The 114,380-nt window shown below is 58.1% G+C and carries 108 protein-coding genes and 3 pseudogenes (2 of these 111 only partly in view); 62 read left to right on the top strand and 49 right to left on the bottom strand.

Annotated elements, in window-relative coordinates; genetic code table 11:
• The 6 genes from aspS to ruvB all read left to right on the top strand — a co-directional run.
• Positions 1-1,758, top strand: partial view of an aspartate--tRNA ligase gene (gene aspS, locus GT756_RS16335; protein WP_004203416.1) — the 3' portion only. It extends 30 nt beyond the left edge of the window; only the last 1,758 of its 1,788 coding nucleotides appear in the window; the start codon falls outside the window, past its left edge; the stop codon is at positions 1,756-1,758.
• 1 nt (position 1,759) lies between these two features.
• Complete coding sequence (nudB, locus tag GT756_RS16330; protein ID WP_002911477.1) at positions 1,760-2,203, top strand: dihydroneopterin triphosphate diphosphatase; 444 nt, start codon at positions 1,760-1,762, stop codon at positions 2,201-2,203.
• Positions 2,204-2,230: 27 nt separating this feature from the next.
• Entirely contained in the window at positions 2,231-2,971 is a 741-nt protein-coding gene (locus GT756_RS16325; RefSeq protein WP_002911459.1) for a YebC/PmpR family DNA-binding transcriptional regulator, read from the top strand.
• Positions 2,972-3,005: 34 nt separating this feature from the next.
• Entirely contained in the window at positions 3,006-3,527 is a 522-nt protein-coding gene (gene ruvC / locus GT756_RS16320) for a crossover junction endodeoxyribonuclease RuvC (RefSeq protein ID WP_004203412.1), read from the top strand.
• Between the two features lie 79 nt (positions 3,528-3,606).
• The gene (ruvA, locus tag GT756_RS16315; protein ID WP_002911454.1) at positions 3,607-4,218 is read left to right on the top strand and encodes a Holliday junction branch migration protein RuvA; all 612 of its coding nucleotides are present in this window, start codon (positions 3,607-3,609) and stop codon (positions 4,216-4,218) included.
• Between the two features lie 8 nt (positions 4,219-4,226).
• Positions 4,227-5,237, top strand: a complete 1,011-nt coding sequence (gene ruvB, locus GT756_RS16310; protein ID WP_160124924.1) for a Holliday junction branch migration DNA helicase RuvB — start codon at positions 4,227-4,229, stop codon at positions 5,235-5,237.
• A 63-nt stretch (positions 5,238-5,300) separates the two neighbouring features.
• On the opposite strand, the gene znuB is transcribed toward ruvB, so the two are convergent.
• Together znuB and znuC are read right to left on the bottom strand one after the other, a co-directional pair.
• Positions 5,301-6,086, bottom strand: a complete 786-nt coding sequence (znuB, locus tag GT756_RS16305; RefSeq protein ID WP_004203408.1) for a zinc ABC transporter permease subunit ZnuB — start codon at positions 6,084-6,086, stop codon at positions 5,301-5,303.
• Positions 6,086-6,838 carry a zinc ABC transporter ATP-binding protein ZnuC gene (gene znuC / locus GT756_RS16300; protein ID WP_160124923.1) on the bottom strand — a complete coding sequence of 251 codons (753 nt, stop codon included), beginning with the start codon at positions 6,836-6,838 and terminating at the stop codon, positions 6,086-6,088. Before znuC ends, znuB begins: the two co-directional genes overlap by 1 nt.
• 78 nt (positions 6,839-6,916) lie before the next feature.
• Between znuC and znuA the strand changes: the two genes are divergently transcribed.
• The 3 genes from znuA to lpxM all read left to right on the top strand — a co-directional run bounded on the left by znuA (position 6,917) and on the right by lpxM (position 10,285).
• Complete coding sequence (gene znuA / locus GT756_RS16295; protein WP_032431085.1) at positions 6,917-7,861, top strand: zinc ABC transporter substrate-binding protein ZnuA; 945 nt, start codon at positions 6,917-6,919, stop codon at positions 7,859-7,861.
• A gap of 15 nt (positions 7,862-7,876) precedes the next feature.
• Positions 7,877-9,196, top strand: a complete 1,320-nt coding sequence (gene mepM, locus GT756_RS16290) for a murein DD-endopeptidase MepM (RefSeq protein ID WP_004203403.1) — start codon at positions 7,877-7,879, stop codon at positions 9,194-9,196.
• Positions 9,197-9,313: 117 nt separating this feature from the next.
• Positions 9,314-10,285: a lauroyl-Kdo(2)-lipid IV(A) myristoyltransferase gene (gene lpxM, locus GT756_RS16285; RefSeq protein WP_017900217.1), complete on the top strand. Its 972-nt coding sequence runs from the start codon at positions 9,314-9,316 to the stop codon at positions 10,283-10,285.
• A gap of 30 nt (positions 10,286-10,315) precedes the next feature.
• Here the strand turns inward: lpxM and dcuR are convergent, their stop codons facing one another.
• The 3 genes from dcuR to GT756_RS16270 form a co-directional block, all read right to left on the bottom strand.
• Positions 10,316-11,032: a two-component system response regulator DcuR gene (gene dcuR / locus GT756_RS16280; protein WP_048295103.1), complete on the bottom strand. Its 717-nt coding sequence runs from the start codon at positions 11,030-11,032 to the stop codon at positions 10,316-10,318.
• 53 nt (positions 11,033-11,085) lie between these two features.
• The gene (locus GT756_RS16275) at positions 11,086-12,771 is read right to left on the bottom strand and encodes an NAD-dependent malic enzyme (RefSeq protein ID WP_108433297.1); all 1,686 of its coding nucleotides are present in this window, start codon (positions 12,769-12,771) and stop codon (positions 11,086-11,088) included.
• 62 nt (positions 12,772-12,833) lie between these two features.
• Entirely contained in the window at positions 12,834-13,781 is a 948-nt protein-coding gene (locus GT756_RS16270; protein WP_032456321.1) for an AEC family transporter, read from the bottom strand.
• Between the two features lie 416 nt (positions 13,782-14,197).
• Between GT756_RS16270 and GT756_RS16265 the strand changes: the two genes are divergently transcribed.
• Positions 14,198-15,532, top strand: a complete 1,335-nt coding sequence (locus GT756_RS16265; protein WP_053810189.1) for a 2-hydroxycarboxylate transporter family protein — start codon at positions 14,198-14,200, stop codon at positions 15,530-15,532.
• A gap of 57 nt (positions 15,533-15,589) precedes the next feature.
• Here the strand turns inward: GT756_RS16265 and pyk are convergent, their stop codons facing one another.
• Entirely contained in the window at positions 15,590-17,032 is a 1,443-nt protein-coding gene (gene pyk, locus GT756_RS16260; protein ID WP_002911440.1) for a pyruvate kinase, read from the bottom strand.
• 125 nt (positions 17,033-17,157) lie between these two features.
• Entirely contained in the window at positions 17,158-18,063 is a 906-nt protein-coding gene (locus GT756_RS16255; RefSeq protein ID WP_072096624.1) for a MurR/RpiR family transcriptional regulator, read from the bottom strand.
• Between the two features lie 159 nt (positions 18,064-18,222).
• Here GT756_RS16255 and GT756_RS25935 point away from each other — a divergent pair, with 159 nt between their 5' ends.
• The 4 genes from GT756_RS25935 to GT756_RS16240 all read left to right on the top strand — a co-directional run bounded on the left by GT756_RS25935 (position 18,223) and on the right by GT756_RS16240 (position 22,572).
• The gene (locus tag GT756_RS25935; RefSeq protein ID WP_032425929.1) at positions 18,223-18,372 is read left to right on the top strand and encodes a hypothetical protein; all 150 of its coding nucleotides are present in this window, start codon (positions 18,223-18,225) and stop codon (positions 18,370-18,372) included.
• 10 nt (positions 18,373-18,382) lie between these two features.
• Positions 18,383-19,858, top strand: coding sequence for a glucose-6-phosphate dehydrogenase (gene zwf, locus GT756_RS16250; protein WP_160124922.1), 1,476 nt, complete (start codon positions 18,383-18,385; stop codon positions 19,856-19,858).
• Between the two features lie 222 nt (positions 19,859-20,080).
• Positions 20,081-21,892, top strand: coding sequence for a phosphogluconate dehydratase (edd, locus tag GT756_RS16245; RefSeq protein WP_004203393.1), 1,812 nt, complete (start codon positions 20,081-20,083; stop codon positions 21,890-21,892).
• 38 nt (positions 21,893-21,930) lie between these two features.
• Entirely contained in the window at positions 21,931-22,572 is a 642-nt protein-coding gene (locus GT756_RS16240; RefSeq protein WP_002911423.1) for a bifunctional 4-hydroxy-2-oxoglutarate aldolase/2-dehydro-3-deoxy-phosphogluconate aldolase, read from the top strand.
• Positions 22,573-22,630: 58 nt separating this feature from the next.
• Here the strand turns inward: GT756_RS16240 and purT are convergent, their stop codons facing one another.
• Complete coding sequence (gene purT / locus GT756_RS16235) at positions 22,631-23,809, bottom strand: formate-dependent phosphoribosylglycinamide formyltransferase (protein WP_135711992.1); 1,179 nt, start codon at positions 23,807-23,809, stop codon at positions 22,631-22,633.
• 135 nt (positions 23,810-23,944) lie between these two features.
• Between purT and GT756_RS16230 the strand changes: the two genes are divergently transcribed.
• The 3 genes from GT756_RS16230 (at position 23,945) to ptrB (ending at position 27,328) form a co-directional block, all read left to right on the top strand.
• Complete coding sequence (locus tag GT756_RS16230) at positions 23,945-24,292, top strand: YebG family protein (protein WP_004203390.1); 348 nt, start codon at positions 23,945-23,947, stop codon at positions 24,290-24,292.
• A gap of 195 nt (positions 24,293-24,487) precedes the next feature.
• Positions 24,488-25,147, top strand: a complete 660-nt coding sequence (locus GT756_RS16225) for a tellurite resistance TerB family protein (RefSeq protein WP_160124921.1) — start codon at positions 24,488-24,490, stop codon at positions 25,145-25,147.
• Positions 25,148-25,267: 120 nt separating this feature from the next.
• Positions 25,268-27,328, top strand: coding sequence for an oligopeptidase B (ptrB, locus tag GT756_RS16220; RefSeq protein WP_160124920.1), 2,061 nt, complete (start codon positions 25,268-25,270; stop codon positions 27,326-27,328).
• Between the two features lie 3 nt (positions 27,329-27,331).
• Here ptrB and exoX read toward each other — a convergent pair whose 3' ends face one another.
• A complete protein-coding gene (gene exoX, locus GT756_RS16215; RefSeq protein ID WP_160124919.1) occupies positions 27,332-27,991 on the bottom strand; it encodes an exodeoxyribonuclease X in 660 nt (219 codons plus the stop codon).
• Positions 27,992-28,069: 78 nt separating this feature from the next.
• A complete protein-coding gene (locus GT756_RS16210; protein ID WP_002911406.1) occupies positions 28,070-28,300 on the bottom strand; it encodes a DNA polymerase III subunit theta in 231 nt (76 codons plus the stop codon).
• Between the two features lie 112 nt (positions 28,301-28,412).
• Between GT756_RS16210 and yobA the strand changes: the two genes are divergently transcribed.
• Genes yobA through GT756_RS16195 form a run of 3 tightly spaced genes read left to right on the top strand, consistent with a single transcriptional unit; the run spans position 28,413 to position 30,015 of the window.
• The gene (gene yobA, locus GT756_RS16205) at positions 28,413-28,787 is read left to right on the top strand and encodes a CopC domain-containing protein YobA (protein WP_065696923.1); all 375 of its coding nucleotides are present in this window, start codon (positions 28,413-28,415) and stop codon (positions 28,785-28,787) included.
• Between the two features lie 3 nt (positions 28,788-28,790).
• Positions 28,791-29,660, top strand: a complete 870-nt coding sequence (gene copD, locus GT756_RS16200; RefSeq protein WP_065696924.1) for a copper homeostasis membrane protein CopD — start codon at positions 28,791-28,793, stop codon at positions 29,658-29,660.
• Positions 29,661-29,676: 16 nt separating this feature from the next.
• Positions 29,677-30,015, top strand: a complete 339-nt coding sequence (locus GT756_RS16195; protein WP_174562445.1) for a YebY family protein — start codon at positions 29,677-29,679, stop codon at positions 30,013-30,015.
• Positions 30,016-30,663: 648 nt separating this feature from the next.
• Here the strand turns inward: GT756_RS16195 and GT756_RS16190 are convergent.
• Both GT756_RS16190 and GT756_RS16185 read right to left on the bottom strand, forming a co-directional pair.
• Positions 30,664-30,807, bottom strand: a complete 144-nt coding sequence (locus tag GT756_RS16190; RefSeq protein WP_032425946.1) for an Ecr family regulatory small membrane protein — start codon at positions 30,805-30,807, stop codon at positions 30,664-30,666.
• A gap of 103 nt (positions 30,808-30,910) precedes the next feature.
• Positions 30,911-31,879 carry a VirK/YbjX family protein gene (locus GT756_RS16185; RefSeq protein WP_064149721.1) on the bottom strand — a complete coding sequence of 323 codons (969 nt, stop codon included), beginning with the start codon at positions 31,877-31,879 and terminating at the stop codon, positions 30,911-30,913.
• Between the two features lie 156 nt (positions 31,880-32,035).
• On the opposite strand from GT756_RS16185, the gene pphA reads away from it, so the two are divergent.
• Positions 32,036-32,689, top strand: a complete 654-nt coding sequence (pphA, locus tag GT756_RS16180) for a protein-serine/threonine phosphatase (protein ID WP_032456309.1) — start codon at positions 32,036-32,038, stop codon at positions 32,687-32,689.
• Here the strand turns inward: pphA and GT756_RS16175 are convergent.
• From GT756_RS16175 to yebS, 5 genes are all read right to left on the bottom strand, one after another.
• On the bottom strand, positions 32,686-32,877 hold the full coding sequence (locus GT756_RS16175; RefSeq protein ID WP_002911395.1) for a YebW family protein: 192 nt from the start codon (positions 32,875-32,877) through the stop codon (positions 32,686-32,688). The two genes, pphA and GT756_RS16175, sit on opposite strands and share 4 nt — an antisense overlap.
• A 97-nt stretch (positions 32,878-32,974) precedes the next feature.
• On the bottom strand, positions 32,975-33,214 hold the full coding sequence (locus GT756_RS16170; RefSeq protein ID WP_002911393.1) for a YebV family protein: 240 nt from the start codon (positions 33,212-33,214) through the stop codon (positions 32,975-32,977).
• A gap of 116 nt (positions 33,215-33,330) precedes the next feature.
• Positions 33,331-34,764: a 16S rRNA (cytosine(1407)-C(5))-methyltransferase RsmF gene (gene rsmF / locus GT756_RS16165; RefSeq protein ID WP_160124918.1), complete on the bottom strand. Its 1,434-nt coding sequence runs from the start codon at positions 34,762-34,764 to the stop codon at positions 33,331-33,333.
• A 128-nt stretch (positions 34,765-34,892) separates the two neighbouring features.
• Positions 34,893-37,526: a PqiB family protein gene (locus tag GT756_RS16160; protein WP_017900210.1), complete on the bottom strand. Its 2,634-nt coding sequence runs from the start codon at positions 37,524-37,526 to the stop codon at positions 34,893-34,895.
• Entirely contained in the window at positions 37,495-38,778 is a 1,284-nt protein-coding gene (gene yebS / locus GT756_RS16155) for a membrane integrity lipid transport subunit YebS (protein ID WP_004203379.1), read from the bottom strand. Before yebS ends, GT756_RS16160 begins: the two co-directional genes overlap by 32 nt.
• A gap of 132 nt (positions 38,779-38,910) precedes the next feature.
• Here yebS and GT756_RS16150 point away from each other — a divergent pair.
• The 4 genes and pseudogenes from GT756_RS16150 to htpX all read left to right on the top strand — a co-directional run bounded on the left by GT756_RS16150 (position 38,911) and on the right by htpX (position 43,372).
• Positions 38,911-39,424, top strand: a pseudogene (locus GT756_RS16150) (GAF domain-containing protein).
• An 81-nt stretch (positions 39,425-39,505) separates the two neighbouring features.
• Entirely contained in the window at positions 39,506-40,183 is a 678-nt protein-coding gene (gene proQ / locus GT756_RS16145) for an RNA chaperone ProQ (RefSeq protein ID WP_004203375.1), read from the top strand.
• 19 nt (positions 40,184-40,202) lie between these two features.
• A complete protein-coding gene (gene prc, locus GT756_RS16140) occupies positions 40,203-42,251 on the top strand; it encodes a carboxy terminal-processing peptidase (RefSeq protein ID WP_004203373.1) in 2,049 nt (682 codons plus the stop codon).
• A 236-nt stretch (positions 42,252-42,487) separates the two neighbouring features.
• Positions 42,488-43,372, top strand: a complete 885-nt coding sequence (gene htpX, locus GT756_RS16135; RefSeq protein WP_004203371.1) for a protease HtpX — start codon at positions 42,488-42,490, stop codon at positions 43,370-43,372.
• A 69-nt stretch (positions 43,373-43,441) separates the two neighbouring features.
• Here the strand turns inward: htpX and GT756_RS16130 are convergent, their stop codons facing one another.
• Entirely contained in the window at positions 43,442-44,812 is a 1,371-nt protein-coding gene (locus tag GT756_RS16130; protein ID WP_080838157.1) for an MFS transporter, read from the bottom strand.
• A 177-nt stretch (positions 44,813-44,989) separates the two neighbouring features.
• Between GT756_RS16130 and kdgR the strand changes: the two genes are divergently transcribed.
• The gene (kdgR, locus tag GT756_RS16125; protein WP_004203369.1) at positions 44,990-45,781 is read left to right on the top strand and encodes a DNA-binding transcriptional regulator KdgR; all 792 of its coding nucleotides are present in this window, start codon (positions 44,990-44,992) and stop codon (positions 45,779-45,781) included.
• Between the two features lie 55 nt (positions 45,782-45,836).
• Here kdgR and GT756_RS16120 read toward each other — a convergent pair whose 3' ends face one another.
• A complete protein-coding gene (locus GT756_RS16120; protein WP_004203368.1) occupies positions 45,837-46,076 on the bottom strand; it encodes a YobH family protein in 240 nt (79 codons plus the stop codon).
• A gap of 159 nt (positions 46,077-46,235) precedes the next feature.
• Here GT756_RS16120 and mgrB point away from each other — a divergent pair, with 159 nt between their 5' ends.
• The 6 genes and pseudogenes from mgrB to rlmA all read left to right on the top strand — a co-directional run bounded on the left by mgrB (position 46,236) and on the right by rlmA (position 50,494).
• Complete coding sequence (mgrB, locus tag GT756_RS16115) at positions 46,236-46,379, top strand: PhoP/PhoQ regulator MgrB (protein ID WP_002911375.1); 144 nt, start codon at positions 46,236-46,238, stop codon at positions 46,377-46,379.
• Between the two features lie 74 nt (positions 46,380-46,453).
• The gene (locus GT756_RS16110) at positions 46,454-46,744 is read left to right on the top strand and encodes a YebO family protein (protein WP_004203366.1); all 291 of its coding nucleotides are present in this window, start codon (positions 46,454-46,456) and stop codon (positions 46,742-46,744) included.
• Between the two features lie 591 nt (positions 46,745-47,335).
• Positions 47,336-47,407 (top strand): annotated as a pseudogene (locus tag GT756_RS16105) (DUF2627 domain-containing protein); the annotation flags it as partial.
• An 85-nt stretch (positions 47,408-47,492) separates the two neighbouring features.
• Complete coding sequence (cspE, locus tag GT756_RS16100) at positions 47,493-47,702, top strand: transcription antiterminator/RNA stability regulator CspE (RefSeq protein WP_001062678.1); 210 nt, start codon at positions 47,493-47,495, stop codon at positions 47,700-47,702.
• 187 nt (positions 47,703-47,889) lie between these two features.
• Positions 47,890-49,638, top strand: a complete 1,749-nt coding sequence (gene ftsI / locus GT756_RS16095; RefSeq protein ID WP_004203364.1) for a peptidoglycan glycosyltransferase FtsI — start codon at positions 47,890-47,892, stop codon at positions 49,636-49,638.
• A gap of 61 nt (positions 49,639-49,699) precedes the next feature.
• Positions 49,700-50,494 carry a 23S rRNA (guanine(745)-N(1))-methyltransferase gene (gene rlmA, locus GT756_RS16090; RefSeq protein WP_087832174.1) on the top strand — a complete coding sequence of 265 codons (795 nt, stop codon included), beginning with the start codon at positions 49,700-49,702 and terminating at the stop codon, positions 50,492-50,494.
• A 3-nt stretch (positions 50,495-50,497) separates the two neighbouring features.
• Here rlmA and mntP read toward each other — a convergent pair whose 3' ends face one another.
• The 5 genes from mntP to manX form a co-directional block, all read right to left on the bottom strand.
• Positions 50,498-51,064: a manganese efflux pump MntP gene (mntP, locus tag GT756_RS16085; RefSeq protein WP_017900206.1), complete on the bottom strand. Its 567-nt coding sequence runs from the start codon at positions 51,062-51,064 to the stop codon at positions 50,498-50,500.
• 419 nt (positions 51,065-51,483) lie between these two features.
• Positions 51,484-51,942: a DUF986 family protein gene (locus tag GT756_RS16080; RefSeq protein WP_160124917.1), complete on the bottom strand. Its 459-nt coding sequence runs from the start codon at positions 51,940-51,942 to the stop codon at positions 51,484-51,486.
• Positions 51,943-52,004: 62 nt separating this feature from the next.
• Positions 52,005-52,856, bottom strand: coding sequence for a PTS mannose transporter subunit IID (locus GT756_RS16075; protein ID WP_004145526.1), 852 nt, complete (start codon positions 52,854-52,856; stop codon positions 52,005-52,007).
• Positions 52,857-52,868: 12 nt separating this feature from the next.
• Positions 52,869-53,669, bottom strand: coding sequence for a PTS mannose/fructose/sorbose transporter subunit IIC (locus tag GT756_RS16070; RefSeq protein ID WP_004203359.1), 801 nt, complete (start codon positions 53,667-53,669; stop codon positions 52,869-52,871).
• Between the two features lie 56 nt (positions 53,670-53,725).
• Complete coding sequence (gene manX, locus GT756_RS16065) at positions 53,726-54,697, bottom strand: PTS mannose transporter subunit IIAB (RefSeq protein ID WP_004203357.1); 972 nt, start codon at positions 54,695-54,697, stop codon at positions 53,726-53,728.
• A 446-nt stretch (positions 54,698-55,143) separates the two neighbouring features.
• On the opposite strand from manX, the gene yoaE reads away from it, so the two are divergent.
• Complete coding sequence (gene yoaE, locus GT756_RS16060) at positions 55,144-56,706, top strand: CNNM family cation transport protein YoaE (RefSeq protein ID WP_004203354.1); 1,563 nt, start codon at positions 55,144-55,146, stop codon at positions 56,704-56,706.
• Between the two features lie 36 nt (positions 56,707-56,742).
• Here yoaE and GT756_RS16055 read toward each other — a convergent pair whose 3' ends face one another.
• The 4 genes from GT756_RS16055 to pabB form a co-directional block, all read right to left on the bottom strand.
• A complete protein-coding gene (locus GT756_RS16055; protein WP_064794750.1) occupies positions 56,743-58,299 on the bottom strand; it encodes an EAL domain-containing protein in 1,557 nt (518 codons plus the stop codon).
• A gap of 189 nt (positions 58,300-58,488) precedes the next feature.
• Positions 58,489-59,853, bottom strand: coding sequence for an L-serine ammonia-lyase (sdaA, locus tag GT756_RS16050; RefSeq protein WP_160124916.1), 1,365 nt, complete (start codon positions 59,851-59,853; stop codon positions 58,489-58,491).
• A 162-nt stretch (positions 59,854-60,015) separates the two neighbouring features.
• Positions 60,016-60,594: a CoA pyrophosphatase gene (locus GT756_RS16045; protein ID WP_004203342.1), complete on the bottom strand. Its 579-nt coding sequence runs from the start codon at positions 60,592-60,594 to the stop codon at positions 60,016-60,018.
• 3 nt (positions 60,595-60,597) lie between these two features.
• Entirely contained in the window at positions 60,598-61,953 is a 1,356-nt protein-coding gene (gene pabB, locus GT756_RS16040) for an aminodeoxychorismate synthase component 1 (protein WP_049116231.1), read from the bottom strand.
• A gap of 88 nt (positions 61,954-62,041) precedes the next feature.
• On the opposite strand from pabB, the gene GT756_RS16035 reads away from it, so the two are divergent.
• On the top strand, positions 62,042-62,227 hold the full coding sequence (locus tag GT756_RS16035; protein ID WP_004203339.1) for a YoaH family protein: 186 nt from the start codon (positions 62,042-62,044) through the stop codon (positions 62,225-62,227).
• Here the strand turns inward: GT756_RS16035 and GT756_RS16030 are convergent, their stop codons facing one another.
• Positions 62,228-62,572: a RidA family protein gene (locus GT756_RS16030; RefSeq protein ID WP_002910910.1), complete on the bottom strand. Its 345-nt coding sequence runs from the start codon at positions 62,570-62,572 to the stop codon at positions 62,228-62,230.
• 131 nt (positions 62,573-62,703) lie between these two features.
• Here GT756_RS16030 and GT756_RS16025 point away from each other — a divergent pair, with 131 nt between their 5' ends.
• From GT756_RS16025 to rnd, 5 genes are all read left to right on the top strand, one after another.
• Positions 62,704-64,614, top strand: a complete 1,911-nt coding sequence (locus GT756_RS16025) for an ATP-dependent DNA helicase (protein ID WP_004175456.1) — start codon at positions 62,704-62,706, stop codon at positions 64,612-64,614.
• Positions 64,615-64,759: 145 nt separating this feature from the next.
• Positions 64,760-65,455, top strand: a complete 696-nt coding sequence (tsaB, locus tag GT756_RS16020) for a tRNA (adenosine(37)-N6)-threonylcarbamoyltransferase complex dimerization subunit type 1 TsaB (RefSeq protein ID WP_017900203.1) — start codon at positions 64,760-64,762, stop codon at positions 65,453-65,455.
• Between the two features lie 38 nt (positions 65,456-65,493).
• Complete coding sequence (locus GT756_RS16015; RefSeq protein WP_032456304.1) at positions 65,494-66,075, top strand: Slp family lipoprotein; 582 nt, start codon at positions 65,494-65,496, stop codon at positions 66,073-66,075.
• Between the two features lie 205 nt (positions 66,076-66,280).
• A complete protein-coding gene (fadD, locus tag GT756_RS16010; RefSeq protein ID WP_025999236.1) occupies positions 66,281-67,966 on the top strand; it encodes a long-chain-fatty-acid--CoA ligase FadD in 1,686 nt (561 codons plus the stop codon).
• Between the two features lie 81 nt (positions 67,967-68,047).
• The gene (gene rnd / locus GT756_RS16005) at positions 68,048-69,163 is read left to right on the top strand and encodes a ribonuclease D (protein ID WP_072500816.1); all 1,116 of its coding nucleotides are present in this window, start codon (positions 68,048-68,050) and stop codon (positions 69,161-69,163) included.
• Positions 69,164-69,240: 77 nt separating this feature from the next.
• Here rnd and minE read toward each other — a convergent pair whose 3' ends face one another.
• Genes minE through minC form a run of 3 tightly spaced genes read right to left on the bottom strand, consistent with a single transcriptional unit; the run spans position 69,241 to position 71,048 of the window.
• On the bottom strand, positions 69,241-69,510 hold the full coding sequence (gene minE / locus GT756_RS16000) for a cell division topological specificity factor MinE (RefSeq protein WP_004103270.1): 270 nt from the start codon (positions 69,508-69,510) through the stop codon (positions 69,241-69,243).
• Positions 69,511-69,513: 3 nt separating this feature from the next.
• Positions 69,514-70,326 carry a septum site-determining protein MinD gene (gene minD / locus GT756_RS15995; RefSeq protein WP_002910900.1) on the bottom strand — a complete coding sequence of 271 codons (813 nt, stop codon included), beginning with the start codon at positions 70,324-70,326 and terminating at the stop codon, positions 69,514-69,516.
• Between the two features lie 23 nt (positions 70,327-70,349).
• Complete coding sequence (gene minC / locus GT756_RS15990) at positions 70,350-71,048, bottom strand: septum site-determining protein MinC (protein WP_004203323.1); 699 nt, start codon at positions 71,046-71,048, stop codon at positions 70,350-70,352.
• Between the two features lie 126 nt (positions 71,049-71,174).
• Between minC and GT756_RS15985 the strand changes: the two genes are divergently transcribed.
• From GT756_RS15985 to GT756_RS15975, 3 genes are all read left to right on the top strand, one after another.
• Positions 71,175-71,456 (top strand): YcgL domain-containing protein, encoded by a 282-nt coding sequence (locus GT756_RS15985; protein WP_004203320.1) that lies wholly within the window; start codon positions 71,175-71,177, stop codon positions 71,454-71,456.
• Positions 71,457-71,472: 16 nt separating this feature from the next.
• Positions 71,473-72,132 (top strand): fumarylacetoacetate hydrolase family protein, encoded by a 660-nt coding sequence (locus tag GT756_RS15980; RefSeq protein ID WP_023318603.1) that lies wholly within the window; start codon positions 71,473-71,475, stop codon positions 72,130-72,132.
• Positions 72,133-72,226: 94 nt separating this feature from the next.
• A complete protein-coding gene (locus GT756_RS15975) occupies positions 72,227-72,673 on the top strand; it encodes a YcgN family cysteine cluster protein (protein ID WP_017900197.1) in 447 nt (148 codons plus the stop codon).
• A 5-nt stretch (positions 72,674-72,678) separates the two neighbouring features.
• On the opposite strand, the gene GT756_RS15970 is transcribed toward GT756_RS15975, so the two are convergent.
• The 3 genes from GT756_RS15970 to nhaB form a co-directional block, all read right to left on the bottom strand.
• Complete coding sequence (locus GT756_RS15970) at positions 72,679-73,023, bottom strand: DUF1971 domain-containing protein (RefSeq protein ID WP_002910895.1); 345 nt, start codon at positions 73,021-73,023, stop codon at positions 72,679-72,681.
• A 148-nt stretch (positions 73,024-73,171) separates the two neighbouring features.
• A complete protein-coding gene (gene dsbB, locus GT756_RS15965; protein WP_004203315.1) occupies positions 73,172-73,702 on the bottom strand; it encodes a disulfide bond formation protein DsbB in 531 nt (176 codons plus the stop codon).
• 128 nt (positions 73,703-73,830) lie between these two features.
• Positions 73,831-75,381: a sodium/proton antiporter NhaB gene (gene nhaB, locus GT756_RS15960; RefSeq protein ID WP_004203313.1), complete on the bottom strand. Its 1,551-nt coding sequence runs from the start codon at positions 75,379-75,381 to the stop codon at positions 73,831-73,833.
• A gap of 248 nt (positions 75,382-75,629) precedes the next feature.
• Here nhaB and fadR point away from each other — a divergent pair, with 248 nt between their 5' ends.
• Positions 75,630-76,349, top strand: a complete 720-nt coding sequence (gene fadR / locus GT756_RS15955) for a fatty acid metabolism transcriptional regulator FadR (RefSeq protein WP_004203311.1) — start codon at positions 75,630-75,632, stop codon at positions 76,347-76,349.
• A 72-nt stretch (positions 76,350-76,421) separates the two neighbouring features.
• Here fadR and GT756_RS15950 read toward each other — a convergent pair whose 3' ends face one another.
• A complete protein-coding gene (locus GT756_RS15950; RefSeq protein ID WP_160124915.1) occupies positions 76,422-77,954 on the bottom strand; it encodes a SpoVR family protein in 1,533 nt (510 codons plus the stop codon).
• Between the two features lie 76 nt (positions 77,955-78,030).
• On the opposite strand from GT756_RS15950, the pseudogene GT756_RS25930 reads away from it, so the two are divergent.
• From GT756_RS25930 to dadX, 3 genes and pseudogenes are all read left to right on the top strand, one after another.
• A pseudogene (locus GT756_RS25930) lies at positions 78,031-78,177 on the top strand (hypothetical protein).
• 98 nt (positions 78,178-78,275) lie between these two features.
• Entirely contained in the window at positions 78,276-79,574 is a 1,299-nt protein-coding gene (locus GT756_RS15945) for a D-amino acid dehydrogenase (RefSeq protein ID WP_160124914.1), read from the top strand.
• A gap of 9 nt (positions 79,575-79,583) precedes the next feature.
• On the top strand, positions 79,584-80,654 hold the full coding sequence (gene dadX / locus GT756_RS15940) for a catabolic alanine racemase DadX (protein ID WP_004203306.1): 1,071 nt from the start codon (positions 79,584-79,586) through the stop codon (positions 80,652-80,654).
• A gap of 16 nt (positions 80,655-80,670) precedes the next feature.
• Here dadX and GT756_RS15935 read toward each other — a convergent pair whose 3' ends face one another.
• Both GT756_RS15935 and ldcA read right to left on the bottom strand, forming a co-directional pair.
• Positions 80,671-82,404: a potassium/proton antiporter gene (locus GT756_RS15935; protein ID WP_004203303.1), complete on the bottom strand. Its 1,734-nt coding sequence runs from the start codon at positions 82,402-82,404 to the stop codon at positions 80,671-80,673.
• Positions 82,405-82,496: 92 nt separating this feature from the next.
• Positions 82,497-83,411, bottom strand: coding sequence for a muramoyltetrapeptide carboxypeptidase (ldcA, locus tag GT756_RS15930; RefSeq protein WP_017900195.1), 915 nt, complete (start codon positions 83,409-83,411; stop codon positions 82,497-82,499).
• A gap of 175 nt (positions 83,412-83,586) precedes the next feature.
• Here ldcA and emtA point away from each other — a divergent pair, with 175 nt between their 5' ends.
• A complete protein-coding gene (gene emtA / locus GT756_RS15925) occupies positions 83,587-84,198 on the top strand; it encodes a membrane-bound lytic murein transglycosylase EmtA (RefSeq protein ID WP_004203299.1) in 612 nt (203 codons plus the stop codon).
• Positions 84,199-84,230: 32 nt separating this feature from the next.
• On the opposite strand, the gene GT756_RS15920 is transcribed toward emtA, so the two are convergent.
• The 4 genes from GT756_RS15920 to GT756_RS15905 all read right to left on the bottom strand — a co-directional run bounded on the left by GT756_RS15920 (position 84,231) and on the right by GT756_RS15905 (position 90,214).
• Entirely contained in the window at positions 84,231-85,040 is an 810-nt protein-coding gene (locus GT756_RS15920) for a TIGR04222 domain-containing membrane protein (protein ID WP_227524528.1), read from the bottom strand.
• Positions 85,041-85,067: 27 nt separating this feature from the next.
• On the bottom strand, positions 85,068-85,610 hold the full coding sequence (locus tag GT756_RS26265; protein WP_225983755.1) for a hypothetical protein: 543 nt from the start codon (positions 85,608-85,610) through the stop codon (positions 85,068-85,070).
• 489 nt (positions 85,611-86,099) lie between these two features.
• Positions 86,100-88,220: a TonB-dependent siderophore receptor gene (locus tag GT756_RS15910; RefSeq protein ID WP_080841587.1), complete on the bottom strand. Its 2,121-nt coding sequence runs from the start codon at positions 88,218-88,220 to the stop codon at positions 86,100-86,102.
• Positions 88,221-88,471: 251 nt separating this feature from the next.
• On the bottom strand, positions 88,472-90,214 hold the full coding sequence (locus GT756_RS15905) for an alpha,alpha-trehalase (RefSeq protein ID WP_160124913.1): 1,743 nt from the start codon (positions 90,212-90,214) through the stop codon (positions 88,472-88,474).
• 512 nt (positions 90,215-90,726) lie between these two features.
• On the opposite strand from GT756_RS15905, the gene GT756_RS15900 reads away from it, so the two are divergent.
• The 8 genes from GT756_RS15900 (at position 90,727) to GT756_RS15865 (ending at position 100,046) form a co-directional block, all read left to right on the top strand.
• Complete coding sequence (locus GT756_RS15900) at positions 90,727-92,085, top strand: glycoside-pentoside-hexuronide (GPH):cation symporter (protein WP_100050725.1); 1,359 nt, start codon at positions 90,727-90,729, stop codon at positions 92,083-92,085.
• 100 nt (positions 92,086-92,185) lie between these two features.
• Entirely contained in the window at positions 92,186-93,577 is a 1,392-nt protein-coding gene (locus GT756_RS15895) for a carbohydrate porin (protein WP_080935553.1), read from the top strand.
• A 287-nt stretch (positions 93,578-93,864) separates the two neighbouring features.
• Complete coding sequence (locus GT756_RS15890) at positions 93,865-95,304, top strand: circularly permuted type 2 ATP-grasp protein (RefSeq protein ID WP_085845987.1); 1,440 nt, start codon at positions 93,865-93,867, stop codon at positions 95,302-95,304.
• On the top strand, positions 95,298-96,227 hold the full coding sequence (locus GT756_RS15885) for an alpha-E domain-containing protein (protein WP_002910835.1): 930 nt from the start codon (positions 95,298-95,300) through the stop codon (positions 96,225-96,227). The genes GT756_RS15890 and GT756_RS15885 overlap by 7 nt, the downstream gene beginning before the upstream one ends.
• The gene (locus GT756_RS15880; RefSeq protein ID WP_017900188.1) at positions 96,224-97,039 is read left to right on the top strand and encodes a transglutaminase family protein; all 816 of its coding nucleotides are present in this window, start codon (positions 96,224-96,226) and stop codon (positions 97,037-97,039) included. The genes GT756_RS15885 and GT756_RS15880 overlap by 4 nt, the downstream gene beginning before the upstream one ends.
• Before the next feature lie 16 nt (positions 97,040-97,055).
• On the top strand, positions 97,056-97,802 hold the full coding sequence (locus GT756_RS15875; protein ID WP_049093377.1) for a proteasome-type protease: 747 nt from the start codon (positions 97,056-97,058) through the stop codon (positions 97,800-97,802).
• 464 nt (positions 97,803-98,266) lie between these two features.
• Positions 98,267-99,253, top strand: a complete 987-nt coding sequence (locus GT756_RS15870) for a fatty acid desaturase (RefSeq protein ID WP_072140489.1) — start codon at positions 98,267-98,269, stop codon at positions 99,251-99,253.
• A complete protein-coding gene (locus GT756_RS15865; protein ID WP_004203279.1) occupies positions 99,246-100,046 on the top strand; it encodes a phosphate/phosphite/phosphonate ABC transporter substrate-binding protein in 801 nt (266 codons plus the stop codon). Before GT756_RS15870 ends, GT756_RS15865 begins: the two co-directional genes overlap by 8 nt.
• 47 nt (positions 100,047-100,093) lie before the next feature.
• On the opposite strand, the gene GT756_RS15860 is transcribed toward GT756_RS15865, so the two are convergent.
• From GT756_RS15860 to GT756_RS25925, 6 genes are all read right to left on the bottom strand, one after another.
• On the bottom strand, positions 100,094-101,437 hold the full coding sequence (locus tag GT756_RS15860) for an LLM class flavin-dependent oxidoreductase (protein ID WP_223171748.1): 1,344 nt from the start codon (positions 101,435-101,437) through the stop codon (positions 100,094-100,096).
• A gap of 58 nt (positions 101,438-101,495) precedes the next feature.
• On the bottom strand, positions 101,496-102,395 hold the full coding sequence (locus GT756_RS15855; protein WP_032456285.1) for an ABC transporter substrate-binding protein: 900 nt from the start codon (positions 102,393-102,395) through the stop codon (positions 101,496-101,498).
• Between the two features lie 60 nt (positions 102,396-102,455).
• Positions 102,456-103,124, bottom strand: a complete 669-nt coding sequence (locus tag GT756_RS15850) for an ABC transporter permease (protein ID WP_004203269.1) — start codon at positions 103,122-103,124, stop codon at positions 102,456-102,458.
• Positions 103,124-103,753, bottom strand: a complete 630-nt coding sequence (locus GT756_RS15845; RefSeq protein ID WP_004203268.1) for an ABC transporter permease — start codon at positions 103,751-103,753, stop codon at positions 103,124-103,126. The genes GT756_RS15850 and GT756_RS15845 overlap by 1 nt, the downstream gene beginning before the upstream one ends.
• Complete coding sequence (locus GT756_RS15840; RefSeq protein ID WP_049093375.1) at positions 103,746-104,834, bottom strand: ABC transporter ATP-binding protein; 1,089 nt, start codon at positions 104,832-104,834, stop codon at positions 103,746-103,748. The genes GT756_RS15845 and GT756_RS15840 overlap by 8 nt, the downstream gene beginning before the upstream one ends.
• Positions 104,835-105,271: 437 nt before the next feature.
• A complete protein-coding gene (locus GT756_RS25925) occupies positions 105,272-105,394 on the bottom strand; it encodes a hypothetical protein (protein WP_228708535.1) in 123 nt (40 codons plus the stop codon).
• A 197-nt stretch (positions 105,395-105,591) separates the two neighbouring features.
• On the opposite strand from GT756_RS25925, the gene tdcA reads away from it, so the two are divergent.
• The 5 genes from tdcA to pflB all read left to right on the top strand — a co-directional run bounded on the left by tdcA (position 105,592) and on the right by pflB (position 112,530).
• Complete coding sequence (gene tdcA / locus GT756_RS15835; RefSeq protein ID WP_004203266.1) at positions 105,592-106,530, top strand: transcriptional regulator TdcA; 939 nt, start codon at positions 105,592-105,594, stop codon at positions 106,528-106,530.
• Between the two features lie 93 nt (positions 106,531-106,623).
• Positions 106,624-107,613 carry a bifunctional threonine ammonia-lyase/L-serine ammonia-lyase TdcB gene (gene tdcB, locus GT756_RS15830; protein ID WP_004203265.1) on the top strand — a complete coding sequence of 330 codons (990 nt, stop codon included), beginning with the start codon at positions 106,624-106,626 and terminating at the stop codon, positions 107,611-107,613.
• A gap of 25 nt (positions 107,614-107,638) precedes the next feature.
• On the top strand, positions 107,639-108,970 hold the full coding sequence (gene tdcC / locus GT756_RS15825) for a threonine/serine transporter TdcC (RefSeq protein ID WP_004203264.1): 1,332 nt from the start codon (positions 107,639-107,641) through the stop codon (positions 108,968-108,970).
• 27 nt (positions 108,971-108,997) lie between these two features.
• Positions 108,998-110,206, top strand: coding sequence for a propionate kinase (gene tdcD / locus GT756_RS15820; RefSeq protein WP_017899865.1), 1,209 nt, complete (start codon positions 108,998-109,000; stop codon positions 110,204-110,206).
• Between the two features lie 29 nt (positions 110,207-110,235).
• A complete protein-coding gene (gene pflB / locus GT756_RS15815) occupies positions 110,236-112,530 on the top strand; it encodes a formate C-acetyltransferase (protein WP_004203262.1) in 2,295 nt (764 codons plus the stop codon).
• Between the two features lie 51 nt (positions 112,531-112,581).
• On the opposite strand, the gene GT756_RS25920 is transcribed toward pflB, so the two are convergent.
• Positions 112,582-112,728: a hypothetical protein gene (locus GT756_RS25920; RefSeq protein WP_032425919.1), complete on the bottom strand. Its 147-nt coding sequence runs from the start codon at positions 112,726-112,728 to the stop codon at positions 112,582-112,584.
• Between the two features lie 289 nt (positions 112,729-113,017).
• On the opposite strand from GT756_RS25920, the gene GT756_RS15810 reads away from it, so the two are divergent.
• Together GT756_RS15810 and GT756_RS15805 are read left to right on the top strand one after the other, a co-directional pair.
• The gene (locus GT756_RS15810; RefSeq protein ID WP_025999207.1) at positions 113,018-114,076 is read left to right on the top strand and encodes a branched-chain amino acid ABC transporter substrate-binding protein; all 1,059 of its coding nucleotides are present in this window, start codon (positions 113,018-113,020) and stop codon (positions 114,074-114,076) included.
• 109 nt (positions 114,077-114,185) lie between these two features.
• Positions 114,186-114,380: the 5' portion of a branched-chain amino acid ABC transporter permease gene (locus GT756_RS15805; protein ID WP_049093373.1), read on the top strand. Its footprint extends 720 nt past the window's final position; 195 of the gene's 915 nt are visible here — the first part of the coding sequence; the start codon lies at positions 114,186-114,188; the stop codon falls past the right edge of the window.

Genomic DNA, 114,380 nt, shown 5'->3' with positions numbered 1-114,380 from the left:
CAGTCCCACGTTGGGCAGCAGGTGACTCTGTGTGGTTGGGTCAACCGCCGTCGCGATCTCGGTAGCCTCATTTTTATCGATATGCGCGACCGCGAAGGCATCGTTCAGGTGTTTTTCGATCCGGATCGTGCGGATGCGTTGAAGTTAGCCTCTGAACTGCGTAATGAGTTCTGCATTCAGGTCACTGGCACCGTTCGCGCGCGTGAAGAGAAAAACATCAACGCGGACATGGCCACCGGCGCTATCGAAGTGCTGGCTTCCGATCTGACGATCATTAACCGCTCAGAATCGCTGCCGCTGGACTCCAATCACGTCAACACCGAAGAAGCGCGTCTGAAATACCGCTACCTCGACCTGCGTCGTCCGGAAATGGCGCAGCGTCTGAAGACCCGCGCGAAAATCACCAGCTTTGTGCGCCGCTTTATGGATGACCATGGCTTCCTCGACATCGAAACCCCGATGCTGACCAAAGCCACCCCGGAAGGCGCCCGCGATTACCTCGTGCCCTCCCGCGTGCATAAAGGCAAATTCTACGCGCTGCCGCAGTCGCCGCAGCTGTTTAAACAGCTGCTGATGATGTCCGGCTTCGACCGCTACTATCAGATCGTCAAATGCTTCCGCGATGAAGACCTGCGTGCCGACCGTCAGCCTGAATTTACCCAGATCGACGTGGAAACCTCCTTTATGACCGCGCCGCAGGTGCGTGAGATCATGGAAGCGATGGTGCGTCAGCTGTGGCTGGAGATTAAAGGCGTCGACCTGGGCGATTTCCCGATCATGACCTTCGCCGAAGCCGAACGTCGCTACGGTTCCGATAAACCGGATCTGCGTAACCCGATGGAGCTGGTGGACGTCGCCGACCTGCTGAAATCGGTGGAGTTCGCGGTCTTTGCCGGCCCGGCCAACGATCCGAAAGGGCGTGTGGCGGCGCTGCGCGTTCCGGGCGGGGCTTCTCTGACCCGCAAGCTGATTGACGAATACGGCAACTTTGTGAAGATCTACGGCGCGAAGGGGCTGGCCTATATTAAAGTGACCGAGCGTGCCAAAGGCATGGACGGGATCAACAGCCCGGTGGCCAAATTCCTCACCGCTGAAATCGTGGAAGCGATCCTTGACCGCACCGGCGCGCAGGACGGAGACATGATCTTCTTCGGCGCCGATAATAAGAAAGTGGTGGCCGACGCGCTGGGCGCGCTGCGTCTGAAGCTGGGTAAAGACCTGAGCCTGACTGACGAGAGCAAATGGGCGCCGCTGTGGGTGATCGACTTCCCGATGTTCGAAGACGACGGCGAAGGCGGCCTGACGGCGATGCACCATCCGTTCACCTCGCCGAAAGATATGACGGCGGACGAGCTGAAAGCCGCGCCGGAAGAGGCCGTGGCCAACGCCTACGATATGGTGATTAACGGTTATGAAGTCGGCGGCGGTTCGGTGCGTATCCACCGCGGCGACATGCAGCAGACGGTATTTGGTATTCTGGGCATTAACGAGCAAGAGCAGCGTGAAAAATTCGGCTTCCTGCTCGATGCGCTGAAATACGGTACCCCGCCGCATGCGGGCCTGGCGTTCGGTCTTGACCGTCTGACCATGCTGCTGACCGGTACCGATAACATCCGCGACGTTATCGCTTTCCCGAAAACCACTGCGGCCGCCTGCCTGATGACCGAAGCGCCAAGCTTCGCCAATCCGGCGGCGCTCGGTGAACTGGGTATTCAGGTTGTGGAGAAAGAGGCAAAAGCGTCTCTGGAGAACAAGTAATATGTCATTTAAGCTGCCCGTTTCGGTGCTGGTGGTGATTTACGCCGAAGATACGAAACGGGTGCTGATGTTGCAGCGGCGCGACGATCCCGCGTTCTGGCAGTCGGTCACCGGCAGCCTGGAAGCAGGAGAGACCGCGCTGCAGGCTGCCGCGCGTGAAGTAAAGGAAGAGGTCGCCATTGACGTTGCCTGCGAGCAACTGACCTTAATCGACTGTCAGCGCACGGTGGAGTTTGAGATCTTTTCTCATTTGCGTCATCGCTATGCGCCGGGAGTGGAGCGAAATACGGAATTCTGGTTCTGTCTTGCGCTGCCTCATGAGCGGGAAATTACCTTTACCGAACATCTGGCCTACCGCTGGGTCAGCGCGACGGAAGCCGCTGCGCTGACCAAGTCGTGGAGCAACCGGCAGGCGATTGAAGAATTTGTAATTAACGCCGCCTGAAAGGGCGCGCTTTTTGGAGAGTTTTTTATGGCAGGTCATAGTAAATGGGCCAACACCAAACACCGCAAAGCGGCACAGGATGCCAAGCGCGGTAAAATCTTTACGAAAATCATTCGCGAACTGGTTACCGCAGCGCGTCTGGGCGGCGGCGATCCGGCGTCCAACCCGCGTCTGCGTGCGGCGGTGGATAAAGCGCTGTCTAACAACATGACCCGCGACACTCTGAACCGCGCCATCGCGCGCGGCGTCGGCGGCGATGAAGACGCGAACATGGAAACCATCATTTACGAAGGCTATGGCCCTGGCGGCACCGCGGTGATGGTGGAATGTCTGTCCGACAACCGTAACCGTACCGTTGCGGAAGTGCGTCATGCCTTCACTAAAACCGGTGGTAACCTCGGCACCGACGGTTCTGTCTCCTACCTGTTCAGCAAAAAAGGCGTCATCTCCTTCGAGAAAGGCGATGAAGACACTATCATGGAAGCGGCGCTGGAAGCTGGCGCTGAAGACGTGGTGACCTATGACGACGGCGCGATCGACGTCTACACCGCATGGGAAGAGATGGGCGCCGTGCGCGACGCCCTGGAAGCCGCTGGCCTGAAAGCCGACGCTGCTGAAGTCTCGATGATCCCGTCCACCAAAGCGGATATGGATGCCGAGACGGCGCCGAAGCTGCTGCGTCTGATCGATATGCTCGAAGACTGCGACGACGTGCAGGAAGTGTACCATAACGGCGAGATCTCCGACGAGGTCGCAGCCACCCTGTGATGCAGCCGCATCCACGGTTCACCGGAGGCGCGTGATGGCTATTATTCTCGGCATTGACCCGGGGTCGCGCGTTACCGGTTATGGCGTGATCCGTCAGGTCGGCCGGCAGCTGAGCTACCTTGGCAGCGGCTGTATCCGCACCAAAGTGGACGATCTGCCGTCGCGGCTGAAGCTGATCTACGCCGGGGTGACGGAGATCATCACCCAGTTCCAGCCCGACTTTTTCGCCATTGAGCAGGTCTTTATGGCCAAGAATGCCGACTCGGCGTTAAAGCTCGGGCAGGCGCGCGGGGTGGCGATCGTGGCGGCAACCAATCAGTCGCTACCGGTGTTTGAATACGCCGCCCGCCAGGTTAAGCAGACGGTTGTCGGCATTGGCAGCGCTGAAAAGAGTCAGGTCCAGCATATGGTGCGCACCTTGCTCAAGCTGCCTGCCAATCCGCAGGCGGATGCGGCGGATGCGCTGGCGATCGCCATCACCCATTGCCATGTCAGTCAGAATGCCGCTCAGATCAGCGAGACCCGGCTCAATCTGGCGCGAGGGCGCTTACGATAATCGCAAATCAGGCTGGATATCTATCCAGCCTTTTTTTATGATACCGCCAGATACTTAGACCATAACGCAGGAGCCCCACGTGATAGGCAGACTCAGAGGCATCATTCTCGAAAAACAACCCCCGCTGGTGTTGCTGGAAACGGCGGGCGTCGGCTATGAAGTGCACATGCCAATGACCTGCTTTTATGAGCTGCCGGAGGCCGGGCAGGAGGCGATTGTCTTCACCCACTTTGTGGTGCGTGAAGATGCCCAGCTGCTGTATGGGTTTAACAATAAACAGGAGCGTACCCTGTTTAAAGAGTTGATTAAAACCAACGGCGTAGGGCCAAAGCTGGCGCTGGCGATCCTCTCCGGCATGTCGGCGCAGCAGTTCGTCAACGCCGTTGAGCGGGAAGAGGTCGCCTCGCTGGTGAAGCTGCCGGGGATTGGTAAAAAAACCGCTGAACGCCTGATCGTCGAGATGAAAGACCGCTTCAAAGGGCTGCACGGCGATCTGTTCACCCCGGCGGCCGATCTGGTGCTAACCTCGCCGGCAGGCCCGACGGCGGACGATGCCGAGCAGGAAGCGGTTGCCGCGCTGGTCGCGCTGGGCTATAAACCGCAGGAGGCCAGCCGGATGGTCAGCAAGATCGCGCGTCCGGACGCCAACAGTGAAACGCTAATCCGCGAAGCGCTGCGCGCCGCGTTGTGAGGTAAGGGATGATTGAAGCAGACCGGCTGGTATCGGCAGACAGCAGCGGCTTCGAAGAGGCCGCTGACCGCGCCATCCGCCCAAAATTGCTGGCAGAGTATGTCGGCCAGCCGCAGGTGCGTTCGCAGATGGAGATCTTTATCCAGGCGGCGAAGCTGCGCGGCGACGCCCTCGATCACCTGCTGATTTTTGGCCCGCCAGGGTTGGGGAAAACCACCCTGGCCAATATCGTCGCCAATGAAATGGGGGTGAATCTGCGTACCACCTCCGGCCCGGTGCTGGAGAAAGCGGGCGATCTCGCCGCGATGCTCACCAACCTCGAACCGCACGATGTGCTGTTTATCGATGAGATCCATCGCCTCTCGCCGGTGGTGGAAGAGGTGCTCTATCCGGCAATGGAAGACTACCAGCTGGATATCATGATTGGCGAAGGTCCGGCGGCGCGCTCGATTAAAATCGACCTGCCGCCGTTTACCCTGATCGGCGCCACCACCCGGGCCGGTTCGTTGACCTCGCCGCTGCGCGACCGCTTTGGCATCGTGCAGCGTCTGGAGTTCTATCAGGTCCCCGATCTGCAGCATATTGTCAGCCGCAGCGCCCGCCATATGGGGCTGGAGATGAGCGACGAGGGCGCGCTGGAAGTGGCCCGCCGTTCACGCGGCACGCCGCGTATTGCCAACCGTCTGCTGCGCCGGGTGCGTGACTTCGCGGAAGTGCGCCACGACGGCACTATCTCCGCCGACATTGCCGCCCAGGCGCTGGATATGCTCAACGTCGATGCGGAAGGGTTCGACTATATGGACCGCAAGCTGCTGCTGGCGGTGATAGATAAGTTCTTCGGCGGGCCGGTGGGGCTGGATAACCTCGCCGCCGCGATTGGCGAAGAGCGGGAAACCATTGAAGATGTGCTGGAGCCCTACTTAATTCAGCAGGGTTTTCTACAGCGTACGCCGCGGGGAAGAATGGCGACGGTGCGCGCCTGGAACCATTTCGGGATTACGCCGCCGGAAATGCCGTAGCGCGTTGTGGTTGAGCCGTTCATGGTGAAGCCCGGTCAGCAGCGCGACCGGGCTTTTTCACTTTTAGCTGGCGGCTTTTTTCGTCATGCTGAGAATAAACAGCACCGCAGCGCTCAGCACCACCGACGGCCCGGCCGGCGTGTCGTAGAAAGCCGAGAAGGTTAACCCGCCGGTGACGGCCAGCATGCCCACGCCCACCGCCACGGCGGCCATCTGCTCCGGCGTGCGGGCAAAACGGCGGGCGGTAGCGGCCGGGATAATCAGCAGAGAAGTGATGATCAGCGCCCCGACGAACTTCATCGCCACGCCGATAGTCAGGGCGGTGACCAGCATCAACAGCAGCTTGACCCGCTGCAGCTTCACGCCATCGACAAACGCCAGGTCCGGACTGATGGTCATCGCCAGCAGATTCCGCCACTGCCAGAGCAGAATGCCAATCACAATCACCACGCCAATAGCAATGGCGATCAGATCCTGCGGCGTGACCGCCAGCAGATCGCCGAACAGGTACGCCATCAAATCGACGCGGACGTTAGACATCAGACTGACCACCACCAGCCCAAGGGACAGCGCGCTGTGCGCCATGATGCCCAGCAGGGTATCAATCGCCAGATGCGGCCGTTTTTCCAGCCATACCAGCCCGCCGGCCAGCAGCAGGGTCACGGCGATCACCGCATAAAACGGATTGACGTTAAGCAGTAAACCGAAAGCGACGCCGAGTAGCGACGCATGCGCCAGCGTATCGCCGAAATAGGACATGCGGCGCCAGACCACAAAGGAGCCCAGCGGGCCGGCGGCGCAGGCCAGCATCATCCCGGCCAGCCAGCCAGGTAAGAGAAGTTCAATCATTAGCGGCTGTTTCCCCGACGCAATACAATTCGCCCCTGAAGATCGTGGCGGTGATTATGGTGATGGCGGTAGATCCCCAGCTGTTCCGCGCCGCGCGGGCCGAACATGGAGATAAACTCCGGATGCATCGAGACGACTTCCGGTGCGCCAGAGCAGCAGATATGCTGGTTCAGGCACAATACCTCGTCGGTTTTGGCCATCACCAGATGCAGGTCGTGGGAGACCATCAGCACCGCGCAGTCCAGCTCATGGCGCAGCTGGTCGATAAGATCGTAGAGCGCCACCTGGCCATTGACGTCGACGCCCTGGGTCGGTTCATCCAGCACCAGCAGCTGCGGACGATTGAGCAGGGCGCGGGCCAGCAGCACGCGCTGGGTTTCGCCGCCGGAAAGTTTCTGCATCGGCGCGTCGATCAGATGCCCGGCCTGCACGCGCTTCAGCGCCGGCAGGATGTCGTCTTTGCGGGTGCCTGGACGTAAACGCAGGAAGCGGCTGACGGTCAGCGGCAGCGTGGCGTCCAGATGCAGTTTCTGCGGTACATAGCCGATCCGCAGGCGTTCTTCGCGCTTGATAACACCCTGTGTCGGTGCTACCAGCCCGAGAACCACCCGCACGAGCGTCGATTTACCGGCGCCGTTGGGCCCCAGCAGGGTTAATATTTTGCCTGGCGTGAGAGCCAGCGAGATGTCAGACAGCACGCGGCGTTGGCCAAAGGGCACCGAGACATTTTCCAGCGTTACAAGGTTTGTCATAATCATTTAGGGGTTGCACAAGCTAGTGAATGTTATAATATCACATCACACTCACTCGTTTCGATGACTAGACGCATTATGTTACATAAAAATACGCTTCTTTGCGCTGGACTTAGCGCTGTTTTTTTGTTCGCACAGGTACCGCAGGCCAGCGCCGCCGTGGTGACTTCCATGAAACCGCTGGGCTTTATCGCAGCAGCCATCGCAGATGGGGTCACCGACACCCAGGTGCTGCTGCCCGATGGTGCCTCTGAGCATGATTATTCCCTGCGTCCTTCCGATGTAAAACGCTTACAGAACGCAGACTTAGTGGTGTGGATCGGTCCGGAAATGGAAGCCTTTATGGATAAGTCGACGCAAAGCATTGCGGCGAATAAAAAGGTGACCATCGCTGAGCTGGATGGGGTCAAACCGCTGCTGATCGCCGGCGCTGACGATGATGACGATCATCATGGTCATGACCATGGCGCAGCGGAAAAAAGTGACGGCGATCACCATCACGGTATCTACAATATGCATCTGTGGTTATCCCCAGAGATAGCGCGGCTTTCGGCGGTTGCAATCCACGATAAATTATTGGAACTTATGCCGCAGAGTCGAGCCAAACTCGACAGCAACCTGCAGCAGTTCGAGGCCGCACTGGCGGCGACCGACAAGCAGGTTAGCAATGAGCTGGCACCGCTGAAAGGAAAGGGTTATTTCGTTTTTCATGACGCCTACGGTTACTTTGAAAAACACTACGGTTTAACCTCGCTGGGGCATTTTACCGTCAATCCTGAAATACAGCCTGGTGCGCAGCGTTTACACGAAATCAGAACACAACTGGTTGAGCAGAAAGCCACTTGCGTTTTTGCTGAGCCACAGTTCAGGCCAGCGGTTATCGAAGCTGTTGCCCGGGGCACGTCTGTGCGCATGGGGACCCTGGATCCACTGGGTAGCGGAATTAAGCTGGGTAAAGCGAGTTACCCGCAATTCCTCACCCAACTGGCGAATCAGTATTCGAGCTGCCTGAAAGGAGATTAACGAGGAAGTGAATACGTGCAACAGATAGCCCGCGCTGTCACTCAGGCATTTAACAATCTGCCACGACCTCATCGCGTTATGCTGGGGTCGCTTAGCGTTCTTACCTTAGCGGTCGCCGTCTGGCGACCCTACATTTACCACCCGGAATCCGCCCCCATCGTCAGAACCATTGAGCTGGAAAAAAGCGAGATCCGCTCCCTGCTGCCGGAAGCCTCCGAGCCGATCGATCAGGCCCCGCAGGAAGAAGAAGCCATTCCTCAGGATGAACTCGACGAAAAAGCCGATAGCGATGCCGGCGGGCACGAATACGTGGTGTCGACCGGCGATACCCTTAGCAGCATCCTGAATCAGTACGGTATCGATATGGGTGATATCGCCCAGCTCTCCTCCGCCGATAAAGAGCTGCGTAATCTGAAGATTGGCCAGCAGCTCTCCTGGACCCTGACCGCCGACGGCGATCTGCAGAGTCTGACCTGGGAGATGTCCCGCCGCGAAACCCGCACCTATACCCGCGTGGATAACGGCTTTAAAATGAGCAGCGAGCTGCAGAAAGGCGACTGGGTCAACAGCGTGCTGAAGGGCACCGTCGGCGCCAGCTTTGTCTCCAGCGCGCGCGATGCCGGGCTGACCAGCACGGAAATCAGCGCGGTGATCAAGGCCATGCAGTGGCAGATGGATTTCCGTAAGCTGAAGAAAGGCGATGAGTTCTCGGTATTGATGTCCCGCGAAATGCTTGACGGCAAACGCGAGCAAAGCCAGCTGCTCGGCGTGCGTCTGCGCTCCGACGGGAAGGACTACTTTGCCATCCGTGCCGAAGACGGTAAATTCTACGACCGCAACGGGACAGGGCTGGCGAAAGGCTTTATGCGCTTCCCGACAGCGCGTCAGTTCCGCGTCTCCTCTAATTTTAACCCGCGTCGTCTGAATCCGGTCACCGGGCGCGTCGCGCCGCACCGTGGCGTCGATTTTGCGATGCCGCAGGGAACGCCGGTGCTGGCAGTGGGCGATGGCGAAGTGGTGGTGGCCAAGCGCAGCGGCGCCGCCGGGTATTACGTGGCGATCCGCCACGGCCGTACCTATACCACTCGCTACATGCACCTGCGTAAGCTGCTGGTGAAGCCGGGGCAGAAAGTGAAGCGCGGCGATCGTATTGCGCTATCGGGGAATACCGGACGCTCTACCGGGCCGCACCTGCACTACGAAGTGTGGATCAACCAGCAGGCGGTCAACCCGCTGACGGCGAAACTGCCGCGTACCGAAGGGCTGAGCGGTTCCGACCGTACCGATTATCTGGCGCAGGTCAAAGAGGTCGTTCCGCAGCTGCGGTTTGACTAACCACCGGTCAGTGGAAAGCCGGTGCCCCAGGGCGCCGGCTTTTTCTTTTGTAGGATACCCAACGTCTCGCTACACTATCCCATTATCTTGATTAAGCAGTCGATCTGCGGATTGGGCATGGAAACGAAAAAAAATAATATTGAGTTTATCCCTAAGTTTGAAAAATCTTTTTTACTGCCGCGCTACTGGGGCGCCTGGCTGGGTGTTTTTGCCTTCGCCGGTATTGCGCTGACGCCGCCATCCTTCCGCGATCCGCTCCTCGGCAAACTCGGTCGTCTGGTTGGGCGTCTGGCGAAAAGCTCGCGCCGCCGGGCGCAGATTAATTTGCTGTATTGCTTCCCGGAAAAAAGCGAGCACGAGCGGGAAGCGATCATCGACGCCATGTACGCCTCGGCGCCGCAGGCGATGGTGATGATGGCCGAGCTGGGCCTGCGCGATCCGCAGAAAATTCTCGCCCGCGTCGACTGGCAGGGTAAAGCGATCATCGACGAGCTGCAGCGCAATAACGAGAAGGTGATTTTCCTCGTCCCGCATGCATGGGGTGTGGATATCCCGGCGATGCTGATGGCCTCCGGCGGGCAGAAGATGGCGGCGATGTTCCACAACCAGGGCAACCCGGTCTTCGATTACGTGTGGAATACCGTGCGTCGTCGTTTTGGCGGACGGATGCATGCGCGCAACGACGGGATCAAACCGTTTATTCAGTCGGTGCGCCAGGGCTACTGGGGCTACTATTTGCCCGATCAGGATCACGGCGCCGAGCACAGCGAGTTTGTGGATTTCTTCGCTACCTATAAGGCCACCCTGCCGGCGATTGGCCGCTTAATGAAGGTATGCCGCGCCCGCGTCGTTCCGCTGTTCCCGGTCTACGATGGCAAGACGCATCGCCTGACGGTGCTGGTGCGCCCGCCGATGGACGATCTGCTGGACGCTGACGATACAACAATCGCCCGGCGGATGAACGAAGAGGTGGAGGTGTTTGTTACGCCGCACACCGAGCAGTACACCTGGATCCTGAAGCTGCTGAAGACGCGCAAGCCGGGTGAAATCGAGCCCTACAAACGCAAAGAGCTGTACCCTAAGAAGTAGACTGCAAGCGCGCCAGTGGGCATTCCAGGCTCACTGGCTATATTGCGTCAGCAACATCACGCTCTCGGCCACAAGCCGGTAGCGATACTCCGGGCGGCCGGTGATGCCGTAGTGATTGCTGGTGAAGAGCACGTTGATCTGCTCCAGCCAGATCAGGTATTTGCGGCACGATACTCGGGAGATCTGCAGCGCCGCCGCCAGCTCATTGGTTGAAAAATCCCGCGCCTGATGCGCGATTATCCACCGGCACACCAGGCGAAGCGTTTGCGGCGTCAGCCCTTTCGGCAAGCGGCGGGGACCGTCCTGTTGCAGAACCCCGCGGCGTAGCAGGGTGTCGATATCCGCCTGGGCGTAGCAGGATTTCGCTTGCTTCGCATCGCGTTTATTGCGCCAGGTCCGCAGCGCCTCCTCAAAGCGCGACAACTGAAACGGTTTAATCAGGTAATCAACCACGCCATAGCGCAGTGCCGTCTGGACGGTGAGCGCATCGGCGGCGGACGTCATCATGATGACGTCAATATTCCGCCCCTCAGCGCGAAGCGCCGGCAGCAGGTCCAGGCCACTCTCCTGGTGCATATAGACATCCAGCAGCAGCAGATCGACCTGCGCCAGATGGCTTAGCATCGCTTTGGCGTCGGCGATCGTCGCCGCTACTCCACAGCAGTGAAAATCAGCTACCCGGCTGATAAATAACTGGTTCAGTTCGGCCACCATGGGATCATCATCGACAATCAGCACATTGAACATGAGTGGTTCCCCCGAGTGGCGGGAAGCCTGCCGGCTTCCCGCGAGATGAGCGATCACAATGACGAACGTTTATACGCGGTGTAGCGCGCTCGCCAGAAGGTTTTATCGATATTCGCCGCCAGTTGCACCTCGTCAATCTGCGGCGCTACGCCGTCCTGCTGAGCCGCGCGGGCGACATCAGCGGCAATGGCCCGGGAAATCATTTCGATCTCTTCTACCGGCGGCAGCAACCCGCCGGTTTCGCGGGTCGCCAGAGGCGAGTGGGCGGCCAGCGTTTTACTGCAGGTGATAAGCATTGCTTCGGTGACGCGCTCGGCTTTACTGGCAAGGATCCCCAGCCCCAGACCGGGGAAAATATAGGCGTTATTGCACTGTGCGATGTCGTAGGTTTTGCCGTCATAGAAGACGGAGTCGAACGGGCTGCCGGTGGCGATAAGCGCGCTACCCCGAGTCCACTCCAGCAGATCCTTCGGCTGGGCCTCGGCCCGGGAGGTGGGGTTAGAGAGCGGCATAATAATCGGACGCGGGCAGTGCCGATGCATCTCTTTCACTATCTCTTCGCTAAACAGCCCCGGCTGGCCTGACACGCCGATCAGCACGGTAGGGTGGATGTTGCGTACGACATCCATCAGCGACAGCTGGGCCGCCTCGGTATCCCAGTGGGCGATACTGGCTCGGGGGGTGACCAGCTCGCGCTGAAAATCGAGCAGATTAGGCATCTCATCAGTCAGCAGACCAAAGCGGTCAACCATAAAGATGCGGCGGCGTGCTTCCGTCTCTGAGAGCCCATCATCCACCATCAGCGCAATGATTTTTTCCGCAATGCCGCATCCGGCCGAACCGCCGCCAAGGAAAACCACCCGCTGATCGCGGAGCGGCGTCCCGGCGGCGGCAGCGGCGGCGATCAGCGTCCCCGACGTCACGGCGGCGGTTCCCTGAATATCATCGTTAAAACAGCACAGCTGGTGTCGATAGCGGTTGAGCAGTCGCGTGGCATTTTTTTGGGCAAAATCTTCAAACTGGAGCAAGACATTCGGCCAGCGCTGTTGAACGGCATGGACAAACATGTCCATAAACTCCAGGTATTGCTCGTCGCTGATGCGCGGATGTCGCCAGCCCATATACAGCGGATCTTCCAGATGCTGCGGATTGTTGGTACCGACATCTAACATAATGGGCAGCGTTGATGCCGGATGAATACCCCCGCAGGCGGTATATAACGAGAGTTTGCCGATGGGGATCCCCATCCCGCCAATCCCCTGGTCGCCCAGCCCCAGAATACGCTCGCCATCGGTCACCACGATGACTTTGATATCGTTGCGGGAAAATCCCTGCAGCATCTCGTCAATATGGTGACGGTTGGGCCAGGAGATGAACAGGCCGCGTCCTCGGCGATATATTTCTGAAAAATGTTCGCATGCTTCACCCACCGTCGGGGTATAAATAATCGGCAGCGTCTCTTTCATATGGCTGCGCAGCAGGTTATAGAATAACGTCTCGTTGGTGTCCTGAATATTTCTGAGATAAATATGGCGCGAAATACTTTTTTTGAACTGGCAAAACTGGCCCCATGCGCGCTCGGTTTGTTCTTCAATGGTTTCCACATTGTGCGGTAACAGTCCCTGAAGATTAAACGCTGTGCGTTCGCTTTCCGTAAACGCGAGGCCTTTATTTAATAACGGGTTTTCCAGCAGGACGGCACCATTATAGGGGGTGTATAAGGTTTCTGTGGCTAACATGACATGACTCCTGAATATCAAATTAAAACATTGCCTGATGTCTAGGTATTTTATTTCCGTGATTACGAAATGAGATAAATCATGACGCCTTCGGTGACCACGCCGATGGCGGTGCCCAGCAAAATAGAAGATGAGGCGGGTTCAATATAGGTATCGCTGCGCAGGGCAAACATCCCTGCCGCGATAGCGGAAGGCGTCGCGCCGATGATAATAACCTGTTGCATCAGGGTATGACTGAGCCCAAAGGCTAGCCCGGCCAGCGCCATCATGGCCGGCTGGATCAGGTTTTTAATACTGATGTTGGTGCAGGTTTGAATATTGACCGTCGGACGTTCACCGTAAAACAGCAGCCCAAGGGCGAAGAGTGACAGACCGCCGGCGATTTTACCCACCATTTCAACGGGTACGCTGAGCAGATGCGGCAGCTGGATCCCGGCCAGGCTGAGCAGTACGCCGGAAATGGGGATCCAGACAATGGGGTTTCTCACGGCTTTCAGCAGGTTTTGCAGGATCAACTGCCCGGCGTGGAGCTGGGGATCCCCAGCGTCTCCGGGCTGGTCTCCCATGCGGATCAGGATGATGGTCAGAGGGATCATCAACACGCTGGTCACCAGGTTTCCGATAAGCACCCCGAGAAAGCCCTCCGGACCTATCAGCACCGCCAGCACGGGAGCGCCGAAGTAGGCCATATCGGGGAAGGCGCAAACCAGCGACTGAATCGCGCTAGTTTTAATATCATGACGAAAAACATAGCGCGAGATCAGTAGCGTAAGAAAATACGACCCCATCAGACCGATAACCAGCACCGCCATAAAGGTGAAGTTTTTTATTTTATCCGGGCTGGTATGTAATGCGCCGATAAAAAGATGAAAAGGAAGCGCAAAGCGGATAACTACCGTGGCGAGAACGGATGCGTCCTCACGGCGAGTATAGCCGAGTTTGCCGCTAAGCCATCCGAGCAGCATGATAAATACCAACGGGAAAAGAGATTGCAAGAGCAGTGAAGGCATAAAATGTCCTGACATATATTATCGGTTTGTTGTGCTGCCAATCTAACGATCCCCTAATATTTAAAAGGTGATAGCCATCACAGTCATCTGGATTTAAATAATTTCGCCTTGGCTACTTTAGTTACAAATAGGGAAAAGAGGATTAAATCATGGGGTTGCATTAACAGGAATAATTATTTTAGCGGGCGATAACTTTAGCTTCGTGATAATAAATTAAATTACTTAAAATAAACTTTATGGCTCAGTCACAAAGCCGACAGCGTTAATACGGTTGTCGTTTTTAGTTTTAAAGTCCTGTGTTACCGTTTCGGTGTATTTAGTTGATACGGCGTTTAGCGCTTTTGAATTCATAGTGCTGCGCAATTTTAATATTGCATCCTGACCCTACGTGACCTCTTTATTATTCAGGTAAAAATATGAAAAATAATTCACTCAACCAACCGATAGATAAAACATTGCCGAACGGGCAAGCGACTCGACTTTTCGCCAATATCGAAGTCGGCGCTGTGCCATTAACGCTGTTCATCGGTATCGCCGCGATAGTGGCGCTCTCCGCGGGCGCGGGGTTGTTGCCAAAAAACATGATTGGCGGACTGGCGGTCATCATGACCCTGGGGTTCGCGCTGGCGAAAATTGGCCGCATGGTGCCGGTGTTAAAAGATATTGGCGGTCCGGCGATTTTGTGTTTGATGATGCCCTCAGTGCTGGTCTACTTTGGCGTGTTTGAAGCGCATACGCTCGATACCGTGCATTTGCTGATGAAGGAGGCCAATCTCCTCTATTTCGTCATCGCCTGCCTGGTGGTCGGCAGTATCCTGGGAATGAACCGCACGATTCTGATCCAGGGGATGGTGCGCATGTTTGTCCCGCTGGTGGTTGGGACCGGCGCGGCAATCGCCACCGGCCTGCTGGTGGGCAGCTTATTCGGCTACAGTCTGTATCACACCTTCTTCTTTATCATTGTGCCGATTATCGGCGGCGGCATTGGCGAAGGGATCCTGCCGTTGTCGCTGGCTTATTCGGCGATCCTCGGGCAGACGCCTGATGTCTACGTGGCCCAGCTGGCGCCGGCGGCGGTGGTGGGTAACATCTTCGCCATTATCTGCGCCGGCTTTCTGGCCCGCATGGGCGCCCGTCGCCCGGCGCTGTCCGGCAACGGGCTACTGATCCGCAGCCATGAAGATAACAGCGTCTTTGCGCAGAATCAGAGTACGCAGCCGACCGATTTTCAGCTCATGGGCGCCGGGTTGCTGATGATTTGCGCCTTTTTCATTGTCGGCGGCCTGCTGGAGAAGGTGGTGCATATTCCGGGGCCGGTGCTGATGATTCTGGCGGCGGTATTCTGCAAATATACCAAAGTTATCCCGGCGGCGATGGAACTGGGGGCGCACAGCTGCTACAAGTTCGTCTCCGCCGCGCTGGTGTGGCCGCTGATGATCGGCCTGGGCATGCTGTATGTACCGCTGGAGAGCGTGGTATCGGTCTTCTCCGTTGGCTACGTCGTGGTGTGCGGCTCAATTGTCATTGCCATGGCGCTGAGCGGGTTCTTTATCGCTTCACGTCTAAATATGTATCCTGTGGAAGCCGCCATTGTCACCAGCTGCCACAGCGGGTTAGGCGGAACGGGGGATGTGGCCATTCTCTCGGCCTCAAACCGCATGGGATTGATGCCGTTTGCACAGATTGCGACGCGTATCGGCGGGGCGTCGACGGTGATCGCCGCGACGCTATTACTGAGCTGGATGGTGTAGCCTGCCGGAGGGCAAAAAAACCTGCCAGCCGTATCGCTGGCAGGTAGACACCGAGGCTTACTCGACGGTGAGGATACGCGTGGTGTTGGTGCTGCCGATGGTGCTCATCACGTCACCCTGGGTAACAACCACCAGATCGCCGGAGACCAGGTAGCCTTTGTCCCGCAGCAGATTGACGGCATCGTGCGCAGCGGCCACCCCGTCATTCTGGCTGTCGAAGAACACCGGCGTCACCCCGCGGTAGAGGGCGGTCAGGTTCAGGGTGCGCTCGTGGCGGGACAGAGCGAAAATTGGCAGACCGGAGCTGATGCGCGAGGTCATCAGCGCGGTGCGGCCTGATTCGGTCATGGTGATGATAGCCGTGATGCCTTTCAGGTGGTTGGCGGCATACATCGCCGACATGGCAATCGCTTCTTCCACGTTGTCGAACTGGACGTCCAGACGGTGTTTGGAGACGTTGAGGCTCGGGATTTTTTCGGCGCCCAGACACACGCGCGCCATCGCGGCCACGGTTTCTGACGGGTATTGACCGGCAGCGGTTTCCGCGGAGAGCATCACGGCATCGGTACCATCCAGCACGGCGTTGGCCACGTCCATGACTTCCGCACGGGTCGGCATCGGGTTGGTGATCATCGACTCCATCATCTGGGTGGCGGTAATGACGGAACGGTTCAGCTGACGCGCACGACGAATCAGCGCTTTCTGGATGCCCACCAGCTCCGGATCGCCGATTTCGACGCCAAGGTCACCGCGGGCAACCATCACCACATCGGAGGCGAGGATCACGTCGTCCATGGCGTCCTGATCGCAGACGGCTTCCGCACGCTCGACTTTGGCGACGATTTTCGCATCACAGCCGGCATCGCGCGCCAGGCGACGGGCGTAGTTCAGGTCTTCGCCGCAGCGCGGGAAGGAGACGGCGAGATAGTCGACGCCGATTTTAGCGGCGGTGACGATATCGGCCTTGTCTTTGTCGGTCAGCGCTTCGGCAGACAGGCCGCCGCCGAGCTTGTTGATCCCTTTGTTATTGGACAACGGGCCGCCAACGGTCACTTCAGTGAAGACTTTCATCCCCTGAACTTCGAGGACTTTCAGCTGCACACGACCATCGTCGAGCAGCAGGATATCGCCAGGCACGACGTCCGCCGGCAGGCCTTTATAGTCGATTCCGACTTTCTCTTTATCGCCTTCGCCCTTGCCGAGGTTGGCGTCCAGCAGGAATTTATCGCCGACGTTGAGGAAAATTTTGCCTTCTTTGAAGGTCGATACGCGAATTTTTGGTCCCTGGAGGTCGCCGAGGATGGCCACGTGACGGCCCAGTTTTGCCGCGATCTCACGCACTTTATCGGCACGGAGCTGATGATCTTCCGGGGTGCCGTGAGAGAAGTTCATACGCACTACGTTTGCGCCCGCGGCGATAACTTTTTCCAGGTTGTTATCGCGGTCAGTTGCCGGGCCTAAGGTAGTAACGATTTTGGTTCTGCGAAGCCTTCTGGACATGTAATACTCCGTTGACTGATACAACTTTGGTGTTGCGTGAACATGGATTCGGTAGCGCCAGCCTGCAACGTCGCACAGCCGGATCGTTATCGAAGGTGTAATGGGGTACTGCTTGTTATCAACTTTTATTGATTATCACTGGGTACGAACGGTTCTTTATCAAAACGCGATTCCTTCAGCGCTTCCTTGACCCTCTTCAAGTTATCTCTGAATTTTGCCCCCCGGCGCAGGGTAAAGCCTGTCGCCAGCACGTCAATGACGGTCAACTGGGCCAGACGCGAGACCATCGGCATATAGATGTCGGTATCTTCCGGCACATCCAGGGTAATGGCCAGCGTGGCTTCCCGGGCCAGCGGCGAGCCGGGGGAGGTGAGAGCGATCACCATGGCATCGTTTTCACGCGCCAGCTGCGCCAGCTCTACCAGGCTCTTGGTTCTTCCGGTATGTGAGATAATCACCACCACATCATCGTCATCGCAATTCATACAACTCATGCGTTGCAGGACAATGTCGTCGGAATAGATGACCGGCACGTTAAAGCGGAAAAATTTGTTCATCGCGTCATGAGCGACCGCCGCCGAGGAGCCGAGGCCGAAAAAGGCGATTTTTTTTGCCTGAGTCAGCAGATCCACCGCACGATTCACCGCCGACATGTCGAGAGAATGGTGGACCTGATCTAAACTCGCCATGGCCGATTCAAATATTTTTCCCGTGTATGACTCAACGCTGTCGTCTTCATCAACATTGCGGTTAACATAGAGCGTGCCGTGCGCAAGGCTCTGGGCGAGATGCAGTTTGAAGTCAGGAAAGCCGCGGGTTTCGAGACTACGGCAGAAGCGATTGACGGTCGGTTCGCTCACTCCGGCCTCAAGGGCGAGGGCGGCGATGCTCGAATGAATGGCCTGCGCGGGGGTGGCAAGGATCACTTCCGCCACTTTGCGTTCAGATTTGCTAAGGTGTTCCAGTCGGGACTGGATTTTTTCCAGCATGTTCATTAGTAACAGGGCGCTCATCAATGGAAACGATTTCATTAATGGGTGAAATCATCGGGCGTTTTAGCAAGAATATACCCCTCCGCAAGCGCAAGCGGTGAGGAATGACGGGAAAAAATGTTGTTTTTTTTCATTACATGATCAGAGTCGTATTTTACTGACCTGAAACAGGTACAAACAACGAACAATATCAGCCAAATGCCTAAATCATCGCCGAATGTTTTCACCCTGTGCGGTTTTCCCGCTGCAAACGGAGGGGAAGGCTTTCGGGAAACAGGTAAACACAGTACAGTGCAGTGTAAGAAAATTACAAATATAGCCTGGCAAAAGCACCAGACTATCAACTGAGGAGAATGACATGGCGGTAACGCAAACGGCCCAGGCATGCGACCTGGTCATTTTCGGCGCGAAGGGCGACCTGGCGCGGCGTAAATTGTTGCCTTCCCTGTATCAGCTTGAAAAGGCGGGCCAGATCCACGCCGACACCCGGATCATTGGCGTCGGCCGTGCCGACTGGGATAAAGCGGCTTACACCAAAGTGGTGCGCGAAGCGCTGGAAACCTTCATGAAGGAAAAAATTGATGAAGGTTTGTGGGATTCCCTGAGCGGCCGCCTGGAGTTCTGTAATCTTGACGTCAATGACACCAGCGGCTTCACCCGCCTGGGTGACATGCTGGACCAAAACAATCGCGTCACCATCAACTATTTCGCCATGCCGCCGAGCACCTTTGGCGCCATCTGTAAAGGTCTGGGCGAAGCGAAGCTCAATGCCAAGCCTGCGCGCGTGGTTATGGAAAAACCGCTGGGCACCTCGCTGGAAACCTCGCGGGAAATCAACGATCAGGTCGGCGAGTTTTTTGAAGAGTGCCAGGTCTACCGTATCGATCACTACCTCGGAAAAGAGACAGTCCTCAACCTGCTGGCGCTGCGCTTTGCCAACTCTCTGTTCGTCAATAACTGGGACTGCCGTACCATCGATCATGTGGAAATCACCGTCGCGGAAGAGGTAGGCATTGAAGGGCGCTGGGGGTACTTCGACCAGGCCGGACAGATGCGCGACATGATCCAGAACCACCTGCTGCAGATCCTGTGCATGATTGCCATGTCGCCGCCGTCCGATCTCAGCGCCGACAGCATCCGTGATGAAAAGGTCAAGGTGCTGAAATCCCTGCGCCGTATTGACCGCTCCAATGTGCGCGAGAAAACCGTTCGCGGCCAGTACACCGCCGGCTTTGCCCAGGGCAAAAAAGTGCCAGGCTACCTCGAAGAAGAGGGGGCGAACAAAACCAGCAACACCGAAACCTTCGTGGCGATCCGCGTTGATATCGATAACTGGCGCTGGGCTGGCGTACCGTTCTATCTGCGTACCGGCAAACGTCTGCCAACCAAATGTTCCGAAGTGGTGGTTTACTTCAAAACGCCGGAGCTGAACCTGTTTAAAGAAACCTGGCAGGAGCTGCCGCAGAACAAGCTGACCATTCGTCTGCAGCCGGACGAAGGGGTGGATATCCAGGTCCTGAACAAAGTGCCGGGCCTCGACCATAAGCACAACCTGCAGATCACCAAGCTGGATCTGAGCTACTCCGAAACCTTCAACCAGACGCATCTGGCCGATGCCTATGAACGTCTGCTGCTCGAGACCATGCGCGGTATCCAGGCGCTGTTCGTCCGCCGCGATGAAGTGGAAGAGGCATGGAAGTGGGTGGACTCCATCACCGAAGCCTGGGCGGCCGACCGCGATGCGCCGAAACCGTATCAGGCCGGGACCTGGGGACCGGTGGCCTCGGTGGCCATGATCACCCGCGATGGACGCTCGTGGAACGAGTTTGAGTAAGCTCGCGATCTTATCCGTCAGGGTTATTTTACCGGTAACATGATCTGACGCAGAAAGTCGCACGCTTTTTAATCTTTTAAGCCCCGTGAGGATTCACCCACGGGGCTTTTTTTATTACACTGCCTTCAGACATTTTGCCCCTGAGCGCTGGTGTTGGTGGCTTCGGACACCAAAACACGTCATCTCGCAGCGGCCGGACAGATAAAATTTTGAGGAGCCTTTATGAATTCGACAATGTTACGGGTAACAAATCGCATTATCGAACGGTCGCGTGATACCCGCGCGGCTTACCTCGCAAGGATTAACCAGGCCAAAACCGACACCGTGCATCGTGCGCAACTGGCCTGCGGCAATCTGGCTCACGGTTTCGCGGCCTGTCAGGCCGACGACAAAGCCTCTCTGAAAAGCATGTTGCGCAACAACATCGCCATCATCACCTCCTACAACGATATGTTGTCCGCGCACCAGCCCTATGAACACTACCCGGATATCATTCGCAAAGCGCTGCACAGCGCCAATGCGGTCGGTCAGGTGGCCGGCGGCGTGCCGGCGATGTGCGATGGCGTGACCCAGGGACAGGACGGCATGGAGCTCTCTCTCCTGAGTCGCGAAGTGATCGCCATGTCCGCGGCCATCGGCCTGTCGCATAACATGTTCGATGGCGCTCTGTACCTCGGCGTGTGTGATAAAATTGTGCCCGGACTAACCATGGCCGCGCTCTCATTCGGCCACCTGCCGTCGGTCTTTATTCCCTCCGGTCCGATGGCCAGCGGCCTGCCTAATAAAGAAAAGGTTCGTATTCGCCAGCTGTACGCGGAGGGCAAAGTTGACCGCATGGCGCTGCTGGAGTCCGAAGCCGCTTCTTACCACGCGCCGGGAACCTGTACGTTCTACGGTACGGCGAACACCAACCAGATGGTGGTGGAGTTTATGGGCATGCAGTTGCCGGGCTCGTCCTTTGTCCATCCGGATGCTCCGCTGCGGGAAGCGCTGACCGCCGCCGCCGCGCGCCAGGTCACCCGCATGACCGGCAATGGCAACGAGTGGATGCCGTTGGGCAAAATGTTTGACGAAAAAGTGGTGGTCAACGGCATTGTGGCGCTGCTGGCGACCGGCGGCTCCACCAACCACACTATGCACCTGGTGGCGATGGCCCGCGCGGCGGGCATTATCATTAACTGGGATGATTTCTCCGACCTGTCAGACGTGGTACCGCTGCTGGCGCGCCTCTACCCCAACGGTCCGGCGGATATCAACCATTTCCAGGCAGCGGGCGGCGTTCCGGTTCTGGTGCGCGAGCTGCTGAAAGGCGGCCTGCTACATGAGGACGTTCACACCGTCGCTGGCTTCGGTCTGTCGCGCTACACCCTCGAGCCGTGGCTCAACAACGGCGAGCTGGACTGGCGGGAAGGGGCGACGGCGCCGCTTGACGATCAGGTCATCGCGACATTCGAGAAACCGTTCTCCCGTCACGGCGGCACCAAGGTGCTGAGCGGTAACCTGGGACGCGCGGTCATGAAAACCTCGGCAGTCCCGGCTGAGAACCAGGTGATCGAAGCGCCGGCGGTGGTGTTCGAGAGCCAGCACGACGTGTTGCCGGCCTTCGAAGCGGGTCTGCTGGACAAAGACTGCGTGGTGGTGGTCCGTCATCAGGGGCCAAAAGCGAACGGGATGCCAGAATTACATAAACTTATGCCGCCACTTGGTGTATTATTGGACCGCCGTTTCAAAATAGCGCTGGTGACCGATGGCCGACTCTCTGGCGCCTCCGGTAAAGTCCCGTCAGCCATCCACGTCACGCCTGAAGCCTATGACGGCGGGTTGCTGGCGAAAGTGCGCGATGGCGACCTTATTCGCGTGAACGGGCAGACGGGGGAACTGACGCTGCTGGTGGACGATGCCGAACTGGCGGCGCGTCAGCCGCATATCCCTGACCTCAGCGCGTCGCGCGTAGGAACCGGTCGGGAGATGTTTGGGGCGCTGCGTGAGAAGCTCTCTGGCGCGGAGCAGGGCGCAACCTGCATCACTTTTTAAGACGATTTAATTTGTAGATCTGGCGAGAGAAAATCCTGATGAAAAACTGGAAAACAACAGCAGAAGCAATCCTCACCTCCGGTCCGGTTGTCCCGGTTATCGTAGTGAAAAAGCTGGAACACGCGGTACCGATGGCGAAAGCGCTGGTCGCGGGCGGCGTGCGCGTCCTGGAAGTGACTCTGCGCACCGAGTGCGCCCTGGAGGCGATCCGCGCAATTGCTAAAGAAGTGCCGGATGCGATTGTCGGCGCGGGCACGGTTACCAACGTCGAGCAGCTGAAAGCGGTAACGGAAGCCGGCGCGCAGTTCGCTATCAGCCCGGGGCTGACCGAATCTCTGCTGAAAGCGGCGACCGAAGACGGCACTATTCCGCTGATCCCAGGGATCAGCACCGTCTCCGAGCTGATGCTGGGCATGCAGTACGGTCTGAAAGAGTTTAAATTCTTCCCGGCAGAAGCCAACGGCGGCGTGAAAGCGCTGCAGGCGATTGCGGGTCCGTTCGGTCACATTCGTTTCTGCCCGACCGGCGGTATCTCCCCGGCTAACTACCGTGATTACCTGGCGCTGAACAGCGTGCTGTGCATCGGGGGCTCTTGGCTGGTGCCGGCCGACGCCCTGGAAGCTGGCGACTACGATCGCATCACCACCCTGGCGCGTGAAGCGGTGGAAGGCGCGAAGTAAACCGCGCCTCAAGGTCAACAACCCGGTCAGCGGCAACGCGACCGGGTTTTTTTTGTCTTTACCCTTCGACGATAACCGCCGCGGCGGCGGTTTTAGCCCGCGCCACAGCCTCTTCCACCGAATCGGCGACGGCGAGAGTCACCCCCAGACGACGGGTGCCGTCAATCTCCGGCTTGCCGAACAGACGCAGCTGCAGGCCAGCTCCGACGGCCGACTGCAGCTGGCCGAAGCTGACGTTCTGACTGGTCAGCTGCGGAAGGATCACCGCGGAAGCGGCTGGGCCATACTGGCGGATGGCGCCGATAGGCAGCCCAAGAAAGGCGCGAACGTGCAGGGCGAATTCCGAGAGATCCTGCGAGATAAGCGTTACCATTCCGGTGTCGTGCGGGCGCGGGGAGACTTCGCTGAAGATCACCTCATCGCCGCAAACGAACAGCTCCACCCCGAACAGGCCATAACCTCCCAGCGCGAGCACCACCTTGCGGGCGATATTCTGCGCGCGTTCAAGGGCCAGGTCACTCATCTGCTGCGGCTGCCAGGATTCACGATAATCGCCATCTTCCTGACGATGACCGACCGGGGCGCAGAAATGCACGCCATCGACGGCGCTGACGGTGAGCAGGGTGATTTCAAAGTCGAAATTTACCACCCCCTCGACGATCACCCGCCCGGCGCCGGCGCGGCCGCCCTGCTGGGCGTAGCGCCAGGCTTCGCTGAGCTGGTCAGCCGAGCGGATAAAGCTCTGACCTTTACCGGAGGAGCTCATCACCGGCTTGACGATGCATGGCAAACCGATCTCGGTAACCGCCGCGCGGAAGGCTTCTTCACTGTCGGCGAAACGGTAGCTGGAGGTGGGGAGCTGCAGCTCTTCGGCCGCCAGACGGCGTATGCCTTCGCGGTTCATGGTGAGCTTCGCTGCCCGCGCCGTGGGAACCACTTTCTGCCCGGCCTGCTCCAGTTCGACCAGGGTATCGGTGGCGATAGCTTCGATCTCCGGCACGATGTAATCGGGTTTTTCCTGTTCGATCAGCGCGCGCAGGCTCTCGCCGTGCAGCATATTGATGACGTGGGCGCGGTGGGCGACCTGCATCGCCGGGGCATCGGGGTAGCGGTCGACGGCGATAGTTTCAATGCCCAGACGCTGACATTCGATGGCGACTTCTTTACCCAGCTCGCCGGAGCCTAACAGCATAACTTTGGTGGCTGCCGGGCGCAGCGCAGTGCCTAATACAGTCATAACTCTCTTCCGCAGTAAAAAAAGATGCGGTCGATTATAAACGAAAACGTTTGCGTCTGTCTTTATGCGCGTGAGTTGAGTCCGGAAGGGAAATTTGCTATACTGTATAAAAACACAGTACTAAGAGGCTGCAGCATGGCGGTTGAAATTAAATATGTAGTGATCCGCGAAGGTGAGGAAAAAATGTCTTTTGCCAGCAAAAAAGAGGCCGACGCTTACGACAAAATGCTCGATCTGGCAGAGGTGCTGAATGACTGGCTGGTAGCATCGCCGCTGGAAATGGACGATGCCCAGCGCGATACCATGGCGATGTGGCTGGCGGAGCGTAAAGAGGCGCTGCAGCATATTCTGCGCGCCGGCAGACTGCCGGAGCAGGATGCGACTGCGCACGATGCGCCCGCGCCGTCAACGGACGCTGAGGCTTCCCCGGCGGAAGAGGCCGCCGCGCCAGCTGCCAAAACGCGGAAAGCCAAAGCGGCCTGATGGCTGGCGGTCAGCCGCTGATGGGCTGATGGGCTGATGGGCTGATGGGCTGATGGGCTGATGGGCTGGTCGGTTGGTCGGCTGGACCCGGAGCCCCCGCCGCGCGCACCTTTGCGCATCTTTAGCCATGTCTAACATTTCCTGACATCGCGTCGTTTAGGCTGATAACAGTGTTTGTCACCTGAGAGGAAAACCATGGCTAACTGGCTAAATCAACTGCAGTCGTTGCTCGGACAGCAGGGCGCGTCGCCGTCCGGCGAGTCGTCAAAAGGGAGCGCCCTGCTGCCCGGCGCCATCGGCGGGCTGGCGGGGCTGCTGGTGGCCAGCAAATCATCACGCAAGCTGCTGGCGAAATATGGCACCAGCGCGCTGCTGGCTGGCGGTGGGGCGGTGGCGGGTACCGTATTGTGGAACAAGTATCAGCAGAAAATGCGCGCTCAGAACACGCCCGCTCCGACACCCGAGACGGCTGCGGCGCCGACGGAGGTCGATCCGCGCAGCGTGCGGTTGATCACCGCCCTGGTGTTTGCCGCCAAAAGCGATGGTCATATCGACGATCACGAGCGGGCGAGGATTGAAGCCCAGCTTCGGGAGGCCAATATTGACGTGCAGGCCCGGGTGCTGATTGACCAGGCGCTGGCTCAGCCGCTGGATCCGCAGCGTCTCGCCGAGGGCATCGTTGACCCGCAGGAGGCGCTGGAGATCTTCTACGTCAGCTGCGCGGTGATTGATATCGACCACTTTATGGAGCGCAGCTATCTCAACGCCCTGGGTGAGGCTCTGGCGTTGCCAAAAGATGTCCGGGCCGACATCGAACAGGACATCCAGTCACAAAAACAGGCGCTAAGCGTTTAAATTATCACGTTTCGCTTGCATCGCCCGCGTCTTTTGCCACCCTTATAGACACGTCATCATTCAGGCGCCACCCTGCGGCCTGAATGCTCTTGTGTCACGAAAAAGCAGCAGAAGAATAACATGCCACCTAAAGCCAAACGGATCCCTCACGCCATGACCTTGCATGGCGATACACGCATCGATAACTATTACTGGCTGCGCGACGATGAACGCGCGCGGCCTGATGTGCTGGAATATCTGCACGCGGAAAACGCCTACGGCAAGCAAGTGATGGATTCGCAGCTCAGCCTGCAGGAGCGTCTGCTGAAAGAGATTATCGACCGCATTCCGCAGCGTGAAGTCTCTGCCCCCTATAGTAAAAACGGCTTTCGCTACCGGCAGGTGTATGAGCCGGGCTGCGAATACGCTATCTACCAGCGACAGTCGGTGCTGAAAGAAGAGTGGGACGAGTGGGAGATCCTGCTTGATGCCAACCAGCGGGCGGCAAAGAGCGAGTTTTACACCCTGGGCGGGCTGGGCATTGCGCCCAACAACCAGTTGATGGCGGTGGCGGAAGATTATCTCTCCCGTCGCCAGTACGGTCTGCGTTTTTGCGACCTCAGCAACGGCGAGTGGTATCCGGAGACCCTGGAAAATGTCACCTCCGGCTTTGCCTGGAGCAACGATTCACGCTTTGTGTGGTACGTGCGTAAACATCCCACCACGCTGCTTCCTTATCAGGTCTGGCGCCACACCGTCGGGACGCCGGCGCAGAGCGACGTGCTGGTCTACGAGGAAAAAGATGAGACCTTCTACGTCAGCGTGCATAAAACCACATCCCAGCAGTTCGTGGTGATTTATCTCTCCAGCGCCACCACCAGCGAAGTACTGCTGCTCAACGCCGAACTGCCAGACGCTGAGCCGGTCTGCTTCCTGCCGCGGCGTAAAGATCATGAATATAGCCTCGATCACTATCAGCACGCCTTCTATCTGCGATCCAACCGGGACGGGAAGAATTTTGGTCTCTATCGTACCGTGCTACGCGATGAAGATCAGTGGACCACGCTGATCCCGCCGCGTCACGACGTGATGCTTGAAGGATTTACCCTGTTTACCGACTGGCTGGTCGTCGAGGAGCGTCAGCGCGGCCTGACCAGTCTGCGGCAGATTAACCGCAAGACCCGGGAGGTGGTGGGGATCGCCTTTGACGATCCGGCCTATGTCACCTGGCTTGCCTATAATCCGGAGCCCGAAACGTCGCGCCTGCGCTACGGCTACTCCTCGATGACCACGCCCGACACCCTGTTTGAACTGGATATGGATACCGGCGAACGACGGGTGATCAAGCAGCAGGAGGTAAAGGGGCTGGACACCCGCTGCTATCAGAGCGAGCACCTGTGGGTGACCGCCCGCGATGGCGTCGAAGTCCCGGTCTCGCTGGTCTACCATCGCGACCATTTTCGTAAAGGGAGCAATCCGCTGCTGGTCTATGGCTATGGCTCGTATGGCGACTGTATCGATGCCGATTTCAGCGCCAGTCGGCTGAGCCTGCTCAACCGCGGCTTTGTCTACGCCATCGCCCATGTCCGCGGCGGCGGCGAGCTGGGTCAGCAGTGGTATGAGGACGGTAAATTCCTGTGTAAGAAAAATACCTTTAACGACTATCTCGACGTCTGCGACGCGCTGCTGGCTCAGGGGTACGGCGACCCGCGGCTCTGCTATGGCATGGGCGGCAGCGCCGGCGGGATGCTGATGGGGGTGGCCGTTAACGAGCGTCCAGAGCTGTTCCACGGCGTGATAGCCCAGGTGCCGTTCGTCGACGTGGTAACCACCATGCTGGATGAGACCATTCCGCTGACGACCGGCGAATTTGAAGAGTGGGGGAATCCGCAGGATGAAACCTATTACCACTACATGAAAAGCTACAGCCCCTACGACGGCGTGAAGGCGCAGGCGTATCCGCATATGCTGGTGACCACCGGGCTGCACGATTCCCAGGTGCAATACTGGGAGCCGGCGAAGTGGGTGGCAAAACTGCGTGAACTGAAAACCGACGATAACCTGCTGCTGCTTTGCACCGATATGGACTCCGGGCATGGCGGAAAATCCGGGCGCTTTAAAAGCTATGAGGGGGTGGCGCTGGAGTACGCCTTTTTCATCGCCCTGGCGCAGGGGACACTGCCGGGGAAAGCGGCAGTGTAGGGGCTATTCCCCAAGGTAATGCTTGAGCGTGAGGCGCAGTTCTGGGTTCATGCGGTCGAGATTGTTGAATAACCAGCGCAGATAGCCTGGATCGTTTTCAGCAATCTCGGCGACGGCTTTACCGCGATATTTGCCGAAGGTAAAGGTGGTGAGCAGCGCCGGCCGACCTGTGATATCGGCCATTTCGTCAGGCGTCCAGCCGGAAACGTTGATGATATCCAGCAGCAGCGCAGCGGTGATATAGCAGTCATACAGCGCCCGGTGGTGATGCAGCCCCGGCGGCGTGGCCACGTTCAGCTTACGTGATTTATAGAGCCCCATATTACTGTATTTGATCCCCGGCCACAGCCGGCGGGCCAGCTTCATCGTACAGATCCACTCGCCATGCATCTCCGGTAGCACCCGACGATCGAAGCTGGCGTTATGCGCGACGTACCACGGGCTGCCATGATAGTGCGGAATAATCTCCTCAATCCACGGCTTATCGGCGACCATCTCTTCGGTAATCCGGTGGATAGCCATCGCCTGCGGGCTGATGGGGCGGTCAGGACGCACCAGATGACTCATGGGATTGGTGATTTGCCCGTCGACAATGTCGACCGAGGCGATTTCAACGATGCCCCCCTGCAGTCCGCAGGTTTCGGTATCAATGACGCGCAGCATGGCTCGCTCCAGAGCAAAACAATAAGCGTAAAGTAATTGGCCGGGCTTGCCAACCGACGGCGAGGAGGCAAGTAGGCATTATTTCTGTTTCGGCTCCCAGGGCAGGCGGGACAGTGAAACGGAGGCCAGCCGATGGGCGATCAGCCGTTCGCGGAACCAGTCGCGCAGATGGGCGGGCTGTTCACGCTCGACCAAATCAGCGACCACCGGCATATTATACCGCTCTTTAAAGGCGACGCCGGCGGCGGCGAGATCGACGTTAACTTTATCCATCTCATCTTGCGAAATTTTGGCCAGATTTCTTTCCATCATACACTCCACTCTGCTTGTAAACCCGGTCAGGGCCTGACGCCCGGCTCGACTCTGCCATTATACAGGGTTATTCTCTGTGCTACAGACATAACAAAAGGGAATGACGAATATGCGACTTTTTGCTGGACGCGCATTGCGCCTCTCCGTTGCGTTTGCCGGGCTATTAACCGCGGCGGGCGCGCTCGCCCACGCTCACCTGCAGCAGCAGATCCCCGCCGCCGGAGCGCAGCTGGCGGCCTCCCCGCAGACGTTGACGCTCAGTTTCTCCGAAGGCATTGAACCCGCGTTCAGCGGCGTGACCGTCACCGGTCCACAGCAGCATGCGGTAGCCACCGGCAAACTGACCCGCAGCGCCGACAACCCCGCCCAGGTCACCGTGCCTGTAGCGGAAACCTTGCCGCCGGGAGAATACACTGTGGCTTGGCATGTGGTCTCAGTGGATGGCCATAAAACCAAAGGGCAATACACCTTTAGCGTGAAGTAAGCGATGCTGACCGGGCTCTACATTACTCTGCGCTTTGGGCACTTTATCACCCTGATGCTGGCTTTTGGCTGCGTGCTGTATGGCGCCTGGTGGGCGCCGGTGCCGCTGCGACGCGTACTGATGCTGCGCTTCTATCCGCTGCTGCGCCCGCTGCTGCTGATCGGCGCCCTCTCTACCCTGGCGCTGTATCTGCTGCAGGGGGGATTGATGGGCGACGGCTGGGCGGATGTCTGGCAACCCGCCGTCTGGCAGGCGGTGGCGGGCACCCGCTTCGGCGGGGTGTGGATTTGGCAGATCCTGCTGGCGTGGATCGCCCTCGCCGTAGTGTGGATCCGTCCCCGACATGGCGCTCGCCAGCTGGTGGCCCTGCTGGCGGCCCAGCTGCTGCTTTCCGCTGGGGTAGGGCATGCCGCCATGCATGATGGTTTACTCGGCGCCCTGCAGCGGACTAATCATGCTGTCCACCTCTTCTGCGTTGCCAGCTGGTTCGGCGGCCTGTTGCCCTTTATCTATTGCCTGCGCCTGGCGCAGGGGCGCTGGCGGCAGGCCGCGGTCTATACCATGGCGCGCTTTTCACGTTACGGGCATCTGGCCGTCGCCGGCACCCTTGCCAGCGGGGCGATCAATGCGCTGTTGATCCAGAGAGGGATGATTGGCGCATCGCCCTGGGGACGTCTGCTGTTGATCAAATGTGCGCTGGTGGCCGGGATGGTGGTAATTGCGTTAGTGAACAGGTATGTTCTGGTACCGCGCATGTCGGCAAGCGGTTCGCGGGCGGAAAGTCTGATCCTGCGAACCACGCAGGCTGAGATAGGGCTGGGCGCGCTGGCGCTGCTGGCCGTCAGTCTGTTTGCCACCTGGGAACCTTATTGAATTAACTGGCAAAATCATGAAAAAAATTGTTCTGACCATGTTGTTACTGGCAAGCTCCGGCGCTGCACTGGCGGCGCCGCAAATTATCACCGTGAGCCGCTTTGAGGTAGGGAAGGAGAGCTGGGCGTTCAACCGTGAAGAGGTGATGTTGACCTGTCGTCCGGGCAATGCCCTTTACGTTATCAACCCGAGCACTCTGGTCCAGTATCCGCTCAATGAGGTGGCTGAGCAGCAGGTCAAAGCCGGCAAAACCACCGCCCAGCCGATCTCAGTGATCCAGATCGACGATCCGCAGCATCCTGGGCAAAAAATGAGCCTCGCGCCGTTTATCGAGCGCGCGCAGAAGCTCTGCTAGATTTTCGCGCTATCTCGCTGTAATAGCATAAAAAAAACCGCCCTTGCCGGACAACGGCAGTGGCGGTTTTTTGGCTGGCAGCGCCCACTTTTCCAGGAATTATTCGGCCACATTGGCCGCAGACTGGAAAAGCTGACGCGTTAAACTATTCTTATAGTGCAAGGCGACTTAGCCTGCATTAATGCCAACTTTTAGCGCACGGCTCTCTCCCAAGAGCCATTTCCCTGGACCGAATACAGGAATCGTATTCGGTCTCTTTTTATCTTAATCTGTCTGCTTTCGCGATCACCAGCGACATCCTGTCAGTCAATTCAGTCAATCACCAGGCTGGCCTCTGGATGTCCCGTTATAGCACACCGTTTTTAGCATACACAATTCATTTACACACAAATTGCATCCTGCGGAAGAACGGTATGGGGAAGGCGGAACCGTAAGCGAGGGGAGAGGAAAAGAAAAAACCTGCACCTAAACAGGCCCGGCGTGCAGGTTAACTGGCGGGCCAACATCGGAAGGCTGCTAGTATACATATTTGTATGATAAATAGAATAAACAAAACCTTATTGATTTGGCAATTCATGCGATTAGCCGTCCGCGCCCCACGAAAGGGCGGGAAATAATATTGAGGGGCGTAGTTCCGAGCGTCCGGTATTATTCCGGAACGCTGAAGGTGGGAAATATCTGACTTTCCAGATAGCAGAGTAGAAGCCAAATTTCATCGCTGAAAATAAACCATATGCTGCCCAGCAGCACGACCGCGAGAATAATCAGCAGGAAAATTTCGGTTTTACTCATCATGCTAACGACTATCCAGTGGTCTGCGGGGACCATGATAGTAGCGAAATAAGAACATAATAAGCAAACGCCGCGTGACGGGGCGAGTTCACTGGTCGTGAAATTACTCGCCCGGCAGCGGCTGCGTCAATATTGCCACCTGCTCCGCCAGCTGATCCAGCAGCTGGAATCGACGCCGGTATTCGGCCCGTTTTTTACTGGCGATGCTCTCCAGCGGTTTTCTTTCCAGACGCAGCGGTAGCTGCCAGCGCCAGGGGCTTTCCGGCTTGCCGTCGATGGATTGCCAGAATTCGTCGTAGCTGGCGTGGAAATGGCGCCCCTTGCTCAGGCGATAGCGCAGGGCGCGAAACACATGGCCATTATCGCTAACGCCGTAAATCGCTGCGATATGGCTGCGAGCGGCCAGCAGCCAGATAAACTCCAGCAGCAGGCGCTTCGGGAACAGACCGTAGCAGGCGCGGGTCGCCTGCTTGATCACCTCATGAGAAACGTGGCGTCGCGGTCCCTGCAAGCCGCCGATGACCAGCTGCCAGGCTTCGCCATCCCAGGTCACGCTGAAGGTGGCGCTGGCCAGCAGGGTATGATCGCTGTCGCGCAGCCACAGGGTGGTTTCACCCTCACGCTCGGCCTTCCCGGCCGAAGAGGCCGAGAGGGAAAACTGGCGCTGATCCTTTCCATTGAGCGTCAGCAACGGGACCTCGCACACCGCGGTCATGGCATGCGCCAGCCGGGAACTGCGCAGGGTATCGACATAGCGATAATGGCTTATTACCGCCATCGCTCGCTGCCAGGCGTTGAGATCGCGCGTTAGATATTGACGGTGCACTTTCCCCGGCAGCGTCGCCTGCGCCGCCAGCAGCTGGTTAAAATCGTCACGAGCGCTCAGCGCCTCCAGCATCGCTTTGGTCGGGCTATAAAATAATGCCGTGCGCAGCAGAAATTTAAAGCGGTAATTTTTCTGCCGCCATATAGGTGCGGGTGTTAATCTACCCATCACCAGATCGGCAATGAGATGCGAGCGCGGCGTAAGCACGCTGGATGAATGCAGGCTATTGTCTGTCACGATAAACACCTCGTTGTTATTTCCTGCTATTTTAAAACGAGGCGCTGATAAGCTTAATCCTCTGGCCGACTATATTTGCCGTTTGTTTAAAATCGATTGAGGTGTAAATAAAAAACAGCGGCTATAAGCTGGAATTACCTATAATTACAGCAGAGAGGTAATTATATGTATCAGCGTATTAATGGCAGAGACTGGCGTAATATCTGGCTGATGGGCGATCTGCATGGCTGCTTTGCGCTGCTGATGGCTCGCCTGCGCCGACTGCGCTTTGATCCCTGGGCCGATCTGCTGATCTCGGTGGGCGATCTGATCGATCGCGGGCCGCAAAGCGCTGACTGTCTCGGCCTGTTGCGCAGCCGCTGGTTCCGGGCCGTGCGCGGGAATCATGAGCAGATGGCGCTCGAGGCGCTGGAGAGCGGAGATATGACGCTCTGGCAGATGAACGGCGGCGACTGGTACGCCCGGAGCAACGTGCGGCAGCGGGATGACGTCGATCGCCTGCTGGCGCGCTGTCAGCGGCTGCCGTTGATTATTGAAGTGGAGTGCGCAAAAGTGCGGCATGTGATCGCCCATGCCGATTATCCGGCGCCGGTCTATCGCTGGCAGCAGCCGGTGGATCCCCAGCGGGTCCTGTGGAGCCGCCATCGTCTGAGTGAACATCTGGCGGGGCGTCATGGCGCTATCGCCGGGGCTGACCATTTCTGGTTTGGCCATACGCCGCTTCGCGCGCGTTATGACTACGACAATCAACACTATATTGACACCGGCGCTGTGTTCGGCGGCACGCTGACGCTGGTGGCGCTGCAGTCGGCAGACTAAAAGTCACTGTATTCGCTGGCGGGTTGCCAGAAGCCGTCAATAAAATCTTCTATCGGGTAGCAGCCGCCGTGGCGGATCCGCTGATCTTCCATCGCCACCAGGCACTGCGTTTCCTCGCGGTAGACGTCCACCACAATGTCCTCGCAGCCGCCATCCAGATAGCAAATAAACAACACTAAGGCAAACATCCTGGCCTCATGTTCGGGGGGACATACTGTTTAGTGTAGGGGATGACGGCGGGACGGGGAAATAAATAACCCGTCTCAGGCGACGGGTTCATTGGCGTCAGGCAAGGCGCATGACCCAGGCATCGGACTGGCGGTCGTAATGTTTACGGTAGAGGACGGAATGTTCACCATTGAGAATCGCGGGAACGCTGGTGTCGGCATCCCAGGCGTCAAGCTGCATACATAAATCTGGATCGGATTTGCAGGGAATGCTTAACGTTCGCTCACCCTGATGTTCACCATGCAGTTCGGCATCGTCTATCTCAAACGCGCCGATGCGGACATTGGTTTTACTCATCGCTTCACCCCATTTTTTCAGCTGAGTTGTGGTACGACCAGTTGCGGCCGTCATTTTTCAGCGTAGTCAATGGGGGGAAAACCGCCAGTCAAAAAGTGCGTATTTTTTGCGCGGCGTCACACCTTGCCGGCAAAAAGTTTCCCATCGCGTACCAGCTCGCGCGGGTAACTGTTCTTCAGACGGGAGCCGACGCGCTTGGCCAGGCCCAGCGGCACGCCCTGGAAGGTGACAATGACTTCATCCTGCGCTGGCGGGGTTTGCGGATAGACGTCGCGTCCGCGATACCATTCCTCCGCTTCCTCCAGCGTCAGCTCGAAGGCGCGCTGCGGCGCGGCAAAGGCAATAACCGCCTCATGCTGCCAGCGGTAACCCTTATTGTGCAGTTCCGCCAGACGCACGCCAATGCGCGAAAACCGCACCTGACCAAACAGAGGCTCCATAGACTGCGGAAACAGCCACAGCTCTTTATCCCGTTGCCACAGCGTGTGGCTCGCGTCCCATTCCAGCCCGACAGCGCGGGCGGCGGCGGTCGCCGCGGCGGCCTCCCGGCCCTTCAGCGGCGCAAACGGGAACTTGCCGACCTTGTAGCCCGGCGCCGGGAGCGGATCGATAGCCGCCGTCTTGCGCAAGCGGGCGACAAAGAAGCCTTCACAATCGAAGATCTGCGGGAAGACATGCAGAAATCCCTCGGCGGTTAAGGCATCGGCCGCGCCGGGAAACAGCTCTCCCAGCGGCTGGATCGCCACCGCCTGCGGGTAGCGGGACAGCAGCCAGTGAATGACGGACTGATTTTCTTCGCGGTTCAGGGTGCAGGTCGAATAGACCAGCGTCCCGCCGGGGCGCAGGGCATGGAAAGCGCTGTCGATAAGCTCGCGCTGGGTGGCGGCGATGTCGAGGTTGCTCTCCGGCGACCAGTTTTTCAGCGCGTCCGCATCTTTGCGTACCACCCCTTCGCCGGAGCAGGGGGCATCAAGCAGAACGGCGTCGAAGGCTTCGGGCAATGCCGCGCCGAACACCCGGCCGTCGAAATGGGTCAGGGCGACGTTGCTGATGCCGCAGCGGCTGATGTTGGCATGCAGCACTTTCACCCGGCTGGCGGAGAACTCATTCGCCAGGATGCCGCCCGCATTGCTCATCCGGGCGGCGATCTGGGTGGTTTTCGACCCCGGAGCGGCAGCAACGTCCATGACTCGTTCAGGCTGCGGGTTATCGGCGAACAGGGCGGCGACCGGCAGCATTGAGCTTGCTTCCTGTATATAGAACAGACCGCTGAGATGTTCGGCGGTGCTGCCCAGCGGCAGCGCGTCGTCGTCGTCCCGCTCGATCCAGAATCCCTCCTCGCACCACGGGACCGGCGTCAGCTGCCAACCATAGGGGGCGACCAGAGAGAGAAAATCATCGACGCTGATTTTCAGCGTATTGACGCGAATACTTCGGCGTAGCGGGCGCTGACAGGCGGCGATAAATTCGTCGAAAGAGAGGTGCGCCGGCATCGCCGCGCGCATTTGAGCAAGAAACGCTTCAGGGAAATAGACAGTATTTTCGGCCACAGGCAGCGCACCACAGAAAAAAAGGGTGCGCAGTTTAGCACAAACGCCCCGGTGCAGGACACCGGGGCGTGAGGTTTGTGTCTGCCCGCGCCCGGCGTTTGCCGGGGCGGGAGAAGGGGAGGCGAGGATTACTGCGGCAGGGCGGTGCCCCACTCCCGCCACTCTTTCGGCTCGCTCTCCAGCAGCAGGAAGTGCTTGCCGTCCTGGGCTTTCGGCGCCAGCGGCGTACCCGGCGGCGTGGCAAAGGCGATCCCGCCGCGGATAAACTGATTGAAGGTCCCGGTTTTCACCACGCCGCCAACCAGGCCGAAGTCGAGGCTGTAACCCGAGGCCAGCCAGAACACCGAGTTATTGCGCACCAGGTACTGGTAGCGCTTGCTGATGCGCATCTTAACCATGACCCGGTCAGACATCGATCCCAGCGACAGACCGGTCACCGTCCCGACTTCCAGGCCGCGGAACAGCACCGGCGTACCGATGCCGAGCGATCCGGCCTCCGGCGCTTCCACCACGATATTCAGGCCGTCGATATAGCGCGAGTCGCTGATCGTCGTATCCTGGATCTCAAAGTCGCGGCGCGCCGGGCCGCGTCCGGGCTCAACGTTAATATAGGACTGGAACAGGGTGTCGAGATGCTCCACGCCCGCGGCGGAGATCTGCGGGGTGATCACCGAGAAGCGGGTCCCGGCGCGGGCAAACGTGCCGACGTATTCCGGATAAAGCACGGCTTTCGCCTGCACCTCGTTTTTGGCGGTGATCAGCTCCAGCGACTGGATCTGACCGATATCGATGCCGAGATAGCGAATCGGCATCCCGGCCGCCATCTTCCCGGCGTCGAACGCATGCAGGGTGATCTGGCCGCCCACGGCGCGCGCCGCCGTTTCAGAAGCGTAAAGGATACGTTTGTTATTCAGCCGCGCATTGGCGCTGCTGCCGTTGAGGTTATCGAAACTGATCGCCCCTTTTATGGCGCGGGCCAGCGGCGAGGCCTGAACGGTGAGTCCGTTGCCGTCAAGTTTAACCTTCGCACCCCCTTCCGCCCAGAAGACGCTGTTGTTGGTCAGCAGGTAGCGGTATTCCGGCTTGATATGCAGATCGATATCGAAAGCGTCTTTGCGCGGTTTCACGGCGATGATCTCGCCGACGGCGAATTTACGATACAGCACCACCGAGCCAGCCTGAACGTCAGGCAGCGTCTCAGCGGAGAGGCTCAGGGTGGTGGTCGGCACTTCGCTCAGGCTGTTTTCCTGCGCCTTTTCGAGGTTGGCGTACAGCGGATAGCTGCTCTGCATTTCGCCTTTTTCACCCGGGATCACCCGGATCCCGCCGTTCACCCATTCGCTGGCGCTGGCGCCCAGCACCTGCACGCCATCAAGTCCCACTTTGACGTCCAGACGACTGTTCACCACAAACTTGCTGTCGCCGCGAATCAGATCGCGGTATTCCGGGGCAATCGCCACCTGGAAGGTTACCCCTTTGGCCGTCAGCTTGCGCTCCAGCACCTGGCCGACTTTCACTCCGTGAAGCACCAGCGGCTGGCCGCCGTCGATCCCGTAGCTCTCCGGCGCCGAAAGGGTGACGGTGGCGACATTGGGCTCCTCCAGCAGCGCTTTATCCGCTGGCATGACGGAGAAGTGATTACGCGGCTCGCCTTCGCCGGGCACCAGTTCAAAGGTATTGCCGGTGAGCAGGGCGCTGACGCTGGGGTTATCGAGGGAGATCTTCGGCTTCTTCATCTGAATCAACGTTTTCTCCCGCAGCAGGGTCACCACGCTCGGATCGACGGTCATCTCGCCAGTGACTTTGCCGCCGGGGTTAAGATTCAGTTTGCTTAACTGGCCCACTTCCAGCCCCTGATACATCAGCGGCGTCGAGCCCGCTTTCAGGCCGTCGCCGTCAGGCAGGTCAAGGGTCACCACTACCCCGCGCTGGCTGTGCGCCAGGTCTTCATACAGATGATAGTCATCGTTTTGCGACGCGACCTGCGAATCGGCAGGGGAGTCAAAGGCGATGGCACCGTTCACCAGCGCGGAAAGGTTCTCCAGCTGCACTTTGGCCCCGCTCAGGCCGACATCGGCTTTGATCCCCGAGACGTTCCAGAAACGGCTGCCTTTTTTCACCAGGTTGGTGAACCGGCGCTCGATCAGCACATCAATGGTGACCCCCTGATTATTATCATTCAGCGTGAAGTCATACACCCGCCCGACCGGGATCTTACGGAAGTAGACCAGCGAGCCGCTGCTCAGAGAGCCAAGGTCGGGCGCCTGCAGGTGGATCATCAGCTCGCCGTTGTTGATACGGTATTTTGGCTGAGTGTCGAGGGCGACGAAGTGATCTTCGGGTTCGCCCTTGCCCGGCATCATGCCGATATAGTTCCCGCCCACCAGCGCATCAAGGCCCGACACGCCGGCCAGAGAGGCTTTCGGCGTGACCAGCCAGAACTGCGTATCTTTGCGCAGCGCCTCTTTCATATCGCGCTTGATGCTGGCGGAAACTTCAATCTTGCTCAGGTCTTTACTGAGACTAATATCCTGGACGGTACCGACTTCCACCCCCTGATAGCGGATAGGCGTCCGCCCCGGCACGATGCCGTTAGCAGACTGGAAATCGATAGTAATCGTCGATCCGCGGTCGTCAAAGCTGGTCCAGATGAGCCAGGCGGCAATCAGCAGCGCGATGACCGGCAACAGCCAGAATGGCGAGATACGACGTTTGGTTTTTATTCTGGCTTCAGTCTGCGAAGCGGGCGTTTCCTGACTCATGTGCGTCCCAAAGTAAGCGGCTGTCCAGCCATTCAACTGCAAGAATAGTTAAAATTACCGCGCCGCCAAAGTAAACCGCGGCCGGCCCCATCGTAAAGGCGAGGAGCTGATCGCGATTAATGAGCGACATGGTGAGTGAGATAACAAACAGATCCAGCATCGACCAGCGGCCAATCCAGGTTATCAGCCGCAGCAGCAGGATGCGGGTGCGCAGCCCCTGCTCGCACTTGAATTGTATGCTGAGCAGCAGGGTAAATAACACTATAACTTTGGTGAATGGCACCAAAATACTGGCGATAAATACCACGCCGGCAATGGCGATATTGCTGCTGGCGAGGGAGATGATCCCGGAAAGGATGGTGTCTTCCTGGCGCGCGCCGTTGACGTAGATGATAGAGATCGGCAGCAGGTTGGCCGGTAGGAGGAAAACCAGCGAGGCAATCAGCGCCGCCCAGCTGCGCTGCAGGCTCTGCGGCCGGCGATGGTGCAGCGGCGTGTGGCAGCGTCGGCAGCGGCCGCGGGCGTCGCGGTAGCCGGTGTAGTGGCAGCCGGTGCACACCTGCAGATTGTTATCGGCGCGGGTCGCCGGCCGTTCGGGATAGAAGCGCTCCCATAGCTCTTCGACGTTCATATGGATAAGCGTCAGGATACTCAGCAGCGTCAGGGAGATAAACGCCACCAGGCCGATGCCGGGCTGCAGAAAGGCGTAATCCTGCACCTTGATGGAGGCGACGCCGATGCCCACCAGATAGATATCCAGCATCACCCACTCCTTGAGCTTATCGAGCATTAGCAGCACCGGGCGCAGGTTCATCCCCAGCACGTTGCCCAGCCACAGATAGCTAATCGAGACCACCAGCAGTACCGGGGCGACCACCGCGCAAAACAGCACCATCGCGGCGGTAAGCGGGTCGCCCTGCGCGGTCATCTGCCAAATCCCCTGCAGGACGTTGGCGTCAATGCGAACCCCCAGCAGGTGAAGGCGCAGTAGGGGTTCGGACCAGGCAAAGGGCATTAACAGCAGCATGGCCAGGGCCATGCTGCCCAGACGGGTCAGCGACCAGTCGCGGCCATCGCGCACCTTCGCGTTACAGCGTGGACACCAGGCGCTTTGGTTGCGTTTGAGCACCGGTAAGCGGAACAGCATGTCACACTGCGTACAGCGCTGATAATGCGCATAGGGAAGCGGCGTGCTGACGGCATGCACGACCATCTTATTCGCAGGCTTAAGGGTGGGTGTTTTTATCGGCATTTATTACGTACAGGAATGAATGTATCTCACTATCTTAACCTATGAATGAATTCATCTTGAGCCCAAGCGCATTTAATGCTTATTTTAGTAGGCTGTACGTATCAGGCAGTAAGACAACCAAGTGAAGATATAATGAGCAAAACAGAATTTTACGCGGATTTGAACCGCGATTTCCAGGCATTAATGGCAGGTGAAACCAGTTTTCTGGCGATGATCGCTAATACCAGCGCGCTGCTGTTTGAACGACTGGGCGAGGTCAACTGGGCCGGTTTCTATCTTCTGGAAGGCGATACCCTGGTGCTGGGGCCGTTCCAGGGCAAACTGGCCTGCGTCCGGATCCCGGTTGGGCGCGGCGTATGCGGCGCGGCGGTGGCGCAAGCCCAGGTGCAGCGCGTCGAGGACGTCCACGCCTTTGACGGCCACATTGCCTGCGATGCCGCCAGTAATTCGGAAATTGTCTTCCCCCTGCGCGTGAACGACCAGATTATCGGCGTGCTGGATATCGACAGTCCGGCTTACGGCCGCTTCACTGCTGAAGATGAGCAGGGGTTGCGCACACTGGTCGAGCATCTGGAAAAACTTATCGCGGCCACTGATTATCAAAAAATCTTTACCCGTGTCGTGGGATAATCAACGGATAACGTAGCATTTAGCGAGGACGTCATTATAATGTCGCCTGTTCATGCCTGCGGCTTGTTGGCTACGTCCGTTGTAATCAGGAAATTTCATGGAAAATCAACCTAAGTTGAATAGCAGTAAAGAAGTTATCGCCTTTCTGGCCGAACGTTTCCCTCAGTGCTTCAGCGCTGAAGGCGAAGCGCGCCCCCTGAAAATCGGAATTTTTCAGGATCTCGTTGAGCGAGTGGGTGGTGAGATGAATCTCAGCAAAACCCAGCTTCGCGCTGCATTACGTCTTTACACCTCGAGCTGGCGCTATCTCTACGGCGTAAAAGCCGGCGCTATCCGCGTTGACCTGGACGGCAACCCGTGCGGCGAACTGGAAGAGCAGCACATTGCCCATGCGCGTCAGCAGCTGGAAGAAGCGAAAGCTCGCGTTCAGGCGCAGCGCGCTGCCCAGCAGGCGAAAAAACGCGAAGCCGCTGCCGCTGCAGGCCAGCCGGATGAAGGCGTTCGCCGCGAGCGTAAACCGCGTCCTCAGCAGCCGCGTCGTAAAGAGGGCGCTGAACAGCGTAAACCGCGTCCTGTTGCGGCCAAAGCTCCGCGTGAAGAGCGTCTTACTCCGGTATCGGATGTTTCCGTTCTGACCGTCGGCCAGGCGCTGAAGGTAAAAGCAGGCAATAACGCAATGGACGCCACCGTTCTGGAAATCACCAAAGATGGCGTTCGTGTACAGCTGACTTCTGGTATGTCAATGATTGTACGCGCAGAACACCTGGTGTTCTGAAACGGAGGCCGGGCCAGGCATGAACACATTTTTTAAAATCACCGCGCTTGCGGGCCTGCTGGCAATAGCAGGCCATGCTTTCGCTGTTGATGAAATAACCCGTGCAGATCAAATCCCCGTGCTGAAAGAAGAGCCGCAGCACGCGACGGTGAGCGAGCGCGTGACGTCGCGCTTTACCCGCTCTCACTACCGTCAGTTCGATCTCGACAACGCCTTCTCGGCAAAAATTTTTGACCGTTATCTGAACCTGCTGGACTACAGCCATAATGTGCTGCTGGCCAGCGATGTGGCGAAGTTCGCGGCGAAAAAAGACCAAATCGGCGACGAACTGCGCACCGGGAAACTGGATGTCTTCTACGACCTCTACAACCTGGCGCAGCAGCGCCGCTTCGAGCGCTATCAGTATGCTTTGAAGGTGCTGGAACGTCCGATGGACTTTACCGGCAACGACAATTTCAACCTTGACCGCTCCAAAGCGCCGTGGCCGAAAGACGAGGCCGAGCTGAACAAGCTGTGGGACGCCAAGGTTAAATTTGACCAGTTAAGCCTGAAGCTGGCGGGAAAAGACGATAAAGAGATCCGCGACACCTTAACCCGTCGCTACAAGTTCGCTATCCGTCGTCTGGCGCAAACCAACAGCGAGGATGTCTTCTCGCTGGCGATGACCGCCTTCGCCCGCGAAATCGACCCGCACACCAACTATCTGTCGCCGCGCAATACCGAGCAGTTCAACACCGAGATGAGTCTCTCACTCGAAGGGATCGGCGCTGTGCTGCAGATGGATGATGACTACACGGTGATTAATTCGCTGGTGGCCGGTGGTCCGGCTGCGAAGAGCAAAGCGATCAGCGTCGGCGACCGCATCGTTGGCGTCGGCCAGACCGGGAAGTCGATGGTCGATGTCATTGGCTGGCGTCTGGATGACGTCGTGGCGCTAATTAAAGGGCCGAAGGGCAGCAAGGTTCGCCTTGAGATCCTGCCGGCCGGCAAAGGGGCCAAGACGCGTATCGTCACCCTGACCCGCGAGCGCATCCGTCTGGAAGATCGCGCGGTGAAGATGTCGGTGAAAACCGTTGGTAAAGAAAAAGTCGGCGTGCTGGATATCCCGGGCTTTTACGTTGGCCTGACCGATGACGTGAAGGTGCAGCTGCAGAAGCTGGAAAAACAGAACGTCAGTAGCATCGTTATCGATCTGCGCAGCAACGGCGGCGGGGCGCTGACCGAAGCGGTATCGCTGTCGGGGCTGTTTATTCCGTCCGGCCCGGTGGTGCAGGTGCGGGATAACAATGGCAAGGTGCGCGAAGACAGCGATAACGATGGCGTAGTCTATTACAAAGGGCCGCTGGTGGTGCTGGTTGACCGCTTTAGCGCCTCGGCGTCTGAGATCTTTGCCGCCGCAATGCAGGATTATGGCCGCGCGCTGATCGTTGGCGAGCCGACCTTCGGCAAAGGTACCGTACAGCAGTATCGCTCGTTGAATCGTATCTACGATCAGATGCTGCGTCCGGACTGGCCGGCGTTAGGTTCCGTGCAGTACACTATCCAGAAGTTCTACCGCATTAACGGCGGCAGTACTCAGCGCAAAGGCGTTACGCCGGATATCATGATGCCAACCGGCAATGAAGATCGCGAAACCGGCGAGCAGTATGAAGACAACGCGCTGCCGTGGGATAGCATCAACGCGGCCACCTACGTGAAGTCCGGGGATCTGACCCCATTTGGACCGGAACTGCTCAAGCGCCACGACGAGCGTATTGCCCAGGATCCTGAGTTCCAGTACATCATGAAGGATATTGCCCGTTATAACGCGATGAAGGACAAACGTAACATCGTCTCTCTGAACTACGCTCAGCGTGAAAAAGAGAACGAAGAGGATGATGCGATTCGTCTGGCGCGGATTAACGATCGCCTGAAACGCGAAGGCAAACCGCCGCTGAAAAAACTGGACGATTTGCCGAAGGATTATCAGGAGCCGGATCCGTATCTTGATGAGACGGTCCATATCGCGGTAGACCTCGCCCATCTCGAAAAAGCGCGCCCGGCGGTGGAACCGCCGGCCAGCCAATAAGTCGCCAACGGGCACCCTGAGAGGTGCCCGTTTTTTTTTATGCCCTTTGTCATCGCCATTCAGCTCATCTAACAAAATGTCAACCTGCTCTGCCGCTGTCAGCAAGATGCTACAAAATGTAAAGTTGTGTTTTTATCGTGACTTAGCGGGGGCTGATGGTTGAAAATTGCAGCCTGACCCATACGATGTGGGTAATCGCATAGTGCGTTTTGTTAAATTGAGGTAAAAAGAAAATTATGATGCGAATCGCGCTTTTCCTGCTGACGAACCTGGCAGTGATGGTCGTGTTCGGGCTGGTGTTAAGCCTCACGGGGATCCAATCCAGCAGCATGACCGGTCTGTTGATTATGGCCCTGCTGTTCGGCTTCGGTGGTTCTATCGTTTCGCTGATGATGTCGAAATGGATGGCGCTGAAGTCTGTGGGTGGGGAAGTGATCGAGCAGCCGCGCAACGAAACGGAACGCTGGCTGATGAACACCGTTGCGCAGCAGGCGCAGCAGGCGGGCATTGCCATGCCGCAGGTGGCTATCTATCACGCCCCTGACATCAACGCCTTCGCTACCGGTGCGCGTCGCGACGCCTCGTTGGTCGCTGTCAGTACCGGGCTGTTGCAAAACATGAGCCGTGATGAAGCGGAAGCGGTCATCGCCCATGAAATCAGCCACATCGCCAATGGCGATATGGTCACCATGACTCTGATTCAGGGGGTGGTGAACACCTTCGTTATCTTTATCTCCCGCGTTATCGCGCAGATTGCGGCCGGCTTCCTCGGCGGCAACCGGGAAGATGAAGGCGAGAGCAGCAATGGCAACCCGCTGATCTACTTCGCCGTCGCCACGGTGCTGGAGCTGGTGTTCGGTATTCTGGCCAGCATTATCACCATGTGGTTCTCTCGTTATCGCGAATTCCATGCTGATGCCGGCTCGGCGCGTCTGGTGGGCCGCGAGAAGATGATTGCCGCCCTGCAGCGCCTGAAAACCAGCTATGAGCCGCAGGAAGCCAGCAGCATGATGGCGTTCTGCATCAACGGTAAAGCGAAGTCCATGAGCGAGCTGTTTATGACCCACCCGCCGCTGGACAAGCGTATTGAAGCGCTGCGTAGCGGAGAATATCTGAAATAGTCCGTCAATCTGACGCTGAAAATAAAAATCCGCAGCCCGAAGGCTGCGGATTTTTTTTGTCCTTAATCGTCAGGCTGCGCGCGGCTGAGTGACGCGCAGACCGCTAATCAGCGCAGCGACGGTCGCCAGGATGCCGGCCAGCAGCAGGGCGGTGTGGGTGCCGCTGTTGCCGAGCAGGTTGAATAAAAGGGCCACCAGCGCGGCGCCGGTGCTCTGGCCGAGCAGGCGAGCGGTACCCAGCATGCCGCTGGCGCCGCCGCTGCGATGGCTCGGGGCCGAGGCGACAATGGTGTGGTTGTTTGGCGACTGGAACAGCCCGAAGCCGGCGCCGCACAGCGCCATACGCCAGATAATATCCAGATCGCTGGGCGACGCCGGAAGCAGCGCCAGGCCGAACAGGCCGCAGGCCATAACCAGCAGCCCAATGGCCCCCAGCAACCCCGCATGGCATTTTTCAATTAAATAACCGGCCAGCGGCGCCATCACCATCGTTGCCAGCGGCCACGGCGTCAGCAGCAGGCCGGTCTCCACTTCGCTGCGCCCGATCATTGTTTGCAGGAAGAAGGGCAGAGAGACCATCGCCAGCATTTGCGCACAGAAAGAGCAGATGGAGGTGCAAATAGAGAGGGAGAAGAGCGGGATGCGAAGCAGATCGACCGGCAGCAGCGGGACGGGCATCGTGAGCTGACGGCGAACGAAGAAAAAGCCCACCACCAGCATAGCGGCGACCTCCGCCAGCACCAGCTGAGTGGACTGGCCCTGGGCGAAACCGCTCAGGGCGGTGATCAACAGCCCGAAGGTCAGCGCGTTCATGATGGCGCTCGGCAAATCGAAGCGGACGATTTTGCTGCGCGCGCTGTTGGGCGGCAGAAAGCGCATCGCCAGAAGTAAGGCGACGATGCCGAGAGGCAGGTTAATTAAAAACAGCCATTGCCATGAGGCGAGGGAGAGGATCGCAGCGGCGATCGTCGGGCCTGCTGCTGAAGAGACGGCGACGACAAAGGAGTTGATACCCATGCCACGACCGAGAAAGCGCTGCGGATAAATCAGGCGGATCAACGCGGTGTTTACGCTCATCAGCGCGGCGCCGCCCAGCCCCTGGGCGACGCGGGCGAAGGTTAGCATTTCGAGGCTGCGCGACAGGGCGCAGGCCAGCGAGGTAAAGATAAACACCACCAGGCCTATCTTATAGATACGACGATAGCCGACCATGTCGCCGAGGAAAGAGAGCGGTAGCAGGGCGATCACAATGGCGATTTGGTAGGCGTTAACAATCCAGATTGAAGCCGCCGGGGAGGCGTTAAGATCGCTGGCGATGGTCGGCAGCGCGACGTTGGCGATGGCCCCGTCGAGCACGGCCATGGTCAGCCCAAGCACAATGGTCAGAATGGCGCCATAGCGCTGCGGCAGCGGTACGCCATCGGAAGAGTTTTTATCCATGGTGAAAATGAGTCTTAAATGAAACGGTTTTTTGAATGATGAGTTTAGCATTGATTATTCCGCCGTATGTCGCAGATTTGTAACGAAGTGGCAGAAGAATGATTGCGGCGCAGAGGCGGCGAATTTATAATAAAAACCGGTTCTAAATTTTATAAAACAGTTACGACGAGGTGATAAATGGCAGGTGCAGATTTGGATAAACAGCCAGATTCTGTCTCTTCGGTATTGAAGGTTTTCGGCATCCTGCAGGCGCTGGGTGAAGAGCGTGAAATTGGCATTACCGAACTGTCCCAGCGCGTCATGATGTCGAAAAGCACCGTTTATCGCTTTTTACAGACCATGAAATCACTGGGCTATGTGGCGCAGGAGGGAGAGTCTGAGAAATACTCCCTCACGCTCAAACTGTTCGAGCTGGGGGCGCGCGCGCTGCAGAACGTCGACCTGGTGCGCAGCGCCGATATTCAGATGCGGGAACTCTCCCGACTGACGAAAGAGACTATCCATCTCGGCGCGCTGGATGAAGACAGTATTGTTTACATTCACAAGATTGATTCGATGTATAACCTGCGGATGTACTCTCGTATCGGCCGTCGCAATCCGTTGTACAGCACCGCGATTGGCAAAGTACTGCTGGCGTGGCGCGATCGCAGCGAAGTGGAGCAGATCCTTGACGGCGTGGAGTATAAACGCAGCACCGAGCGGACCATCACCAGTACCGCTGAGTTGCTGAAGGTGCTGGATGGCGTTCGCGAGCAGGGATACGGCGAAGATAATGAAGAGCAGGAAGAGGGGCTGCGCTGCATTGGGGTACCGGTATTCGACCGTTTCGGCGTAGTCATCGCCGGGTTGAGCATCTCTTTCCCGACCTTACGGTTCTCTGAAGAACGTTTGCATGAATATGTGGCGATGCTGCACCAGGCGGCGCGCAAGATTTCTGAACAGATGGGCTACAACGACTACCCCTTCTGACCGCGCTGAAGCATTCGGCGACCGCGGCGCTATCGTCGCGGTCGCCGGTTGGATCTTAGCCGTTATCCACGACGGTTGCGCTTTTACGCAGCAGCGGGCAGCTGCTGACGCCGATCACGCCGCTATCGGAATGCACATAAAGTGCGGTACTGACCCCACGGGCGGTGAGATATTGACACTTCAGGCCCAGGCCGCCGACGTTTTCTTCACTGTGGAATAATACCCCGTAGCCGCTTAATAATACGCCAATCCATAAGATAGCCACGACCACAATAGTACGAATGATTAATCGCATTAATGCCTCATTATTTGTATGATCCTTGCCGTGATTTTGACACGAACACGTTTTGAAACAAGTCGATGATTCCTAAACTTGCCTTTCGTATTACAGTTAGCCGCGGTTTAAGAAGGCCGTGTTATCCTGGCGACATAAAGTACTGATGCGGAGAGTGGAGTGAAAAAATTACGGTGGGTTTTACTGATAGTCATCATAGCAGGCTGCCTGTTGCTGTGGACTCAGATGCTTAACGTAATGTGCGACCAGGATGTTCAGTTTTTCAGCGGCATTTGCACTATCAATAAATTTATCCCGTGGTAAGACATTTTTCTGACGACTGATTTCCTTCTGCGCCGCGGGTGGTAGAATGAACGCCTTCTCTTTGAGGTGGTGAAATGAGTGAGTTACTAAATCCTGGGATCTTAAATCTGGCATCGCTGGCCGTGTCTGTGGCGCTGCTGCTTGTCGGTCTGTTGTTATGGTTCTTCGTCAACCGCGCCAGCTCGCGGGCGAATGAGCAGATAGAACTGCTGCAGGCTCTGCTGGATCAGCAAAAGCGGCAGAATGCGCTGCTACGTCGCTTGTGCGAAGCCAGTGCGCCGGAAAAAGAGGACGTGGTCGAGCCGACCGTCGCCGGTAAGGCGAAAGGGGAGGATGAGTTTATCCGCCTGGTGGCAGAGCGCTAAGTACCTCGACAGGTGTGCATCATATGATGCGCACCTGCATGATAGCGGTCGGTAATATCTTATTCTTATTCCATTATTCCTTTCTCAATGCACTATCCTCTTTTATACACGCTGTAAATAAAGTGATCCCCGCCGCGTTTATTGTCGGATAACGTGACGCTGTCATCTTTTTTTCATTATTAAGGTGCAGAATTAGCACTATTTTTAGCGAGACGACTGAAAGGATTTATTATCACTACACTGGCCTGGCTTTAGCGATTTTTCGTCTGGGGTTATAACGAATTTTGCGCATCAATATTCATCACGGCTCGTCAGTCGCCCGTATACTGGCAGTTCGTATACGGACATACCTGGACGAAGCGAAGTTGTTGAGCTATGGTAAAAAAGTTGCAGTTACAAGGCAGCGCTCCGGCGTTATTGATAAACGCCATAGCGCCTTGCCAGGGGCGGCAAAGACGCATAAATGTGCAGGCGATCAAAGGATTACCTTATAATTTGTGCGAACGATCGAGACACGTTTAAAAATGGCTTGCCATTATTTACGTAGTGTGTGATAACACCTTTCGGGTTAAACGAGGTACAGTTCTGTTTATGTGTGGCATTTTCAGTAAAGAAGTCCTGAGTAAACACGTTGTCGTTGAATACCGCTTCTCTGCCGAACCTTAAATTAGTGCCTCATGCAGTTATGTGTCAGTTTTATCTATGTAAACGCCAGCAGGCGAAGAAAACAGTCTAAGGAATTTTGCAAATGGCAAAGATTAAAGGTCAAGTTAAGTGGTTCAACGAGTCTAAAGGTTTTGGTTTCATTACTCCGGCTGATGGCAGCAAAGATGTGTTCGTACACTTCTCCGCTATCCAGGGTAACGGCTTCAAAACTCTGGCTGAAGGCCAGAACGTTGAGTTCGAAATTCAGGACGGCCAGAAAGGTCCGGCTGCAGTTAACGTAACTGCTATCTGATACAAGACCACTCTTCTTGTATAAAAGCCTCGCCTGTGCGGGGCTTTTGCGTTTTTATTGCAAAGCATGTCATTTCTCCCCCTCTCGTCGCGTCTTGTTGCAAATACTCAACTTTATTAGCATTGTGTAGCAGTCTGTTTTGCTAATTTTCTGTTAAATCAGTTGGTTGCAAAACAATGCCGGAGCTATGGTGCTAAACAAAAAAATGAAGTCCGCCGCCAGCTTTACCCCGATTCGCTTCGGGTTACTCTGTGTGGCCATACTCGGTTGTCTGGGACTGCTATTGGCCCGCGTGGGCTGGCTGCAGATTGTTTCCCCCGATAATCTGGTAAAACAAGAGGATATGCGTTCTCTGCGCGAAGAGCCCGTTGCGGTTGAGCGGGGGATGATCACCGACCGGGAAGGACGACCGCTGGCGGTGAGCGTTCCGGTTAGCGCGATCTGGATCGATCCGCAGACCACCATGGAGAAAGGCGGCGTCGGCTACGGGCCCCGATGGCAGGCGATGGCCGAAGCGCTGCATCTCAACCTCGGGGAACTGGCCCAGCGGGTACAGAGCCATCCTCACGCCCGCTTTCTCTATCTGGCGCGGCAGATCAATCCCGAGCAGGCGGAGTGGATTGATAAACTGCATCTGCCTGGCGTCTACCTGCGTGATGAATCGCGGCGTTTCTATCCGGCAGGCCACGTGGCTGCCAATCTGCTGGGCTTTACCAATGTCGATAATCAGGGCATCGAAGGGGTGGAGAAAAGCTTCAACGCCCAGTTGACCGGTAAACCCGGGCGACGTCTGGTGCGTAAAGATAAACATGGCAATGTGATTGAGAATATTACCGAAGTACCGCCGGTGCCGGCGCATAATCTGCAGTTGAGTATCGATGAGCGCCTGCAGACGGTAACGGAAGATGCCCTCGATAACGCTGTTCGCTGGAATAAAGCCGAGTCCGGGGCAGCGGTGCTGATCAAAATCGATACCGGCGAGATCCTGGCGATGGCCAGCTATCCCGACTTCAATCCAAACAATCGCGATGCCGCAACGCTGGATGATTTTCGCAACCGGGCCATCAGCGATACCTTCGAGCCGGGGTCGACCGTCAAACCGCTGGTGATCATGACCGCGCTGCAGCAGGGGATTGTCCAGCCGGACAGCGTGGTGGACACCCATCCGTTTGTCCTTGACGGCCACCGTATCCGCGATGTCGGCTATTATCCGGAGCTGAGCCTGACCGGGATCCTGCAGAAATCCAGCGATACCGGCGTGTCGCATCTCTCGCTGGCCATGCCGGTGCAGCATCTGATTGACACCTATACGGCTTTCGGTTTCGGCGAGCCGACGGGGCTGGGGTTGACCGGGGAAAGCGCTGGGCTGATGCCGCATCGTCGCTACTGGGGGCAACTGGATCGCGCCACCTTCGCTTTCGGCTATGGTTTGATGGTGACCCCGCTCCAGCTGGCGCATGTTTATGCCACCATCGGCGGCTTCGGCATTGAACGACCGTTGTCGATCACCCGCATCGACCCGCCAGTGATTGGCACGCGCGTAATGCCGGAGAATATTGTCCACAGCGTGGAGCATATGATGGAGAGCGTGGCGCTCCCGGGCGGAGGCGGCACCAAGGCGGCGGTGCGCGACTACCGGGTGGCGGTAAAAACGGGGACGGCGAAGAAGATCGGCCCGGACGGCAAATATATTGATAAATATGTGGCCTATACCGCCGGCGTGGCGCCCGCCAGCCGTCCGCAGTTCGCGCTGGTGGTAGTGATGAACGATCCGAGCAATGGCTCGTATTACGGCGGGGCCGTTTCCGCCCCGGTATTCAGCCAGATTATGGGCGACGTCCTGCGGCTGGAGAACGTCATGCCGGACGGTATGCCGCAAGGCGCGGAGAATCTGATCGTCATGCACGACAGCCACCCGCTGGCGCCGGCGCTGTAACAGTGGTCTGCAAGGGCGAATAGCGCTACACTTTCGCCCTTTCAGCGACACCGGAGCCGTCATGTCATACAGTTGCCCCCTTTGCCACGCGCCGCTCAGCCGTAGCGACAACCACTATTCCTGCCCGCAGCGGCACCAGTTCGATCTGGCGAAAGAGGGGTACGTCAATCTGCTACCGGTGCAGTTCAAACGGTCGCGCGATCCCGGCGACAGCGCTGAGATGATGCAGGCCCGTCGGGCGTTCCTTGACGCCGGGCATTATCAGCCGCTGCGGGATGCTATCGCTGAACGACTGCGGCACGCTGCCCCTCAGGCGTTACTGGATATCGGCTGTGGCGAAGGATATTACACCCACGCGTTTGCCGCCATCGCCAGCCGCAGCTGGGGGCTGGACGTGTCGAAGCCGGCAATTCGCGCGGCGGCAAAACGCTATCCGCAGGTGAATTTTTGCGTCGCCTCCAGCCAGCGTCTGCCGTTCTCCGATAACAGCTTCGATGCGGTAGTGCGCATTTACGCCCCCTGCAACGCCGGTGAGCTGGCGCGAGTGGTGCGGCCTGGCGGGTGGGTGATCACCGCCACGCCGGGACCCCGCCATTTGCTGGAGCTGAAAGGGCTGATTTACGATGAGATCCGCCTGCATGAGCTGAAGACGGAAGCGATGCCGGGGTTCCGCCTGGCTGCTCAGCAGCAGCTGGCTTATCCGATGACCCTGACGGGAAGTGAAGCGCAGGCTCTGCTGCAGATGACGCCGTTCGCGTGGCGGGCCAAGGCCGACGTGCATGACGCGCTGCGTCAGCAGGCAACCTTTGGCTGCCAGACCGATTTTATGATCCATTGCTGGCAGCGCGAGGAGTAAAGCTTAACCGGCGAAATGGCTCCAGAGGATTTCGCTGCCGATGCCAATCAGCACGATACCGCCGAGAATTTCGGCCCGTTTGCCCAGCAGCGGGCCGATAAAGCGACCTACCATGATCCCCAGCGTCGACATGATAAAGGTGGCGCAGCCGATCGCCAGCGCGGTGGTGACAATGCTGACCTGCAGGAAGGCCAGGCCGACGCCGACCGCCATGGCGTCAAGGCTGGTGGCGAAGGCGGTGGTGACCAGCAGCCAGAAGCCATGCCGGCGAGGCGCCTCGCACGCCTCGTCGCTGTCGCCGCGAAACCCCTCGATGATCATCCGCCCGCCGAGAAACACCAGCAGAATAAAGGCAATCCAGTGGTTCCATTCGAGAACAAACTGGCTGGCCAGCATGCCCAGTCCCCAGCCGACCAGCGGCGTCAGGGTTTCAATAGCGCCAAAAATCAGCCCGGTGCGCACTGCTTCTGAGAATTTGGGTTTGTGCAGGGTGGCGCCTTTGCCAATAGAGGCCGCGAAGGCGTCCATAGACATGCCGAAAGCGAGAAGAAGGGTTGCGGATAAATTCATGTGCCTGTCCTGACCGGGGATAATCCATATGACACATCGCTGCCCCCAGTAAATATACGCGGAGCCGCTCAATGGCTGAGCAATACGTACAGCAGTGATGTATCTATGGTCTCGCCTGATTGAATCACTTCAACCCGTACGTGCCACGTTTTGCAACGAGTATGTTGACACGTACATTTCCTGGCGGGCAGGAAATCGGCTACTCCCCAACGACGGGCGCAACCTTAACATATTTTTAGAATATAAAACAATAACAGAAGAGGGCTATTTTAATAACCAAATGATAACGATTTTCATTTGAATTTATAAGTAAATAAATAGTTAATGAAAAACAGAAGAACAGGTGGGGAAATATAGCCATGGCTATATAATCCCCCAGACGAAATCGGAAAAAACATAGCGCTGGCTATATTTATAACTCATTGATTTGAAACAAGAAGTTTGTATATCTTCTCCAGATCGTCGATATTTCGTACGCGAATCAGCAGCCGCCGTTGCTCTAATTGCATCACCAGCACGCCGTCTTCGGATAAATTCATCTCTTTAATTCGCTGATATTCTATCCACACGTTGGCGAAGAAAAAGCCGCGCGGTTTGAAAATGATTTTCGGCGTACGGATCCAGAATAAATAGAGTCCCATCAGCGCCAGCGCAGACAATAGCCAGGTGGTGATTGGGGTGCCGTGCTGGGTGATGTTGTTATAGATTAGAATGGCGATGAGGCCGACAAAGATCAGGCCGTCAACGCGGCTGCGGCGAAGCAGGGGAATGGCCAGCAGCACCGGGCCGTTGCGCCTCGGCATAATAAACTGGTCATACACCGCGTAGGCCAGTAGCGCAAGGATGAACAGGATGATCACCAGGTCCGTGAATGTCATTGCTTTGCGTTCCTCCTGATAAAAAAAAGCCGGGGGCTAGCCCCCGGCGTACAACCTGGAAATTACAGACCCAGCAGGCCGACAGCGTAGCCTGCGATACCGATGACGAAGAAGCCAACGATGATCCACAGCGGGTTAACTTTCTTACGCAGCAGCCACATACAGGCGAAGGTCAGCAGCAGCGGTACCAGGCCCGGCATCAGCTGGTCGAGGATCGTCTGCACCGTGGTGACATGAACCTGTCCGTCAGAGCCGGTGATTTTTGACACCACCATCGGAATGTTCACGTGCGTCCACTTGTTAACCAGCGCCCCCATGACAAACAGGCCGAGGATTGACGCCCCTTCAGTCAGTTTCTGCAGGAAGCCGCCGCCCATATCTTTCACGATGTCCACGCCTTTGCGGTAGCCGTAGGCGACGCCATAGTAGCGGGTCAGCAGTCGCACCGCGTTGAACAGGATAAAGAACAGCAGAGGGCCGAGCAGGCTTCCGCTCATCGCGATCCCGGCGCCTAAGGCCGCGAACACCGGACGCACAGTGCCCCAGAAGATTGGGTCGCCGACGCCGGCCAGCGGTCCCATCAGACCGACTTTGATGCCGTTGATAGCGCCATCGTCAATCTCTGCGCCATTGGCGCGCTGCTCTTCCATCGCCAGCGTTACGCCCAGTACCGGAGCGGCAACGTAAGGATGGGTATTGAAGAACTCAAGGTGGCGCTTAATCGCCTGCTTACGCGCATCGTTATTCTCCGGGTACAGACGACGAATCGCCGGAACCATAGAGAAGCAGAAGCCCAGCGCCTGCATACGTTCGAAGTTCCATGAACCCTGGAACAGGTTAGAACGAATGAACACGCCACGAATATCACTCTGAGTGAGTTTTTTCTCGGTGGTATTTTTAGTCATATCAACCATTTCGCTCACCTGTTAGTCCAGTTCGTTATCGAGATCGTTGTTACCAGCCGCCTGAGCCGGGGCACCGGCGACGCGGTTATATTTCGGGCTCAGCTGGATGTAGAGGATTGCCATGACCGCGCCAATCACGCCCAGGGCCACCAGGTTGAAGTTGGTGAAGGCGGCGGTGACGAAGCCGAGGTAGAAGAACGGCATCAGGTAGCCCGCGCGCATCATATTGATGACCATCGCGTAACCAACCACCACGATCATGCCGCCGGCAATGTTCAGGCCGCTGGTGACCACTTCAGGGATTGCGTTCAGCAGGCCCTGGACTTCGCTGGTACCGACGGAAATGGCCACGATGACGGCCGGGATAGCGATACGCATCGCCTGCAGGAACAGGGACGAGACGTGCAGCCACGACAGGGCGGTCAGGTTGCCATTCTCCGCCGCTTTATCCGCCGCGTGCTGGAAGGCTACGGTGATAGTACGCACGATGATGGTCAGCACCTGGCCTGCAGCCGCCAGCGGGATAGCCAGCGCGATGCCGGCGCCGATGCTCTGATGGCCGGCAATAACCAGAACGGTGGAAATAATGGACGCCAGCGCGGCATCAGGGGCAACCGCCGCACCGATGTTCATCCAGCCCAGGGCGATCATTTCCAGCGTACCGCCGATAATAATACCGGTTTTCATATCGCCGAGAACGGCGCCGATCAGCGTACAGGCGACCAGAGGACGGTGGAACTGAAATTCATCAAGCACCGACTCCATACCCGCAATACACGCGACGATGAACACCAGCACAATCTGAAGAAGGGTAATCTCCATTGTACTTCTCCTGTTGATTAAGTCTTAAAGTGAAAACTGGGGCGCGATCGTCCGGGTTATTTATCGACCTTGGCGATCAGATCCATCATTTTCAGTTTCGGGTCGGTGGACACTTTACGTGCCTCCAGCTCGATACCGCGTGCGTTCAGCTTGTTAAACGCCTCAATATCTTTGGCATCGACCGAAATCGCGTTGTTAACCTGGGTTTTGCCCTGGCGGAACGCCATACCGCCGATGTTGACGCTGGTGATTTTCACGCCGCCCTCGACGACGCGCTCAACGTCGGTCGGGTTAGTAAACAGCAGCATGACGCGCTGTCCGGCGTACATCGGGTTGTTGTAGACGCGGATCATTTTGGCGACGTCCACCACGTGGGCGGTGACGCCCGGCGGCGCAACCTGGGTCAACAGGGTTTTGCGCACGGTATCCGCGGCGACTTCGTCGCTGACGACGATGATGCGGGTGACGTTGGTCTCTTTGGTCCAACGGGTGGCGACCTGACCATGGATCAGGCGATCGTCGATACGCGCGAGGCCAATCACCATGTAGTCATTCGGGCCCATCGGTTTGGCCGGTGCGGCGGCTTTTGGCGCCGCGGCTGGAGCGGGCGCAGGGGCCGCTTTTTCCACCGGTTTGGCCTTCAGCGCTTTCACGCCTTCGCTGCCGGTCTCTACCGCTAAGGCGACCAGCTCATCAAAGGAAGGATCGTCATCGCGGGCCATGAAGGTTTCCACCAGCATCGGGATGTTGACGCCGGCGATAACTTCGTAGTGCTCTTTATCGACGACAATGCGGCTCGCAGCGTTGAACGGGCTGCCTCCCCATGTATCGACGAGAAACAGCACGCCTTTACTGGTATCCAGTTTTGCCAACTGGGCATTGTATTTCTCGATCAGCGTTTCGGCGTTTTCACCCGGAACGAAATCGATCCAGCCAACGTTTTCCTGCTCGCCCAACAGCATCTCTGCTGTTTTCAGCAGCTGTTCTGCAGCCCAACCATGTGTGCCTATTACAATAGCAATCGTCACTTGCTACCTCCTTTATTATCGTGAATGCATCATCTGCTTTGATACATCCTGAATCACTCTTGAGGACAAAATCGATTCAGTTAGGGTGTAAGATAGAAAATAGTTACTACCGCGAATTATTTTAGACAGTGAAAAAATAATTAATGTGATGAAGATCCGTTAATCAGGCATCGCCTGCTAATAATTTTGCAGCGCAAAAAATAGCCTTAGTTATTGCAAATTCAGGTAAATCTTTTCCAATTTCGCTCTATATTTTGCTATGTTTAACTTCCGTTTAATTACTCAGGAGTATAGGGCATAGCCCGCAGTATGGACCGTCATCGACGTCTTTTCACTTTCTGGCACCTGGTTGCCACCTCCACGCATCACGCTTATCTTTCAGCATCTATTGTCGCGTCCGTGCATGACATGGCGATGACTGACCTTGCCGCTAACCGGAGTCGCACATGGAATTGTTAATGGATCCCTCAATCTGGGCCGGCCTGTTGACGCTTATCGTTCTGGAAATTGTGCTTGGTATTGATAACCTGGTGTTTATTGCCATCCTGGCGGACAAACTGCCGCCGAAGCAGCGTGATAAAGCGCGACTGATCGGCCTGTCGCTGGCGCTGGTGATGCGCCTGGGGCTGCTGTCGGTGATCTCCTGGATGGTGACGCTGACGAAGCCGCTGATTACTATCGCCGATTTCTCCTTTTCCGGGCGTGACCTCATCATGTTGCTTGGCGGGATCTTCTTGCTGTTCAAGGCGACAACTGAGCTGCATGAACGGCTGGAAAACCGCCAGCACGATGCCGGTCACGGGAAAGGCTATGCCAGTTTCTGGGTGGTGGTACTGCAGATCGTAGTGCTGGATGCCGTCTTCTCACTGGACGCGGTGATCACCGCGGTCGGGATGGTGAACCATCTGCCGGTGATGATGGCAGCGGTCGTGATCGCGATGATCATGATGCTGCTGGCCTCCAAGCCGTTGACGCGCTTTGTCAACCAGCACCCGACGGTGGTGGTGCTCTGTCTGAGCTTCCTGTTGATGATCGGCCTGAGTCTAGTGGCGGAAGGGTTTGGCTTCCATATTCCGAAAGGGTACCTTTACGCGGCGATCGGTTTCTCGATCATCATTGAGTTCTTTAACCAGGTGGCGCGCCGCAACTTTGTACGTCACCAGTCGACGTTGCCGCTGCGCGCCCGTACCGCGGATGCGATCTTGCGTCTGATGGGCGGCCGTAATAAACAGGCCTCCGTCAACCATGACGCTGACAGCCCGGCGGCGGTGCCGGTACCGGAAGGCGCCTTTGCGGAAGAAGAGCGCTACATGATTAACGGCGTGCTGACCCTGGCTCAGCGCTCTCTGCGCAGCATCATGACGCCGCGCGGGGAAATCAGCTGGGTCGACGCCGAGCAGAGTGAAGATGAAATTCGCCGTCAGCTGCTTTCGTCGCCGCACAGTCTGTTCCCGGTCTGCCGCGGAGAACTGGATGAAATCATTGGTATCGTGCGGGCGAAGGAGATGCTGGTGGCTCTGGAGTCGGGCGAAAACGTCGCGGCGCTGGCCTCCGCCTCCCCGGCGATTGTGGTACCTGAAACGCTGGACCCGATCAATCTGCTCGGCGTCCTGCGCCGCGCCCGCGGCAGTTTCGTCATCGTGACCAATGAATTTGGCGTGGTGCAGGGATTAGTGACCCCGCTGGACGTTCTGGAAGCGATCGCCGGAGAATTCCCGGACGCCGATGAGACGCCGGAGATCGTTATCGATGGCGACGGCTGGCTTATTAAGGGGTCGACCGACCTGCATGCGTTGCAGCAGGCGCTGGGGCTGGATCCGCTGATCAATGACGATGAGGATATTGCTACGGTTGCCGGTCTGGTGATCTCCGCCAATGGCCATATCCCGCGCATTGGCGACGTGGTGTCATTGCCGCCGTTGCATTTCACCGTGGTGGAAGCGAATGACTACCGGGTCGATCTGGTTCGCGCGGTGGTCACCCGTCCGCCGAGCGACGAAGAAGAGTAATCGTCCTGCGCGCCGGTCCCCACGGGGACCGGCGCGTTATTCTGTTGCCTCTCGACTGGCCAGCCACGCCGGGAATGCCTCCACCGGCATCGGCCGGGCATAATAAAACCCCTGCAGCACATCGACACCGTGGTCTCTGAGGTAGCTTTCCTGTTCCTGCGTCTCCACCCCTTCGGCAACGGTAATAATATTCAGCCGGTTGGCGAGGGCGATAATGATATCTGTCACCGTGGCATTGACGCTGTCTATCCCCACCGAGCTGGTAAACGAGCGGTCAATCTTCAGCACGTCCGGGCGCAGTGTTTCCAGCCACGACAGGGAGCTGTTGCCGGTGCCAAAGTCATCGATCGCCAGCTGGACGCCTTTCTGGTGCAGATCTTCGGCCATGTGCTGGTCGCCATCCTGCAGGACATCGCGTTCGGTCAGCTCGACCACCAGCTGCTGTACCGGGTTCATGCTGAACCAGTAATTATGCAGGTCATGCAGCAGTAAGCCGTTGGCAAAGTGGCGGGCCGCGACGTTAATCGCGATATGAAACTGGCGGTCGCGGGGAAAAGCATCCAGACGGCGGGCGGTTTCGGCAATCACGTAGCGGGTGAGGGGGATGATCAGATTGTCCCCTTCGGCGATGGGAATAAACACCTCCGGCGAAATCGCACCGCGGCGGGGGTTGTTCCAGCGCAGCAGGATCTCCACCCCGCAGCAGCGGCCGCTGCGCGCATCCTGCAGCGGCTGGCACCAGAGAGCAAACTCCCGGGCGGAAATACCGAGGCTTATCTCCCGCGAGAAGCTCATTCTGCCGGCGGTGGCCAGCCAGGCGATGCCGGTCATCAACAGGCTGAAGATCAGCGCCAGCGGTAGCTCGCCGGGCAGCTCCTCAAGCGCAATCGCCGAGGCGCCAGGGCCATTGATATTGACGATAAACGGAAACTCGGTAGAGCGCTGGCGATAAATCACCGTTCCCGGCGGGGTATGCGCTTTCTCGAGAAGCCCATGGCTGCTGCTAAAATAACGATCGCCAACCTGCAGGCTGACGTCGCTTATCAGGGATGATTTTTCGTTGAGAATTAAGGTCCCCAGCAGCTCGATATTGACAATCAGCATCACGCCGTCCACGCCTCTCTCCGAGGCTGGATACCACTGTATCAGCACCGGTGAGCCTTTGAGCAAGGAGCTGTCGTTCGAAAAGAGCAGCAGAGGCCGGGGTGCAGGAAGCGCAGGCTGCAGGCGATGTAAATCCGCCTGTCGCGGCCCAAAAATACTCGAACAGTAAACGATACCTGACGTCACGAGCGCGACGGAACGAACGGTCTGCAACGAGGCCGCGATTTTACGCAGCGACAAATGGATATCCGGGCAGGGGTGACCCACCAGAGGAAGCAGGGTGGGTCGCTGCGCGCTCAGCGGACGCAGGATATTATCCAGCGCCGCCACCCGTTGGCTGGCGGCCATGCGAATATAGCCTTCATTTTCGCCACGCTGCGAAATAAATCGGATGGCTAAGGTGGCGCCCAGGGTCACCAGGGCTACCAGCAGGCAGACAATAATGCGTTTGCGACGATAGGCCGTAATGACTTTTTGTGCAGTCTGCATGTGCGACACCCTGTCGACAGGACGAGTGGTTAAGCGTGGCTTATTTAATAGAGCAATTGTAGTGGCAGAATATCGTCAGGTATAGAAAAAAGAAATGCGCCACAGAGGGCGCATCAGGAAGGCAGGGGGCTTTCAGATCCCCTCGCTTCACGCCTGCGCACCGGGAGGGGGCAGGCGAAAGCCAACACTTTAGTCACACTGAACTTTAATCGCCAGTCCGCCGCGCGAAGTTTCGCGGTACTTGGCGTTCATGTCTTTGCCGGTTTCGTACATGGTCTCGATCACTTTATCGAGCGAGACGCGCGGTTCGCTGGTGCGGCGCATTGCCATCCGCGCGGCGTTGATCGCTTTCACGGAGGCGATGGCGTTACGTTCAATGCACGGCACCTGTACCTGGCCGGCGACCGGGTCGCAGGTCAGTCCGAGGTTGTGTTCCATGCCGATCTCCGCCGCCACGCAGACCTGTTCCGGGCTGGCGCCGAGCAGTTCGGCCAGACCCGCCGCCGCCATCGAGCAGGCGACGCCCACTTCGCCCTGACAGCCGACTTCGGCGCCGGAAATGGAGGCATTCATCTTGTACAGCGCGCCGATCGCACCGCAGGCCATAAAGTAGCGGATATAGATCTCCGGGCTGACGGATTCGATAAAGTGATCGTAATAAGCGAGTACCGCCGGAACGATGCCGCAGGCGCCGTTGGTCGGCGCGGTCACCACGCGACCGCCAGCGGCGTTCTCTTCATTGACCGCCAGCGCGAACATGTTGACCCAGTCAACGACGTTCATCGGATCGCTGGAGAGCTTATCGCTGGCCACCAGCAGACGACGCAGCGCCGACGCGCGACGCGGTACGCGCAGCGGGCCAGGCAGCACGCCTTCGGTGTTCATGCCGCGGTCGATACAGGCGCGCATGGTTTGCCAGACATTAGCGAAATAGTCCTCGATCTCTTTTTTGCTGTGCAGCGCCAGCTCGTTCTGCATCACCATCCCGGAGAGCGACAAGCCGGTCTCTTTGCAGTAGGCCAGCATTTCCTGCGCCGATTTAAACGGGTAGGGCACCTGCAGTTCGTTGGCGTTCTCTTTGCCGAAGTGCTCTTCATCGACGATAAAGCCGCCGCCAATCGAGTAATAGGTCTTGCAGTAGATCTCTTTCTCGCCGGCCCAGGCATGAATGGTCATGCCGTTTTCGTGCAGCGGCAGATTGTCGCTGCGAAAACGCATGCCGTCATCCGCCGGGAAGTCGACTTCGTGCTGACCGTTGGCCAGCAGCAGACGGCCGCGTGTCTCGATGTCACGGATAAATGCCGGTATCGCGTCTATATCGACCGTATCGGGCTGATTGCCCGCCAGTCCCATGATAATGGCGATGTCCGTATGGTGGCCTTTGCCGGTTAATGACAGCGAACCGTAGACGTCAACCGCCACGCGGGTCACTGCATTAAGCAATCCTTTTTCGACCAGGTCATCGACGAACTGTTTACCGGCCTTCATCGGGCCAACAGTGTGGGAAGATGAGGGACCAATCCCCACCTTGAACATGTCGAATAGACTAATCACGATAATACTCCTGACAGGGTTACCGCGGGTGCGGTAACGATGTAATAACTGCGCATAGTGTAAGAGGGAAGCGCCCTGTCAGTTCAACTATTCACATGAATTAAACTAATGGATAACCGCGATTTTACTAATAGTGAGAGCGCCCTCTCATAATCAGTATAGCTAAGGGCGCGCGCCTATCTGCAGCGCCAGCTCGCGAATGATCCCGGCGGTCATTCCCCAGACAAAATAATGCTGGTACCAGGAGAGCCAGACGCGGTGGTCGTTGCCCCGGCGGTGGATATCGAGCGGATGGTAGCGCCCGAGGCGCAGGGCTTCGGCGAGCGGCATTTCAAATACCGCGGAGACCTCGTCCTGGCTGGCGTGATAGTGCAGATCCGGTGGAATAATGCCCACCACCGGCGTCACCTGGAAGCCGGTGACACTGTCCACCGGCGGCAGAACGCCAATCACCTCAACCTTCTCTGGCGGGATCGCCACCTCTTCCTGGGCTTCGCGCAGAGCGGCGGCGATAAGCGTCGCATCGGTATTATCTACCGCCCCACCGGGAAAGGCGACCTGGCCGGCGTGCTTGCGCAGCAACGGCGAACGCTGGGTCAACAGCAGGCCAGGCTGCGGCCGGCGTACGATCGGTACCAGCACCGCCGCCTGCCGCTGGTTTAGCGCCTGTGGCGAAGGCTGTGGACGCAGCAGCTGAAAGCGGGACAGAAAGTCATCCAGATTGAGGGCGCGGTCCGCCATGGTCTAGTTCTCCAGTTGGTGCAGGATACGATTAACTTTATCAAAAGTTTCCTGATATTCTGCGGCTTCCTCACTATCCGCCACAATCCCGCCGCCGGCGGAACAGTACAGTTGCCCCTGCCAGGCCGTTAGGGTGCGAATGGTGATGCTGGTATCCATATTGCCGCAATAGCTCAGATAGCCGATGCTCCCGCACCAGGCGTTACGTCGCTGGGGTTCCAGTTCATCAATAATCTCCATCGCCCGGACCTTCGGCGCGCCGGTGATCGACCCTCCCGGGAAGGCGGCGCGCAGCAGATCGCTGGCGTGCAGCGTCGCCGGCAGGCGGGCGGTGATGGTACTGACCAGATGATGGACCGCCGGGAAGGGCTCCACCACGAACAGCTCGGGGACCCGCACGCTGCCCGGGACGGCGACGCGGCCGATGTCGTTGCGCATCAGGTCGACAATCATTAAATTCTCGGCGCGATCTTTCGGCGAGTTCGCCAGCTTCTCCGCCTGCTGCGCATCCGCCAGCGGCGAATCGAGCCGCGGCAGGGTGCCCTTAATCGGGCGCGTCTGGATTTCCCCCTGGCGGAGCTGAATAAATCGCTCCGGCGACAGGCTTAAAATCGCCCCTTCCGCAAGGCGGATGAAGGCGCTAAAGGGGGCGCGGTTGGCGGCGTTCAACTGGCGGAAAGCCTGCCATTCATTCCCGACGTAGCGTGCCTGAAAACGCTGGGCGAGATTGACCTGATAGCAGTCACCGCTGCGCAGATAGGCCTGCACCTGACGAAATTTCTCGCCGTATTGCTGGCGGCTCATATTTGACTGCCAGGCAGAGGTCAGGGTGAAGGTTTCACCTGGCGCCGACGTTTGCGCCTCCAGCCACTGCAGACGCTGCTGCGGGTCGTCATAGCTGAGCAGCGACACCTGCTGGCGCTGATGGTCGACGATCAGCGCCCAGTCATAAATCCCCACCGCCATATCCGGCAGCGCGATATCGGCCTGCGCCACAGTGGGAAGTCGCTCAAAACGGCGGCCCAGATCGTAACCGAACAGCCCCAGCGCGCCGCCAAGAAACGGCAAATCCTCATGGGGCTGCGGCGTGAACGGCTGACGATCCAGCTGCTGCTGGAGTAGTTGCAGCGGATCGTCCGCCGAGACAAAAGTGGTCTCGCCGTCATCGACCCAGGTCTGTTCACCGCGCGTCAGCAGCGTGGCGCGCGGGGCCGCCACCAGGATATCAAAACGGTTATGCGGATGGTCGGCAAAGCCGGAATGTAGCAGCATCGCCCAGGGCAGGGCGCTTAACGGCGTAAAATAGTGTTCGGCGGCATCCGGGCGCCAGGGCAGGGTAATAATCGCGGGGGACAACATCTTTCTCGATCCTGAACGTTACCGTCCCTCTGGCGTAGGCGGGGACGGCGTGAAATAATTACGCCCCACAATGTAGCAGGAGTACAAGATGTTTGCAGGTTTACCTTCGCTGAGCCACGAGCAACAGCAAAAAGCGGTCGAACGTATCCAGGAACTGATGGCCCAGGGGATGAGCAGCGGCCAGGCGATTGCCCTGGTGGCGGAAGAGCTACGCGCGACGCATACCGGCGAACGGATCGTCGCGCGCTTTGAAGATGAAGACGAAGACGAGTAATTACACCGCGGCGATAATTTTGATTTCAACCTTATACTGCGGGTTCATCAGCGTTGCTTCCACCGTGCAGCGCACCGGGGCGTGACCGGCTACCACCCAGGCGTCCCACGCTTTATTCATCGCCGCAAAGTCGCTTTTGTCGGCGAGGAAAATGGTGGCGTCAAGAATGCGCGACTTGTCGCTGCCCTGTTTTTCCAGCACCGCGTCAATCTGCGCCAGGGTGTTGGCGGTCTGCTCGAAGGCATCGGCATCAAGATTCGCCGGCACGCCGGTGTAGTAAAGGGTCTGATTGTGGATCACTACATCTGACCAGCGGGCTTCGGCATCAATACGCGTAATTGTCATTTCTCATTCCTCTCTGAGCATTCCATTTAGCTGCGGCAAGACTGCCATAATGTTCCGCTCGCGTCACTACCCGGACTGGCGAAACGCCGCCCTCCCTGACATAATCACTGTCCAAATAACCAGGGGGCAATGTGATCGACGATTTTGCAGCAGACGGCCAGCTAGCCAAAGCCATACCGGGATTTAAACCGCGCGAGCCGCAGCGCCAGATGGCGGTGGCGGTCAGCGAAGCGATTGAGGCCTCCCGGCCGCTGGTGGTGGAAGCGGGGACCGGAACCGGTAAAACCTACGCTTACCTGGCGCCAGCGCTGCGGGCGAAAAAAAAGGTGATTATCTCCACAGGGTCGAAAGCGCTGCAGGATCAGCTCTACAGCCGCGATCTGCCCACCGTCGCCAAAGCGCTCAAATTCACCGGCAAACTGGCGCTGCTCAAAGGGCGCTCCAACTACCTGTGCCTCGAACGCCTGGAACAGCAGGCGCTGGCGGGCGGCGATCTGCCGGTGCAAACCCTCAGCGACGTGATCCTCCTGCGCTCCTGGTCGAACCAAACTCAGGATGGCGATATCAGCACCTGCGCCAGCGTGGCGGAAGATTCCCAGGCCTGGCCGCTGGTCACCAGTACCAACGATAACTGCCTCGGCAGCGACTGCCCGCTGTATAAAGATTGCTTCGTGGTGAAGGCGCGTAAAAAAGCGATGGACGCCGACGTAGTGGTCGTCAACCATCACCTGTTCCTTGCCGATATGGTGGTCAAAGAGAGCGGCTTTGCCGAACTGATCCCCGAGGCGGAGGTGATGATCTTCGACGAAGCCCATCAGCTGCCGGATATCGCCAGCCAGTACTTTGGCCAGTCGCTCTCCAGCCGCCAGCTGCTGGATCTGGCGAAAGACATCACTATTGCCTATCGCACCGAACTGAAAGACACTCAACAGCTGCAAAAATGCGCCGACCGCCTGGCGCAAAGCGCCCAGGATTTCCGCCTGCAGCTGGGGGACCCTGGCTACCGCGGAAACCTGCGCGAACTGCTGGCGGACAGCCACATTCAGCGGGCGCTGCTGCTGCTCGATGATGCGCTTGAACTGTGTTACGACGTCGCCAAACTCTCGCTGGGGCGCTCGGCGCTGCTCGATGCCGCCTTTGAGCGCGCCACCCTTTATCGCGGGCGCCTGAAGCGGCTGAAAGAGATCAATCAGCCGGGCTACAGTTACTGGTATGAGTGCACCTCGCGCCACTTTACCCTTGCGCTGACGCCGTTGACCGTGGCCGAGAAGTTTAAAGAGGTGATGGCGCAGAAGTCGGGGAGCTGGATCTTTACCTCGGCGACACTGTCGGTAAACGACGATCTGCACCATTTCACCGCCCGGCTGGGGATCGACGAGGCGCAGACACTGTTGCTGCCGAGCCCCTTTGACTATCAGCATCAGGCGCTGCTCTGCGTGCCGCGTAACCTACCGCTGCCGAACCAGCCCGGCGCGGCGCGCCATCTGGCGGCGATGCTCAAGCCGCTGATCGAGGCTAACGACGGTCGCTGCTTTATGCTGTGCACTTCGCACGCCATGATGCGCGATCTGGCGGAGCAGTTCCGCGCCACCATGACTCTGCCGGTGCTGCTGCAGGGCGAGACCAGTAAAGGCCAGCTTCTGCAGCAGTTCGTCAGCGCCGGCAATGCCCTGCTGGTGGCCACCAGCAGCTTCTGGGAAGGGGTCGACGTGCGCGGCGACGCGCTGTCGCTGGTGATCATTGATAAGCTGCCGTTTACCTCGCCGGACGATCCGTTGCTGAAAGCGCGGATGGAAGATTGCCGGCTGCGCGGCGGCGATCCGTTCGATGAAGTGCAGCTCCCGGACGCGGTGATCACCCTTAAGCAGGGGGTGGGCCGCCTGATCCGCGATATCGACGATCGCGGGGTGCTGGTGATCTGCGACAACCGGCTGGTGATGCGCCCCTACGGCGCGGTCTTTCTGGCCAGTCTGCCGCCGGCGCCGCGAACCCGCGATATCCGCCGGGCGGTGCGCTTTCTCGCCGTGCCGCCGGCAAGGTAATCCGCCCTGAAATGTGTTAAGCTGCGCGCCATTTTGTTAATTAGCGGTTCCCACTAGACTTCGGGCGGTGTGGCGACGGGTTGTCCGTCTGCCGGAAAACAGGCTGCCTGAAGGCCTGAACTATGTAACGAGAGCGTGACCACCCATGCGAATTTTGGCTATCGATACCGCCACAGAAGCCTGCTCCGCAGCGCTGTGGAATGATGGCACCCTTAGTGCTCATTTCGAAATTTGTCCCCGCGAACATACCCAACGTATCCTGCCGCTGGTGCAGGAGGTCCTCGCCGAGAGCGGCACCACCCTGACCGAGCTGGACGCGCTGGCCTTTGGCCGCGGTCCTGGCAGCTTTACCGGCGTACGCATTGGCATCGGTATCGCTCAGGGGCTGGCGCTGGGCGCGGAGCTGCCGATGATCGGTGTTTCCACGCTGGCCACCATGGCGCAGGGCGCGTGGCGCAAAACCGGCGCCACCCGCGTGCTGGCGGCGATTGACGCCCGGATGGGGGAAGTCTACTGGGCCGAGTATCAGCGCGACGAGCAGGGCGTCTGGCACGGCGAAGAGACGGAAGCGGTGCTCAAACCGGACGCGGTGGCCGAACGGCTGGCACAGCTTTCTGGCGAATGGGCCACCGTCGGCACCGGCTGGCAGGCGTGGCCGGATCTGGCGAAAGAGAGCGGACTGACCTTAAGCAGCGGCGAAATTGAACTGCCGGCGGCAGAGGATATGCTGCCGTTAGCCTGTTATCTGCTGGCGGCAGGGAAAACCGTGGCCGTGGAGAAAGCGGAGCCGGTTTATTTGCGTAACGAGGTGGCGTGGAAGAAACTTCCGGGCCGCGAGTGAATCTCAGTAACAAGAAGACTGAGAAAAGGAGTCGCATCATGGCGGGTCAAAAACAGGGCGTTCGCTGGCTGCTGGCCGCGGCGGTTGCCGTTGCGCTGAGCGGCTGCGTATCGGTGCCGGATGCCATCAAAGGCACCAGCCCCACGCCGCAGCAGGATTTAGTGCGGGTGATGAACGCCCCGCAGCTGTACGTCGGTCAGGAAGCGCGCTTTGGCGGCAAGGTGGTCAACGTGCAGAACCAGCAGGGGAAAACCCGCTTAGAAATCGCTACCGTGCCGCTGGACAGCGGTGCGCGACCGGAACTGGGCGAACCCTCGCGCGGGCGGATCTATGCCGATGTTAACGGCTTCCTCGATCCGGTGGACTTCCGCGGTCAGCTGGTGACCGTGGTCGGGCCGATTGCCGGGGTGGTCGAAGGCAAAGTAGGCAGCACGCCCTACAAATTTATGCTGATGAACGCCACCGGCTACAAACGCTGGAACGTGGTGCAGCAGGTGGTGATGCCCCCGCAGCCGATCGACCCGTGGATGCTGGGTCCGCGCCCCTGGGGTTACGGCTATGGCGGATGGGGGTGGTACAACCCCGGCCCAGCTGAGGTCAGAAACGTTGTAACCGAATGATTTTGTTGTTTTTGTTAGTTCAAAGAAACAGCGGCCGGTCCGCTGTTTCTTTGTTTTCAGTCGAATAAGAAAAAAAATAGTGACGCGCTTCGCAACCTGCTCATTGCCTAATTAATAAACTGGTACGCTGAGTTAATATAATGTTAACAAAATGTATTTTCCAGGGGCTGTGATGACGACGAATAACTATTTCAGAGGTGATGCAGTGAAAAAGGTTTGGCTAAACCGTTATCCCGCAGATGTTCCGGCGGAGATAAATCCTGACCGCTATCAATCCCTGGTTGAACTGTTTGAACATGCCACCACCCGCTACGCCGACCAACCGGCGTTTATCAATATGGGTGAAGTGATGACCTATCGTAAGCTGGAAGAGCGCAGTCGCGCCTTCGCCGCTTACCTTCAGGAGGGCTTAGGACTACAGAAGGGCGACCGGGTGGCCCTGATGATGCCTAACCTGCTGCAGTATCCGGTGGCCCTGTTTGGCATCCTGCGCGCCGGGATGATCGTGGTTAACGTCAACCCCTTATATACCCCGCGTGAACTGGAGCATCAGCTCAACGACAGCGGCGCGGCGGCGATCGTCATCGTCTCCAACTTTGCCCATACCCTGGAAAAAGTGGTGGCGAAGACCCAGGTGAAACACGTGATCCTGACGCGCATGGGCGACCAGCTCTCCACCGCCAAAGGCACGCTGGTGAACTTTGTGGTTAAGTACATCAAGCGGCTGGTGCCGAAGTACCATCTACCGGATGCCATCTCGTTTCGCAGCGCGCTGCAGCACGGCTATCGCATGCAGTACGTGAAGCCGGAGATCGTTGCGGAAGATCTGGCGTTTCTACAGTACACCGGGGGCACCACCGGGGTGGCTAAAGGGGCGATGCTGACCCACCGCAACATGCTGGCCAACCTTGAGCAGGTCAATGCCACCTACGGCCCGCTGCTGCATCGCGGCAAAGAGTTTGTGGTCACCGCGCTGCCGCTGTATCACATTTTCGCCCTCACCATGAACTGCCTGCTGTTTATCGAGCTGGGCGGGCAGAATCTGCTGATCACCAACCCGCGCGATATCCCCGGGCTGGTGAAGGAGCTGGCGAAATATCCGTTTACCGCCATGACCGGGGTCAACACCCTGTTCAACGCCTTGCTGAACAACAAAGAGTTCCAGCAGCTTGATTTCTCCTCGCTGCACCTCTCCGCCGGCGGCGGTATGCCGGTGCAGCAGGCGGTGGCTGAGCGCTGGGTGAAACTGACCGGACAATATCTGCTGGAGGGCTACGGCCTGACCGAGTGTTCGCCGCTGGTCAGCGTCAACCCGCACGACATCGACTACCACAGCGGCAGCATTGGCCTGCCGGTGCCCTCCACTGAAGCCAAACTGGTGGACGACGACGATAACGAAGTGGCGCCGGGTCAGCCGGGCGAGCTCTGTATCAAGGGGCCGCAGGTGATGCTGGGCTACTGGCAGCGTCCTGACGCGACGGATGAGATTATTAAAGACGGCTGGTTGCACACCGGGGACATCGCGGTGATGGATGAAGAGGGATTCCTGCGCATCGTTGACCGGAAAAAAGATATGATCCTGGTGTCGGGTTTTAACGTCTATCCGAATGAAATCGAAGATGTGGTCATGCAGCACAGCGGCGTGCTTGAGGTGGCGGCCATCGGCGTGCCGTCCGGCAGCAGCGGCGAAGCGGTGAAGATCTTCGTGGTGAAGAAAGATGCCGCGTTAACCGAAGAAGCGCTGATTACGTTCTGCCGTCGCCATTTGACCGGTTACAAGGTACCGAAGCTGGTGGAATTCCGTGACGAACTGCCGAAATCCAACGTCGGGAAAATTTTGCGGCGAGAACTGCGTGACGAAGCGCGCGCTAAAGTGGACAATAAAGGCTAAGTAACGAATGAGTCGCCAGACGCCGGCTACGCCGGCGTTTTTTATGGGCGCAAGTTAAGAGAGTATGCTTTGAACTATCAGATGATCACCACCGACGATGGCCTGCGCGCTGTCTGCGAAGCGGCAAGCGCCGCCTCCGCCGTCGCTCTGGATACGGAATTTGTCCGTACCCGTACCTATTACCCGCAGCTGGGCCTGCTGCAGCTGTTCGACGGCCGCCAGGTCTCTCTGATCGATCCCTTAACGATTACCGACTGGGCGCCGATGCGCGAGCTGCTGCTCAACCCGGATGTGACCAAATACCTGCATGCCGGCAGCGAAGATTTAGAAGTCTTTCTCAACGCGTTCAACCTGATGCCGCAGCCGCTGATCGACACCCAGATCCTGGCAGCCTTCTGCGGTCGGCCGATGTCCTGGGGATTCGCCTCGATGGTGGAAGAGTATTCCGGGGTTGCGCTGGACAAAAGCGAATCCCGCACCGACTGGCTGGCGCGTCCGCTAACCGAGCGTCAGTGTGAATATGCCGCGGCCGACGTCTGGTACCTGTTGCCGATCGCCAGCCAATTAATGGCGGAGACCGATCGCGCGGGCTGGCTATCGGCGGCACTGGACGAATGCCGCCTGATGCAGCAGCGTCGCCAGGAGGTGGTCGACCCGGCCGAGGCCTGGCGCGATATCGGCAACGCCTGGCAGCTGCGTACCCGCCAGCTGGGCTGCCTGCAGCTGCTGGCGGAGTGGCGCCTGCGCAAAGCGCGGGAGCGCGACCTGGCGGTGAACTTTGTGGTGCGGGAAGAGCATCTGTGGAGCGTGGCACGCTATATGCCCACCAGCCTCGGCGAGCTCGACAGCCTCGGGTTGTCCGGTAGCGAAATTCGCTTCCATGGCAAAACGCTGATTAGCCTGGTCGAGAAAGCACAGGCGCTGCCGGAGTCGGCCCTGCCGGCGCCGCTGCAGAATCTGATCGACATGCCGGGCTACCGCAAAGCCTTTAAAGATATTAAAGCGCTGGTGCAGGAAGTGAGCGCTGAGAAGGGCGTAAGCGCGGAGCTGCTGGCGTCGCGTCGGCAGATCAACCAGCTGTTGAACTGGCACTGGCAGCTGAAAACGCAGGCCGCTGAGCCTGAGCTGATTTCCGGTTGGCGTGGTGAGCTGATGGCCGAACGGCTGAAGAGGCTGTTAAGCGACTATCCGCGCTAGCGGACGGTCTGGTTCAGGCCATAAAAAAACCGGCGGCGCGTGGCGTAGCCGGTTTTTTTTCGGGATGGAACAGCAGGTCAGGGTTTCGACTCTTCCGTTTCGGGTAGGGTCACGTTCAGCTCAAGAATGGAAATATCACCGTCCCGCTGCTCCAGTTGCACGCTGACCATCTCCGGGTCGATCTGCACGTATTTACAGATCACTTCCAGGATATCTTTGCGCAACTGCGGCAGGTAATGCGGCTCCGCGTCCCCGCGGCGGCGCTCGGCGACGATGATTTGCAGGCGTTCTTTCGCAATATTAGCCGTGTTCTTTTTTCGCGAGAGAAAAAAGTCGAGTAAAGCCATAATTTATCCTCCGAACAGGCGTTTGAGGAATCCTTTCTTCTCTTCTTCAATGAAGCGGAAAGGGCGTTCTTCTCCGAGCAGACGTTCAACGGTATCGGCATAGGCTTTGCCTGCGTCCGACGCGGCATCGAGGATCACAGGCTCACCCTGGTTGGATGCGCGCAGGACTGACTGGTCTTCCGGGATCACGCCCACCAGGTTGATGCGCAGAATCTCCAGCACGTCTTCCATGCTCAGCATATCGCCTTTATTGACGCGGCCTGGATTGTAGCGGGTCAGTAGCAGGTGCTCTTTGATCGGCTCTTCGCCATTTTCCGCGCGGCGGGATTTGGAGGCGAGAATGCCAAGGATACGGTCGGAGTCGCGAACGGAGGAGACTTCCGGGTTGGTAGTGATAATGGCTTCGTCAGCGAAATAGAGCGCCATCAGCGCACCGGTTTCAATGCCTGCCGGGGAGTCACAGACGATGAAATCGAACTCCATCTTCTTCAGTTCTTCGAGAACTTTGTCGACGCCTTCGCGGGTCAGGGCGTCTTTATCCCGGGTCTGGGACGCCGGAAGAATGTAGAGGTTTTCCGTGCGCTTATCTTTGATCAGCGCCTGGTTCAATGTGGCATCGCCCTGGATGACGTTGACGAAATCATAAACGACGCGACGTTCGCAGCCCATAATCAGGTCGAGGTTACGCAGGCCGATGTCGAAGTCGATAACGACGGTTTTCTTTCCCTTCTGGGCCAAACCTGTAGCGATGGCCGCGCTGGAGGTGGTCTTGCCAACGCCCCCTTTACCCGAAGTCACAACAATAATGCGTGCCATAGAAATTCCTTGTTAAAAAGGGATTAATTTAACGGTTGAATTGTCAAAGCGCTTTCGCCTAAACGCAGGCGTGCCGCTTTGCCATAAAATTCGGCCGGGATGTTATCGCTCAGCCAATATTCCCCGGCGATGGAGACCAGCTCCGCCGCAAGGTGGGTACAAAATATCTGGGCGTCTCTGTCGCCACCGGCGCCTGCCAATGCGCGTCCTCGCATCATGCCATATACATGGATATTGCCGTCAGCGATAAGTTCCGCACCGGCACTCACATGATTTGTAACAATAAGATCACAGTGTGGCGCATAAATGCGCTGACCGGAACGTACCGGCTGATCAATCAAACGCGTTTTTGTGATCTGACTAGCAACTGGCGGCGGCGGGGCGGGTTCGGACGGTGCCGGACGAGGGGCTTTTTCTTTCCCTTCGGTTAATAACGGGATCCCGGCGCGGTCGATTTCGGTTTTCAGGCGCGGGATTTTGCATCCGCTGACGCCCATAATGCGTAAACCGGTCGCGGCGATAGCCTCGTTGACGGCGCGCCATTCGACACTCTCCTCGACGCTGGCGATATTCACCACCACCGGAGCATGGCGTAAAAAGGCGGGAGCCTGGGCGATTTTGTCTTCTAACGCCTGACGAATAACCTCGGGATTTGCATCGTGCAAATGAACGACAGATAACGTGAAGCTACTGCCTTTAAGTTCGATTGGCGTATTTGACATCCTGGCCTTACTCAATTTGCTGTTTATCGACCGCCGAAGTGCGGTGATATTCCGAAGACTAAAAGGCATGTTATAGTCACTGATATATTGAGGCAAGTGACCACGGGTCTAATTCCGAGTAAAACTATGTTTTGTGTGATCTATCGAAGTACTAAACGTGAACAAACCTATTTATACGTCGAAAAAAAGGACGATTTCTCACGCGTTCCTGACGAGCTCATGCGCGGTTTCGGCACGCCGCAAATGGCGATGCTGCTGCCGCTGGATGGGCGCAAAAAACTGGTTAACGCCGACCTTGAAAAAGTGAAACAGGCGCTAAGCGAACAGGGCTATTACCTGCAACTTCCTCCGCCATCTGAAAATCTACTAAAGAAACACCTGGCGGAACAGGGGAAACAATCCGATTAACCCACGAGGGAAAATAATGTACCAACATCATAACTGGCAGGGAGCGCTCCTGGATTATCCGGTGAGCAAAGTGGTTTGCGTCGGCAGCAATTATGCAAAGCACATCAAGGAAATGGGCAGTGCGACGCCGGAAGAGCCGGTGCTGTTTATTAAACCTGAGAGCGCGCTGTGCGATCTCCGTCAGCCGTTGGTGCTTCCTGAGGGGCTGGGTTCGGTGCATCATGAAGTGGAGCTGGCGGTGCTGATCGGCGGTACGCTGCGTCAGGCGACGGAAGAGCATGTGCTGAAAGGGATTGCCGGCTATGGCGTCGCGCTGGATCTCACCCTGCGCGACCTGCAAGCTAAAATGAAAAAGGCCGGGCAGCCGTGGGAGAAGGCCAAAGGCTTCGATAACGCCTGTCCGATCTCCGGCTTTATTCCGGCGGCCGAGTTCCACGGCGACCCGCAGAATACGCCGTTAAGTCTGAAGATTAACGGCGAAGTGCGCCAGCAGGGCACTACCGCCGACATGATCCATAAGATTGTGCCACTGATCGCCTATATGTCGCGCTTCTTTACCCTCAAAGCCGGCGACGTGATCCTCACCGGCACCCCGGAAGGGGTGGGACCGCTGCACAGCGGCGACGAGCTGGAGGTCGGTTTCAACGGCCTGTCGCTCACCACCCGCGTACTGTAAGCGTGGTTTGCCGCCTTTTGGGGCGGCAAAACTTGCATCGTCGTGCCAGACTGGTTATAAGGTGCACCCTTAACTGGCAACGACGGACATTCCGATGAGCGAACAACCTTTCTGGCAACAAAAAACCCTGGATGACATGACCGACGCGGAGTGGGAATCGCTGTGCGACGGCTGCGGCCAGTGCTGCCTGCATAAGCTGATGGATGAAGATACCGATGAGATCTACTTCACCAACGTCGCCTGCCGTCAGCTCAATATCAAAACCTGCCAGTGCCGTAACTACGAGCGTCGCTTCGAATATGAGCCGGACTGCATCAAGCTCACTCGTGAAAATCTGCCGACCTTCGAATGGCTGCCGCCGACCTGCGCCTATCGCCTGCTGGCGGAAGGCAAACCTCTGCCGGCCTGGCACCCGCTGCTGACCGGCTCAAAAGCGGCGATGCACGGCGAACGCATCTCCGTCCGCCATATAGCGGTGCCCGAGTCCACCGTTGTCGACTGGCAGGACCATATCCTCAATCTGCCTGACAGGGCGCGGTAAGCCCGTCACGCTTTCTTCGCGTGAAACAGCCCGTTTTCACCGTCGGTTTCTTCCGCCACCCAGAAGTGAATATTGAAGCGGGCATCGTCGCTGAGTTCGACGCGGTGCCAGTACTGCGGCGGACTGGTGGCAAACTGCCCGGCATGAATCACGACTTTTTTCTCCGGCTCCGTCGCCTGTTCATTGGCAAAACCGTAATAGGTGACCGTACCTTCCATGACGCACAACTGACCGAAGACACCGGCCGCGGTGTTGTGGTGACTCAGCAGGGCGGCGGGGACGTTCTCTTTGGTAAAGAACGGGGTGGAGCGTTTAACTTTCCAGTCTGCGGGGATCAGTAAAGATGACATGTGAGCTCCTGTGGGGTTATAAAAGATGTATTTAATATGCACCTTTTGGTGTCTGTGGTCAACCACGGACAGGAAAGGATTCAGTGATGAACGGCAGGCACAAAAAAACGCCCCGTAGGGCGTTTCAGTGTGCGGTACTCGCTGCGGCTTAGCGGCCAAACAGATCGCGCTTTTTGGCTTTAAAAGGCTGAGCAACGATCACCAGGATAGCGACCACCAGATAAGCCGCGAAAATTCCCACCAGCCATTGCGGCATCTCCAGCGACAGGAACTGCCACTGGCGTACCGAACAGTCGCCGGACGCGACAAACACCTGCGGCAACCATTTATCCAGCGGCAGCCAGCTCGGGAAACGGGCGGCGAAATCGCAGGTCTGGAACGGCGATGGGTGCAGCTGAATCATCGTATGTTCCCACGCCAGCTGTAGCCCACGTACCGCGCTGTACAGCCAAATCAGCATGGCGACATAGCGCAGCGGCGTTTTAGGGGCGATAGCGCCCACCAGCCCCGCGCCCATGATGCCAAACAGGGCGCAGCGTTCATAAATGCACATCACGCACGGCTGCAGCAGCATCACGTGCTGGAACCACAGCGCGACGAGTTCGAGAATGAACGCGGTCAATGCCATCAGCAGCCAGGCGCCGCGTCCCCGCGAGCACTGGTTTAAATATTGCAACATAATCATTTCCCTGGAAGATGCTAAATCATGGCAGTGTAAACGAAAACCGTACCGACGCCAGCGGCCCGGCGGAAAATATTACGTAACTGGTTATTGAATCGCCCGGGCGAACCCGGGCGACGCGTGGATCACGGCAGGGTGGGGGTAACCAGCCAGCCGTGAGCCAGCAACCATTCGGTGACCGGCATCAGGGTGAACTCGACGCACAGCAGGCCGACCAGCGTCAGTACGAGGGTGTAGGGCAGGGCCATCCACACCATGCGGCCATAGGAGAGTCGGATAAGCGGCGCCAGCGCGGAAGTCAGCAGGAACAAGAATGCCGCCTGGCCGTTCGGGGTGGCCACTGACGGCAGGTTGGTGCCGGTGTTGATTGCCACCGCCAGCATCTCAAACTGCTTCAGGCTGATGGCGCCATGCTCGAGGGCGGTTTTCGCTTCGTTGATGTAGACCGTGCCGACAAAAACGTTATCCGAGATGGACGACAGCAGGCCGTTAAACAGATAAAACAGCGACAGCTGCGCGTGCGGAGAGGCCTGCAGAACAAACTCGATGACCGGCGTGAACAGCTGCTGGTCGATGATCACCGCCACTACGGCAAAGAACACCGTGAGCAGCGCGGTGAAGGGCAACGCCTCGGTGAACGCCTTGCCAATCGCGTGCTCATCGGTCACCCCGGTAAAGGTGGTGGCGAGGATGATCACCGACAGGCCAATCAGGCCGACCTCAGCCAGGTGAAAAGCGAGGGCGACGATCAACCAAACGCCAATGAGCGCCTGGGCAATCAGCCGTAGCCGCTCCTGACGACTGCGCTGGGCGCGGCTGCGATCGTCAAACTCCTGCAGCACCTTGCGCACCGTCGGCGGCAGCGGTTCGCCGTAGCCAAACAGGCGATACTTTTCCACCAGCAGACAGGTTAACAGACCGCAGACCATCACCGGCAGGGTGACGGGCGCCATGCGGAGAAAGAACTCGCCAAAATGCCAGCCCGCCGCTTTGGCGATAATCAGGTTTTGCGGTTCGCCGACCATGGTCATGACGCCGCCGAGCGCGGTCCCGACGCCGGCGTGCATCATCAGGCTGCGTAGAAAGCCGCGGAACTGCTCCAGCACCTCGCGGTAGTGTTGCTCGATATGGCTGTCGTCGAGCAGGTCGCTATCGTCCGGGCGTGCCGAGGCGACGCGGTGATAGATGCCGTAGAACCCGACGGCGACGCTTATCACCACCGCCACCACCGTCAGCGCATCGAGAAAGGCGGAGAGGAAGGCAGCGGCCAGGCAGAAGGCCAGCGACAGCAGCATCTTGCTGCGGATCCCTAACAGCAGGCGCGTAAAGACAAACAGCAGCAGCTGCTTCATAAAGTAGATGCCCGCCACCATAAACATCAGCAGAAGCAGCACTTCCAGGTTGCTGGCGATCTCTTCCCGCACGTGCGCTGGGCTGGTCATGCCGATCAGCAGCGCCTCGATAGCCAGCAGGCCACCCGGCAGCAGCGGATAGCACTTCAGCGCCATGGCGAGGGTAAAGATAAACTCAACCACCAGCAGCCAGCCGGCGACAAATGGCGCCACGGCGAACACCAGCGGATTGATAATTAAGAAAATGATTAATGCCAGCTTGTACCAGTCAGGCGACTGGCCAAGAAAATTGCGCCACAGCGCGCGGCCATAAGAAATTTCCACGACAGAATCCTTCCCCGTCAATTAGTGCATGATTTTGTGCGTAACTATTGGCAAGAGTACCAGTTGAGCAAAATGAGAAGCAACTTTCTTCGCAGCGCTGCGGCGGTTACGGGAGATAAGGAAAAGCGTAAAGTAAAAACGGAAAATGAAACGGCGATCCCTTTTTAATTCACTTGCGATGCTATCTGCGCTATAGCGGCTCTGGTATGATGAGTGCAATTGCAACAATGTGTAATGGAAATATTATTATGGTCATTAAGGCGCAGAGCCCTGCGGGTTTCGCGGAAGAGTATATCATTGAGAGCATCTGGAATAACCGCTTCCCACCTGGATCGATTCTCCCCGCTGAACGCGAGCTTTCTGAGCTGATCGGTGTCACCCGCACCACGCTGCGCGAAGTGTTGCAGCGTCTGGCGCGTGACGGCTGGTTGACCATTCAGCACGGCAAACCCACCAAAGTGAACAACTTCTGGGAGACCTCCGGGCTGAATATCCTTGAAACACTGGCGCGTCTCGATCACGACAGCGTCCCCCAGTTGATTGATAACCTGCTCTCCGTGCGCACCAATATTTCCACGATTTTTATTCGCACCGCGTTCCGTCAGCATCCGGATAAAGCGCTGGCGGTGCTGGACAGCGCCCGGGAAGTGGAAGATCACGCCGACGCCTTCGCCGATCTCGATTACAACATTTTCCGCGGTCTGGCTTTCGCCTCCGGCAACCCGATTTATGGCCTGATCCTCAACGGCATGAAGGGGCTATATACCCGCATCGGCCGCCACTACTTCTCCAGCCCGGAAGCGCGCAGCCTGGCGCTGGGCTTTTATCATCAGCTGGCGAAGGTGTGCGAAGGCGGCCTGCACGATCAGGTGTATGAGCTGGTTCGTCGCTACGGCCATGACAGCGGCGAGATCTGGCACCGGATGCAGAAATCGCTGCCCGGCGATTTAGCCATGAATGTGCGTTAAGCCGCTATTCGCGATCGATAAATAAAATAAGGGGGCCGATGGCCCCCTTCGTCGTTTTAACGTCCCGCAATGCTATAGCGCGTTTGGCCGCGCCGGGCAGCGGTCCAGCAGCTCAATGCTGCCGTCGGCATTCTGCTGCTCCAGCAGCACATCGAACCCCCACAGACGATGCACATGTTTCAGCACTTCGCGCCGCCCTTTGTCCAGCGGGACGCGGTTGTGCGGCACATAGCGCAACGTCAGCGAGCGGTCGCCGCGCAGGTCAACGTTCCACACCTGGATATTCGGCTCGAGATTGCTGAGGTTATATTGCGCCGAGAGCTTGTTGCGGATTTCGCGATAGCCCTCTTCGTTGTGGATCGCCGAGATCTCGAGATAATTGTTGTGATCGTCGTCGAGCACGGTAAAGAAGCGGAAATCGCGCATGATCTTCGGCGACAGGAACTGGCTGATAAAGCTCTCATCCTTGAAGTCGCGCATGGCGAAATGCAGCGTTTCCAGCCAGTCGGAACCAGCGATATCCGGGAACCAGTACTTGTCCTCTTCGGTAGGCGACTGGCAGATGCGCTTGATGTCCTGGAACATGGCGAACCCCAGCGCGTAGGGGTTAATCCCGCTGTACCACGGACTGTTGTACGGCGGCTGGAAGACCACGTTCGTGTGGCTGTGGAGAAACTCCAGCATAAAGCGCTCGGTCACTTTCCCTTCATCATAGAGATGGTTGAGGATGGTATAGTGCCAGAAGGTGGCCCACCCCTCGTTCATCACCTGGGTCTGTTTCTGCGGGTAGAAATACTGGCTGACTTTGCGCACGATGCGCAGGATCTCGCGCTGCCACGATTCCAGCAGCGGGGCGTTCTTCTCCATAAAGTACAGCAGGTTCTCCTGCGGTTCGGAAGGGTAGCGGCGGGCGGACTCAATCGCCTTCTCCTCTTCGCGCTTCGGCAGGGTACGCCACAGCATATTCACCTGGCTCTGCAGATACTCTTCCCGGTTTTTCTGCCGCGCCTTCTCCTCCTGCAGCGAGATTTTTTGCGGACGTTTATAGCGGTCGACGCCGTAGTTCATCAGCGCGTGGCAGGAGTCGAGCAGTTTCTCCACTTCGTCGACGCCATAGCGCTCTTCGCACTCGGTAATGTATTTGCGGGCGAAAATCAGGTAGTCGATGATTGAGCTGGCGTCGGTCCAGCTGCGAAACAGGTAATTGTTTTTGAAGAACGAGTTATGCCCGTAGCAGGCGTGCGCCATCACCAGCGCCTGCATGGTGATGGTATTTTCTTCCATCAGATAAGCGATGCAGGGATTGGAATTGATGACGATCTCATACGCCAGGCCCTGCTGGCCGTGCTTATAGGCCTGCTCGGTCTCAATGAATTTTTTGCCGAACGACCAGTGCGGATAGTTGATGGGCATGCCGACGCTGGAGTAGGCGTCCATCATCTGTTCGGAAGTAATGACTTCGATCTGGTGCGGGTAGGTGTCAAGACGATAGAGCTTAGCGACCCGGTCCACTTCGGCCAGGTAGGTCTCCAGTAACTCAAACGTCCAGTCGGGTCCATCGCTTAAACGGGTGGTGTCCCTGTTCATGGAGTCAATCGTAGCCATTAGCGCGCCCTCGTTGTTGTTGGTTTTCTCTGAACGGAAAACCTCTAAACAAGCATAGAACACCGCACAGCAAACTGTGTTGTCAGCCAATCGCTTTTCTTCGCGATTTCCCCATCTCAAAGCCGTTTTTTGCGCTTATTTGCAGAATTAAATGCTGGGTAAAAATAAAGCGCAGCATGAGATCGTAAATCTTACAGCTCAGGACTGGTGCGGTTTGCTGTGAGTTAAGTCACCATAAATAAAGCGTATGTTGAATAATATTTTCAACTGAGTTATCAATTTGTAATTAGATGATTGTTCTTTAACTGTTACGGAGTTGCTATGCGTGTCGTCATACTGGGAAGTGGGGTGGTTGGGGTAGCCAGCGCGTGGTATTTGAGTCAGGCGGGTCATGAGGTGACAGTCATCGACCGTCAGCCCGGTCCGGCAGAGGAGACCAGCGCGGCCAACGCCGGGCAGATATCTCCCGGCTATGCGGCGCCCTGGGCGGCGCCGGGAGTGCCGCTGAAGGCGATCAAATGGATGTTCCAGCGCCATGCGCCGCTGGCGATCGGCCTTGACGGCACGTCGTTCCAGCTGAAGTGGATGTGGCAGATGCTGCGCAACTGCGACACCCGCCACTATATGGAGAACAAAGGCCGGATGGTGCGCCTGGCGGAGTACAGCCGCGACTGCCTGAAGGCGCTGCGCGACACCACCGGCATTCAGTATGAAGGGCGTCAGGGCGGGACGCTGCAGCTGTTCCGTACCGCCAAACAGTATGAAAACGCCACCCGCGACATCGCGGTGCTGGAGGACGCCGGCGTGCCCTATCAGCTGCTGGAGGCGAAGCGGTTGGCGGAAGTGGAGCCCGCGCTGGCGGAGGTTAGCCACAAACTGACCGGCGGCCTGCGTCTGCCAAACGATGAAACCGGCGACTGCCAGCTGTTTACCACTCGTCTGGCGGCGATGGCGGAACAGGCCGGGGTCACCTTCCGCTACAACACCGCGGTGGACGCCCTGCTGCAGGAGGGCGATCGCATTGCCGGGGTGAAATGCGGCGATGAGATTATCAAGGGCGACGCCTATGTCATGGCTTTTGGCTCTTACTCGACGGCGATGCTCAAGGGGCTGGTGGATATTCCTGTCTACCCGCTGAAAGGCTATTCGTTAACCATCCCGATTGCCCAGGAAGACGGCGCGCCGGTTTCCACTATCCTTGATGAGACCTATAAAATCGCCATCACCCGTTTCGATCAGCGCATTCGCGTCGGCGGTATGGCCGAGATCGTCGGTTTTAATAAAGCGCTGCTGCAGCCGCGTCGCGAAACCCTGGAGATGGTGGTGCGCGATCTGTTCCCGCGCGGCGGCCACGTTGAGCAGGCCACCTTCTGGACCGGCCTGCGGCCGATGACGCCGGACGGCACGCCGGTGGTCGGGCGCACGGCGTTTAAAAACCTGTGGCTCAACACCGGCCACGGCACGCTTGGCTGGACCATGGCCTGCGGCTCCGGGCAGCTTATCAGCGATCTGATCTCCGGCCGCACGCCGGCGATCCCTTACGACGATCTGGCTGTCGCCCGCTATAGCCCCGGGTTTACCCCGGCGCGTCCGCAGCATCTGCATGGCGCACACAACTAAGGAGCTTGCATGACCCGTCCGGTAGTGGCCAGTATCGACTTGCTGGCCTTGCGGCAGAATTTACAGATAGTGCGTCGCGCGGCCCCCGGGTCGCGCCTGTGGGCGGTGGTCAAAGCAAATGCTTATGGCCATGGCGTGGCGCGGGTATGGAGTGCGTTAAGCGCGGCGGATGGTTTCGCCTTGCTCAACCTGGAAGAGGCGATCCTGCTGCGCGAGCAGGGCTGGAAAGGGCCGATCCTGTTGCTGGAGGGCTTCTTCCATGCCGATGAGCTGGCGGTGCTGGATCAATATCGCTTAACCACCAGCGTCCACAGCAACTGGCAGATTAAGGCGCTGCAGCAGGCGAAGCTGCGCGCGCCGCTGGATATCTATCTCAAGGTGAACAGCGGTATGAACCGGCTGGGCTTTATGCCGGAGCGGGTGCATACCGTCTGGCAGCAGCTGCGGGCGATAAGCAACGTCGGCGAGATGACGCTGATGTCGCACTTCGCGGAGGCGGAGAACCCGCAGGGGATTGTTGAGCCGATGCGCCGGATCGAACAGGCGGCGGAGGGGCTGGATTGCCCACGCTCGCTGGCCAACTCGGCGGCGACGCTCTGGCATCCGGAAGCGCATTTTGACTGGGTTCGTCCCGGCATCGTGCTGTATGGCGCATCGCCCTCCGGGCAGTGGCAGGATATCGCGAACACCGGCCTGAAGCCGGTGATGACCCTGCGCAGCGAAATCATCGCCGTGCAGAACCTGCGCCCCGGCGAAGCGATTGGCTATGGCGGCCTGTATCGCACCACCCAGGAGCAGCGGATCGGCATCGTCGCCTGCGGCTATGCCGACGGCTACCCGCGGGTGGCGCCGAGCGGCACGCCGGTGCTGGTGGACGGCGTACGCACCACCACCGTCGGGCGCGTGTCGATGGATATGTTGGCGGTCGATTTAACGCCCTGTCCGCAGGCCGGGATCGGCGCGCCGGTCGAACTGTGGGGCAAAGAGATTAAAATCGACGACGTGGCGGCCAGCTGCGGCACCGTCGGCTATGAGCTGATGTGCGCCCTGGCGCCGCGGGTGCCTGTTGTGACCCTGTAACCTGTTCCGGGGCGGATCACTCCGCCTCGTCTTCCGCGACCCGTACCCCTACCTTCAGCACGTGATCGTTCTCTTTTTCCGCGACTGTCCATACCATCCCGGCGAACTCCACCTGGTCGCCCACCACCGGCGCGGCGCCCAGCAGCTGCTGCACCACTTCCCCCAGCGACTGCTGATGTTCGCGGAACTCCTCTCCGCCGTCGAGGCCGTAGATTTGCGCCACATCGGCGAAGCGGGCCTCGGCATCAAGTATAAAGTCGCCGAAAAAACGCTGATCGAGCGCCACCGGCGGCGACTGGCTGAACATTTTGCCCAGCGCCGGCAGGTCGTGCTCGCGGCCAATGACGCACAGGATATCGCCTTCCCGCAGGCGGGTGCTGCCGGTGGGGTGCAGCAGGGCATTGTTGCGAAACAGGGCGGCAATCCGCGTCTCCGGCGGCATATGCAGGTCGCGCAGCGCCGCGCCGATGCACCATTTATCGGCGCCCAGCTGGTAGACAAACTGCTCCCACGGGTTTTCCGGGTGAATATCCAGCCCGACGCGGGAGATGGGCCAGCTGACGGGCGGCACCACCACTTTGGCTTTTTTCGCCGCCCACGATAGCGATGTGCCCTGGAGCAGAAGCGACACCAGCACCACGAAGAAGGCGACATTGAAGAACAGGCGGGCGTTGTCCAGGCCGGCCATCATCGGGAACACCGCGAGAATAATCGGCACCGCGCCGCGCAGGCCGACCCAGCTGATAAATACCCGTTCGCGGAGGTTGAACCCGCGGAACGGCAGCAGACCGGCAAATACCGACAGCGGACGGGCAATGAAAATCATCCACATCGACAGCAACAGCGCCGGGATAGCGATCGGCAGCAGGTCGGAGGGCGTCACCAGCAGGCCCAGCACCAGGAACATGGCGATTTGCGCCAGCCACGCCAGACCGTCGAAGTTCTGCAGGATACCGTGCCGGTTGCGGATAGGCCGGTTGCCCAGCAGAAAGCCGCAGAGATAGACGGCGAGGATACCGCTGCCGTCGAGGGTAGTGGTGACGGCGAAAATCATGATCCCGCCGCTCAGCGCCAGCAGCGGATAGAGCCCGGCGGGCAGCACGATGCGGTTGATCATCTGCAGCAGCAGGTAGCCGCCGCCGAGGCCGATGGCGATCCCGAGACCGAACTGTTGAATGATATGCACGGCGAACATCCAGCTGAGGCCGGTCTGGTGCTGCTGGATCATTTCGATCAGGGTGATGGTCAGGAAGACCGCCATCGGGTCGTTACTGCCTGACTCAATCTCCAGCGTCGAGCCGACGCGCTCGTTGAGCCCCTTGCCGCCGAGCAGCGAGAAGACCGCCGCGGCGTCGGTGGAGCCGACAATGGCGCCGATCAGCAGGCCTTCGATCATATCCAGTTTGAACAGCCAGGCCGCCATCATCCCGGTCAGCGCCGAGGTGATCAGCACCCCGACCGTCGCCAGCGACAGTGCTGGCCACAGCGCGACGCGAAAGGAGCTGGCCTGGGTGCGCATCCCGCCGTCCAGCAGGATCACCGCCAGCGCCAGGTTACTCACCATGTAGGCGAAGGGGTAGTTGTCGAAGGGGATGCCGCCGATGCCGTCAATGCCTGCCAGCATCCCGATGGCCAGAAAGATGACCAGAATCGGGATGCCAAGGCGCGAAGAAAAGGAGCTCAATAAGATACTGCAGGTTACTAAAACAGAACCCAGAATAAACAGACTAATGACCGCAGCGGCGTCCAATGTTCACGTACTCCCTGACTGGCGTGAAAAAATGGCTAAAAGTGACACTATTTTAACAATTCGCAGGGAATCCGCCTATGCGTCTGGGAAATTTATTCTGCCAGCACCGGGTGGCCGCTGATTGTCAGGGTGGTGGCTGATGGCTGGTTGACCAGCCGCGCGCGCGCGCCCAGCGGCAGGGTCACCGTGCGCTGCTCGTGGCCAAACTCCAGTCCGCTTATCAGCGGTACAGAGAGCTGCTGGCGCAGATAATCAAACACCTGCGGCAGGTCATATCCCACGTCATAGTCGTTCGGCGCGCCGCCGGTGAAGCTGCCGAAGATCACCGCCTTCTGCGCCGCCAGTACGCCGCTGTGCAACAGCTGAAGCAGCATGCGTTCGACGCGGAACGGGTGCTCATTGATATCCTCCACCACCAGGATGCCGTCGCGGATCGCCGGCAGCCACGGGGTACCGATAAGCGAAGTCAGCATCGCCAGATTCCCGCCCCACAGGGTGCCTTCCACCCGGCAGTTCGGCCCTTCGCCCGGCCATTCGAGGGTGAATTCAGGCTGGCGCAGCGCCTGCCAGAAATGCTGTTCGGTAAACGGATCGAGGGTCTCCGCGCCGAAGTTCCCTGCGAGCATCGGCCCGCTGAAGGTGACGACGTTGCCCATGGCCAGCAGGCCCGACTGGATGACGGTGAAATCGCTGTGGCCGCAAATCAGCAACGGGTCACGCTGCTGGCGGGCAATCAGCCCCTGCCAGTCGATATGCGGCAGCAGGCGGCTGGCGCCGTAGCCGCCGCGCACCGCGAGAACGATCCGGTTGCGGCCCGGCAACTGGGCAAGCTGGTTAATATCGGCCAGCCGTTCATGTTCAGTTCCGGCGAAACGCTGCTGCCGACGGGGAATGACCTGCTGGTGGGCCACCTCGTGCCCGGCCTGCTGCAGACGCTCGACGCCGCGGGCCGCCGCCTGCTGGTTGATGCAATAACCGGATGGCGCGACCAGATAAAACTGAGACATGATAATTCCTTGCTATGAATGAAAGGGTTATGATGCCGCCTGGAATGGCGATTGTCATCTCCAGGTGGCTAACTTCAATCCGCACCCGTCATCCATCAGGCTGTCGGCGGGCGGTGGACGTACCGCTGCCGTCGTTCTGCAGCATGATGGCGTTTGGGTAGATAAGGATAGATGTGTGAAATTGAGATGGTTGCTTATTTTAGTCGTTTTTCTGGCCGGTTGTAGTTCGAAACATGATTACACCAATCCACCGTGGAACCCCGAGGTCCCGGTGAAGCGGGCGATGCAGTGGATGCCGATCAGTGAAAAAGCCGGCGCCGCCTGGGGCGTGGATCCGCAGCTGATCACGGCGATCATTGCCATCGAGTCGGGCGGTAATCCTGCGGTAGTGAGTAAATCCGGCGCCGTCGGACTGATGCAGCTTAAGCCGTCGACCTCCGGACGCGATGTTTACCGGCGGATGGGCTGGCGCGGCGAGCCGTCGGTCAGTGAGCTGAAAAACCCGGAACGGAATATCTCGATGGGGGCCGCCTATCTGAGCATTCTGGAGAATGGTCCGCTGGCGGGGATCAAAGACCCGCAGGTGATGCGCTATGCGGTGGTGGTCTCCTATGCCAACGGCGCTGGCGCGCTGCTGCGCACCTTCTCGTCAAACCGGCAGGACGCCATCGAGGAGATTAACGACCTCGACGCCGATGAGTTCTTCGAGCATGTGGCGAAAAAACACCCGGCTCCGCAGGCGCCGCGCTATATCTGGAAGCTGCAGAAAGCGCTGGACGCCATGTAACCTTACCTTCGCCCCGCCGGCCTGGCGGGGTCCTAATCCTCTGTGCGCAGCGACGTGATAACGCTAATCGGCGCTATTAACGCTTTATATTCCCGGTAGCGCTCGGGAAGCGATTCCACGCCGTTTACCGCCACGCAGAGCATGGCCGTCGCGTCATCCTCCTGCGCGCCTTTATACGCTAACGTTTCTCGTAACGCATTGATGCAGGCATGGGCGTCATGATGCGAAATGCCGTTGATATCGAGACGAATGGTTTTGCTAATGGCCTCTATCCATAATCCGCCCCACAGAACGCAACCCGAGGGCATGAGCAGGCAACTGAAGATGCTGTAAGCGGTGAGGTCGAGCCAGATAAAGGTCTTACTGGCAACGATAACGCCGAGGGCGACCGAAGGGATGCTGATGGCCAGCATATTCCATCCGCGGCGCAGCGGACTTAAGGCTAAACCCGCACTTGCTATCTGTTCCTGCCAGAGGTTACGTCCGGCGATACTCAGGCAGCAGGGCAGATCTTCATGACACGGCTTTCGCACCGCAAAATGGTCAAATAGTATGCTTTCAATGACGTTCATTTCGTGGTTTGCATAGCGTCCGTTAGCCAAAACCTGCCCGGGCTCCGGGACCCACAGATGCTTATTACTGAGTAAGCTGAACATTGCCAGCTGAATCACCCGGGTCCCTTCTCCGGTCAGCCACGCCAGCAGCCAGGGGCTAACCTCCATCGCGTGCGGCTGGGGCTGAGCCGCTGGCCGCGACAGGATAATCATTATACCAATAGCAATATAGATACCCGGGACGATAAGTATAAAACCGCCGAGAAACAGCAGTGGATGCAGATGCATTATAAAATTCCACATACCATCCCCTCGTTAATCCAGCCTCTGCAGACAAAAGGGATACTTAATAAGGTTGATGATTTTTACATATTCAGCAAATCTTTCGGGAAGCAGGGCGGTTTTACCGATCGCCACGCAATAATCGGCGTTTTCATCGGTCAGGGTATCTGAGTCAGCAATAAGCGTCTCCTTCAGGGTATCAATATAGTGATGAAAGATATTAACGGCGATCCCTTCCCGGTCCAGCCGGGTGGCATTTAAGGTGATGCATAACAGCCACAGCCACCACAGGCCGGAAACCATCCCCATTGTCAGCCAGCTGAACACGCTGGAGTGAATTATCGCCTGATTATCAAAAAGCGTTTTCCAGGCGAGCGCGGCGATCAATAGCAGGGAGGGCGCGGCAATCAATATCATATTCCACGTTTGGTGCGTCGGGCTGAGCCGCAGCCCTTGGCAGTGAGGATCGGTCGCCCAGTGGTTCTTTTCGGCGACGTGCAGAGAAAGCGGCAGATCCTGGTCACTGGATTTTGGTGTAGCGAAATGGTCAAACAGTATTTTTTCCACACAGGTCATTTTGCATTCTGCGTACTGCTGATTGGCGCAGAGTTGAATATTGTCCGCAGAATGGATGAGAGTGACATAGTTTTTTCTTAACAGCCTGAACATGGCCAGCTGAATGACGCTGGTGGCGCTATTACGTAGCCAGGCTAAAAAAGAGGGTGAGATAGAATAGGGCGCCGGAACGGCTGTGGTATTTTCAGTAGGGCGGGTCTTCGCAATAATTATATTTACCAGAATATATATCACTGTGGTGGATAATATATGGTAACCCATAAATGATAACGGATGTAAATTGGTGAGATAGCTAATGACAGGGTTCACTTTTATTCCTTGTGAGCGTCCTAACCTGTTTTCGCCAGCATATTAAGTCCTCTCATCACAGGGGGGCAAGTGAAATAATGGCCTGGCATTTTTAAGTTAATATTAGCCATCAAAGCGTGACGTCACCTGTTAACGAAAGCCTCCGCCGTCACGGGCGGAGGCTTATCTTTACGCTGTCAGTTAAAAGTCGTAGCCCACGGTGGCCATGACGCTGCGCTCTGCTCCCCAGTAGCAGTTGCCGGTGCCGTAGCAGCCGGAAACGTATTCACGATTGCCGATATTGTTGGCGTTGACCTGCACATAAGCGCCTTTCAGCCCCGGCGACCAGACGCCGAGGTCAGCCCGCATCATGGCGTCCATCAGCGTGACCGACGGCAGCCGCGCGGTGTTGGCATCATCCGCCCACTGTTTACCAATGTAGCGGACGCCGGCGCCCAGCGAGATCCCCGCCGGAAACTGATAGCGCGCCCAGAAGGAGGCCATCTGATCCGGGGTCAGCTGCGGCGTGTTGTTGTCGGTACCGTCCTTAGTGTCCTGGAAGCGCAGACGATTCCAGGTATACGAGGCGAGGGTGCTCAGCTGCGGGGTGATCTGGTGGTGCGCTTCCAGCTCAACCCCCTGGGAATGGACCTTACCCGCCGGAATATAGGTGGCGGTGGCGATGTTGGGGTCGCGGGTGGCGACATCCTTTTGCATCAGATCGTAAATCGCGATGCTATAGAGGTCGCTGCTGCCCGGCGGCTGGAACTTCAGGCCGGCTTCGACCTGTTCGGCGGTGGTCGGTTTCAACGGTTTGCCGTCAGCGCCGGGCAGCATCGCCGGGGTAATCGCCTGGCTGTAGCTCAGGTAGGGCGAAAGACCGTTGTCCAGGGCGTACAACAGCGAGGCGCGGCCGCTGATATGGTCGTCTGAACGGCGGTTTGAGGTGCCCAGGGTATCGCTGACCTGCTGGGAAACGATACGGTCATAGCGGGCGGAAACATCCACATGCCAGCGGTCCCAGACCATCTCATCCTGCAGATACAGCCCGGTCTGGTAATAACGGCGATTATTATCATCGCTGTAGGTCACGGTATGCCCGGTCTGGGCGGTATAGCCGGTAAACGGGTTAAGGGGCGCCGCGCCGCCGGCGCCGGTCCACAGATCGTTGCGAAAGCGATGGTATTCAGCGCCGAGGATCAGGGTATGCGCCAGATCGCCAGTATTGAAATCGGCGCGCAGGCGGTTATCGGTTGACCAGCCGTCCAGCGAACCGCGCGAGCCGCTGTAGCCGCGAGCCAGCATGTCGCTGTCATCTATCCAGCCGACCTGGTAGACCTGATCGAGGGAGACGTTGGTGTGGGTGTAGCTTCCCGCGGAATAGACCGACCAGACATCGGTGAACTGGTGGTCAAACTCATAGCTGTAGATCTGCTGGCGGCGCTGATAGCCATCTCCCGGATCGCCCTCGTTGGTGCTGGTGGAGAGCTTACGGCCATTGTGCGCGTAGCGGGTGCCGTCCAGCGGCAAAGAGCCATGATAGCCACCGGAAGGATCTTTTTGCAGATAGGCGCGTAGCAGCAGCGAGGTATCGCTGTCCGGCTGCCACAGCAGGGAAGGTGAAATGGCGTAGCGCTCTTCGCGGGTATGGTCATACTGCGTGTCGCTGCTGCGGGTCATACCGATCAGCCGCCATGCCCACTGCTCATTGATGGCGTCGGTGTAATCGAAGGCCGCGCCTTTGGTATTTTGCGTCCCGCCAGTCAGGCGGACGTGGCCCTGCTGACTGAACTGCGGGCGCTTGGAGGTCAGGTTGACCACGCCGCCCGGCACGCTCTGCCCGTAGAGCGCGGAGGAGGGGCCGCGGATTACATCGACGCGTTCGATAAACCACGGGTCGATCTGCACCACGTTATGGCTGCCGCCGTCGCTCATCAGACGCATGCCGTCGAGGAACAGGTTATCGACGTCGCCGCCGTGGTAGCCGCGCAGGGAGATGGCGTCAAACCGGGTGGCGCCGCCGCCGAAGCTGGAGTAGACCCCCGGGGTATATTCCAGCGCCTGGCTGATGGTATTCGCGCCCTGATCCGCCATCTGCTGGCGGGTGACAACCGACACCGACTGGGCGGTGGTGATTAACGGCTGGTCGGTTTTTGTCGCCCCGAGCGAGGTGCTGGCGCTATAGCCCTCAGTCGGCGCGCTGGCGGATGCCGGCGGGCTGGCCGTTACCACCACCGTCTCTTCGGCCTGCGCGGTGAAGGGAAGTGCGATCGCGAGGGCGCACAGCAGCCCCGGGCGTTTGCGAGAAATAGCCACGTTCATAAGATCATCCTGAACCTGCGCGGTCTGGTACTCCTGTACGCCGCCGCGGGAAAAACGAATCTGTCATTATTCGTTAAAAAGTAATGCGAATTATTATTGTTTGTATTTATGCAATCAAGCGAAAAGGTGATCTGTTCAGCGCGAGGGGATGGAGAAGGGTTTCCCGCGAGCCGCAGAATGGGCCTGCGCGGGACGGTAGTGAGCAGGGAGACCGCTTCCCCCTACCGATTTTGGTAGGGGGCGGCAAAGCGTCAGGAGCCGGTCTTTTGCGGTTCCGCAGGGGCGGGGTCGTTAGCCGCGGGCGCCGCAACAGGTTTGTCCTGCGGTGAAGGCGTTGGCGCCGGACGGGTAGCAGGCAGCGCATCGCAGGGTTTCTCCTGCGGGCAGATCAGATCCAGCATCTTAAGGGTGACGCCGTTGGTCCAGCCAAAGCCGTCCTGCAGTGGATATTCCCCACCGCCGCCACCGGTGCCGGTTGAGCTTACGTCATACTTCTCCACCAGCTTTTGCTTGCTGTCATAGGTATGCTGCACGTTGGTCAGGAAGCGCCAGGTGACCTCCATGGCGATCTTCTGCTGACCATAGTTTTGCAGCCCCTCGACGGCCACCCACTGCAGCGGCGCCCAGCCGTTGGGGGCGTCCCACTGCTGGCCGCTGTTGACGGTGGTGGTGGTCAGCCCGCCGGGTTTGAGCAGCCGCGACTCGGCGGCGGCCGCCACTTTCGTCGCTCGCTCGCGCGACGCGGCATTGACGTACAGCGGGAACAGCGCCGCGGCGGTCAGCTGATTGCGCACCTTGTGGGTTTTCAGATCGTAATCGGTGTACCACCCCTCTTTTTCATTCCACAGGTATTTCTCGATAGCCTGCTGGCGGGCGTTGGCCAGCGCGTCGTACCGGGTAGCGCCGGCGCTGTCCCCCGCTGCTTTACTGGCGCGGGCGAGGGTTTTCTCCAGATGGAACATCAGGGCATTGAGATCGACCGGGATAATCGAGGTGGTGCGAATGGTGGCGAGCTGCTGCGGATTGTCCATCCAGCGGGAGCTGAAATCCCAGCCGGAAGCGGCGGCGGAGCGCAGGTCGCGATAGATCTCGGTGGCCGGACGATTCGGGTTGCTTTTGGCGGTTTTGACGTCGTCAAGCCAGGACTCGGGGCGTGGGGTGTCGTTATCGTCCCAGTAGCGGTTGAGCAGCGCGCCATCCGCCATCCGCACCGCCCGTTTGTCGGCGCTGCCGGGTGCCAGCGCGTCCGCCCCGGCCATCCAGTAGCGATACTCTTTCTCCAGCTGCGGCTGGTAGGTTTTCAGCACCTGGTCGCCATCGTGCGTCGCCAGCAGGCTTACCATAAAGGAGAAGAAGGGGGGCTGCGAACGGCTGAGGTAATAGGTGCGGTTACCGTTGGGGATATGGCCCCAGGTGTCAATTTCCGCAGCGAAGTTGGCGACCATATCTTCGACTTTATCCCAGTGACCGCTTTCGGCAAGACCCAGCATGGTGAAATAGCTGTCCCAGTAATAGACTTCGCGAAAGCGTCCTCCGGGGACCACGTAGGGCTTAGGCAGCGGCAGCAGCGAGTCCCACTTTTCCACCTCGACGGTGCTGCGGGTCAGGACCGGCCACAGGCCGTCGATATGCTGACGCAGGGTTTGCCCTTTGGGCGGCGCATAGGCGTCGTTCTCTTTCGGCAGCGTGAAGTTCAGCTCAACGAAGTGGCGCAGGTCGAAGCTGGCCTGGTTTTTTTGCATCCGGTAATCGGCAAGGATCATCAGCGGATCGCTGTTCGGAATGGCGTCAGCGAACGTTTTCTGATCAGAAAACAGTTTCGCGCTTTGCACATCATTAAACAGCGGACCGAGCAGGATATCGGGTGATTGCGGGATTGGACGGGTTTCTTCAGCCTCTGCGGTCAGCGTCGCCAGGGCGATAAACGCACACCCTAGCGCCAGACGAAGAGCATAAGGCAGGGTAGCGGGGCGACGGGAAAAGGGACTCGTCATGGATTGTTCTCCTTATCATTGCAGATTCATGTGCCACTGCATTTGGCCATCAGAAAACCATAGACGAATATCCGCCGCTGCGCGTGTCGAAGCTAACATTTTGCGCTAAAACAGAGAATTTACCGCTCACCGGTCGCTATCCAGGCGGCACAATTCTGCTCAGTCCAATATTATATCCTTAATTATATAAATGCTGGCTGGTGTTATTTTTGTTGTGAATGTTTCTGGGTAAATAATAAGCGCTATTCGATAGCGGCATCCGAAAAAAGAACGGATGTTTATCTGTAACAATAAGGTTCGTATTTATCGCATTTTAAAAATTGCGCAACGGATGAAGGCTGTGATCTGTCAGGCAAAAATACCGGGATTAATATGACTGAAGCCTGGCAGGATCACATAAATTAAAAAACATAAATAATTAATAAAAAAACATAATGGCGCCGCGCATAGCGGATAAGTAAAAAATGCAGACACTACAGAAACCGGTTTCATTTTGCATAAAGGAGTGGTGTATGTCTGCTGGCGAAAAAATTTCTGTCAGAGAGAAAATAGGTTATAGCCTGGGGGACGCAGCCAGTCACATCGTATTTGACTCGTCTGTGGCTATTCTGGCTTATTTTTATACCGATATTTATGGCCTGCCGCCCGCCGTAATGGGGACGATGTTTTTGCTGGTGCGTCTGCTGGATGCGATTACCGATCCGATTATGGGCGCGATTGCTGACGCCACCTCAACCCGCTGGGGCCGCTTTCGCCCCTGGCTGTTAGCGATCTGCGTGCCCTTTGCGGTGAGCTGCGTGCTGGTGTATTCCATTCCCTCCTTTTCCGACTCCGGAAAAATTGCCTACGCCGTGGCGGCTTATATATTTATGACGCTGATGTATACGGCGATTAATATTCCGTACTGCTCGCTGGGCGCGGCGCTGACCTCCGATCCGCGCGAAAGCCTCTCGCTGCAGTCCTGGCGTTTCGCTATCACCCCAATCGGCGGCGCGCTCGGTACTGCGTTTATTTTACCGCTGGCTGATTTTCTCTATCCCGGCGATCGCGCGACCGGTATTCAGGTCTCGATGGCCCTGTTTGGCGTTATCGGCTGCCTGATGTTTATCACCTGTTTCGCCACGACTAAAGAACGCGTGCAGCCGATTAAAGAACAGAACCTGAACATCGCGCGGGACGTGAAAATACTATTTCGTAACGATCAGTGGCGTATTCTTTCCGTTTACAATTTTATGATGCTGATCGCCGTGGTAATTCGCGGTGGCGCCGTCGTCTATTATGTTAACAGCGTCCTGCATAAAGGCGCCGACGTGATTACCATATTCATGCTCGGCGGTATGTTTGCCTCCATGCTGGGTTCGGTGCTGGCCAAGCCCTTTGGGACGCGCTTTTGTAAGGTCCGATTCTCTTTCTGGATTAATCTTCTCACCGCCGCGCTGGGCGTGGTCTGCTTTATCGTCCCGGTACAATATTGGATTGCGGTGCTCGGCGTGCATATTCTGATTTCTATCATTCAGGGCGGCAACGGCGCGTTGCAGTGGTCGATGATTACCGACGTGAATAACTATGGCGAATGGAAAACCCAGCGGCGTATTACCGGTATGAATGTCGCAGCAAATATCTTTGTCATCAAGCTGGGCGTCGCCGTCGGCGGGGCCATCCTCGGCTGGATATTGGCCTATTTCCATTACGCCGCTAACACCACGGTGCAGTCGGCTTCAGCGGTGCAGGGCGTGGTGCTGTTGTTTACTCTGGTCCCTTCCGTGTTTTATGTGCTTACCGCCGTCTCGATTAAATTCTACGGCTTAACGGAAAACAGAATGAACGGCATCGTTAATGATTTAAAACACGGCACTTTCGCCGAATCCTGATTATTCCACGCTGTATTAAGAGGGCTATGCAGGTAATTCCCTGGATAGCCCGGCTATACCCTGGATGAAACATATAACAATGTAATTAGGGATGTTAATAATGAAAGTAAACTATATGGCTCTGATTATGAGTGGTCTGTTCTCCTCTGGCCTTTGGGCCGCGACGAATAATCACCCGACGGATATTGAAAAACGTTTAGCGCAGCTGGAACAGCGCGTAATAAATGCTGAGCAACGAGCGGCCGATGCGGAAGCGAAAATCCAGACCTTAACCCGACAGCAGAGCGTGGTGGCGAAAAGCACGCCAACTGTCAAAGTGGAGTCCGCCGAGCCCGTGGCACCGGGCGCGGAGCCGACAACACTAACGCTGTCCGGCTATGGGGATATCAAATTTTATGGTGATGTCGAATTTAACATGGATGGCGCCAGCAGCAGCGGGAGCCTGACTTCGGTAAAAACCACGGCAAATAAAGACTGGGCGCCGGGCAATAATGAACGCTGGGATATTAATGGCCGCCTGCTGTTAGGTTTTGACGGCATGCGCAAAATGGATAATGGCCGTTTTGCTGGTTTTTCCGTCCAGCCGCTGGCCGACCTGAACGGCAAAATGAATCTTGATGATGCGGTATTCTTTTTTGGCCAGGAGAACGACTGGAAGGTGAAGGTTGGTCGTTTCGAAGCCTACGATATGTTCCCGTTGAATCAGGATACGTTCGTGGAATACTCCGGGAACACCGCCAACGATCTGTACAGCGACGGTTACGGCTATATTTACATGATGAAGGAAGGGCGCGGTCGGAGCAACAGCGGCGGCAACTTCCTGATGAGCAAAACCCTTGATAACTGGTATTTCGAACTGAATACCCTGCTGGAGAACGGCAGCACGCTATTCCAGGACCAGCAGTATCATGGCACCGCACTGGAAAATGAGAAAAATGTGGCCTATTTGCGCCCGGTTATCGCGTGGAACAGCGGGCGCTTCTCCACTGCCATCGCCATGGAAAGCAACGTGGTAAATAACGCCTATGGCTATCACGATGCGAAAGGACGCTGGGTCGACCAGTCCAGCCGTACCGGCTATGGCTATACGATGACGTGGAATGGGCAAAAAACCGATCCGCAGGACGGCGTGGTGACCAACCTTAACGTCGCTTATATGGATGCCGAAGATGAGACTGACTTTACCGCGGGCGTTAACTCCCTGTGGCACGGTTTTGAGCTGGGCTACATTTACGCGCATAACAAAATCGACAGCTTTAACACCGCTGATTTTATCGCTAACTGCGACGATAATTGCTGGATCGCCGATCCGGGCAACTATGATATCCACACAATCCATGCGTCGTACCTGTTTCCGAACGTAATGAATATGAAGAACTTCAACATCTATCTTGGGGCCTACGCATCATGGATTGAATCCAACCCAAACAACGGCGACGGCCAGGAAGACTCCCGCTATGGCGGCCGGCTGCGCTTCAAGTATTTCTTCTGAGCAACACAGAGCCTGCACAGCGCAGGCTCTGTGCTATTCAGCCGCCTGTCGCTACGCGGCGTGGCTCGCGAAGCCTCAGCGTCCCGTGAATCCACTTGCCCCAAACTGGTGCGTTTAACGCTAAAAACCGCCCACAAATAAGCAAAGTGTCTGGTTGTTTTTTTGATCAACTCAAAGCCATGGCCTCACAGCGTAACGCTGCGCCGACGCGCTGTGTGACCTGGCATAATTAATGCTTATCTCTTATCGGGATTACCACAAAGTGAGTACAACCGGAGGAGACGGCCATGATAAAAATAACGCTTCCTGACGGGCATTATTATGACGAGATGCTGACCTCCCAGGGTGAGCAGCGGCCGCACTATAATGCCTGGTGGCAATGGTTTCGCAACACCGATCAATTCTCTATCCGGCAGAAAAAAGCGCAAGCGGAACTGCTTTTTCACCGTATCGGCATCACCTTTAACGTGTACGGCGAGGATGAGGGAACCGAGCGGCTGATCCCGTTTGATAGCGTGCCGCGGATCATACCCGCCGGGGAGTGGCAGCGCATTGACCGCGGCATTCGCCAGCGGGTGAAAGCGCTGAACGCTTTCCTCTATGACATCTATCATGAACAGAATATCCTGCGTGCGGGGCTGATACCGGCCGAGCAGGTGCTGGCCAACGAGCAGTATCAACCGTGCATGCAGGGCATCAACCTGCCAAACAACACCTATGCCCATATCACCGGCGTCGATATGGTGCGCAATAACGACGGCCAGTACTACGTGCTGGAGGATAATCTGCGCACGCCGTCCGGCGTCTCCTACATGCTCGAAAACCGTAAGATGATGATGCGCCTCTATCCGGAGATGTTCGAGCAGCATCACATTGCGCCGGTGGAGCGCTACCCGAGCTACCTCCTGCAGACCCTGCGCGAAAGTTCGCTGGTGGATGATCCCTGTGTCGTGGTGATGACCCCGGGTCGCTTTAACAGCGCCTACTTCGAGCACAGCTTCCTGGCGCAGCAGATGGGGGTCGAGCTGGTGGAAAGCGCCGATCTGTTTATTAAAAACGGCGCGGTGTATATGCGCACCACCGAGGGGCCGCGGCGGGTGGATGTGATTTATCGCCGCATCGACGACGCCTGGCTCGACCCGCTGGCCTTCCGCGCCGATTCGATGCTCGGTGTCCCGGGGCTGCTGTCCGTCTATCGCGCCGGCGGCGTAGTGCTGGCCAACGCCATCGGCACCGGGGTGGCTGACGACAAATCGATCTATCCGTACGTCCCGGAGATGATCCGCTTTTACCTCGGCGAACAGCCGATCCTCAGCAATATCCCCACCTGGCAGTGTCGGAAAGCGGAGGACCTGCGCTACGTGCTGAGCAATCTGGAGCTGATGGTGGTCAAGGAGGTCCATGGCGCCGGGGGCTACGGCATGCTGGTCGGCCCGCGTTCCACCAAAGAGGAGCGGGAGGCCTTCCGCCAGCGCCTGCTGGCCAATCCGGCCAACTATATCGCCCAGGACACCCTTGCGCTGTCGACCTGCCCAACCTTCGTTGATGAAGGGCTGTCGCCACGGCATATCGATTTACGCCCCTATGTGCTTTCCGGACAGGAGATGCGGCTGGTGCCCGGCGGCCTGACCCGCGTGGCGCTGACCGAAGGGTCGCTGGTGGTCAACTCGTCGCAGGGCGGCGGAACCAAGGATACCTGGGTGATGGAGGATGACGCATCATGCTAAGTCGTACGGCGAGTGAACTGTTCTGGATGGCCCGCTACCTTGAGCGGGCGGAGAGCTACGCCCGGGTGCTGGACGTGACCTGGAAATTATCAATGATCCCCCGCCACAGCCAGCAGTCGCGGGATCTGGCGCTACCGCTGAATTTGTCAATGACCCACGAGCTGTTTCAGGCGCGCCATGCCCGCTTTACCATGAGCAATCTACTCAACTTTTTTGCCCTCGATGGCAACAACCCCTGCAGTATTTACAGCTGCGTGGAGATGGCGTGGAACAACGCGCACGCGGTGCGCGGCAGTCTGTCGGCCGAAGTGTGGGAGAGCATCAATGCCACCCGCATCGAACTGCGGACCCTCCGCCAGCAGGGGCTGGGCGAACTGGGGAGCGACGGCTTTTTCGAGTGGGTGAAAGAGCGGGTGCATCTGTTTCGCGGAGCGGTGATAGGCACGCTGCTGCGCAACGACGCCCTGAGTTTTATCGGTATCGGCACGCTGATCGAGCGCGCGTTCGCCACCACCCAGCTGCTGCTAATTAAGGATCAACAGCTGACCAACGATCCGGACCCGGTGCGCGAATACTACCGGCTGGATACCCTGCTCAATGCGGTCAGCGCCCGCGAAGCTTACAACAGCCTCTACCGCCAGCCGGTCAGTCGCGAAACGGTGATGGAGCTGCTGATCCTGCGTAACGATATTCCACGTTCGCTGCGCGCCAGCATTGCCGACCTGGTGGGCGAACTGGAGAAGATCGCCAACGATCGCTCTTATCAGCCGCTGCGCCTCGCCCATCAGCTCAACGTTGACCTGCGCTTCAGCACCCGTGACGACCTGGCGCAGGCGGACCTGCAGACCACGCTTAACGGACTGCTGGCGAGAATTAACGCCCTGTCCGACAGCATCAGACAAACCTATCTGGAGGCCTTATGAAACTGGTCATCGATCATCTCACCCGCTATGGCTACGATGAAGAAGTGAAGTTTTCCACCCAGTATCTGCGCCTGACCCCGCGCAGCACCGGACGGCAGACGATCACCGCCTGGACGCTGACCCTGCCGGACGGCGCGGCGGTGACCACTACCGACGGCTGGGGTAATGTGCTGCATGTGCTGACGCTGGATAACCCGCATAAAGAGATCACCATCCGCGCCAGCGGGATTGTCGATATCGCCGACGAGGGGGAAGAGACGTGTGATGAAGAGGCCGAGCTGCTGTCGCCGCTGGTTTTTCTGCGCAGTACGCCGCTGACCCGCGCCGATACGGCGATCCGTGAGTTCGCCCAGCGCCTCTATCGTCCCGATGCGGCGGAAGAGAGTTTGAATCAACTGATGGCGGATCTGCTGTTAAGAATGCCATACTCCCCCGGCGCGACCCAGGTCCAGGACTCCGCTGCCGACGCCTTCGCCCGGGCGAAGGGCGTGTGCCAGGATCATACCCATGTTTTTCTCGCCTGCTGCCGGGCGCTGGAGATCCCGGCGCGCTACGTCAGCGGCTATGTCTACAGCGATAACGCCCAGCATGTCGCGATGCATGCCTGGGCGGAAGTGTGGCTCGACGGCCGTTGGCTGTCGTTTGATATCACCAATAATACCCGTCGCCTGAATCAGCATCTGCGGCTGGCGACTGGGCTGGATTATCTCGACGCCTGCCCGGTACGGGGCACCCGGCTGGGCGGCGGCGGGGAGATTATGTTAACCAACGCTGAAGTGCGCGAACACAGCCAGCAGGCGCAGCAGCAATAATACGGGAATAACCGCAATGACCTACTGTGTGGCCATGTGCCTGGCGGATGGACTGGTGTTTGCTTCCGACTCCCGCACCAACGCGGGCGTCGACCATATTGCCACTTTTAAAAAGCTGCACGTTTTCCATCAGGAAGGGGAACGGGTGCTGGTGCTGCAATCCGCCGGCAACCTGGCCACCACCCAGAGCGTGATAAGCCTGCTCAGCGCGCGGATCCGTACCCAGCAGGAGCCGAACCTGATGCAGGTGACTTCCCTCTACGACGCCGCCATGCTGATCGGTAAAACGCTGCTGGAGGTGATCCAGCGCGACAGCAGCAACCAGCAAAACTGCAGTAATACTAACTTCAACTGCAACCTGTTGCTTGGCGGCCAGATCGCCGGCGAAACCCATCGTCTGTTCCATATTTATCCGGAGGGCAACTTTATTGAAGCCACCCGCGACACGCCTTATTTCCAGATTGGCGAAAGCAAGTACGGCAAGCCGATCATCGATCGGGTGCTGACCATCGATACGCCGCTGGAGCAGGCGATGTGCTGCGCCTTGATCTCCATTGACTCGACGCTGCGCAGTAATCTGTCCGTTGGCCTGCCGCTGGATACGCTGCTCTACCGCAGCGGCAGCCTGAGCAGCGCCGGGCAGCATCGCATCACCGACAGCGATCCCTACTTCAACCGCATCCGCAAGGCGTGGTCCGAGGGGCTGTTGCACACCTTCCAGACTCTGCCGGCCTGGACGCCAGCAGAGCGGGAAGAGGAGTAGTTTCTTTGATGCGCTACAACTAACCTCGACGCGAAGATGGATAAGGCAATGGAGCCCTTAAGTGTCCTCGACCTGGCGGTAAAGTTACAGCGGTGTCGAGGCTGCCAACAGCGAGTTTCAACAAGAATGGTGAATTAATTAACGACAGGTCGCACGGATCGTCGGCCGGGCAAGGTGCCGTCGCCGCCCGGCACAAAAGCGACTCTACTGTTTTTGTCCGGCGGGGCTGCGCCTGCACCGGCCTGGATGGACCGGGGGGGCATCCCGTAGGCCCGGCAAGCGCAGCGCCGCCGGGCAATGGATCTGTTTAAACGCCGCCAGCCTGTTGCGCCATGGACGGTATTTTTTGCCGTGCTCAATACAAACGCGCTTTTTGGCAAAGCTAAGTAAATTAAATACTTTGTTATTTAACGTGTTATCTCACATCTTCGGAGGGAATGAGGCAACACGGCAAGGTATCGGAAGTGACGGAAAAGAAGACGGCTGTCTATGTGGATGACCAACAGCGCATCCTGATCCGCCAGCTGGCGCGCAGCTGGCTGTGGCGCAGCGAGCTGCCGACCTGGCTGCTGTTGGTGACGGTTTACGGCGGCTGGTTTGCCTGCGTGGCGGGCTGGCGGACGCTGGGCCTGTTTCCGGCCACGCTGCTGCTGATCTGGTTTACCGCCTGGTATATGTCCTTACAGCATGAGCTGATCCATGGGCATCCCACCCGGCTGGCATGGTTTAACCAGCTGCTGGGGACGCTGCCGCTGGCGGTCTGGTATCCCTATGGCGTCTATCGCGACAGCCATCTTGCGCACCATCGCAACCATCTGCTGACGCACCCCGAGGATGATCCCGAATCGTACTACGTGACCGCGGAAAGCTGGCAGCGCTTCTCAGCCTGGCAGCGCCGCCTTATCCACCTGCGCAATACCTTCTGGGGGCGTCTGCTGCTGGCGCCGCTGATGGATATCGTTCACACCCTGCGCAGCGCGCTGCGGGCTTTCCGCGAGGGCGACCGCCGCGCCATCGCCATGTGGAGCCTGCATCTGTTGCTGCTGACGGGCCTGCTGGCCTGGATGGCGGCGCAGGGTTTTTCCCCGCTGTGGTTTGTGCTGGCGGTGAGTTACCCGGCGCTGGCCCTGACCAAAGTGCGCTCTTTTCTCGAACACCGGGCCGCGGATGACCCGCTGGCCCGCTCGGTGATCAACGAGGCCGGGCTCCCCTGGCGAGTGCTGTTCCTCAATCTCAACTACCATGCGGTGCATCATGACCTGCCAGGGGTTCCCTGGTACGCTTTACGTCAGCTGTATCTGCATCGCCAGACGGCCTATCTGCAGCGTAATCAGGGGTTCCTGGTGCGTGGGTACGGTGAGTGGCGACGCCATTTTAGCCGCCGGGCGGTGGCGGTGAACGCCCATCCGGGCTTTGGCGAGCAGGCGCAGGCGGGAGGAGAACATGGCTGAACGCATGACCTTTCCGATGTATGCCATCCACCGTCAACAGACCCAGGCTCTGTGGCAGGCGGTACAGTCGCTGCTGGCCGAACGCGGCGTGATGGTGGCGGGGGACCCGCCGGCGGATGACCCCGAGGATCTGCTGGCCCACTGGCGCCAGCCGAGGCTGTTGCTGAGTCAGACCTGTGGCTATCCGCTGGTGACCCAGCTGCCGGAGGTGCAGACGGTGGGCTGCTTCCACTACGCCGCGCCCGGTTGCGAAGGGCGCCGCTACCGCAGCCTGCTGGTGGTCCGCGAAGCGGATAGTCACCGGATGCTGGCTGACTTTTTTGGCCGCCGGGCCGTGTGCAATGCCGAGCACTCGCAGTCCGGCTACAACGTGCTGCGCAAAATGGTCGCGCCGCTCTCGCGGGAGGGGCGATTTTTTTCGGCTGTGGTGTTTAGCGGCAGCCATCGGCAATCGTTGCGCGAGCTGCAGCAGGAAAACGCCGATATCGCCGCCATCGACTGTGTGACCTACGCTCTGCTGCAGCGACATCAGCCGCAGGCCCTGGCAGGACTGGTGGCGATCGGCTGGAGCCCGGACGCGCCAGGGCTGCCGCTGATCACTGCCAGCGCCACCCCGGCTTCGACGCTGAACAGCCTGCGCGAGGCGCTCCAGCAGTTAGTGAGCGATGCGCGCTATCGTTCCCTGTGCGACGCCTTGCTGATCTGCGGCTATAGCGATATGTCGCGGGAGGCCTATGCTCCGCTGCTGGCGTGGCGGGATGAGGCCGCGGCGCAGGGAGTCAGCCAGCTATAGGTAAAATGTCCCGGCCAGCGATCTGCGCCGGGGCGGGTCATGGCAGACTACGGCGTCGGCGGTAACGCGGGGCGGGAAGGGGCGGTGAAGCGGTTTGCCACCGCCGGCAGACCGAGCTTTTCACGCAGGGTGCCGGGCGGATAGCGGTCACGCATGACGCCGTTACGCTGCAGAAGCGGCACCACCTGGTCAACAAAGCGGTCAAAGTCTCCCGGCAGCAGCGGGAACATCAGGTTGAACCCATCGGCGGCGCCCGCCTGCCAGGTCTCCGTTAAGGTGGCGGCAATCTCCTCGGCGCTGCCCAGCAGCAGCCAGCTATCAGAACTCTGTAATAACAACTTCCCCAACTCCAGCAGAGTGAGCCGCGGATCGTACTGGCGGATAAGCTTCAGCGCGGTACGGATGCCGTCAAAGCTCTCTTCATCAGGGAGCGGCGGCAGGGGCTGGTCCCTCGGCAGGGCGCTGAGATCCATTCGAAGATAAGAGGAGAGCAGATCGATAGCCATCTGGTCGCTCATCAGCTGTTCGTTAAGCTGCTGGCGGGCCGCCTTCTCCTCGTCGGAGTTCACCACCACCGGCAGGACCCCAGCGATGATTTTGAAATGGGCCGGATCGCGCCCGTGCTGGCGCAGCCGTTGATTCATCTCTTCGCGATAGGCCAGCCCCTCGGCGATCGAGTGAATAAACACGAAGTGCATATCGGACCAGGCGGCGGCCAGCGCTTTCCCTGCTTCCGAAGAGCCGGCCTGCACCAGCAGTGGATGGCCCTGCGGCGGGCGAGGGACGTTGAGCGGGCCGCGCACGCGAAAGTACTCGCCCTGATACTCGAGATGATGCACCTTGTCGGCATCGGCAAATAATCCGCGCGCTTTATCGAAGATCGCCGCGCCATCTTCCCAGGAATCCCACAGGCGAGTGACCACGTCGATGAATTCATTGGCCCGCTGGTAGCGCGTGCCGTGGCGGGGAAGCTGCTCCAGACCGAAGTTTGCTGCTTCTTCTTCCAGCCACGACGTGACCACATTCCAGCTTGCCCGGCCATTGCTGAGCAAATCCAGCGAGGCAAAGTAGCGAGCCAGGTTATAGGGTTCGTTATAGGAGGTGGACGCGGTGGCCATCAGGCCGATATGCTCCGTCACCGCGGCGAGGGCGGAGAGCAGCGTCAGGGGTTCAAGCCGGGCGTTGGCGTAGTGGGTCAGGCCGCTGGGCACCGTATCCCACACCGCGATATGGTCGGCGACAAAGATAGCGTCGAGGGTCGCCGCTTCGGCCTTGCGCGCCAGACTGGCGTAATAGTTGAGGGTAAATATGTCCGCTTCAGGCGCGTCAGGGTGACGCCAGGAGAAACGGTAATCCCCCTGTGGGTTATAAAAGAACAGGTTCAGGATCATGTGTCGGGTAGACATAGCGTGGACTCGCGGCTGAACGCCATCCGTGGCGGAGTGAAGGTCAGTGTTGGGATAGGTTGGCATTAACCCACTGGTCGGCGACGGCCGCTGGATCTTTATGCTGAAGATCTACCTGCTGGTTGAGGGCAATCAGCGTGGCATTGTCCAGTTTGCCGGAGACCTCATTGAGCACGGCGCCGATCTCCGGCGTCAGACTGGCTTTGCGCACCAGCGGCACCACGTTCTGACTCGGTTGCTCATGTTTATCATCTTCCAGAACCACCCATTTCTCCTTCGCCAGATTGCCCTGGGTGGAGACGACCGTCGCGACATCGATTTTGCCCGAATTGAGCGCCAGCCGGGTCAGCGGCCCGCCCATGTCCAGCGATTTCACCGCTTTGAACTCAAGACCATAGACGCGTTTCAGCCCCGGCAGGCCCAGGGCGCGTACCGCCAGCTCCGGCGGTCCGCCGATCACCAGCTGCGGGGCGACGGGCTTCAGGTCGGAGAGGGTGCGCAGATGGTATTTCTCCGCGGTCTCGGCACGTACCGCCCAGGCGGTGATCGAGGTGGCCGGGGCCGGGTTCAACAGAGTGAAATCGGCAGGCAGGACCTGAGCCAACTCAGCGCTGACGTCCTGCTGGCTGGTGGCCTCGGTTTTGCCGTTATAGAAATTGAGCAGGGCGCCAAGATATTCCGGAACGATATCGATCTCACCGCTCTGCAGCGCCGGAATAATAATTTCCCGGTTGCCGAGGTTGAGACGGGTGTTGGCCTCGATATGATTTTTCTTTAGCGCGCTGGCGTAGATGTTGGCGAGAATGGAACTTTCGGTAAAGTTGGCCCCGCCCACCGTGACGCTGGCGGCATAGGTGTAAACGCTCAGGCTGAACAGCCCGGCGGCCAGCAACGAGAGACGAAATCGACGGGCGGTGACGGCCTTGCCAAATAATTGCTTCATAATACCTCTTTTATTTTCAGGTTAATCAGCGCCAGGCGCTGGGGTCATGTCAGTGTCACGCTAATAAGGCGCGGCAATACGGCGATGAACCAGGCGGCCGGCGCAGCGGGCGAAAAGCAGTTCGCCGCCTATCGCCAGCAGGGAAACCACCAGCGAGCCGCCGATCACCTGCGGGATATCCCGTTGCCCGAGTCCGTCGATCAGAAATCGTCCCAACCCGCCCAGACCGGCATAGGCTGCGACCACCGCCGTGGCGATAAGCTGAACCAGCGCGGTGCGCACTCCGGCGAGGATCAGCGGCGCCGCCAGCGGGATCCGCACCTGCCACAGGCTTTGCCAGGGGGTCATGCCCAGCGCGATGGCCGCATCGCACAGCGGGCGGTCGGCGTGATAAATCCCCACCCAGGTGTTAGTGAGAATCGGCGGAATAGAAAGCGCGATAAGCGCCGCCAGCACCGGGATATCGTTAAAGCCAAAAACGATGATGCATAATAAAATCAGCCCTAACGAAGGGATGGCGCGGCCAAGATTAAACAGGTTGATCACCACGAAGGCGCCTTTGCGCCAGTAGCCCAGGGCGATACCAAGCGGCAGGGCAATGGCGCAGGCCACGGCCATGCTGACCAGCACGTAATAAAGGTGTTGGCCCAGGCGCAGCAGGATGCCCTCGTCGCCCAGCCAGTGCTCCGGCTGGGTCAACCAGTGAAAGGTGGCGAGAAGCAGTGTCATCATTTCGTCCACGGCGTTAGCCAGTCGCCGAGACGGGCGATCAGCCCGTCAAAGACCAGCGACAGCAGCAGGCTCAGGACCAGGCTGACGATAATCGGCGTCAGAAAGTCCTGATTAAAACCCGCCAGCAGCAGCTGTCCCAGCCCGCCCTGGCCGATCAGCGCGGTGACGGTGACCAGGCCGACCAGCGTTACCGAGGCAATGCGCAGCCCGGCAAACAAGGAGGGCAGCAGCAGCCACAGCTCGATATCGAAGAAGCGGAATCCCCGGGTGTAGCCGAGCGCCCGCGCCGACTCCAGCGCCGCCTGTGGCAGCTTTTCTATGCCGGCCAGCATGTTGCGCAACAGGATCAGCAACGAGTACAGCGTCAGGCCAATCAGCGAGGTAGTCAGCGACAGCCCGGTAAACGGCAGTAATAAAATAAAGAGCGCCAGCGAAGGAATGGTAAACAGCACGCCGCAAAGGGTGATGAGCGGCTGCGCCGTCGCGGGCCAGCGCAGGGTAATGGCTAACAGGCCGCCGGTGAGCAGGGAGCCGAAAAGTAGCGCCAGTAGGACCATCCGCGCATGCTGCCAGAGGAGATCGCCGATCATCGCGCGGTTATCGATAACCCAGCCCCAGTCAATCATGAGGTCTCACTCCCACCGCGCCGTCGAGCACTTGCTGCAGCAGGGCGTGAGACACCGCCCCCTGGTATTGTCCTTCGCCATCCACATGCACCAGCACGCCGGTCGCCACGTCGAGCAGCGCGCTATAGGCAAAACGCAGGCTGTGGCTGCTGGCGAGCGGGCGCTCCACCGGCAGGGTGAGACCCCGCTGCGGATCAAACCAGTGCAGCGGGCGTCGCTGGCGGTCAAGCACCAGGCGCAGCGGGCTCGCCAGCGGTGGATGGGCGCTGGCGAGCGGCGTTAGCGCTTCGTCGAGCAAGGGGACATCGTGACGCGGCAGCTGGCCGACCTGTATCATGCCCAGCCGCTTCAGATTGGGTTCCGGGCCAATAAAGCGGCGCACGAACTCGCTTGCCGGGTGGGCCAGAATACGGTCGGGGGTATCAAACTGCGCCAGCACGCCGCCTTCCTGGAAAATGGCGATTTTATCGCCGAGACGGATCGCTTCATTGATGTCGTGGGTCACCAGTACAATGGTTTTCTGCAGCCGCTGCTGCAACAGCAACAGCTCGTCCTGGAGGCGTTCACGGACCACCGGGTCGATGGCGGCGAAGGGCTCATCCATCAGTAAAATCGGCGGATCGGCGGCGATGGCGCGGGCGATGGCTACGCGTCCCTGCTGGCCGCCGGAGAGCTGATGCGGATAGCGGTGCAGCAGATGGCTGTCGAGCGACATCAGCGCCACCAGTTCGTCAATGCGCGCGCGGATCCGCGCTTTGCTCCAGCCCGCCAGCCGCGGTACGGTGGCGATATTTTGCGCCACGGTACGATGGGGAAAGAGCGCGGCGCTTTGCATCACGAAGCCGATCTGGCGGCGGACCTGGATAATATCAGCGTCAGCGAGGCGGACGCCCTGAATATAGACGTCGCCGCTGTCGGGAATATCCAGCTGATTAATCATGCGCAGGATAGTCGTTTTTCCGCAGCCGCTCGGGCCGACGAAGGTGCAGAATTCGCCATGATCAATATCCAGACTGAGGTCGCGAATGGCCGGCTGGGCGCTGCCTGGATAGGTTTTGCAAAGATGCGTTAATTTAATCATGGTGGAATTCAACACTCTGAATAATAAAGTCCTGACCCGGATAAAGTGGCGCCGGGATCCTGGCTCAAACTACAGAGCGCCTGCGGGGAGGGCAAATACGTTATTTGCATTTGCATAGTGAAAAGCTGGTTAATCAGTTGCGGTGGAAGAAAAGCCGGAAGGTTGTTTTATGGATTTGTGATCGGCAACACAAATGACTCTCAAGCGGCCACCGTAAAAAATAAATTACCAGGGTTGATTTTAATCAAAGTATGACCGCCTGCGATAGGGCGGAAAAAGCCGTACCGTCCGCCGCACAAGAAAAACTAAATTGTGAATATAATGTTTCTTTTATGTAAATAATGCCTGTGCCCTTTTCCCGCCCGCCGCAGATAAAATGTGATGCCAAACCGACTTGTCGTTAAATAAGGGCGTTGATTACGTCTGCTTTTTATTCTTTACAGCATTAATTTAATTTTCGGCTTTCTTCTCATCCTGACAATGTTGGTCAAATAGCGTGCAAAAGGCGTATTTTTTATCGCCATTTTGCCGTCGATGTTATTGCCATCAATTATTTTTATCCCCGCATTCGGTCACGGCAAAAGACGTGCAAATATCGTTTATGGTGCTTGTAATGTATTGATTTTAATTTATTTATTCTGACTTGTGACGCCTGCTCATCCGCCGCGGCGGAGCCTTTGTGAGAGCTCTCACATAACCCGGTGATCGCGATTTGTTACACTTTCCGCCGTCAACAAAGGAATGAAAGCGAGACGTGATGAATACTTTTTCTCTGCCTAAAACTCAGCATCTGGTGGTTTTCCAGGAAGTGATCCGCAGCGGGTCAATCGGGGCTGGAGCAAAAGCGTTAGGACTCACTCAGCCGGCGGTCAGTAAAATCATTGGCGACATGGAAAGCTATTTTGGCAGCGAGTTAATCGTTCGGCGAAATACCGGCGTCTCGCTCACCGAGGCCGGGCAGGTATTTCTTAACTGGTCAGAGACAATCACCCGTGAAATGAAAAATATGGTCAATGAAATGAATGCCCTGACCAACAGCACGGTAGTGGATGTCTCCTTTGGTTTCCCCTCGCTGGTGGGGTTTACCTTTATGTCGGAGATGGTGCATCAGTTTAAAATGACCTTCCCCAAGGCGCGGGTCTCAATGTATGAGGCGCAGCTCTCCGCCTTTTTGCCGGCAATCCGCGACGGCCGCCTCGACTTCGCCATCGGGACGCTGAGCGATGAGATGAAGCTGCAGGACCTGCACGTCGAGCCGCTGTTTGAGTCTGAGTTTGTGTTGGTGGCGAACCGGGCGCGGATCGGCAACGGCACCGTCCGCCTGGCCTCGCTCCAGCACGAGCAGTGGGTGCTGCCGGAGACCAATATGGGTTACTACAGCGAACTGCTGACCACCCTGCAGCGCAGCGGCATCCGCCGCGAAAATATCGTCAATACCGATTCGGTGGTGACGATCTATAACCTGGTGCTCAATGCCGATTTTCTGACGGTCATTCCCTGCGACATGACCACGCCGTTCGGCTCGAGCCAGTTTGTCACCATCCCCATTAAAGAGGCCTTGCCGGTGGCGCGCTATGCGGCGGTGTGGTCGAAAAATTACCGGCTGAAAACCGCGGCGGCGTCGCTGGTGGAGATGGCGAAACAGTATTCATCGGGGCAGGGCAACCGCCACTGGCAGCCAATAGAAATTGCCTGACTGATAGTTATTAAATAACCCAACACCCATCCTCGCTGTTATCAGCAGGATGACGCCCGGTTATTGACTTTATCTTAAGAAACAGAGGCCATCATGCATATTACCTACGATCTTCCGGTATCGATTAACGATATTCTCGAAGCGAAACAACGCCTGGCAGGAAAGATATATAAAACGGGTATGCCGCGCTCGAATTATTTTAGCGAACGCTGCAAGGGGGAAATATTTCTTAAATTCGAAAATATGCAGCGCACGGGCTCATTTAAAATTCGCGGCGCCTTTAATAAGCTCAGCGGGTTAACCGCGGCGGAAAAACGCAAAGGGGTGGTGGCCTGCTCAGCGGGCAACCACGCCCAGGGCGTCTCGCTCTCCTGCGCCATGCTCGGCATTGACGGGAAAGTGGTGATGCCGAAAGGGGCGCCGAAATCGAAAGTCGCCGCCACCTGCGATTATTCGGCGGAGGTGGTGCTGCATGGCGATAATTTTAACGATACCCTCGCCAAAGCCAGCGATATTGTTGAACTTGAAGGCCGTATTTTTATTCCCCCCTATGACGACCCGCAGGTTATTGCCGGGCAGGGCACCATCGGTCTCGAAATATTAGAAGATCTGTATGACGTGGATAATGTCATCGTGCCGATTGGCGGCGGTGGCTTAATTGCCGGCATCGCGATTGCGATTAAATCCATTAACCCGACGATCCGTATTATCGGCGTGCAGTCGGAGAATGTTCACGGTATGGCCGCCTCCTGGTACGCCGGAGAGATCACCAGCCATCGCCACGCCGGCACTTTAGCCGATGGCTGCGATGTCGCCCGCCCGGGGAAACTGACCTATGAAATCGCCCGCCAGCTGGTGGATGACATCGTCCTCGTCAGTGAGGACGACATTCGCCAGAGCATGGTCGCCTTAATTCAGCGCAATAAAGTGATCACCGAAGGGGCCGGGGCCTTGGCCTGCGCCGCGTTATTAAGCGGCAAATTAGACAGCTATATCCAGAACCGCAAAACGGTCAGCCTGATTTCCGGCGGCAATATCGATCTCTCGCGGGTCTCGCAAATTACGGGTTTTGTTGACGCTTAATTCAATACAGAAGTGAGGACAGGATATGAGTACGACTGAGAGCATTGCATCCAGCCAGACAAGCCTTTCGTCCTGGCGTAAATCTGACACCACCTGGACCCTGGGCCTGTTTGGCACCGCTATCGGCGCCGGGGTACTGTTTTTCCCCATCCGCGCCGGCTTCGGCGGGCTGATCCCGATCCTGGTGATGCTGGTGCTGGCCTATCCCATTGCCTTCTATTGCCATCGGGCGCTGGCGCGGCTGTGCCTGTCGGGGGCTAACCCCTCCGGCAATATCACCGAAACGGTGGAAGAGCATTTTGGCAAAACCGGCGGGGTGGTGATCACCTTTCTGTACTTCTTCGCCATCTGCCCGCTGCTGTGGATTTATGGCGTCACGATCACCAATACCTTCATGACCTTCTGGGAGAACCAGCTACAGATGCCGGCCCTCAACCGCGGGGTGGTGGCGCTGCTCCTGCTGCTGCTGATGGCGTTTGTCATCTGGTTTGGTAAAGACCTGATGGTCAAGGTGATGAGCTATCTGGTGTGGCCGTTTATCGCCAGCCTGGTGGTGATCTCCCTGTCTCTGATCCCTTACTGGAATAGCGCGGTGATTGACCAGGTGAACCTCAGCGATATCGCCTTAACCGGTCATGACGGCATTCTGGTGACAGTATGGCTGGGCATCTCCATTATGGTGTTCTCCTTCAACTTCTCGCCGATCGTCTCCTCGTTTGTGGTCTCCAAACGCGAAGAGTATGAAGCGCAGTTTGGCCGGGAGTACACCGAACAAAAATGTTCGCAGATTATCTCCCGGGCCAGCATGCTGATGGTGGCGGTGGTGATGTTCTTCGCCTTCAGCTGCCTGTTTACCCTCTCGCCGCAGAACATGGCGGACGCCAAGGCGCAGAATATCCCGGTGCTCTCCTATCTGGCGAATCACTTTGCCTCGATGTCGGGCACTAAATCCACCTTTGCCACCCTGCTGGAATATGGCGCGTCGATTATCGCCCTGGTGGCCATCTTCAAATCGTTCTTCGGCCACTATCTCGGCACCCTCGAGGGGCTGAACGGGCTGATCCTGCGCTTCGGCTATAAAGGGGATAAAACCCGCGTCTCCAGCGGCAAGCTCAATACCCTGAGCATGGTGTTCATCATGGGCTCGACCTGGGTGGTGGCGTATGCCAACCCCAATATCCTCGACCTGATTGAGGCCATGGGCGCGCCGATTATCGCCTCGCTGCTGTGTCTGCTGCCGATGTACGCCATTCGTAAAGCGCCTTCGCTGGCCAAATACCGTGGCCGTCTCGACAACCTCTTTGTGACCGCTATTGGTCTGCTGACCATCCTCAACATCGTTTACAAACTGTTCTAATCCGGCTCAGGCCACGCGGAGTACAACATGACTGAATTTCCGGTAGTTCTGGTGATCAACTGCGGCTCGTCGTCGATCAAATTTTCCGTGCTGGACGCCGCCAGCTGCGACTGCCTGCTCAACGGCGTGGCCGAGGGCATCAACGCAGACCAGGCGTCTCTCTCGCTTAACGGCGGCAAACCGGTGGCGCTGGCGCCGCGCGGCTACGAAGGCGCCCTCCAGGCGATTGCCGGGGCATTAGCCCAACGCGACCTCATCGGCAGCGTGGCCCTGATTGGCCACCGCGTCGCCCACGGCGGCGACCTCTTCACCGAGTCGGTCATTATCAGCGAGGAGGTTATCGACAATATTCGCCAGGTGTCGTCCCTGGCCCCCCTGCATAACTACGCCAGCCTCAGCGGCATCGCCTCGGCGCAGCGGCTGTTCCCGGAGGTGATGCAGGTGGCGGTCTTTGATACCAGCTTTCACCAGACCCTGGCCCCGGAAGCCTTTCTCTATGGTCTGCCGTGGGAGTATTACCAGAACCTCGGGGTGCGCCGCTATGGCTTCCACGGCACCTCGCACCGCTATGTCTCCCGGCGCGCCCTGGCGCTGCTCGGGTTGCCGGAGCAGGAGAGTGGTCTGGTGATCGCCCACCTGGGCAATGGCGCCTCGGTCTGCGCAGTGCGCAACGGCCGCAGCGTAGACACCTCGATGGGGATGACGCCGCTGGAGGGGCTGATGATGGGCACCCGCAGCGGCGATGTCGACTTCGGCGCCATGGCGTGGATTGCCGCGGAAACCCGGCAGACCCTCAGTGACCTGGAGCGGGTGGCCAACACCGCCTCCGGCCTGCTGGGGATCTCCGGCCTTTCCTCCGACCTGCGGGTGCTGGAGCAGGCCTGGCATGAGGGCCATGCCCGCGCCCGCCTGGCGATCAAAACCTTCGTCCATCGCATCGCCCGCCATATCGCCGGCCACGCCGCCGCGCTGCAGCGTCTCGACGGCATTATTTTTACCGGCGGGATTGGCGAAAACTCGGTGCTAATCCGCCGGCTGGTAAGCGAGCGGCTGGCGGTCTTTGGCCTTGAGATGGACGCCGCCCGCAACCAGCAGCCCAATTCGGACGGTGAGCGTCTGATCTCCGCCGACGGCAGCCGGGTGCGCTGTGCGGTTATCCCCACCAATGAAGAGCGCATGATTGCCCTCGATGCGATCCGCTTAGGCCGGATCCACACCGCGGCGGCGCTGGCCTGATTTTTTTATTCTGTAGAGAGACGATGTTCATGAAAGTAGATATCGACACCCACGACGCACAATACGCCGACGCCTGGCAGGGCTTTCGCGGTACGGCGTGGCAAACGCAGATTAACGTTCGCGACTTTATTCAGCATAACTACACCCCTTACGAGGGCGATGAGTCTTTCCTCGCCGACGCGACGCCGGCCACCACCGCCCTCTGGGAGCAAGTGATGGCCGGGATCCGCGTCGAGAACGCCACCCATGCGCCGGTGGATTTCGACACCAATGTCGCTACCTCCATCACCGCCCACGCGGCGGGCTATATCAACCAGCCGCTGGAAAAGATCGTCGGCCTGCAAACGGACCAGCCGCTGAAGCGCGCTCTGCATCCCTTTGGTGGCATCAATATGATCAAAAACGCCTTCGAGGCCTATGGTCGCGAAATGGATCCTGACTTTGAGTATCAGTTTACGGCGCTGCGCAAGACCCACAATCAGGGCGTTTTTGACGTCTATTCCCCGGATATGCTGCGCTGCCGTAAATCCGGGGTGCTGACCGGGCTGCCGGACGGCTACGGTCGCGGACGGATCATCGGCGATTACCGCCGCGTGGCGCTGTACGGCATTCGCTTTCTGGTCCGCGAACGTGAGCTGCAGTTTGCCGACCTGCAGCCAGCCCTGGAGCGCGGCGAGGCGCTGGAGGCCACCCTGCGCCTGCGCGAAGAGCTGGCCGAACAGCGGCGCGCGCTGCTGCAGATGGAGGAGATGGCGGCCCGCTACGGCTGCGATATTTCCCACCCGGCGCGCACTGCCCGTGAGGCGGTACAGTGGCTCTACTTCGCCTACCTGGCGGCAGTGAAGTCGCAGAACGGCGGCGCCATGTCGCTGGGGCGCACGGCCACCTTCCTCGACATCTATATTGAACGCGATCTGCGCGCCGGCTTACTGAATGAGGAGCAGGCCCAGGAGCTGATTGACCACTTCATCATGAAGATCCGCATGGTGCGTTTCCTGCGCACCCCGGAATTTGATTCGCTGTTCTCCGGGGATCCCATCTGGGCGACGGAAGTGCTGGGCGGCATGGGGCTGGATGGTCGCACCCTGGTCAGCAAAACCACCTTCCGCTATCTGCATACCCTGCACACCATGGGCCCGGCGCCGGAGCCCAACCTGACCGTGCTCTGGTCGCAGGCGCTGCCGGTGGCGTTTAAAAAATACGCCGCCCGGGTCTCTATCGCCACCTCGTCGCTGCAGTATGAGAACGACGATCTGATGCGCAGCGATTTCCACAGCGACGACTACGCCATCGCCTGCTGCGTCAGCCCGATGGTCATCGGCAAGCAGATGCAATTCTTCGGCGCCCGCGCCAATTTGGCCAAAACGTTGCTCTACGCAATTAACGGCGGGATGGATGAGAAACTGAAGATCCAGGTGGGGCCGAAAACCGCGCCGCTGCGCGATGAGGTGCTGGACTACGACACCGTGATGGCCAGCCTCGACCACTTTATGGACTGGCTGGCGGTGCAGTACATCAGCGCGCTGAACATCATCCACTGCATGCATGATAAATACAGCTACGAGGCGGCGCTGATGGCCCTCCACGACCGCGACGTTTACCGCACGATGGCCTGTGGCATCGCCGGCCTGTCGGTGGCGGCGGATTCGCTGTCGGCAATAAAGTACGCCCGGGTGAAGCCGGTACGCGACCATCACGGGCTGGCGGTGGACTTTGTCATTGAGGGGGATTATCCGCAGTATGGCAACAACGACGATCGCGTCGATGCCATCGCCTGCGACCTGGTGGAGCGCTTTATGCGCAAAATTCAGGCGCTGCCCACCTGGCGCCAGGCGGTGCCGACCCAGTCGATCCTGACCATCACCTCCAACGTGGTGTACGGGCAGAAAACCGGCAACACGCCGGACGGACGTCGGGCGGGGACGCCGTTCGCCCCGGGGGCCAATCCGATGCATGGCCGCGATCGCAAAGGGGCGGTGGCGTCGCTGACCTCGGTGGCGAAACTGCCGTTTACCTACGCCAAAGATGGCATCTCGTACACCTTCTCCATCGTGCCGGCGGCCCTCGGCAAAGCGCCGTCGGCGCAGGAAAATAACCTGGTGGGGCTGCTGGACGGCTACTTCCATCACGAGGAGACGGTGGAGGGGGGACAGCATCTCAACGTCAATGTGCTGAACCGGGAAAAGCTGCTCGATGCGATAGAACATCCGGAGCAGTATCCGAATCTGACGATCAGGGTCTCTGGCTATGCGGTCCGCTTTAACGCGCTGACCCGCGAGCAGCAGCAGGATGTGATCTCCCGAACGTTCACCAGCCAACTCTGAGCGGCCGCCGGGCCACAGGGGAGCCCTTAACGGGCTCTCCTGTTATCATCTTCACATTACCGCAACAAAATAATCACCACTGTTGATCATATTCGCATTTTTGCACCACGCTGGCGCGCAGCGAGCGCTAACTGCATCTATGTTTAGCTCACGGGCCGGTACGGATACCGCGTTGTCCGGCTCGCCACGTGATGGCAACCAATCTCCTGACCTGAAAGGGAATGCGCCCTTGCCGGATGCGGCACGGGTTGCCGTCGCGTGCGCACCGACCGGGGCGTCCGCTCTCCGGCGCGCCCTCTCTACCTGGCGGGATTTTTGCTTCTTCCACCCTGGCCGTCCTGGCGCTGCGCCTGCGTCGGCACCACACGGTAAGTGATATTTTCTGCGTCATTCCATGACGCCAGGCTCTAAATCGCTGAGGAATATCCGAATGTCTTTGAAACTGAAAACAATGACGCTTCATGTTGTGATAGCAGGTTGTATGAGCATGGCCTTTTACGCCCAGGCTGACGTGAAGATCGGCGTCGCCGGGCCCTTCACCGGCCCCAACGCTACCTACGGCGCCCAGTACTGGAAAGGGGCCTCGCAGGCGGTGGCTGATATCAATGCCGCCGGCGGCATCAAAGGCGAAAAAATTGTGCTGGTGCAGGGGGATGACGCGTGCGAACCGAAACAGGCGGTAGCGGTGGCTAACCGGCTGGTGGACGAAGCGAAAGTCTCCGCCGTGGTGGGGCACTTTTGCTCTTCCTCAACGATGCCAGCCTCCGAGGTGTATGACGAAGCCGGGATCCTGACCATTACCCCCGGCTCCACCAACCCACAGATCACCGAGCGCGGCATGAAGGATCTCTTCCGCATGTGTGGTCGCGACGATCAGCAGGGGGCGATTGCCGCCAACTATATGCTGGACGTGCTGAAGGCGAAGAAAATTGCCGTCATCCATGATAAAGACACCTATGGCCAGGGGCTGGCCGATGCCACCCGCGCAGCGCTTGCGAAGCGGGGCACCAAAGAAGTGTTGTACGAAGGCCTCTCCCGCGGTGAAAAAGACTTTAACGCCCTGGTGACCAAGATCGGCGCCCTCAAGCCGGACGTGGTCTACTTTGGCGGCTGCCACCCTGAGGCCGGCCCGCTGGTGCGCCAGATGCGCGAGCAGGGAGTGCAGGCTAAATTCTTCTCCGGCGACTGTATCGTCACCGAGGAGCTGGTGACGGCCGCCGGCGGGCCGCAGTTCACCAACGGCGTGCTGATGACCTTTGGTCAGGACCCGCGCACCCTCCCGGAAGGCAAAGCGGTGATCGAGAAGTTCCGCGCCAGCGGCTTTGAGCCAGAAGGCTATACCCTCTACGCCTACGCCTCCATTCAGGCTATTGCCGCGGCCTGGAACGCCGTCGGCACTGATAACGCCAAAGCCAGCGACTGGCTGAAGAACCACGACGTCGAGACGGTGATGGGCAAGAAAGCCTGGGATGGCAAAGGCGACCTCAAGGTGTCCGACTACGTGGTCTATCAGTGGGATGACAAGGGCAAATATCACCAGCTCTGATCGGCCACGACCTGAGGACGTTCTGTCCTTTTGACTTGCGAATCGTCACATGACGGCGGTCGACCGGGTACCCATCCCGGCGGCCGTCGGCCTGGCGGCTGGAGGGGCTATGACGGCGTTTTTTCTACAACAACTGATCAATGGGTTGACGCTGGGGGCGGTGTACGGCTTAATCGCCATCGGCTACACCATGGTGTATGGGATCATCGGCATGATCAACTTCGCCCACGGCGAGGTGTATATGGTCTCCGCCTACCTGTGCGCCATCGGCCTGGCGCTGCTCTCTTTCTTCGGGATCCACTCC

This window comes from Klebsiella sp. Q2 (assembly GCF_009900705.1).
GTDB lineage: Bacteria > Pseudomonadota > Gammaproteobacteria > Enterobacterales > Enterobacteriaceae > Klebsiella > Klebsiella quasipneumoniae.
Note: the sequence above shows the minus strand (reverse complement) of the source record. Positions and strands in the feature narration are given on the sequence as shown.

Bases quoted from the DNA above. Each gene is read 5' to 3' on its own strand.
- nudB (WP_002911477.1), top strand. From the start codon at position 1,760: ATGTCATTTAAGCTGCCCGTTTCGGTGCTGGTGGTGATTTACGCCGAA.
- GT756_RS16325 (WP_002911459.1), top strand. From the start codon at position 2,231: ATGGCAGGTCATAGTAAATGGGCCAACACCAAACACCGCAAAGCGGCA.
- ruvC (WP_004203412.1), top strand. From the start codon at position 3,006: ATGGCTATTATTCTCGGCATTGACCCGGGGTCGCGCGTTACCGGTTAT.
- ruvB (WP_160124924.1), top strand. From the start codon at position 4,227: ATGATTGAAGCAGACCGGCTGGTATCGGCAGACAGCAGCGGCTTCGAA.
- znuB (WP_004203408.1), bottom strand. From the start codon at position 6,086: ATGATTGAACTTCTCTTACCTGGCTGGCTGGCCGGGATGATGCTGGCC.
- znuC (WP_160124923.1), bottom strand. From the start codon at position 6,838: ATGACAAACCTTGTAACGCTGGAAAATGTCTCGGTGCCCTTTGGCCAA.
- znuA (WP_032431085.1), top strand. From the start codon at position 6,917: ATGTTACATAAAAATACGCTTCTTTGCGCTGGACTTAGCGCTGTTTTT.
- lpxM (WP_017900217.1), top strand. From the start codon at position 9,314: ATGGAAACGAAAAAAAATAATATTGAGTTTATCCCTAAGTTTGAAAAA.
- dcuR (WP_048295103.1), bottom strand. From the start codon at position 11,032: ATGTTCAATGTGCTGATTGTCGATGATGATCCCATGGTGGCCGAACTG.
- GT756_RS16275 (WP_108433297.1), bottom strand. From the start codon at position 12,771: ATGTTAGCCACAGAAACCTTATACACCCCCTATAATGGTGCCGTCCTG.
- GT756_RS16270 (WP_032456321.1), bottom strand. From the start codon at position 13,781: ATGCCTTCACTGCTCTTGCAATCTCTTTTCCCGTTGGTATTTATCATG.
- GT756_RS16265 (WP_053810189.1), top strand. From the start codon at position 14,198: ATGAAAAATAATTCACTCAACCAACCGATAGATAAAACATTGCCGAAC.
- pyk (WP_002911440.1), bottom strand. From the start codon at position 17,032: ATGTCCAGAAGGCTTCGCAGAACCAAAATCGTTACTACCTTAGGCCCG.
- GT756_RS16255 (WP_072096624.1), bottom strand. From the start codon at position 18,063: ATGAAATCGTTTCCATTGATGAGCGCCCTGTTACTAATGAACATGCTG.
- GT756_RS25935 (WP_032425929.1), top strand. From the start codon at position 18,223: ATGCCTAAATCATCGCCGAATGTTTTCACCCTGTGCGGTTTTCCCGCT.
- zwf (WP_160124922.1), top strand. From the start codon at position 18,383: ATGGCGGTAACGCAAACGGCCCAGGCATGCGACCTGGTCATTTTCGGC.
- edd (WP_004203393.1), top strand. From the start codon at position 20,081: ATGAATTCGACAATGTTACGGGTAACAAATCGCATTATCGAACGGTCG.
- GT756_RS16240 (WP_002911423.1), top strand. From the start codon at position 21,931: ATGAAAAACTGGAAAACAACAGCAGAAGCAATCCTCACCTCCGGTCCG.
- purT (WP_135711992.1), bottom strand. From the start codon at position 23,809: ATGACTGTATTAGGCACTGCGCTGCGCCCGGCAGCCACCAAAGTTATG.
- GT756_RS16230 (WP_004203390.1), top strand. From the start codon at position 23,945: ATGGCGGTTGAAATTAAATATGTAGTGATCCGCGAAGGTGAGGAAAAA.
- GT756_RS16225 (WP_160124921.1), top strand. From the start codon at position 24,488: ATGGCTAACTGGCTAAATCAACTGCAGTCGTTGCTCGGACAGCAGGGC.
- ptrB (WP_160124920.1), top strand. From the start codon at position 25,268: ATGCCACCTAAAGCCAAACGGATCCCTCACGCCATGACCTTGCATGGC.
- exoX (WP_160124919.1), bottom strand. From the start codon at position 27,991: ATGCTGCGCGTCATTGATACCGAAACCTGCGGACTGCAGGGGGGCATC.
- GT756_RS16210 (WP_002911406.1), bottom strand. From the start codon at position 28,300: ATGGAAAGAAATCTGGCCAAAATTTCGCAAGATGAGATGGATAAAGTT.
- yobA (WP_065696923.1), top strand. From the start codon at position 28,413: ATGCGACTTTTTGCTGGACGCGCATTGCGCCTCTCCGTTGCGTTTGCC.
- copD (WP_065696924.1), top strand. From the start codon at position 28,791: ATGCTGACCGGGCTCTACATTACTCTGCGCTTTGGGCACTTTATCACC.
- GT756_RS16195 (WP_174562445.1), top strand. From the start codon at position 29,677: ATGAAAAAAATTGTTCTGACCATGTTGTTACTGGCAAGCTCCGGCGCT.
- GT756_RS16190 (WP_032425946.1), bottom strand. From the start codon at position 30,807: ATGAGTAAAACCGAAATTTTCCTGCTGATTATTCTCGCGGTCGTGCTG.
- pphA (WP_032456309.1), top strand. From the start codon at position 32,036: ATGTATCAGCGTATTAATGGCAGAGACTGGCGTAATATCTGGCTGATG.
- GT756_RS16175 (WP_002911395.1), bottom strand. From the start codon at position 32,877: ATGTTTGCCTTAGTGTTGTTTATTTGCTATCTGGATGGCGGCTGCGAG.
- GT756_RS16170 (WP_002911393.1), bottom strand. From the start codon at position 33,214: ATGAGTAAAACCAATGTCCGCATCGGCGCGTTTGAGATAGACGATGCC.
- GT756_RS16160 (WP_017900210.1), bottom strand. From the start codon at position 37,526: ATGAGTCAGGAAACGCCCGCTTCGCAGACTGAAGCCAGAATAAAAACC.
- yebS (WP_004203379.1), bottom strand. From the start codon at position 38,778: ATGCCGATAAAAACACCCACCCTTAAGCCTGCGAATAAGATGGTCGTG.
- proQ (WP_004203375.1), top strand. From the start codon at position 39,506: ATGGAAAATCAACCTAAGTTGAATAGCAGTAAAGAAGTTATCGCCTTT.
- prc (WP_004203373.1), top strand. From the start codon at position 40,203: ATGAACACATTTTTTAAAATCACCGCGCTTGCGGGCCTGCTGGCAATA.
- htpX (WP_004203371.1), top strand. From the start codon at position 42,488: ATGATGCGAATCGCGCTTTTCCTGCTGACGAACCTGGCAGTGATGGTC.
- GT756_RS16130 (WP_080838157.1), bottom strand. From the start codon at position 44,812: ATGGATAAAAACTCTTCCGATGGCGTACCGCTGCCGCAGCGCTATGGC.
- kdgR (WP_004203369.1), top strand. From the start codon at position 44,990: ATGGCAGGTGCAGATTTGGATAAACAGCCAGATTCTGTCTCTTCGGTA.
- GT756_RS16120 (WP_004203368.1), bottom strand. From the start codon at position 46,076: ATGCGATTAATCATTCGTACTATTGTGGTCGTGGCTATCTTATGGATT.
- GT756_RS16110 (WP_004203366.1), top strand. From the start codon at position 46,454: ATGAGTGAGTTACTAAATCCTGGGATCTTAAATCTGGCATCGCTGGCC.
- cspE (WP_001062678.1), top strand. From the start codon at position 47,493: ATGGCAAAGATTAAAGGTCAAGTTAAGTGGTTCAACGAGTCTAAAGGT.
- ftsI (WP_004203364.1), top strand. From the start codon at position 47,890: ATGGTGCTAAACAAAAAAATGAAGTCCGCCGCCAGCTTTACCCCGATT.
- rlmA (WP_087832174.1), top strand. From the start codon at position 49,700: ATGTCATACAGTTGCCCCCTTTGCCACGCGCCGCTCAGCCGTAGCGAC.
- mntP (WP_017900206.1), bottom strand. From the start codon at position 51,064: ATGAATTTATCCGCAACCCTTCTTCTCGCTTTCGGCATGTCTATGGAC.
- GT756_RS16080 (WP_160124917.1), bottom strand. From the start codon at position 51,942: ATGACATTCACGGACCTGGTGATCATCCTGTTCATCCTTGCGCTACTG.
- GT756_RS16075 (WP_004145526.1), bottom strand. From the start codon at position 52,856: ATGGTTGATATGACTAAAAATACCACCGAGAAAAAACTCACTCAGAGT.
- GT756_RS16070 (WP_004203359.1), bottom strand. From the start codon at position 53,669: ATGGAGATTACCCTTCTTCAGATTGTGCTGGTGTTCATCGTCGCGTGT.
- yoaE (WP_004203354.1), top strand. From the start codon at position 55,144: ATGGAATTGTTAATGGATCCCTCAATCTGGGCCGGCCTGTTGACGCTT.
- GT756_RS16055 (WP_064794750.1), bottom strand. From the start codon at position 58,299: ATGCAGACTGCACAAAAAGTCATTACGGCCTATCGTCGCAAACGCATT.
- GT756_RS16045 (WP_004203342.1), bottom strand. From the start codon at position 60,594: ATGGCGGACCGCGCCCTCAATCTGGATGACTTTCTGTCCCGCTTTCAG.
- pabB (WP_049116231.1), bottom strand. From the start codon at position 61,953: ATGTTGTCCCCCGCGATTATTACCCTGCCCTGGCGCCCGGATGCCGCC.
- GT756_RS16035 (WP_004203339.1), top strand. From the start codon at position 62,042: ATGTTTGCAGGTTTACCTTCGCTGAGCCACGAGCAACAGCAAAAAGCG.
- GT756_RS16030 (WP_002910910.1), bottom strand. From the start codon at position 62,572: ATGACAATTACGCGTATTGATGCCGAAGCCCGCTGGTCAGATGTAGTG.
- tsaB (WP_017900203.1), top strand. From the start codon at position 64,760: ATGCGAATTTTGGCTATCGATACCGCCACAGAAGCCTGCTCCGCAGCG.
- GT756_RS16015 (WP_032456304.1), top strand. From the start codon at position 65,494: ATGGCGGGTCAAAAACAGGGCGTTCGCTGGCTGCTGGCCGCGGCGGTT.
- rnd (WP_072500816.1), top strand. From the start codon at position 68,048: ATGATCACCACCGACGATGGCCTGCGCGCTGTCTGCGAAGCGGCAAGC.
- minE (WP_004103270.1), bottom strand. From the start codon at position 69,510: ATGGCTTTACTCGACTTTTTTCTCTCGCGAAAAAAGAACACGGCTAAT.
- minD (WP_002910900.1), bottom strand. From the start codon at position 70,326: ATGGCACGCATTATTGTTGTGACTTCGGGTAAAGGGGGCGTTGGCAAG.
- minC (WP_004203323.1), bottom strand. From the start codon at position 71,048: ATGTCAAATACGCCAATCGAACTTAAAGGCAGTAGCTTCACGTTATCT.
- GT756_RS15985 (WP_004203320.1), top strand. From the start codon at position 71,175: ATGTTTTGTGTGATCTATCGAAGTACTAAACGTGAACAAACCTATTTA.
- GT756_RS15980 (WP_023318603.1), top strand. From the start codon at position 71,473: ATGTACCAACATCATAACTGGCAGGGAGCGCTCCTGGATTATCCGGTG.
- GT756_RS15975 (WP_017900197.1), top strand. From the start codon at position 72,227: ATGAGCGAACAACCTTTCTGGCAACAAAAAACCCTGGATGACATGACC.
- GT756_RS15970 (WP_002910895.1), bottom strand. From the start codon at position 73,023: ATGTCATCTTTACTGATCCCCGCAGACTGGAAAGTTAAACGCTCCACC.
- dsbB (WP_004203315.1), bottom strand. From the start codon at position 73,702: ATGTTGCAATATTTAAACCAGTGCTCGCGGGGACGCGGCGCCTGGCTG.
- fadR (WP_004203311.1), top strand. From the start codon at position 75,630: ATGGTCATTAAGGCGCAGAGCCCTGCGGGTTTCGCGGAAGAGTATATC.
- GT756_RS15950 (WP_160124915.1), bottom strand. From the start codon at position 77,954: ATGGCTACGATTGACTCCATGAACAGGGACACCACCCGTTTAAGCGAT.
- GT756_RS15945 (WP_160124914.1), top strand. From the start codon at position 78,276: ATGCGTGTCGTCATACTGGGAAGTGGGGTGGTTGGGGTAGCCAGCGCG.
- dadX (WP_004203306.1), top strand. From the start codon at position 79,584: ATGACCCGTCCGGTAGTGGCCAGTATCGACTTGCTGGCCTTGCGGCAG.
- ldcA (WP_017900195.1), bottom strand. From the start codon at position 83,411: ATGTCTCAGTTTTATCTGGTCGCGCCATCCGGTTATTGCATCAACCAG.
- GT756_RS15920 (WP_227524528.1), bottom strand. From the start codon at position 85,040: ATGCATCTGCATCCACTGCTGTTTCTCGGCGGTTTTATACTTATCGTC.
- GT756_RS26265 (WP_225983755.1), bottom strand. From the start codon at position 85,610: ATGACCTGTGTGGAAAAAATACTGTTTGACCATTTCGCTACACCAAAA.
- GT756_RS15910 (WP_080841587.1), bottom strand. From the start codon at position 88,220: ATGAACGTGGCTATTTCTCGCAAACGCCCGGGGCTGCTGTGCGCCCTC.
- GT756_RS15905 (WP_160124913.1), bottom strand. From the start codon at position 90,214: ATGACGAGTCCCTTTTCCCGTCGCCCCGCTACCCTGCCTTATGCTCTT.
- GT756_RS15900 (WP_100050725.1), top strand. From the start codon at position 90,727: ATGTCTGCTGGCGAAAAAATTTCTGTCAGAGAGAAAATAGGTTATAGC.
- GT756_RS15895 (WP_080935553.1), top strand. From the start codon at position 92,186: ATGAAAGTAAACTATATGGCTCTGATTATGAGTGGTCTGTTCTCCTCT.
- GT756_RS15890 (WP_085845987.1), top strand. From the start codon at position 93,865: ATGATAAAAATAACGCTTCCTGACGGGCATTATTATGACGAGATGCTG.
- GT756_RS15885 (WP_002910835.1), top strand. From the start codon at position 95,298: ATGCTAAGTCGTACGGCGAGTGAACTGTTCTGGATGGCCCGCTACCTT.
- GT756_RS15880 (WP_017900188.1), top strand. From the start codon at position 96,224: ATGAAACTGGTCATCGATCATCTCACCCGCTATGGCTACGATGAAGAA.
- GT756_RS15875 (WP_049093377.1), top strand. From the start codon at position 97,056: ATGACCTACTGTGTGGCCATGTGCCTGGCGGATGGACTGGTGTTTGCT.
- GT756_RS15865 (WP_004203279.1), top strand. From the start codon at position 99,246: ATGGCTGAACGCATGACCTTTCCGATGTATGCCATCCACCGTCAACAG.
- GT756_RS15860 (WP_223171748.1), bottom strand. From the start codon at position 101,437: ATGATCCTGAACCTGTTCTTTTATAACCCACAGGGGGATTACCGTTTC.
- GT756_RS15855 (WP_032456285.1), bottom strand. From the start codon at position 102,395: ATGAAGCAATTATTTGGCAAGGCCGTCACCGCCCGTCGATTTCGTCTC.
- GT756_RS15850 (WP_004203269.1), bottom strand. From the start codon at position 103,124: ATGACACTGCTTCTCGCCACCTTTCACTGGTTGACCCAGCCGGAGCAC.
- GT756_RS15845 (WP_004203268.1), bottom strand. From the start codon at position 103,753: ATGATTGACTGGGGCTGGGTTATCGATAACCGCGCGATGATCGGCGAT.
- GT756_RS15840 (WP_049093375.1), bottom strand. From the start codon at position 104,834: ATGATTAAATTAACGCATCTTTGCAAAACCTATCCAGGCAGCGCCCAG.
- tdcA (WP_004203266.1), top strand. From the start codon at position 105,592: ATGAATACTTTTTCTCTGCCTAAAACTCAGCATCTGGTGGTTTTCCAG.
- tdcB (WP_004203265.1), top strand. From the start codon at position 106,624: ATGCATATTACCTACGATCTTCCGGTATCGATTAACGATATTCTCGAA.
- tdcC (WP_004203264.1), top strand. From the start codon at position 107,639: ATGAGTACGACTGAGAGCATTGCATCCAGCCAGACAAGCCTTTCGTCC.
- tdcD (WP_017899865.1), top strand. From the start codon at position 108,998: ATGACTGAATTTCCGGTAGTTCTGGTGATCAACTGCGGCTCGTCGTCG.
- pflB (WP_004203262.1), top strand. From the start codon at position 110,236: ATGAAAGTAGATATCGACACCCACGACGCACAATACGCCGACGCCTGG.
- GT756_RS15810 (WP_025999207.1), top strand. From the start codon at position 113,018: ATGGCCTTTTACGCCCAGGCTGACGTGAAGATCGGCGTCGCCGGGCCC.